This window comes from Streptomyces sp. NBC_00820, assembly GCF_036347055.1.
Taxonomy (GTDB): Bacteria; Actinomycetota; Actinomycetes; order Streptomycetales; family Streptomycetaceae; genus Streptomyces.
Window position 1 is genome coordinate 4,218,057 of sequence record NZ_CP108882.1, and the last position, 114,474, is coordinate 4,332,530.

Below are 114,474 nucleotides of genomic sequence, written 5' to 3' on the forward strand. Positions count from 1 at the left end.
CGAGGTGAAGACGGACGGCTACCGGTGGACGCAGGACTACAAGATGGGTGTCCCGACGGCTCCGCTGGTCAAGAACGAGCCGACGGAGGAGACCGGTACGTCGGTGACCTTCTGGGCCGACCCGGAGATCTTCGAGACCACGGAGTACTCCTTCGAGACGCTGTCGCGGCGTTTCCAGGAGATGGCGTTCCTCAACAAGGGTCTGACGATCCGGCTCACCGACGAGCGTGAGCAGGCGAAGGCCACCGCGGGCGCGGACGAGGCGGGTGCGGACGACAAGGCCGAGGTCAAGACGGTCACGTACCACTACGAGGGCGGCATCGTCGACTTCGTGAAGTACCTGAACTCCCGCAAGGGGGAGCTGGTGCACCCGAGCATCATCGACCTGGAGGCCGAGGACAAGGACAAGAACCTGTCCCTCGAGGTCGCGATGCAGTGGAACGGTGGCTACAGCGAGGGTGTGTACTCCTTCGCGAACATCATCCACACCCACGAGGGCGGTACTCACGAAGAGGGCTTCCGGGCCGCGCTCACCTCGCTGATCAACAAGTACGCGCGCGACAAGAAGCTGCTGCGCGAGCGGGACGACAACCTCACCGGTGACGACATCCGTGAGGGTCTGACCGCGATCATCTCGGTCAAGCTGAGCGAGCCGCAGTTCGAGGGCCAGACGAAGACGAAGCTGGGCAACACGGAGGCGAAGACCTTCGTGCAGAAGGCCGTCTACGAGCACCTCAACGACTGGCTGGACCGTAACCCGGTCGAGGCGGCGGACATCATCCGCAAGGGCATCCAGGCGGCCACCGCGCGCGTGGCGGCCCGCAAGGCCCGTGACCTGACCCGTCGCAAGGGTCTGCTGGAGTCGGGGGCGCTGCCGGGCAAGCTGTCCGACTGCCAGTCCAACGACCCGTCCAAGTGCGAGATCTTCATCGTCGAGGGTGACTCCGCCGGCGGTTCGGCCAAGTCGGGCCGTAACCCGCAGTTCCAGGCGATCCTCCCGATCCGCGGCAAGATCCTCAACGTGGAGAAGGCCAGGATCGACAAGATCCTGCAGAACCAGGAGATCCAGGCGCTGATCTCCGCCTTCGGCACGGGTGTGCACGAGGACTTCGACATCACGAAGCTCCGCTATCACAAGATCATCTTGATGGCGGACGCCGACGTCGACGGCCAGCACATCAACACCCTGCTGCTGACCTTCCTGTTCCGCTTCATGCGGCCGCTGGTCGAGTCCGGGTTCGTGTACCTCTCCCGTCCCCCGCTGTACAAGATCAAGTGGGGCCGGGACGACGTGGAGTACGCGTACTCCGACCGTGAGCGCGACGCGCTGCTGGAGATGGGCCGACAGCGCGGCAAGCGTGTCCGCGAGGACTCCATCCAGCGCTTCAAGGGTCTCGGCGAGATGAACGCCGAGGAGCTGCGCGTGACCACGATGGACCCGGAGCACCGCGTCCTCGGCCAGGTCACCCTCGACGACGCCGCCCAGGCCGACGACCTGTTCTCGGTGCTGATGGGCGAGGACGTCGAGGCCCGGCGTCTGTTCATCCAGCGCAATGCCAAGGACGTCCGCTTCCTCGACATCTGAGTCGGTCTCAGCTGACCGCATCAGGAAGGATCTTCACCAGCAATGACCGACGACACCTCGAACTTCATGCCTGAGCCAGTGACGCCGGAGGAAGAGACCGGCGAGATCGTCACCACGCGCATCGAGCCGGTCGGCCTCGACGCGGAGATGCAGCGCTCGTACCTGGACTACGCGATGTCCGTCATCGTGTCCCGTGCGCTGCCCGACGTCCGGGACGGTCTCAAGCCCGTACACCGCCGTGTCCTGTACGCCATGTACGACGGCGGCTACCGCCCCGAGCGCGGCTTCTACAAGTGCGCCCGTGTCGTCGGTGACGTCATGGGTAACTACCACCCGCACGGTGACAGCTCGATCTACGACGCCCTGGTCCGCCTCGCCCAGCCGTGGTCGATGCGCATGCCGCTCGTGGACTCCAACGGCAACTTCGGCTCCCCGGGCAACGACCCGGCGGCCGCCATGCGCTACACCGAGTGCAAGCTGGCGCCGCTGTCGATGGAGATGGTCCGCGACATCGACGAGGACACCGTCGATTTCAAGGACAACTACGACGGCCGCTCCAAGGAGCCGACGGTCCTGCCGGCGCGCTTCCCGAACCTGCTGATCAACGGCTCGGCCGGTATCGCGGTCGGCATGGCGACCAACATCCCGCCGCACAACCTGCGCGAGGTCGCGTCCGGTGCCCAGTGGCACCTGGAGAACCCCGAGGCGTCGCAGGAGGAGCTGCTGGACGCCCTCATCGAGCGCATCAAGGGCCCGGACTTCCCGACCGGCGCGCTGGTCGTGGGCCGCAAGGGCATCGAGGAGGCGTACCGCACCGGTCGCGGCTCCATCACGATGCGCGCGGTGGTCGAGGTCGAGGAGATCCAGAACCGCCAGTGCCTGGTGGTCACCGAGCTGCCGTACCAGGTGAACCCGGACAACCTGGCGCAGAAGATCGCCGACCTGGTGAAGGACGGCAAGATCGGCGGCATCGCGGACGTCCGTGACGAGACGTCGTCGCGTACCGGTCAGCGTCTGGTGATCGTCCTCAAGCGGGACGCGGTCGCCAAGGTCGTCCTGAACAACCTGTACAAGCACACCGAGCTGCAGACGAACTTCGGCGCCAACATGCTGGCGCTGGTCGACGGGGTGCCGCGCACGCTGTCGCTGGACGCGTTCATCCGTCACTGGGTGACGCACCAGATCGAGGTCATCGTCCGCCGTACGCGCTTCAGGCTGCGCAAGGCCGAGGAGCGGGCGCACATCCTGCGTGGTCTGCTGAAGGCCCTGGACGCCATCGACGAGGTCATCGCGCTGATCCGGCGCAGTGACACCGTCGACATCGCGCGCGAGGGCCTGATGGGCCTGCTGGAGATCGACGAGATCCAGGCCAACGCGATCCTCGAGATGCAGCTGCGCCGTCTGGCCGCCCTGGAGCGCCAGAAGATCATCCAGGAGCACGACGAGCTCCAGGCGAAGATCACGGAGTACAACGCGATCCTCGCGTCGCCGGTCCGCCAGCGTCAGATCGTCCACGACGAGCTGGCCGCGATCGTCGACAAGTTCGGTGACGACCGCCGCAGCAAGCTGATCCCGTACGACGGCGACATGTCCATCGAGGACCTGATCGCCGAGGAGGACATCGTCGTCACCGTCACGCGGGGCGGCTACGTCAAGCGGACGAAGACGGACGACTACCGGGCGCAGAAGCGCGGCGGCAAGGGCGTGCGGGGTACGAAGCTGAAGGAGGACGACATCGTCGACCACTTCTTCATCTCCACCACGCATCACTGGCTGCTGTTCTTCACGAACAAGGGCCGGGTGTACCGGGCCAAGGCGTACGAGCTGCCCGAGGTGGGCCGTGAGGCGCGCGGTCAGCACGTGGCGAACCTGCTGGCCTTCCAGCCGGACGAGGCGATCGCCGAGATCCTCGCGATCCGCGACTACGAGGCGGCGCCGTACCTGGTGCTGGCCACCATGTCGGGTCTGGTCAAGAAGACGCCTCTGAAGGATTACGATTCGCCCCGCTCCGGTGGTGTCATCGCGATCAACCTGCGTACGCGTGAGGACGGTTCGGACGACGAGCTGATCGGCGCCGAGCTGGTCTCCGCCGAGGACGATCTGCTCCTGGTCAGCAAGAAGGCGCAGTCGATCCGGTTCACCGCTTCCGACGAGAGCCTGCGTCCGATGGGCCGTGCCACCTCCGGTGTGAAGGGCATGAGCTTCCGTGAGGGCGACGAACTGCTCTCGATGAATGTGGTGCGACCCGGTACGTTCGTCTTCACCGCGACGGACGGTGGGTACGCCAAGCGCACCGCCGTCGACGAGTACCGCGTCCAGGGGCGTGGCGGCCTCGGCATCAAGGCTGCCAAGATCGTGGAGGACCGCGGTTCTCTCGTCGGCGCGCTGATTGTGGAGGAGACCGACGAGATCCTCGCCATCACCCTGTCCGGCGGTGTGATTCGTACGCGAGTCAACGAGGTCAGGGAGACGGGCCGTGACACCATGGGCGTCCAACTGATCAACCTGGGCAAGCGCGATGCCGTGGTCGGTATCGCTCGTAACGCCGAGGCGGGGCGCGAGGCGGAGGAAGTCGACGGCGACGTGGCCGTGGACGAGACCGTCGAGGTTGTCGTGACCGCCGGCACGGACGAGGGTGAGGCGCCCTCGGCCGAGTAGCGCGAGGAGTGAGTGATCGTGAGCGGAGCCACGGGCGCCGGATCGGCCGGTACCTCCACGGGTACGGAGGCGGACGGCGGCGGCCGTGGCTCCGCCGCGAGCAAGGCGGGCAAGGCGAGTAAGGCGAGTAAGGCGGACCGGGGGAACAAGGGGGGCACCGCCGCCGCGGCGGCCGCGAAGGGGACGGTGGCGGCCGCGGCCGCGAGCGACCCGGAGACGGCCGGCCTGAAGGCGGTCGGGTCGAAGGCTGACGCTCCCTCATCCTCCGAGGCCGCCTCCTCCGCTCCTTCCGCGTCCGCCTCGTCCTCCTCTCCTTCTTCCTCCACCTCTGATTCCTCCACCTCCGACACGCATGGATCCCAGGGGGGAACTGTGACGGACACCCGAGGCCCGCAGGCCCAGTCCGCAGGCGGCGCGGCCGAGTCCCGGCCGGGCTCCCCGCTGCCCGGGGAGCGGCGCTCCGACCAGGCGGACGGGCCGTACCACCCGCCGCAGGCCTACCCGGCGCAGGCGCCCTCCGGTGCCGTACGCCGGCCGCGTACCGGGGCGCGGACCGCGCCGCGTACCCGCAAGGCGCGGCTGCGGGTGGCGAAGGCCGACCCGTGGTCGGTGATGAAGGTCAGCTTCCTGCTCTCCATCGCGCTGGGCATCTGCACGATCGTCGCCGCGGCGGTGCTGTGGATGGTCATGGACGCCATGGGCGTCTTCTCCACGGTGGGCGGCACGATCTCGGAGGCGACCGGTTCCAACGAGGCGAATGGTTTCGACCTCCAGGCTTTCCTGTCCCTGCCGAACGTCCTGATGTTCACGACGATCATCGCGATCATCGATGTCGTCCTCGCGACGGCGCTGGCCACGCTCGGCGCCTTCATCTACAACCTCTCCGCGGGCTTCGTGGGCGGCATCGAGCTGACGCTGGCCGAGGACGAGTGACCCCGTCCGCCGTGCCGCGACGGCGGTCCCCGACAACCGATTTTGGGACTGCCGCCCTCGTGCGCTAATCTTCAGGAGTCAGCGCGCGGGACACACACCCGCAAAGCGCGGCGGGGCTATAGCTCAGTTGGTTAGAGCGCATCCCTGATAAGGATGAGGCCACAGGTTCAAATCCTGTTAGCCCCACTTGTACGAAGACCCCCGGCCATCATGGTCGGGGGTCTTCGTCGTATGTGCCCGAGTCTTCGGGGCCGCTCGCTCCGGAGCGGCTGCGTCCAGGAGGCGCTGAGTGATGGCGGGGCTGTGTGCCGGACCGGGGGCCGCCCGCGGAACACGAGTGGGCACGTGCGGGCACGTGCGGGCACGTGTGGACGGGTGCGGGCACGTGTGGACGCGTGCCGGGGCGTGAGAAAACCCGATCGCTGGCGACGGGGGATGCACCAGCGATCGGGCTATGGCCAAGGGTAACAAGGTTGGTTGGGCCGGGGGAGGTAAGTCGGGTGAGAAATCACGGGTAACGGGCTTGAACAGGCGGGTAGTTGGCCTGTCTTGATCGTTCAGGCTGGGCACGGGGGGTCGTAGGACAGGCGCGGGAGGTATTCGTGCCACCGCTGCGGGGTCAGCACGCCCTGGGTGACCGAGCAGATGTGCCGGATCGCCTCGTCGGCGTCCAGGCTCCACAGGCGGACCGTGTCGGCGCCGCTGGAGACGCCGAGGACGTGACGGGTGGGGCTGAAGGACAGGAAGTTGCCGGTCTTGGCGTAGGGGCTCATCGACTGGCCGATGGGGGTGGCCGAGGCAGGGACGGCGACGTCCCACAGGCGGACCGTGTTGTCGTTGCCGCCGCTGGCCAGGGTGCGGCCGTGCGCGTCGAACGTCAGGGACGTGACCGCCTCGGTGTGGCCGGTCAGGGGTGAGCCGAGCGGGACCGCGACGCGGAGGTCGGAGACGTTCCACAGCCGTACGGTGTCGTCGTCGCCGCCGCTCGCCAGGGTGCGGCCGTCGGGGCTGTAGGCGAGGGCGTTGACGGGGCCGGAGTGGCCGGTGAGCGCGGAGCCGAGCGCGGTGGCGCGGCCCGGGTCGGTGACGTCCCACAGCCGGATCGTGCCGTCGGCGCTCCCACTGGCGAGCGTGTGCCCGCCGGGGGCGAACGCGAGGGCGTTGACGAAGCCCCGGTGGCCGGTGAGGGGCGAGCCGAGCGCGGTCGCGGTGCGCGGGCGGGTGACGTCCCACAGCTGGATCGTGCGGTCGTCGTAGGCGGTGGCCAGGGTGTGGCCGTCGGGGCTGTAGGCGAGGGCGTCAGGGCCCATGAAGCGGGTGTGCAACGGCAGGGGAGGCCCGGCGGGGACGGGGCGTGCCGGGTCGGTGACGTTCCACAGGTACACGGACCGGTCGCCGGTCAGCACGGCGAGGGTGCGGCCGTCGGGGGAGAACACCATCGAGCGCTGTCCGCCGTCGGCGCGCATGAAGGGGGAGCCGAGCGGTTCGGGCCGGCCGGGCCGCGCGACGTTCCACAGCCGCAGCCGGCCGTCGCGGGCGGCCGTGGCGAGCACCTTGCCGTCCCGGCGGAACGCCCCGCCGCGGCCGGTCATGTCCGATGTCGGCACCGACCACAGTCTGACCTTGCTGTCGCCGCTGCCGGTGGCCAGGGTGCGCCCGTCGGGGCTGAATCCGAGCGCGTACATCTCGCCGCTGCCGCCCGCGAGCGGCTCGCCGACCTGCGACGGGGACGCCGGATCGGCGACGTTCCACAGGCTCGCGGTGCTGTCCGCGCTGGCGGCGGCGAGCCGGCCGCCGTCCGGGCTGAAGGCCACGGACCAGACCGGGCCGGTGTGGCCGGTGAGCGGCGCGCCGAGCGGTGCCGCGTGCGCGGGGTCGGCGACGTTCCACAGCCGGATGGTGTCGTCCGCGCTGCCGCTGGCCAGGGTGCGCCCGTCGGGGCTGAACGCCACCGAGTGCACGAGGTCCGTGTGGCCCCGCAGCACCGTCCTCGACGGCCGCGGGTGGCGGGGGTCGGCGACGTTCCACAGCCGTACGGCGGCGTCGTCGCCGCCCGCCGCGAGGGTGCGGCCGTCGGGGCTGAACGTCACGCAGCGCACGGCCGCGCCGGTGCCGCGCAGCACGCCGAGCGCCTTCGGCCGGCGCGGGTCGGCCACGTTCCACAGGCGGACGGTGTGGTCCTCCCCGGCGCCGGCCAGGGTGCGGCCGTCGGGGCTGAAGGCGACCAGGTAGATGGTGCCCTGGTGGCCGGCCAGGGGCGTGCCGCGCGGGCGGGGGTGTGCGGGGTCGGTGACGTCCCACAGGCGGATCGTGCCGTCGTCTCCGGCGCTGGCCAGGGTGTGGCCGTCGGGGCTGAAGACCGCGCTGCTCACCCAGCTCGTGTGGCCGGTGAGCGGCTTGCCGAGCGGCTTCGGGCTGCCGCGGCCGGACACGTCCCACAGGCGCACGGTGCGGTCGTAGCCGGCGGTGGCCAGGGTGTGGCCGTCGGGGCTGAAGGAGGTGAGGTAGACGGCGCCGGTGTGGCCGGTCAGGGAGGTGGCGAGCGGCGCGTTCACGATGGAGATCAGCCTGCTGTACGTCCCCTCGTCGCCGGGGCGCCGCTGGTGGGCGACCAGGTCGAGCTGGGCGGCCAGCGAGGGATCGGTGTGCTGGACCCGGTCGGCCTCGGCGAGCACCTGTTCGAACACGGCGTCGTCCCGCTGCTGCCACGCGACCACCGCCGAGCCGGCGGCCAGGACGGCGAGTACGACCACCGCCGCCACCGCGGCCCTGCTGATCAGGACCGTACGCCTGCGCAGCCGCACCGAGGCGGCCAGGAACTCCACCGCGCCGCGGGTCAGAACGGTGTCCCCGGCGGACTCCGCCCAGCCGCGGGCCTGCTCCAGGCGCGAGCCCCGGTACAGCAGGGAGCTGTCCCGCTCGGTCGCCTCCCAGGCCCTGCCGTCCTCCTCCAGGCGCTGGCGCAGCAGATGGTCGCCCCGGTTGTCGTCGATCCAGTGGCGCAGCCGGGGCCACGCGTGCAGCAGTGCCTCGTGGGTGATCTCCACGGTGTCCGCGTCGAGGGTCACCAGCCGGGCGCGGACCAGCGCCTCCAGCGACTCCTCGGTCTTGTCCGGGTCCGTCGACTCCCGCGCCAGCTGGCGCCGCGTGCCCCGCCGCCGGGTGGCCTGGGTGTCCTCGCCCAGCCGTACCAGGCGCAGCAGGAGCAGCCGGGCCGCGGTGCGGGCGGCCGGGTCCAGGCTGGACCAGGCACGTTCGGCGGTGGCCGCCACGGCCCCCTGGATGCCGCCCGCCGCGCGGTAGCCGGCCAGCGTCAGCCGGCCGCCCTTGCGCCGCTGCCAGGTGACGAGGAGGGCGTGGGACAGCAGCGGGAGCACGCCCGAGTCGTGGGCCCCGCGCGGGCCGTCGGCGCTGACCTCGCGGACGATCAGCTCGGTCAGCCCCGGCTCCAGTTCCAGCCCCACCGCCTTGGCCGGACCGGTCACCGCCTCGCGCAGCTCCGCCGTGGTCAGCGGCCCGAGCACCATGTGGCGGTGCTGCAGCGCGTCGGCCAGCTCCGGATGCCCCAGGCACTGCTCGTAGAAGTCCGCGCGTATGCCGAGGACCACCAGGACGGGGGCGGGCCCGGAGGAGTCCGGGGGCGGGGTGCAGGCGGCGTGCAGGAACCGGACGAACGTGCGCCGGTCGGCCTCGTCGGCGCAGAGGGTGAAGGTCTCCTCGAACTGGTCGACGATGAGGACCGGGCGGGCGGGGGGTGTGCCGGTGGGGTCGTGGGTGCCGGTGGGGCCGTGGGCGGGCTCCTGCCCCGCCGGCCGGTCGGTCGTCGGTTCGTCCGTCGTCCCGTGTGGTTCGGCCGTCGGGTCGGCCGTCGGTTCGTTCGCCGTCCCGTGCGCGGTCGCCGGGAGGTGCTCGCGCGCCCATTCCGTGACGGCCTCCCGTACCGCGCGGGTGAGGTGCGGGGCGTCGGCGCCGGGGGCCGAGGGGTTGCCGGCCGCTTCCCGTTCGGCCCGGCGGGCGGCGGCGGCGAGGCCGGCGAGGTGCGGGATGCGTGCGGTCAGTTCACCGAGCGGGTCGGCGCCCGGCACGAGCTGGAGCACGGGACCGGTCCGGCCGCCACCGTCCTCCAGGGCCCCGCCCCGCACCGCGGGAACCAGGCCGGCGTTGAGCAGGGACGACTTTCCCGCGCCCGAGGCGCCGACCAGCACGACCAGCCCGCCGTCCTGCCCGGCGGAGCGCAGCTGGGCCACGAGCGCCTCGGTGCTGCGCTCCCGGCCGAAGAACCACCGGGCGTCCTCATGCCGGTAGGAGGCCAGCCCCCGGTAGGGGCAGACCCCGCCGGTGACCGGCGGGTCCACGACCGAGGCCGCCCCGTCCTCCGGATCCGGCGCCGGCGGCCGCTCACCCACCGGGTCGGCCAGCGCGCGCTCCCACAGGCGCTGCCACTGGGCGAGGTCGTACAGTCCGCCGGAGACGGGTACGGGCCGCGCGCGCCGCGCCTCGGGGATCAGGATCTGCAGAACCGCCGCGAGCGCGGCGAACTGGGCCGGTACGTTCTTGGCCCGCCGCCAGTCACTGATGCGCTGCGCGGACACCCGTACGGGCCGCCCGCGCTCGTCCACCCGCTGCAGTCGTACGACCGCTTCGGCGACGCTTTTGAGGGGAGGGTTGCCGGCCTCCTTGTAGAGCAGGGCGAGGCGTTCGGCGAAGGCTGTGCGCGCCCCAGAGTCGGAACCCAAGGCCCCACCCCTTACTTCCCCCGCGTCTGGACGTCCGGACCGGAAAACTCACCCTATATGGCTGACCTGCGGAAAGACCCTGGTCCGGAGGTCCGGACCTCCTCGCCGGGCGCCACAGATGGCAGGATCACGTCGCGGTAGCGGAACTGTCACACACCGTCCGGACAGGCCACGGGCCCACGTCCCCGGAGTGGCGGTCCGCGGCGCCGAATGTTCTCGGTCAACTTCCCGCCGGTGCCGGACGCCCGGGCCACCGGGTCCGTCCGCCTCAGCCTCGATCCGTGCCGGCACGCCGACGCGACGCGGATCGACACCCCCGCCGCTCCGTTCGGTACCGGTCCCCACGTGGGGAGGGACCGGTACCGGACGGACGGCGCCGGCCGGCCCGGACACGCCCCGTACTCCACCCCCGGCGGCTCCCGGCAACTCCCGTACTTCTCCCCTACGGATGATCCCCGGACTTCCCCTGACCGCCGGTTCAGGCCGGTGTCGGAGGGGCAGAGTCGTCGTGACCGGCGCGGTACGACGCGGCGCGGGCACTCATGACGGGAGGGCACATGAAGGTCTCCGTGGACCGGAGTGCGTGTTACGGCTCGGCGGAATGCGCGTACCGGGTTCCATCGGTGTTCGTGTTCGTCGACGGCTACGGCGAGGTGCTGCCCGGCCGGGAGGACACGGGTGACGATCCCGAGGTGCGGGAGGCTGCCGAGAAGTGCCCTTCGCAGGCCGTCCTCATAGGCGAGTGAAACCGTCCGCTCCGCACCGGGTGTCCTGCCGTCCGGCGCTCAGCCGCCGTCGGCCGGGTGGCGCCAGCCGGACTCCGCGAGCGCGCGGGCACGCGCTTCCGCCACCGCCATGCGGGCGTCGCGTTCGACCGGGTCGGTGTGCGAGGCCTGGCCGGTGACCTGGCCGTCCCACTTGCGGTAGAGCAGCCCGACCTCCTGCGAGAACCATCCCCGGCTGACCGCGTTCAGTGCGAGGAGCAGCCCGGTGTCCTCGGAGGCCGGCAGCGCCATCCAGCCGCCGAGCGCCGTCAGCAGGTCCCGCCGGACGAAGAGGGTCGCCGGGTGCACCGGGGCCCGGAAGCCGTCGCGCTTCCAGTGGTCCAGCACGGTCCCGCGCTCGAGGGGACCGTCGGCCGGGTCGCCGGGGAAGCCGGCCGTGGAGCCGTCGGGCAGCAGGTCCAGGACGCGGGAGGTGGCCCAGCCCACCGTGCGGTTTCCCTCCAGCACGGCCAGGTCGCGGGCGAGCGCGCCCGGTGCGAGCTGGTCGTCGGCGTCCAGGACCTTCACGTACGGGCCGTCGGCGTGGGCCAGGGCGATGGTCCGCGCGACCCCGGGTCCGCCCGGCCGTCCCTGGTGGAAGCTCACCCGCGTGTCGTCCGGGACGTACGGGCGGACCTCGTCGGTCGTCCCGTCCTCCTGGATCACCCAGGTCCACTCCCAGCCCTCCGGGAGTTCCTGCGCGCACAGCGACCGGTACGCGTCCGGCAGGAAGCGGGCGGACGGGCCGTGGACAGCGGTGACAACGGTGATGCGCCGGGGCACGGCGGCACTCACCACCTTTCCAGTCGAGTGGTGAAGACCAGCTCCGTGCGGTCTGCGGGCAGCACGATGCGGGAGACCTCCACGACACGGTCGCCGAGGTCGTAGGAGGTCTTGCGGAGCAGGATGACGGCGCTGCCCGGCGGCAGTCCCAGCTCGCGGGCCTCCTCCGGGGCCGGGGGGCGGGCGGTGAGGCGTTCCTCGACGCGGTCCACCTCGACGCCGACGGTGTGGAGCTGGTTCTGGGTGCCTCCGGGCCAGGGCTCGTTCGCCTCGTCCAGGAGGTCGGGGTTGGCCGCGGCCAGGGAGTACGGGAGATACGAGGTCACGAGGCCGAAGGGGGCCGGGTCGGCGGTGTGCCGGGTGCGGTAGCTGCGTTCGAGCAGGGCGGTGCCCTCGGGCACGCCGAAGGCGCTCGCCAGGTCCCCGGGCGCCCGGATCGTGCGGTACCGCGCCGAGAAGACCAGGTCGTCACCGGTCAGGCCGGTGTCGTGTTCGGTGACCCCGGTCGCGGCCCGGGTCGTTCGCGGCTGCCGTGCCCGGTCCTTCTCCCACTGGTGCCGTCCGTTGTCGCGCACGGCCACCGTGCGCGACCGCCGTACGAACGTGCCGCTGCGGACGTCGTCCGCGATCTCGTCGTGAGGCTTGGGCACCCGACCAGGCTACGACTGCTCGTCAGGACCCGTCGTGCGGGGCGAGGCGTCGGCGTGACGTGGGTGTGGGTGGGGGTGGGACGTCGGTAGGACATCGCTGGGCGTTGCTGGACGTCGCTGGGACGTCGGTGGGGCACCTGCGGGGAGCTGCTGAAACGTCGGTGGGGCACCTGCGGGGGAGCTGCTGAAACAGGAACCGCGCGTGACCCCCGGCCGAGGGCAGCCGGGGGTCCTTCCGTGTCGACATACGCGTACGCAAGTCGCCTTTGGTGTCGAAACGTCCGCGGTTCTTGTGTGCTGTGGCCCGGGTCAGCAGGCGAGCGGTGCGGTCCGCTGGTCGGTGAGGGCGTCCGCCTCGGTGTCCGTCTGGGCGAGGGGGTCGGTCTCCGCGTCGGCGAGGGGGAGGTGCCTGCAGCGGGGGGACTTCCCGTGGGCCTCGGCCCGGATCCGTTGCTTCATCGTGGGGGGCAGCGCCTTGGCGTGGGACCAGGTCCAGTGGCGCATCGCTGGGATCGTCGGTGCCGTTCGGAGCTCGGTGCCGCTGTCGCTGTCGCTCTGCGGCGTCTCGGTGCGCGGGCTCTCGGTCTGGGCCGAGGCCGTCGTGGCGGCGGTGGTGACGAGTCCGAGCGCCGTGCACAGCGCGAGGAAGGCGGTGACGATGGCGGTCCACAGCGTCATGACCTTGTTCTGGGTCATGGCCCCTCACTTTCGGGTTGGGCGATTTGCGTACTTTCCTCATGATGTGTATGCGGGACGCGAAGTGGTGGACCGACGCCCGTGGCGCGTCGATGTTCAGATGAACACCACCCGTATGGGCGCAAGAGGGCAGAAAAGCCCACGAATCATGGCGAGAGCAAGCAGAAGGGGAGCAAAGTAACCGTCCGTGGAGGTGTGATCACCCTCCGATCGGAACGGCGCCGACCTGGCCTATTGCGCTGACGGCGGCGGGAGTTGGGCCCCGACGCAGGTCGCCGACCGATATCGGGCGGTGTGTATAGTCGGGCGCCAGAGGTCCCCTACGTCAACGAAAGACGAGGTCGCGCGGTGAAGAAGCTGCTCCTGGTCGCACTGGCCGCCGTCGGCGGTCTCCTCGTGTACCGCCAGATCCAGGCGGATCGCGCCGAGCAGGACCTGTGGACGGAGGCCACTGACTCCGTGTCCACGGGTTCCTGAGTGCCGACACCAGAATCTGATCGAACCCCGGTCGCCTGAGCGGCCGGGGTTTTGTCTTGCCCTTCCGCGCTGCCCGTACGGGTGCGCGGGGCCGGTCCGGCGGCTCGTGTTGCCGGAGCCCGGCGGGTGATGTAGCCGTCCCGGTGTGCTGCGGGGGTGTCGTGCCCGGACAGCCCGGACAGCCCGGACAGCCCGGACAGCCCGGACAGCCCGGACAGGTTCGGGTGTTTCGGACGGGCGTATGCGATGCGCGGATGCCGCAGGGGGCCCCGGGGGAGGATGGGCCACGGCCGGGTGCGGAGCTACTGGGGGTGGCGGGTGCGGGACCGGATGCGGGTGTGGGCACGGGTGCGGGTGTGGTCGCCGGCGCGGGTGCCGGGGCGTACGGCGTGGCGGAGCCGGTGGCGACGCCGGGGTGAGCGACGGGGGTACCGCGGCGCCGGTGCCCGTGCCGTCGCACGTGTCGTGCTCGCCGGGATCGTGCTGTGGGTGGTCGCCGTCGCGCCCGGGGGACCGGGGACCGGGGCTGCCGCCGTCGCCGCCGAGCGAGGACAGGGGGCGTACGCCTTCACGCCCGGGGCCGCGTTCGTCGAGGGCGCGGCGCAGACCGCCGACGCGCGGCAGCTGAAGGCCGGACGCACCTACCGCAGCTACCTGCCCGAAGACGGCAAGCTCTACTACCGCCTGGAACTCACCGCCGCGACGACGGCGTACGTCCCCGTCACCGCCGTACCCCCGGCGGGCTCCACCGTCTCCGCCACCGACGGCATCCGCGTCTCGCTCCAGGACGCGAACGGCGGCTCCTGTTCCTACTCCTCCGCCTCCTTCGGCGCCGGACTGAGCCCCCGGCCGGTCACGGCCCTCGGCCAGCGCGACACCGGAAGGACGCTGTGCCAGGGGGCGGGGACGTACTACCTGTTCGTCGAGCGCCTGGACGCCGAGGGCTCCGGCTCCACCGCGAACGCCCCGGCGCGCCGCTGGGACCTGGAGATCGCGCCCGCCACGGAACCCCGGCCGGCCGCGGCCGGCTCCACCACCGCACCCCGAGCCTGGGACTCCGCCTCGCCCGCACCGCTCGGCGGCGAGCCGCGCGACCAGGCCGGCGGCGCCGGGTTCACCGGGGCCCGTCCGCTGGGCCAAGGGGTCTGGCGCACCCGCCTGGCGCCCGGCCGGACCCTCTTCTACAAGGTGCCGCTCGACTGGGGCCGGCAGCTCCACGCCACCGCCGAGCTGGGCAGCACCCCCGACCACCAGGGCTATGTCGGTGGCGCCCTGAACCTCTCCCTCTACAACCCCGCCCGCGGCTACGTCGACGACGTCTCCCTCGGCTACACCGGCACCCAGAAGGCCGCCGCCCTCTCCCCACTGCCCCCGGTGGAGTACGCCAACCGGTACGCCGTCATCGGCAGGGAGAACTCCGTCCGCTTCGCCGGCGACTACTACCTGGTCGTGCACCTCAGCGAGCGGATGGCCGCCGGCTTCGGACAAGGGCCCTTCGACGTGACGCTCCGGGTGCGTGTCGACGGGCGGGCGCACGGCGGGCCCGAGTACGACGGGCGCTCCGTGCCGGGTGACCTCTTCACGCTCAGCCCGGCGGACGGGTGGGCGGCGGCCGGCGGTGGTGGCGGGAGTGCCGGCACCGGAACCGAGAGCGTCGGGAGCGGCGGCACCGCGATGACGGCCCTCGCGGCCGGCGGGATCGGCACCGGTACCGCCTTGCTGCTGGTGCTGGGCGGGTGGACGGTCGCCGCGCGGCGGAACGAGCGGACGCGGCGCGGTCAGACGCGGGCGAGTGCCCAGAAGCCGACGGCGTAGCAGGCGAGCGCCAGGAGGAGGACCGGGATCGCCACCCTGGCCGGGGGGCCGGGGTGGCGGCGCGCTCGGCGGTGGGGTGTGGCGGAGCGCGCGGCGGAGGGGGTGGCCGAGGGTGCCTGGGGCGGGACCGGACTCGGAACCGGACTCAGGACCGGGGTGGCGATCAGGGGTGTGATCGGGGTCGTGACCGGGGTCGGAGTCGGGGTCGGGTCGGCGGGCGGCTGTGCCTGGGGGTCCCGGGCGGTGTACTCGGCGGTCGAGGGGCCGGAGGGGGAGTACGACGACAGGGGCTGCGCGGAGGGAAGCGGGGCCGGCACCCAGGGGGCGTGCGGAGAGGGGGAAGGCGTGTGGTCGGTCCCGGACGTCCCGTGGTGCGGGGGGAGCGGTTGCCGGTACGGCTCCGGCGAGGGCTGCGGTTGCGCCCGCGGAGGCGGCGGTGCGGGTGTGGGTGGGGCCGTGGGCGTGGGCTCGGTGTGGGAGGCCGCGTGCTGGGCGGGCCGGTCCGGACGGGGACTCGGCGTCGGCTGCGGGGGCGGGAGATGGAAGCTCCCTGTGTCCGACATCGAGGGGGTCGAAGCAGTCACGGGCTTCGCGTGGGCCGAGGGAGCCGTGTGGGCCGAGGGAGTTGAGGGGAGGGGCGTCGGCGCGGGGGTGGAGCGGTCCGTCCAGCTGTCGTCCGAGCGGGGATCGGGCGGTGCGGCGGCGGCCCGATCGGGCCTCTCGGGGGCCGGACTCGTGGTGCTTTCCGTGGCCTCGCCGCCCTCGCCGCCCTCGCCGCTCGTGCCACCCGCGTCCGCTTCGGACCGTCGTCTGCGTACGTTCGGGGACGGTACGAGTGGTCCGTCGGTACCGAACCCCTTGGGCAGTGGCCCGAGTTGGTCGAAGATCTCGATCGGTTCGTCGTCGAGGCCCGGTTCCTGGAGGAGTTCGGTGGCGGAGGCCAGTGCCTTGCGGGCTCCCGTGGCGGTGCGGAAACGGGCCCCGGGGTCGGGCTGGAGCAGGGTGGCGACGACCTGCCAGAGGGGATCGGGGACACCCTTGGGCGGACCGGGCGTCCCGTGTTCCATGAAGTACCGCACGATCGCCTTGGCGTCCGGCTTGGCCCCTTCGAGCAGGTAGAGGGCGACCAGGCCCACGGCGAACAGGTCGGCCGGGTAGTCCGGGTCGGCGCCCAGCATCTGCTCGGGCGCGAGATAACCGGGCGTGCCCACGACGAGGTTGGTCTCCGTCAGCCGGGGTTCGCCGAACCGCATGGCGATGCCGAAGTCGGACAGCCTGAGCCGTGGTCGGCCGGTGCCGGTGGCCTCGAGGAGGATGTTGGCGGGCTTGATGTCGCGGTGCACGACGCCCTCCGCGTGGACCGCGGAGAGACCGGAGAGGAGCTGGTCGATCAGGGTGCACACGAAGGCCGGCGGCAGTGGACCGTAGTCGTTGACGAGGTGGACGAGCGAGCCGCCCGCCACCAGGTCCATGGTGAACAGCACTTGGTCGTCGTCGGCGGCCCAGCTGGCCGGCGCGAGCACATGCGGGTGATCGATGCGCAGGGCCTGTTCGCGGACGAAGCGCAGGAGCGCGTGGGCGTCGCGCTGCTGGAGCACCTTGGCGGCCACGTACCGCCGTCGGCGGTGGTCCCAGGCACGCCAGACGGCGCCCACACCGCCCCGTCCGATCGGGTCGGCCAGTTCGTACCGGCCGGCGAAGACCTCACCCATGACAGTCCGCCGCTCCTCCCCCTAGCCCGACGACTCCCCCACTGCCCTACTGCCCTACTGCCCTGCCTGGTTCTGCCGACCCCCCGGTCCTGCTCCCCCAGGTCCCACTTCCGGGTCCTGCGTCCCCGGGTCCTGCTTCCCCTCGATGAGCGATACACCCCGCGTCCCCCGCGCACCCACCCGTGCCTCTGCCTCGGCCCGGTTCCCGGACCCCCTCCGGGAACCGGGCCGTGGGTCAGCTCTGGTGGGACTGGTAGTGCGCGACAGCGTCGGAGGTGCGGCCGGCGCCGTAGACCCGGAGGAACTCTGCCAGTTCGGGGTGGCTCGGGGCGAGGGTGTCGGCCGCATCGATGATGTCGCCGGCGGCGGCCACGGAGCGCAGCAGCGACTGGATCTCACGGACCACCCGCTTGACCGTGGGCGCGCCCGAACTGTTCGTCGTGTGCGTGGTGTTGTTGCTCAGCACGGAGCCCCCCTGCGACTTCTTGATCTCGTCCATCCGCTCGGTCGCCTCGGCCGCGCTGACGCTGCCGTCCGCGACCTGCGCCGCCAGGTCCTGCAGCAGCTGCACCCGCTGGACCACCGCGGGATTGCCGATCTTGGCACGCTGGCCGCTCATCAGCTGCGACAGCATCGGAGCGGACAGTCCCAGCGCCGCAGCCAGCCGGGCCTGGTTGAGCCCAAGATCGTCGATCAGCTTACGGAAGAGCGCCCCCAGCGGCTCTCCGTACCAGTTCCGCTGCAGCTCCCGCGCTCTCGCGGTGGCTTCCTGCTGTGCGGCGTCCATTGCGTCTCCCCATCGCTTCCCCAGAAAAACCCGCGGTTCGCTGTAGCGAACCACGTCGAGCATCTTACGGAGCGTGGTCATCCGGGGGGACCCCCAATCTTTTTGCGGGATACGGGGGGTGACCCGGTACTCTGGTCTGCGGCGCCCGCCGGGATGTGTTCCTCCGGCCGGACGCTCCTTTCCGGGGCCTTAGCTCAGTTGGTAGAGCGCCGTCTTTGCATGGCGGATGTCAGGGGTTCGACTCCCCTAGGCTCCACTTGATGAAATCCCCTCTGACCTGCGAAAACGCGGGCCAGAGGGGATTTTTGTCGTTCAGGGTGCGCGGGTGCTCCCCGCGGTACGTGCCCGGCGCTAGGGGGTGTCGTTTGGATCAGCTCGGGTCCGCGACGCCCGGCACGGCACCTCGCCGCGTTGTCGGATCAGCCGAGTACGTCCAGTACGCGGCAGATCCTCCGCCTTGCGAGGCACCGCACCGGACGCCGCGGCCTGATCCGACCTGATCCGAACGACACCCCCTAGTGCTGCCCCGCAGAAGTTCGTAGAGGGGTGCCGATCACGCTGTCTTGAGTGGGGTGCCGTCATAGGTCCAGCGGTACGGCTTCGCGGTCTTGTTGTGCTGGATGACGTAGGCGTCCAGCTTGTCGATGAGGTGGTCTCGGCTGCGGAAGTCGCCGTTGCGCAGGACCCGACGTGTCAGGGAGGAGAAGAACAGCTCGATCTGGTTCAGCCAGGAAGCGTGCGGGGGTGTCCAGTGGACGTGCCAGCGCGGGTGGGCGGCCAGCCATGTCTTTGTGTGCTTTGCCGTGTGCGAGGAGCCGTTGTCGAGGACGATGTGGATGTCTTTGGCGGGGTCGATGACCGTATCGACCTGTTCGAGGAAGGCGGTGAAGGTGGCCGCGTTGTTGCGCGTGATGGTCTCGGTGAGGACTTCACCGCTTCGTACATCCAGTGCTGCAACGAGGGAGGCGGTGCCGTGTCGGCGGTATTCGAACTCCTGCCGGGCCATTCGTCCGGGCCGGGGCGCCTGCCCAGGGTGGCGTCGGGATCGTGCGGCGATTGCGGTCTTCTCGTCGATGGAAAGCACCACCGCGCCCTCGGGTGGGTTGAGGTACAGGTTGCAGACGTCGGTGGCCCGTTGCCAGAAGTCCGGAGTGTCCCGGCGGGTGAGCCAGCCCCGCACCCGGTGCGGTTTCAGATCCAGGTCCGCCAGGATGCGGCCGACCTGGGACGGTGAGATCTCGGCGAAGGCCGTGCCCGCGACCTGCGCGGCGATCCTGCGATGCGACCAGGTTGACTCCGGGTACGGGGGCGCGCTGGTGGCGGCGGCCACGACGGCGACGCGCACCTGTGGTCCGTAGAGGCGGGGCCGGCCGGAGCGTTGCGCGTCGGCCAGAGCGGCTACGCCGTCGGCGGCGAACCGGCCCCGCCACTTGCGCACCGTGTTGACGCTGATCTTCAGCTCGCGTGCGATCGCGGCGTTGGTCAGCCCGTCGGCCGCTGCGAGAACGATCTTCGCCCGCAGTACCTGCCTCACCTGTGCGGTCACGGAGGTTGCCAGCCGCCGCAGGCGCGTACGCCCTGGCGCGGCGAGGTTCACCACAACCGCCGTTGAAATCGACGTAGTTGGATGAGGCATGGCCGTTTCCTGGCGGCGCGGGCTGGTGGCTGGGGGGCTATGCGAGGGCTGTTGCGAGCACAGAGTGGGGTGCGCGGCCCAACAGTTGACGCAGGTCACCGCCGGTGCGGGACATGAACCCGGCCGCGATGGCGGAGTAGGTACCCACCAGCATCGGCACCTGGAAGGGCTCGGCGCCGGAAGCGGCAATACGGGTGCGGGCCTGGGTAAGAGTCTCCGGCTCGTAGGTCACGTGCGGGCCGTGCGCGCGGGCCAGCTCGCCGCCGCCGATGGCCTGCTCGCCGACGAGTTCGTAGATGCGCCCCGCATGAGCGGGTGCGTCCACCGTCACACGTGCCGCGGCGTCGGCCAGGTCCGCTCGGGCCACGGCGGCCAGTTGGCCCTCTCCGAGCGGGGCTGTGATCCGCCCGTCGGCCGACGGGGCCGCGAGCCAGCCCAGCAACTCTGCATACAGGCCATTGCGCAGGATCGTCCAGTCCATGCCGCTCTCCTGCAGGCGACGCTCGGTCCAGCGGTGCGGCAGGGCGTAGGGGAGGTGATCGCCGTCGGCGGTCAGGCTCGTATAGACGACATGCCTCACGCCGGCCTTCTCTGCGGCGGCGATGGCGGCGCCGTGCCGGGCTATGACGGTGTCGTCCTCGCCGTAGCCCGCGGAGATCAGCAACAGCACATCCACACCTTCGAAGCCTCCGGCAAGGGTGCCGGGCTCGTCGAAGTCGATGCGGCGGACCGGCAGCGGGGCCTTGAGCTGCTGAGGGTCGCGCGTTCCAAGGACGGTGTCGTCGCGGTCGGCCAGCCGTTCGGAGATCAGTGTGCCCAGGGCGCCGGTGGCGCCAGTAATCAGGATCATCAGGGTCTTCCCGTTCCGGTAGGTTCTCTTCGGTAACCGGGATCATCCTGCGGTTTTGTGCCGGGGAACGTAAGGAGGCACTTCCATGTCAGTGGGGCACACCGGGGTAACCACCGTCCCCGTCGTCAGCTGCGGCGACGAGCACGAGGATTGCGGGATCCGCGACGTGCTCGACCGGATCGGCGACAAATGGTCGGTCCTGGTCGTCGTTGAACTGGCCCAGGGCGTCCGCCGTTTTCGGCAACTACAGCGCGCCATCCCCGGTATCTCGCAGCGGATGCTGACGCTCACCGTGCGGCGGCTGGAACGCGACGGCCTGGTCACCCGGACTGTGCATCCCACGGTGCCCCCGCAGGTCGAGTATGAGCTCACGACGATGGGCCACAGCCTCACGTATCTGGTCAAAGCCCTCACGGACTGGTCGGCTCAACACCGCGACGCCATCGCGCAAGCGCGCCAGGAATGGGATGCCGAACACCCCGACTCTGGAATCCGGTGAACAAACGGGCTCCAGCACCTTGCCGATTACGACGGGGTGAGCTTGCTCAACCCCCTCAACGAACTTCTGCGAGGCAGCACTAGCAGGCGCGGCCGGTCACGACGCCGACTTCTCCCGCTGCTCGTACGCGCGCGCCCGCCGGCGCAGCTCCGCCCTGGCCGCGGGCGCACCGCCGGGGACCGAGGCGAAGTAGGGGTGCCGGAGCAGGCGCACGGAGAGGTGGTGCAGTCGCCGGCGCAACACCGTCACGTTGCGGGGGCGGGGCGCCGCGAGCGCCTCGTACGTGCGGTTCCAGGCGCGCTGGAGCTGGATGAGGTCGTAGGGGAAAGGGGTGGGCGGCATGGCCGGATTCAATCACGTGTTCGATTTCCGGGTCACGTCGCGCCACGACACGCTCGCCTGAGCTGTGACCGAGCACCATAGGTGGCCCTTGAGTATTCCGGTTGGCCCCTGTGCACGATGGTCGGCCCCGTGTGGGCGGTTGGATCATCCGCCGAGTGGCTTCCGGTGGGCCGCCGGACCGGTCATGATCAAGTTCCGGGGGTTCGACGGTGGGGTGTGGTGTGAAGGACTGGCGGACCGATCCGACGTTTGCGATGTGCCGGGAAGTGGCGGACGGGGCGGACCTGGCCTCGTTCGCGGGCGGCCCGTTCGACGTGCGGGCGGTGGTGGCCGGCATCCTGCCCGAACCCCGACAGGGCTTGGACCTCGATGCCGTCCCGTGGGGCAACTTCCCCCATGGGTACGACGCCCGAAAGGCCGTTCACCTCCTGCGCGCCGACGGCGAACCGGGCGTGGACGCGACGGGTGTGCTGTGGGGCCTGTGCGCCGACGACAGCCGGGCCGCCGCCGCCCTCGCCGTGCCGTTCCTCATCCCCCTGGCCATCGACGCCCACCACCCACACCGCGCCGCCGCCCTCGCCGTACTCTCCGGCCCCGCCCGTGCCAGGCACCACGGCGTCGCCTCCCGCGAGGAACTCCTCCTCCACCGCAACGATCCCCGGCGCGACGCCCCCGACACCCACGACGACTACGGCTACGAGGTGACCGGCTACCCGGCCGGCTGGTCGGTGGCCGCCGCCCGAGCCGCGATCACCACCGACGCCTCCGCACTCCTGCCCCTCCTCGGAGACCCCGACCCCACCGTCCGCGTCGACGCCGCCTACGCCCTGGCGACCACCGCCGACCCCGACCACACCATCCGGACCGCCTTGACCAACGGATTCGCCGCCGAAAGCGACGCCATGGTCCGCGCCGCCCTGCTCCTGGCCACCGCCGAGATCACCCGGGCCCACCCGCACCCGCCGACCCTCACGTGGCTGAGCGAACGGTGGCACGACCGGACGGAGACCCCCGAAGCCCGCCTGGCGGCGGCGGTCGGCTGGCTCTGCCTCACCGACCGATCCGCACCCGAGGAGCTCCGCCGGACCGTCGACACCCTCGCCGACGACGAGCGCGCACACGCCATGGAGTCCCTGCCGTGGATGAACGCCGCCTCCGGCACCGACGAACCAGGACTCCTGCGCTGCAGACGCCGCATGCTCCACCCGGAAGAACCCGACCCGGAAGCGGGCTTCTGGGACTCCCTGTTCTGAGCAACCGGGCTGTGGTCGTGCATCGGAGTCGTCCAGCGGGGTCAACCGCGGTGCTCGGTCGCATGAGCAGCCCGAGCCGCCCGAGCCGGTTCCGCCTACGCTCGGTCCAGGGAGTGCCCGAGCCGGAAGAGGTTGGCCATGGATCTTCAGCTCAAGGACAAGGTCGTCGTCGTCACCGGTGCGAGCAAGGGCATCGGCCTCGCCCTGGTCGACGCGTTCGCCAGGGAAGGCGCGCACGTCATCGCCGGGAGCCGGAGCATCACCACCGGGCTCGAAGAACTCCAGGAGAGATACGGCGTCATCGCCGTCCCGGCCGACCTGTCCACCGCGGCGGGGCCCGACGCGCTCGTCGCGCGCGCGGTGGACCGGTACGGCACGGTCGACGTCCTGGTCAACAACCTGGGTGCCGCGACGCCCCGTCCGAGCTTCCTGGACATCGACGACGCCGAGTGGCAGCGGATCTTCGACCTGACCCTGTTCAGCGCGGTCCGGGCCAGCCGCGCGGCCCTTCCCCACCTGCTGGACGCCGGCGGAGGCGCCATCATCAACATCAGCTCCATCAACGCGCGCCTGCCCTTCCCCGCGGTCGTCGACTACTCCGCGGCCAAGGCCGGGCTGGCCAGCCTGACCAAGTCGCTGTCCGAGGAGTTCGCACCGCGAGGCGTCCGGGTCAACGCCATCGCCCCGGGACCGGTCCGCACCCCCTTCTGGACCGCACCGGGCGGCTTCGCCGATGCCGCGGCGGCCCAGGCCGGCACCACCCCACAGGAAGCCATGGACGTCGTCGTGCCCCAGAGCATGGGCATCTCCACCGGACGGGTCACCGAGGCCCACGAAGTCGCCGACCTCGCGCTCTTCCTCGCCTCACCGCTCGCCGGCAACATCACCGGAGCCGAGTTCACCATCGACGGCGGCCAGGTCAAGACACTCTGACGACGTCCGCACGCGCCCGGATCCCCGCTCCGCCACCGCCAACCCCTGCCGCTCACCCAGCACTTCGCGGAGCGGTCCGTACGGCACTGTGTTCGGCGCAGGCCCTGAGCACGTCCGGGTGAAACCAACGCCGCCGCGGTGGCCCGGAAGCCTGCGCGGTTAGGGCCATGGGTGTCCCACTCAGCCCATGGAAGGACCAAGCATGACCGCTGGCCTGCCACCGATCGGCGCGGAGATCCCCTGCTCCATGCTCGCGATCGACAGCGTGATCGAGTACCGGAACCAGATCATCAACTGTGACTTCAGAGGCGGCGTCAGACACCGCGTCGACGTCAACCCTCATGACCCCATGACGAGCGTCCTCCTGCGGACCATCGGCTACCGGGTGACCGCGGACACGGACAGGGGGACCATCACCTTCGAGCAGAACGACGTCGACGTGAACCCCAGGAGCACCCTGCGCACGACGCAGCAGTCCCCGCCGCAGTACCTGCACCGCGATGTCCAGGAGTTCAGCGTCACCTTCGACCTCGACGGCGAACCGGTGGTCCTGGTGACCAGGGCCCCGATGGTCTGCGAGGCCACCCTCAGCCAGTTCCCGCCCCGAGGAGACAGCTACCGGCTCATCGAACCGGTCGACCTCGTCGACCCGGAGCACCCGGACACGGTCGTCGCCCGCCTGACCGCCTTCCCCTCCAAGCGCGGCGGCCTGTGACCACACGGCAGGACCGGCAGCCGACACGACCGGCAGCCGGTACGACCCGTAGTCGGTACGGCCGGTAGCCGGTACGGCCCGTAGTCGGTGCTGCCGGCGCACACCACGAAAAGTGCCCTCCGCCCCCCCGCATCTCCCGGGGGCGGAGGGCACACGCGCGAGGTCCGCCGTTCACTCCACGGCCGTACGGAGGAAGAGGGCGGCGACGAGCGCGGTGACCAGCACCAGGACGGCGTCCACGGCGACGGCCGTGCGGACGCCCGTCAGGATGCCGTGCGTGGTGACCGTCACCATGGCGCCCGTGGCGACGGCACTCATCACAGGGGTGCCCAGAGTGATGCCGATCTGCTGGCTCATCGTGGCGAGCCCGGCGGCCATGCCCTGCTCGTGGTCGGGCAGACCGCCGGTCGCGGTGACCATGAAGCCGACGATCAGGAGCATGTTGCCGACACCGCCGACGAAGCCCGCGGGCAGCAGCAGGGCGAGGCCCGCGGGGCCGGTGCCCAGGGCGACAAGGGCGGCGGTCGCGACGGCCTGGACCAGGGCACCGCCGACCAGGGCCACCCGGGTGCCGGTGCGGGCGATGACACGGGGCGCGAGCACACCGCCCAGGACGGTGCCCAGACCCAGGACACCGAGGGACAGCCCGGCCGCGAGGGAGGAGAAGCCGAGCACCCGCTGGAGATAGAGAGTGAGCAGGAAGACCAGCGAGGTCTCGGTGACGAAGGCCAGGATCCCGGCGACGTTACCGACGGCGACGGTGCGCCGGCGCAGAACGGTCACCGGGACCAGCGGAGCGGAGCTCACGCGTTCGACGAAGAAGAAGACGACCAGCAGCACGGCCCCGGCCGCGAGAGCGCCCAACGCGACCGGATCGCTCCAGCCCTGCTCACCGGCCCGCGCGAAACCCAGGACCACGGCGAGCAGACCCAAGGTGACGGTGAGGGCACCGGGGATGTCCAGGCGAGGGCGCTCGGTGGGCCGCGACTCGGAGATCACCATCGGAGCGACGGCCAGGACGGCAACGGCGACCGGCACGTTGATGAAGAACGACCACCGCCAGGACAACAGGTCCGTCAGCACACCGCCGAGAACCGCTCCGGTGGTGAAGCCGGCCGACATCAGCGCACCGTTCAACCCCAGCGCCCTCTCCCGCGATGGCCCCTCGGGGAAGGACGTGGTGAGCAGCGACAGGCCCGCAGGGGTGACGGCGGCCGTGGCCAGACCCTGGAAGACACGGGCGACGAGCAGCACTCCGGGACCGGTGGCCAGGCCTCCGACGAGGGAGGCGAGCCCCAGGACGGCCAGCCCCCCGAGAAAGAGCCGGCGACGGCCGAAGAGATCCGCGACCCGGCCGAACAACAGGGTGAACCCGGCCGCGCACAAGGCGAACGCCGTCCCGATCCACTGCAGGTTCGACAGGGAGAAACCCAGCCCCTTCCCGATCACCGGCAGAGCCACGTTCAGGATCGAGAAGTCGACCGCCAGCATGAACTGCGCGACCAGCAGCACCACCAGCGTCAACCGCGCCTGCGACGTCAACCGCGCCCGCGACGTCGACCGCCCACCGGAACCCTCGTCCGACTGCCGGCCCGGCAGCGACGCCCCCTCCACCACCACACCATCGACCACAGACATGCGACCCATCCCTTCGAGGACCGTCGGCACACCGCCGACGAGCCGACGACACACCGCCGACGAAGGGAATGGTGCTGGCCGGGCAGACACTCACCCAGACCTCAGAAATGACTCGCCACCCGCTGACAGGCCACGCCCTGACTGGTCACCACATGACCACCCCACACGGGAAGCACCCGACAGGCGCCCCGCGTTGGACGCAATGACACCGTCCACGTCACCGGATGCACGGGAAGGCCACGTCATGACCGACTTCTCCGAACTGAGCGACTTCCTGCGCAGCCGCCGAGCCGCCCTGAACCCCGAAGACATCGGTCTTCCCCAACTGGCACAGCGCCGCCGCGTACCAGGCCTGCGCCGCGAAGAGGTCGCCCTGGCCGCCGGCCTGAGCGTCACCCACTACACGCGCCTCGAACAGGGCCGCACCCACCAGGTCTCCGACTCCGTCCTCACCGCGATCGCCCGCACCCTGCGCCTGACCCCCGACGAGCACACCCACCTCATGGACCTGGCCCGACCGGAAGCCCCCGGCCCCCGCCGCACCCCGGCACCACGCACCCACCACGCCGACCAGGGCATCCGCCAGCTCATCGACACCTTCACCGAGACACCGGCCCTCGTCCTGGACCGGCGCAACGACATCCTCGCCTGGAACGCCATGGGCCATCTCCTGCTGGCCATGCACCTGGACATCGACGCGCCCAGCGAGCCCCACACCCGGCCGAACCTGACCCGCATGCTCTTCCTGGACGAGCGCAACCGCGATCTCTACCCGCACTGGGACGACGAGGCCCAGCTCGCGGTGGCCTCACTACGACTCGTAGCCGGCCGCCACCCCCACGACAAGCAGCTCGCCGAACTGGTCGGCGACCTCATCATGAACAGCGACGACTTCGCCGGCCGCTGGGCCCGCCACCCGGTCCGCACCTGCGTGGCAGGCATCAAGGAGATCCATCACCCACTGGTGGGCGAAATGGAGCTGTCCTTCCAGAGCCTCCTCGTCCCCGGACCGTCGGAGCAGCGCCTGATCACCTACTCCGCCCGGCCAGGAACGACATCCGAAGCCGGCCTGCGGCTCCTCGCCGCCACCCTCCAGGTGCCCTACGACGAGACGGCGCGCACTACCGACTGACGTTTCACGTGAAACACGAAGGGGCGGCCGATTCACCGCATCGGCCGCCCCACAACCACACCGGCGCCGGTACGCCACCTCACCTGGTGTCGTCGCGGCCGGTGCCGTTCTCCTCGTCCTGCTTCGCCTGCACCTCCGGGTCCAGCGCCGACGAACCGGTCCCGTCCACCGAACGCAGCCGGTCCGCGTCAGGCATCTCCGTCGCGGCCGGCGGCTCCACCAGCCAGTCCGGATTGGCCTGCCTGTCCCACCACCTCCAGACCACGACGGCACCACCCACGAGCACCCCCAGCACCGCCACATACTTCAGAACACGAGACGCCCGGCCCCGGCGCTTGTTCCGCCGGGCCAGGTGCTCGATCTCCTCCGCCGAGACATGGCCACGCAGCGCGGCCAGCGCGGCAGCACCCCGCGCCGCGGCCTCGTCACGCACCGGAGCAGTGGCCGCCATGGCGTACTCGATCCTCGGACGGGAGTACTTGGCCGCCTGTCGGGCAGCCTTACGGGTACGGACGGCGGCCTCCTGCGCGGCAAGGTCCACCTTCGGCGGCACATGCGAACGCGCCTCTTCCAGGCGCGGGGCGAGCCGGACGTCGTACTGCGTACGGGCCTGCTCCGCGGCCTGGGAGACCACGGGCGCGAGCCGTACACGTGCCTCCTGCGCGTAGTGCGCGGCACGCTCCTTGGCCGTGTCGGCGTAGGGCGCCACCACTTCCGCGGCGTGCAGCACGCTGTCCTTCGCCGAGCCGGTCGCGGCGCGCACGCTTTCGATGCGGGTCACGGGATCCTCCTCCTCGGTGGCGTACGGTATTTCGACTGGTAATCCGTCTTTCCACCCTTTTACGGATCATGCCTGCCTCCGGCCAGCCCGGCATGCGCGGGCGGGCATATGGGTGCCGATGACCCCTTACGCCCCAGGCCCGGCGGAACTCCCGGTCCGCCAGGCGTCGGCCGGACGGGACCGTGCGAGGATCGGGGGATCACGGAAAGACAACGGAAGGCAGATCGTGGCCGAGCGGCTTTACGCCACCCTCAAGACGAACCACGGCGACATCGAAATCGAGCTGTTCCCCCACCACGCGCCCGGCACGGTCAGGAACTTTGTCGAACTCGCCCAGGGCGAGCGCGAGTGGAAGCACCCCGGCACCGGCGCCGTGAGCCACGACAAGCTCTACGACGGAACGATCTTCCACCGGGTCATCAGCGGATTCATGATCCAGGCCGGCGACCCGGTCGGCACCGGCCTCGGCGACCCCGGCTACCAGTTCCCGGACGAGTTCCACCCCGACCTGTCCTTCAACAAGCCCTACCTCCTCGCCATGGCCAACGCCGGCCCGGGCACCAACGGATCGCAGTTCTTCATCACGGTCTCCCCGACCGTCTGGCTCAACCGCAAGCACACCATCTTCGGCGAGGTCTCCAACCAGGCCGGCCGGAAGGTCGTCGACACCATCGCCGCCGTCCCCACCGGCCGCAACGACCGCCCCGCCGCCGACGTCGTGATCGAGTCCGTCGTCATCGAGAAGCGCGACGGCTCCGCCCCCACGGACCGGCACGAAAGCTGACATCCGACGCGCCCCGGAGCCTCCTCCAGGGAACGAAACGCCCTGCTCGTCCGTAAGGATGAGCGGGGCGGGGTATTTCGGGGGAAAGTCCCACGACGAGCAAGGGGATCTCATGGAGCAGCCCGCAGGCAGCGCCCAGGACGCCCGGAGCCTGCCCGGGTGCTACCGGCACCCGGACCGCGAGACCGGTGTGCGCTGCACCCGCTGCGAACGGCCCATCTGCCCCGAGTGCATGGTCAGCGCCTCGGTCGGCTTCCACTGCCCCGAATGCGCCCGTGGGGGAGCATCGAGCGAGGCCCGGACCCCGGCCGCCGCCCAGCCCCGCACCCTGGCCGGCGGAACCGTCGCGGCCGACCCCAGGCTGCTCACCAAGCTGCTGATCGGCATCAACGTCGCGCTCTTCCTCGTCCAGCTGACGGTGGGCGACGCCTTCACCGAGCGGTTCGAGCTGATCGGAAACGCCCTCACCCACTACTCGCCGTACGTACCGCAAGGCGTCGCGGACGGCCAGTACTACCGCCTGCTGACCTCGATGTTCCTGCACGGCGGCTACCTCCACATCGCCTTCAACATGCTCAGCCTGTGGTGGATCGGCGGCCCCCTCGAAGCCGCCCTCGGCCGCGCCCGCTACCTGGCCCTCTATTTCGTCTCCGGCCTGGCCGGCAGCGCGCTCACCTACCTGCTCGCCGCGCCCTACCAGCCCTCGCTCGGCGCCTCCGGTGCGATCTTCGGCCTCTTCGGCGCCACCGCCGTCCTCATGCGCCGCCTGAACTACGACATGCGGCCGGTCATCGCGCTGCTCGTGATCAACCTGATCATCACCTTCGGAGTGCCGAACATCTCCTGGCAGGCCCACATCGGCGGCCTCGTCGCCGGCGTCGGCGTCGGGTACGCCATGGTCCACGCCCCGCGCGAGAAGCGGGCGCTGATCCAGTACGGCAGCTGCGCGCTCGTCCTGGTCGTCGTGGCGATCCTCACCCTCGTCAGGACCGCTCAGCTCACCTGACGGAGCCGATACCGAACCGTTGTCCACAGTGTGTTCCCGATCTTGTGCACAGCGTGCGGGAACAACTGTGCCCCCCGTCGCTCGGATGTGATTCCGCAGGTCAGACAGGGGGCCGAGGTGCGTGGAGGGCCGGTCAGGCAGTCACACCGGCGTCAACGGTCGATGAGTTATCCACAGATCGTAGTCTTTTCCCCAGGGGGTTTGTGGAAATCGCCGTTGGCCTGTGGATAACTCAGCGGAGAGCCGTGGGCAGAGCTGCCCCGAGGCTCCCCGCCGGTGCCGTTCGCGGTGCTGTTTTCCGCGCTACTTCCACTGCGTGGAGACACCGAAGCCGGCGGCGATGAAGCCGAAGCCGACCACGATGTTCCAGTTGTCCAGGCTGTCGACCGGCAGCGAGCCGTCGGTCACGTAGAAGACGACGATCCAGGCCAGCCCGATGAGGAACATGGCGAGCATGACCGGAGCGACCCAGGCACGGTTGGTGAGCTTGAGGGCCTGCGCCTGCTTCGCCGGCGGCGGCGTGTAGTCGGCCTTCTTGCGGATACGTGACTTCGGCACGAGGGTCTCTCCTGTCGATGCGCTGCGTGGCCGCGCAGGTAACTGGGTCGGGCTCGGGGCAGCGTACAAGGGGACAGTAAGGGCACACTCAGTGCTCCCCCAAGCGTCCGTTAGCGTAGTGCTTCCTCGGCGCTGAAGGAGATAAGGGTACGTTGAGCAATTCTGCCGACTCCCCAGGTGCGGGATCAATGGGTTCCGCGCCCGAGCCTGCGACGGAGCCCGCGCGCCGCGGTCCGCGCGTCCCGCCGATGCGTGTTCTCACCGTGGCCGTCTTCGCCCTGGCCGGGCTGATCTTCTTCACCAGCTTCGACACCGCCAAGGGCACCGACATCCGTCAGGACGGCTCCCTGCTGAAGCTGTCCGACCTGATCCAGGAACGCAGCCGCAAGAACAAGGGGCTGGACGAGTCCAACGCCACCCTGCGCGGACACGTGGACGCGCTCGCCGAGAGCGACGACGGCCGCACCGAGGCCGAGGACCGCAGGCTCGGCGGGCTGGAGGAGAGTGCGGGCACCCGGGGGCTCACCGGCGACGCGGTCACCGTCACCCTCAACGACGCCCCGCCGAACGCCACCGCCAAGCTCCCCGGCTATCCCGAGCCGCAGCCCGACTACCTGGTGATCCACCAGCAGGACCTGCAGGCCGTGGTCAACGCGCTGTGGCAGGGCGGAGCCAAGGGGATCAAGGTCATGGACCAGCGGCTGATCTCGACCAGCGCGGTGCGCTGTGTGGGCAACACCCTGATCCTCCAGGGCCGGGTGTACTCACCGCCGTACAAGATCACCGCGGTCGGGGACCCGGACCGGCTGAAGCAGGCGCTCGCGGACAGCAGGGCGATCCAGACGTACATGGTGTACGTCAACGTCTACGGCCTCGGCTGGCAGGTCACCGACGAGGGCACGGTGACGCTGCCGGGGTACGCGGGCACGGTGGATCTCCACTACGCGAAGCCGGTGGGGTAAAGCCGGTCTCCGACGCTGTCCGGAGTCACGCCACCGGAGGGCGTGGCGCCGTTAGTCTGGTGCGGTACGGCGTGAGTCAGGTGCCGTGGAGGAACGGAAGGGACGGCATGTACGGCTGGATCTGGCGGAATCTGCCGGGGAACGCGTGGGTGAGGGCGCTGATCTCACTCGTACTCGTCCTGGCCGTGGTCTACGTCCTCTTCCAGTACGTGTTCCCGTGGGCGGAACCGCTGCTGCCCTTCAACGATGTGACGGTGGACAACCAGTGAGCAGTGCACGGATTCTCGTCGTCGACAACTACGACAGCTTCGTCTTCAACCTCGTCCAGTACCTGTACCAGCTGGGTGCGGAGTGCGAGGTGCTCCGCAACGACGAGGTGACGACGGCGCACGCGCAGGACGGTTTCGACGGGGTGCTGCTTTCCCCGGGTCCGGGCACGCCGGAGGAGGCGGGGGTGTGCGTGGACATGGTCCGCCACTGCGCCGCGACCGGTGTCCCGGTGTTCGGGGTGTGTCTCGGCATGCAGTCGATGCAGGTGGCGTACGGCGGTGTGGTGGACCGGGCGCCCGAGCTGCTGCACGGCAAGACCTCTCCCGTCACGCACGAGGGCAAGGGTGTTTTCGCCGGTCTGCCGTCGCCCTTCACGGCGACCCGCTACCACTCGCTGGCCGCCGAGCCGGCGACCGTGCCGGCGGAGCTGGAGGTCACGGCCCGTACCGCGGACGGGATCATCATGGGGCTGCGTCACCGTGAACTCCCGGTCGAGGGGGTCCAGTTCCACCCCGAGTCGGTACTGACCGAGCACGGGCACCGGATGCTGGCCAACTGGCTGGTGGAGTGCGGCGACAAGGGTGCGGTGGCGAGGTCGGCGGGGCTCGCCCCGGTGGTGGGCAGGGCCACGGCGTGACCGCGCTGCGCCCCGAGCGCGAGGACTTCCACGGCGACGTGCCGCACGAGTCCTATGACCATGCGCCGTCCTACGGCGATGCGTCGTTCGCGGGCGCGGGTGATCCTCCGACGGCGCTGATGCCTGCTCTCGACGGGCGGGCGGGGGCGCCGTCGTCGTACGACGACCGGTTCCAGGAGCCGGGGGGTGGCCCGCTGCCCGCTGTCGGCGACGACGAGACGATGGCGCTGCGGATCCCCGGCCCGTCCGAGGGGCCGGAGAGCGGCTCTCTGCGCGCTTCTGGGGCCTCTTCCGCGGCGTCGGCCGCCGGAGGTGCCACCGGGGGCCGTGCGGCCCGCAGGAAGGCCGCCAAGCGGGGTGGCGGGCGTCATGGCGGGTCCCGGGAGGCGGCGTCGCCGGCGGAGTCCGGGCCGGACGCCCCGAAGCGGTCGCTGTCGCGGGTGGAGGCCCGGCGGCAGGAGCGGCTGCGCAAGCCGAGTCCGTCGGTGATCGCGAGCCGGGCGATCGGCGAGGTGTTCATCACCACGGGTGTGCTGATGCTGCTGTTCGTCACCTATCAGCTGTGGTGGACGAATGTGCGGGCGCACGCGCAGGCCGGCAGCGAGACGAACCAGCTGCAGGACGACTGGGCGAGCGGCAAGCGGGCTCCGGGGGTGTTCGAGCCGGGGCAGGGGTTCGCGATCCTGCACATCCCCAAGCTGGACGTGGTGGCGCCGATCGCGGAGGGCATCAGCAAGGAGAAGGTGCTCGACAAGGGCATGGTCGGGCATTACGGCGAGGGCGCGCTGAAGACCGCGATGCCGTACGACAAGACCGGCAACTTCGCGCTGGCCGCGCACCGCAACACGCACGGTGAACCGTTCCGCTACATCAACAAGCTGGTCAACGGTGACGCGGTCGTGGTCGAGACGCAGGACAAGTACTTTGTGTACAAGGTGTCTTCGATGCTTCCGGTGACTCCTCCGTCCAACACCAGTGTGCTGGACCCGATCCCGCCGGGCTCCGGTTTCACCGAGCCGGGCCGGTACATCACCCTGACCACCTGTACGCCGGAGTTCACCAGCAAGTATCGGCTGATCGTCTGGGGCAAGATGGTCGAGGAACGCCCGCGGAGCAAGGGCAAGCCGGACGCGCTCATCGAGTAGGGGCTGAGGGACAGTGGCAGCGACCGCCGACGACACCGAAGAACACACGGACGCGTCCGACGCGCCGGCCGCCGGTCCTCGCCGGCGCCCCGGCCGTGTCGCTCTCGCGATCAGTGGTCTCGGTGAACTCCTCATCACGGTGGGCCTGGTGCTCGGCCTGTTCGTCGTCTACTCCCTGTGGTGGACGAACGTCGTCGCCGACCGCAAGGCGGACCGGCAGGCGGACCGGGTCCGCGACCACTGGGCCCACCCTGCCGACACCGGGCCCGGGGCGCTGGACACCAAGGACGGCATCGGCTTCCTGCACGTCCCGGCCATGCGCAACGGCGTGGTCCTGGTCGAGAAGGGCACGGACACGGACGTCCTCGACGACGGTGTGGCCGGCTACTACACGGACCCGGTGAAGGCCGCTCTGCCCATGACCGGCAAGAAGGGCAACTTCACCCTCGCCGCCCACCGGGACGGTCACGGCGCCAAGTTCCACAACATCGACAAGCTGGAGGAAGGCGACCCGATCGTCTTCGAGACCAAGGACGACTGGTACGTCTACAAGGTCTTCTCGATCCTCCCCGAGACCTCGAAGTACGACGTCAAGGTCCTCTCCCAGGTCCCCGAGGAGTCCGGCAAGGACAAGCCGGGCCACTACATCACCCTGACGACGTGCACGCCGGTGTACACCTCGCGGTACCGGTACGTGGTGTGGGGCGAGCTGGAGCGGGTGCAGCCGGTGGACAGCAAGCGGACACCGCCGAAGGAACTGCGGTGAGGTGACTGAAGGCCTTGCGGGCCCTCAGTCACCTAGCATGGCGGGGGCCCGAAGCCGCAACTTCTCCTTGCGGCTTCGGGCCCTTCTTTGCCGTGGGGGTGCTACTTCAGGACCGACAGCATTTCCCCAGCGCTCCACTTCTCCAGCTGCCCGCGGTGAACGGTGGTGATGCCGGCCTCGGCGGCGATGCTCTGGGCGTCGGGGGTGAAGCGGCAGGTCGTCACGTAGACGGCCACGTCCGAGGCGTACAGCACCTTGGCGGACCCGACGAACTTCTGGACCTCGGGGCTGGTGATCTGCAGGTGGGGCGCGAACCTCTTGCACTGGGCGACGAGGCGTCGGCCGTCGGTCGTGAGCGCGGTGATGTCGACGCCTCGGTCTCCGTGGCGGCCCAGCACGCAGACGCTGGTGCAGCCGTCGCGGCGCAGGAGAGTGGCGATGTGATGCTCGAACTCGCGGCCGCTCATGGCATCCATGGCGGCCATGACCCCGGCGAGGGCGCGATCCTCGCGGGGGCTCTCCAGCCTCCGGAGGCGGGCGTGGTGCTGCTGGAGCCGCCTCTCGATGTGCTGGACGCCTGATCGGAGCGCGATCATCTCCCTGCGGTGCTCGCCCGACGTTTCGATCAGGGCGTTGAACATGGGGACGACGGTCTTGCCGAGGACCTGGGCGATGCGTTGGTCGATGCGGTCGTCGAGGGAGAGGTGATCGGTCCGGGCGAGGTTTTCCGCGGGCTGGGTCCGCGCCAGGTACTCCATGTCGAGCAGGTACGTGCGGACCTGGCGAGCGACTTCACTGTCACGGAGGAGCATGGCGACGTTGAGTACGGCTCGTCGGGACCAGACGGCCAGGCTGGAGCGGGGCTGTGGGCAACCGTTGTTTTGGGAACTCAAGTTGAGTTCCTTGAATTCTCGCAGCTCAGGACCGCGAAGTACGCGGAGCCCGTTGGACTCGAGCTCCTCCCTGTGACGGCTGAGCAGATTGTTGATCACGGTGTCGGCAACCTCGAAGTACACCGCCACCATCGCTGTCGTCACGTGCACCCCGTCCGGCAGCAGTGACAGCGCCTTCACCCTGTCGAGTACGTCCGTGCGGTCCAGCACGCTGTTGCGCAGGGTCTTGGACTCCAGCAGAGCCGTTTGGTCGATCATGTTCCGCCCCTTCACCCGTCTCGTGGCCGTACGGCCGGGGCAGCGACTCGATTCCCCACCCCATCCGATCAACTAGTCGTGACATATGAAGACACGATCGACGTGCGTACTGGAGTGTGGGGAAGTCGTACAAGCAGTGAGCCCCTGCCGGGACATCCCGGCAGGGGCTCACTGCTTGTACGAGTGGTGCGGGGCGTCAGCCGCCGCCTCCGAAGAAGCCGCCGTTTCCGTTGCCGCCGCCTTGGGGTACGGCGAGCACGGTGACGGTGTCACCCCTGTTGACGGTGGTGCCGGCGGGCGGGGTCGAGTTGCCGACGATCTTGGCGTTCTCGTCCTGGACGCCGCCCGCGACGTTCAGCCCGAGGCCCAGGGCCTGAAGCGTGGCCCTGGCGTCCTTGACGCTGCTGTTCTCAAGCGGCGGGACCTGTACCTGCTGCCCGGCCTGTACCTGGGCGACGGTGATCGCGATGGGCGTGTTCTTCTTGACCGGGTCGCCCGCCTTCGGGTTGGTGCTCTGCACCTTGCCGTTCTGGGCCGGGTCCGTCACCGTCGTGTCGGGGGTGCAGGTCCCTGCCGGTGCCAGGCCCTTCTGCTGCAGTGTGGCCCTGGCCTGGTCACAGGTCTGGCCGGCGACGTCGGGGACGCTGATCAGTTCTTCGGCCTTGGCGACCGTGAGGACGATCTTGGTGCCCTTCTCGACCTCCTGGCCGAGGCGCAGGCTCTGCTCCAGGACCGTGCCGGGCTGCTCCGAAGAGACACGGTCCTTCCTCACCACGTTGAACTGGTACTTGTTGCTTTCCAGCTGCGTCTTGGCGGAGTCGAAGCTCTGGCTCACGACACTCGGTACGACGACCTTCGGCGCGCCCGTCGACACCACCAGCGAGATGGTGTCGCCCTTCTTGACCTCGGCGGGGTACGCGGGGTCCTGGGAGCAGACCTTGCCCTTGGGCTGGTCGTCGCAGGGGCGGCGGGTGGGGTCGGCCAGGGTGAGTCCGCTGTTCTCGGCCATCTTCCGGGCGTCCGGGAGGCTGCTGCCGACGAAGTTCGGGACCTTGAAGGGCTTGTCGTTGTTGTGGCCGGTAACCACGTACTTGCCGATGAGGATCGCGCCGACGAGGACCAGGACGCCCGCGACCACGAGGAGGATCGTGGAGGTGTTGTTCTTCTTCTGCTGCGGGCGTCGCCGGCCGGGGCGGTCGTCGTAGCCGTAGCCGCCGTCGTCGGGGTTCATCGGCGGGAGCATCGTCGTCGCTCCGCCGCCCGGCTCCTGGCGCAGGGCCGTCGTCGCCTGTTCGTCGGGGTAGCCGACGTAGCCGACCGAGTTCATCGTGGCGGTCGCCGCGACCGGCTGGCCGTCGAGGCAGGCCTCGATGTCCAGGCGCATCTCGTCGGCGGACTGGTAGCGGTAGTTCGGGTCCTTGACCAGTGCCTTGAGGACGATGGCGTCCATCTCGGGGGTGATCTCGGGGTCGAACACGCTCGGCGGCTGGGGCTCCTCGCGGACGTGCTGGTAGGCCACGGCCACGGGGGAGTCGCCGACGAAGGGCGGTCGTACCGTGAGCAGCTCGTAGAGGAGGCAGCCCGTGGAGTACAGGTCCGAGCGGGCGTCGACCTGCTCGCCCTTGGCCTGCTCCGGGGAGAGGTACTGGGCGGTGCCGATGACGGCCGCGGTCTGGGTCATGGTCATGCCGGAGTCGCCCATGGCGCGGGCGATGCCGAAGTCCATGACCTTGACCTGGCCGTTGCGCGTCAGCATGACGTTGGCCGGCTTGATGTCACGGTGGACGATGCCCGCGCGGTGCGAGTACTCCAGGGCCTGGAGGATGCCGATGGTCATCTCCAGGGTCCGCTCGGGCAGCAGCTTGCGGCCGGAGTGGAGCAGCTCACGGAGCGTGGAGCCGTCGACGTACTCCATCACGATGTACGGGATCGAGACCCCGTCGATGTAGTCCTCGCCCGTGTCGTAGACCGCGACGATCGCGGGATGGTTGAGCGAGGCGGCCGACTGGGCCTCACGGCGGAACCGGGCCTGGAAGGACGGATCGCGCGCGAGGTCCGCGCGCAGCGTCTTCACTGCCACGGTGCGGCCGAGGCGGGTGTCATGGGCGAGGTAGACCTCCGCCATGCCACCGCGGCCGAGCACGTGGCCCAGTTCGTACCGGCCGCCTAGGCGACGCGGCTCTTCCATAGCTACCTACCAGCCCTCTCCGTCGGTCCCGGCCGGCACGGTGTGTGCGGTCGGAGGCTGCCGTCCGGGCCTACCGTACCCGGCTCTGTTTGTGTGACCTGGCCAAGCCCGTAACCCGATACAGGACCGGTATCCCAACGTGCGCGTATGTGAAGGCGACGTGATCGGGCTCACTTCTTGGAGTTGATGACCGCCTCCATCACGCTCTTCGCGATCGGGGCGGCGAGGCCGCCGCCGGAGATGTCGCCGCGGTTGGCGTTGTCGTCCTCGATGACCACGGCGACCGCGACGGGCGAGCTGCCGTCGGAGAGCTTGGCGAAGGAGATGAACCAGGCGTAGGGGTTCTCGCTGTTCTCGACGCCGTGCTGGGCGGTACCGGTCTTGCCGCCGACGGTGGCGTCGGAGAGCTGCGCGTTCTTGCCGGTGCCGTCCTTGACGACGGTCTCCATCATCGACTGCAGGATCTGGGCGTTCCCCGGGGTCAGCGGCCGGCTCATCTCGGTCGGCTTGGTCTGCTCGACCGGGTCCAGGTTGGAGGACTGCAGCTCGTCGACCATGTAGGGCTTCATCAGCTTGCCGTCATTGGCGACCGCGGAGGCGACCATGGCCATCTGCAGCGGGGTGGCGGCGGTGTTGAACTGGCCGATGGAGGACAGTGCGGTCTGCGAGGTGTTCATCTTGTCGGGGAACACCGACGCGGCGGAGCGGACCGGGATGAACTGCTCGTCGGTGAAGCCGAACTTCTTCGCCTCGGCGAGCATCTTGTCGTTGCCGAGGTCGGCGCCGATCTTGCCGAAGACGGTGTTGCAGGAGAACTGCAGCGCGACGCGCATGGTCGCGTTGTGGCAGGGGATGTTGCCCTCGTTCTCCAGCGGCTTGGTGGTGCCGGGCATGATCCACGGCAGCGGCGAGTCGGTGGGCTGGTCGGCGGAGGGGTACTTGCCGTTCTCCAGCGCGGCCGCGGCGGTGACCACCTTGAAGGTGGAGCCCGGCGGGTAGGTCTCGCGCAGCGCCCGGTTCAGCATCGGGTCGGAGGGGTCGTTCTTCTTCTGGAGCTTGTTCCACGCGGCTGCGTCGCCGTTGCGGTCACCGGAGAAGGACGAGGGGTCGTACGAAGGGTAGGAGGCCAGCGCCAGGATCTTGCCGGTGGAGGGCTCCAGGGCGACGACGGCTCCCTTGGCGCCACGGGCCTTGAGGCCGGCGAACGCGGCCTTCTGCGCGGCGGCGTTGAGGGTGGTGACGACGTTGCCGCCCTGCTTGGGCTTGCCGGTGATCATGTCGAGGGTGTTGCGGAAGAACAGCCGGTCGTCGTTGCCGGTGAGGATGCCGTCGTCGATCTTCTCGAGCTGGCTGGCGTCGAAGGCCTGAGAGGAGTAGCCGGTGACCGGGGCCCACATGGGCCCGTTCTTGTAGGTGCGCTTGTACTTGTAGTCGCCGGCCTTGCTCACCGTCGATCCCGTTATCGGGTTGCCGTCGACGATGATGTCGCCGCGCGGGGAGGCGTAGCGCTCGATGGCCACGCGGCGGTTGGCCGGGTCGGTACGCAGCTTGTCGGCCTGGGCGTACTGGAGCCAGTTGTCGCGGATCAGCAGTGCCAGGACGAGAAGTCCGCAGAAGATCGCGATGCGGCGCAGGGGCTTGTTCACGTCCGGCCTTTCCACAAGCTGACAGGGGCGCCTGTCGCTTCAGTCTCTCGGTGTCGCTGGTGCTGGCGCTCGTCCTCGGCCGCCCACAGTCTAGGGGCAGTGCCTGTGCGGGCGGTCGGACCGGCCGGGGCAACTGGCCGGTGGCCCCGGTCACTTCGCCGGCCTGTGCCGTTCGCCACTCCGCCCGCCCGGGGCGCGGCCGCTTGGACGCGCCCCGGGCGGGCGGTGGTGGAGAGAGTCGTGCCGGGGGTGCTCACGGTCACTCCGCGGTGGGGCCGGAGCTGCCGGGCCGCACGATCTGGGTCATCTCCGCGTCGGGACTGGCGGCGGGAGTGGGCGCGGGGCGGCGGGCCGTGTCGCTGATGCGGATGAGGACGCCGATGAGGGCCCAGTTGGCGATGACGGAGGAACCGCCGTAGGCGATGAAGGGCATCGTCATACCGGTCAGCGGGATGAGTCCCATCACGCCGCCGGCCACGACGAACACCTGGAGCGCGAAGGCGCCGGACAGGCCGATGGCGAGGAGCTTGCCGAACGGGTCGCGGGCGGCGAGGGCGGTGCGCACGCCGCGTTCCGCGATCAGGCCGTAGACGAGCAGGATCGCCATGATGCCGGCGAGGCCGAGTTCCTCGCCGAAGGTGGCGAGGATGAAGTCGGAGTTGGCGGCGAAGCGGATCAGCTCCGAGTGGCCCTGGCCGAGGCCGGTGCCCAGGGTGCCGCCGGAGCCGAACGCCCACAGGGCCTGCTGAGCCTGCTCGGAGTGGAGGATGCCGTCGTGGGTGACGATGCGGCTGAGCTTGTACTCGCGCATCGGGTCGAGCCACGCCTGGACACGCGTCTGGACGTGCGGCTCGAAGCTGGCCACGCCGACGGCGCCCGCAGCGGACATCAGCAGACCGAAGACGATCCAGCTGGTCCGCTCGGTGGCGACGTACAGCATGATCACGAACATGCCGAAGAACAGCAGCGAGGTGCCGAGGTCGGTCTCGAAGACGAGGATGAGGATCGAGATCGCCCAGACGACGAGGATCGGTCCGAGGTCGCGACCGCGCGGCAGGTAGATGCCCATGAAGCGGCGGCTGGCGAGCGCGAGCGCGTCGCGCTTCACCATCAGGTAGCCGGCGAAGAAGATCGCGAGGACGATCTTGGCGAACTCGCCGGGCTGGATGGTGAAGCTGCCGATCTGAATCCAGATCTTGGCGCCGTAGGTGAGGTCGGCGCCGAGGCCGGGGATCAGGGGGAGCAGCAGCAGGACCACCGCGCCCACCATGGAGATGTAGGTGTAGCGCTGCAGCGTGCGGTGGTCCTTGAGGAAGATCAGCACGACGACGAAGAGGACGATGCCCAGGGCCGTGTAGATCAGCTGGTTGGTCGCCTTGCCGCCGGCCTGGCCGATGGACTGCAGCAGCTTGGACTGGTCCAGCCGCCAGATGACGACCAGGCCGAGCCCGTTGAGCAGGGTGGCCAGCGGCAGCAGCAGCGGGTCCGCGTACGGGGCGAACTTCCGTACGGCGATGTGGGCGACGCCGGCCAGCAGGCCGAGGCCCAGCCCGTACCCGAGCAGCCCGGTGGGCACCTCGTCGTTGAGGGCGAGGCCCACGTTGGCGTAGGCGAACACCGGGATGACCACCGCGAAGATCAGCAGGGCCAGCTCGGTGTTGCGGCGGCTCGGCGCACCGATCGAGCCGATCGTGGACGTGTGGTGCGTCGGCGTGTTCGTAGTACTGCTCATCGTGTGACGGGGCCTCTCACGGCTTGCTTACTGCTTGCCGCACTGATCGACGACCTTCTGCTCATCCTCGGACAGGCTCGGGCCGGGCCTGGGCGCGGTGGTCGCGGGCGGGGTCGGGGACTTCGAGGACGTCGGGCCGGTGGCCGACGGGTTCGGGGTCGGCGACGCCTTGGACGTGAGGGAGGTGCGGGTGGTTCCCGTGACCCCTGTGGCCTTGTCCGTGCCGCTCTTCTGCGTGTTCTGGGCCGCCGCGTGGTCGGCGGCCGTGCGTTCGGCCTGCTTCCTGCACGCGGAGGCCTGCAGGGACAGCACGTCGATCTTCGTCCGGGCCTGGTCCAGTCCGCCCGCCGCGATCGTGTTCTTGACCTGCTTCTGCTGGTAGGACGGCAGGTACTTGAGTTCGATCTCGGGGTGGTCCTTCTCCACCTTCGACAGCGAGACCCAGGCCAGGTTCTGGCTGATCCCGCGGTAGAGGGCGACGTGGCTGCCGTTGGTGCCGACGTAGTACTGCGTCTGGGTCCAGCGGTAGCCGCCGTAGAGGCCGCCGCCGATGACCGCGAGGGCGAGGGCGCTGTAGAGCGTTCCCTTCAGCCACTTGCGGCCCTTGCGGGGCTTGGTGAAGTTCTCGTCCTGGTAGCCGTCGAAGTCGCCGTCGGGGACGAAGCCGGTGGTGTCGCCGGAGCCGGGCGGGCCGAACTCGCCGCCGCCCTGGCGGCCGAGGTGGGAGGCGCGGCCGGCCGGGGTCTGCATGATGCCGTTGTCGTGCAGGTGGTGCTGGTTCTCGGCGACGGCGCCGACCACGACCGGGGTGTCGGAGAGCTGTGCGGCGAGGGTGTCTCCGGTGTCCAGGTCGAGGACGTCGGCGACGATCACGGTGATGTTGTCGGGGCCGCCGCCGCGCAGCGCGAGCTGGATCAGCTCCTGCACGGTCTCCTGCGGGCCCTGGTAGCTGGCGAGGGTCTCCTCCATCGTCTGGTGGGAGACGACGCCGGACAGGCCGTCGGAGCAGATCAGGTAGCGGTCGCCGGCCCGGACCTCGCGGATGGACAGGTCGGGCTCGACGTGGTCGCCGCTGCCCAGCGCGCGCATCAGCAGGGAGCGCTGCGGGTGGGTGGTGGCCTCTTCCTCGGTGATGCGGCCCTCGTCGACCAGACGCTGCACCCAGGTGTGGTCCTGGGTGATCTGGGAGAGGACGCCGTCGCGCAGCAGGTAGGCGCGCGAGTCGCCGACGTGGACGAGGCCGAGTCGCTGTCCGGTCCACAGCAGGGCGGTGAGCGTGGTGCCCATGCCCTCGAGCTGGGGGTCCTCCTCGACCATGGCGCGCAGCTGGTCGTTGGCGCGCCGTACGGCGTGGCTGAGGGAGGTGAGGATGTCGGAGCCGGGCACGTCGTCGTCGAGCGTGACCAGGGTGGAGATCACTTCGGAGGAGGCGACCTCGCCGGCCGCCTGGCCGCCCATGCCGTCGGCGATGGCGAGCAGGCGGGGACCGGCGTAACCGGAGTCCTCGTTGCCCTCCCGGATCATGCCCTTGTGCGATCCGGCGGCGAAGCGCAGTGACAGACTCATGCGCACCTCGCCAGTCGGCTCCGGGTACAGCCGGTCGTGTCGAGCCACACTGCCCACCCTCCGGTCGGGAGCGCGCCGGGGGCCGGGGTGTGGCCCGCCGTCGCGCGCTCGCTCCGCTCGCGCTCACTCATGACGTAGCACTACTTCCGCAGCTCGATGACGGTTTTGCCGATGCGGATCGGCGCGCCCAGCGGGATCGGTGTGGGGGTCGTCAGCCGGGACCGGTCCAGGTACGTGCCGTTCGTGGAGCCGAGGTCCTCGACGATCCACTGGCCGTCGCGGTCGGGGTAGATCCTGGCATGCCGGCTGGAGGCGTAGTCGTCGTCCAGCACGATCGTGGAGTCGTGCGCGCGGCCCAGGGTGATGGTCTGGCCCTGGAGCGCGACGGTGGTGCCGGTCAGGATGCCCTCGCTCACCACCAGCTTGCTGGGAGTGTTGCGGCCTCGGCGGCCGCCGCTCTGCTGCGCGCGCTGCTGGCCGCGCTGCTGCGGCGGCGCGGACTGCTGCCGGGCGGCCGGCTGCGGTCGTGCCGCGTCCCGGCGGTTGCCGCGTTGCGGTCCCCGCTGGGTGACACGCGTACCGAACAGGTCGCTGCGGATGACCTGCACGGCCACGATCACGAACAGCCACAGTACGGCCAGGAAACCCAGCCGCATGACCGTGAGGGTCAGCTCTGACATTGCCCCCGCTTCACCCTTCGGCTTGCCGGTAAATGATGGTGCTGCTGCCCACGACGATCCGCGAGCCGTCGCGGAGCGTAGCGCGGGTGGTGTGCTGCCCGTCCACCACGATGCCGTTGGTGGAGCCGAGATCCTGGATCGTCGAGGGCGTTCCGGTCCGGATCTCACAGTGCCGGCGGGAGACGCCGGGGTCGTCGATCCGCACGTCGGCCTCGGTGCTGCGGCCCAGCACCAGGGTCGGGCGGGAGATCTGGTGGCGGGTGCCGTTGATCTCGATCCAGTAGCGGGTGCGTCCGCCGCTCGTCGGGGCGGTCGCGGGCTGCTGGGCTGCGGGCGGGGGGTAGCCGTAGCCGCCGGGGGGCGGCGAGGACGGCATGGGGGGCGCTCCGGCGGGCGGATAGCCGTATCCGCCCTGGGCGCCGCCTCCCGCGGGTCCGGGCCTGCCGGCCGGGGCCGAGGGGGCCTGCTGGTCGCTGGAGCCGGCCAGGGTGCGGCTGCGCACCCGGTACAGGCCGGTGTCCAGGTCGTCGGCCTTCTCCAGGTTGACCTTGATCGGACCCATGAAGGTGTAGCGCTGCTGTTTGGCGTAGTCGCGCACCATGCCGGCCAGCTCGTCGCCGAGCTGTCCGGAGTAGGGGCTGAGGCGCTCGAAGTCCGGCGTGCTCAGCTCCACGATGAAGTCATTGGGTACGACCGTGCGGTCGCGGTTCCAGATCGTGGCGTTGTTGTCGCACTCGCGCTGGAGCGCGCCGGCGATCTCCACGGGCTGGACCTCGGACTTGAACACCTTGGCGAAGGTGCCGTTGACCAGACCTTCGAGACGCTGCTCGAACTTCTTCAGGACTCCCATGGGGCACCTCCTCCGTCGTGGCCGTTCTGCCGTGCCTACTGATCGTATCTACGCGCCCGGCATTCAGCCGGTTCCCCGAGCGGCTCCCGTTTGAACTCTGCCAGGGATCGTAGATGCGGTCGGAACCCAGTGTCCCGCACCCGGGGGTGCACCCGGACCTCCTCCTGGGGAGATGGGCGGGACCGGTACGAGGTTGATACGTGAACCGACGTTCTTCGAGATGTGGCGACGGACACTCCGCGGGGCCGGCGGGGCGGGGGTGCCGGGGGTGCGGTGCGGGGGCGGAACCGGGGAGAAAAGAGGAGGGAGGGGGGAGGGAGAGAGGGGGGAGCGATGGATGGGGCGCGAGCAGGGGTGAGGGGGAGAGGGCGGACGTCGTCGGGTGGACGGCGGGGCGCTGACGGGCGGGTGGGGCGCGGACGGGAAGCGGGTGACGGCGGGTGCGGGACGGCGCGGGCCGGGCGGGGGCAGGGCAGTGGTCGGGGGGAGAGAAGGGATGTGAATCCACCCCGTACGACGTGCTAATGTTCTGCATGTCGGAAGGGGCCAGCCCGAAAGGGAAGAAGCCGGAAGACACGCCCAATGCGCGGGTGGCGGAATAGGCAGACGCGCTGGATTCAGGTTCCAGTGCCCGAAAGGGCGTGGGGGTTCAACTCCCCCCTCGCGCACAGAATCAGAGGGCCCACCGTATTCACGGTGGGCCCTCTGCTGTGTTCCCGGGCGGCCGCGCCGGAGGCCCCCGCGCTGGGAGCGGGTCGAGGTGTGAGTGCCTCGCGGGCGTTTGCGATGTGACGAGTCTCTCAGTCCTTTCCGGTCCGGCAAGGGCCCGGTGACGGTCCGGCGATGGTCCGCGGATCCGGGGACTGTTTCCACTTCTGAGCTGGTGTGCGGGCCTGTTGGGTTCCGGGCAGTGAGCCGGCCGACGGCGGGTCCGGAAGGCTTTCCAAGGGTGAGCCGGCGCTTCGTGACGACCGGAACCCGTTTTCCCCAAGGGGATTCAAAGGGGATTCAAGGGGGGCACAGTCCATCGGCGCGGCCTGGAGGCCGCGATGGCTGTCGGCGCATTCCGTCCTCGCGGGGCCGGTCCGGCACCGGGACGCTCACCTGCCTTGTGGGGAAGCGCACTTGGGGCCACGGCATGACGTGTTTCCGCCACCGGCGCTACGGTTCGGCACGAGTTCAGGTGCGCGTGTACGAGTGCGGGAAGGCGGTCGCGGTGACCGGTGCCGGTGTGGAAGTGGAAGCGGAAGCGGGAGTGGCGGAGACGGCCGGGCGGGGGGCCGAGGTGGGCCGGCTGCCCCGGATACGCGGCTTCGCCCAGTGGCCCCAGCCCGGCTCGCCGAAGGAGCAGGGCAAGGCGCTCAGGACCGCCGTGCCGCGCGACGCCCACCGCACCCTCGACCTCGACGACGCGCGCCCGGACGCGGTCGCCGCGGTCGAGGGGTCCAACACCGGCCGCATACCCGCACTGACCCCGATCCGGGTGGGCCGGATGGCGGCCACCCCCTTCGCCTTCCTGCGCGGCTCGGCCGGCCTCATGGCGTACGACCTCGCGCGCACCCCCATGACCGGGATCGGCACCCAGATATGCGGTGACGCGCACGCCGCCAACTTCGGGCTGTACGGCGACGCCCGCGGCGGCCTGGTCATCGACCTCAACGACTTCGACGAGACCGTGCACGGCCCCTGGGAGTGGGACCTGAAGCGGCTCGCGGCCTCGCTGGTGCTGGCGGGCCGGGAGGCGGGCGCCGACGAGGACACCTGCCGCGCGGCCGCCCAGGACGCGGCCGGCGCCTACCGGCGCACCATGCGGCTCCTCGCCAAGCTGCCCGTGCTGGACGCGTGGAACGCCATCGCGGACGAGGAACTCGTCTCCCACACCGACGCCCACGACCTGCTCGGCACCCTGGAGCGGGTCGCGGAGAAGGCACGGGCCAACACCAGCGGCCGGTTCGCGGCCAAGTCGACCGAGCGGCTGGAGGACGGCGGACGCCGCTTCGTCGACGCTCCCCCGGTGCTGCGCCGGGTCCCGGACGCCGAGGCCGCCGCCGTCGCCGCCTCCCTGGAGTCGTACCTGACGACGCTCTCCGCGGACCGGCTGCCGCTGCTGGCCCGGCACGCCGTGCACGACGTCGCTTTCCGGGTGGTCGGCACCGGCAGCGTCGGCACCCGGTCGTACGTGGTGCTGCTGCTGGACCACCGCGGCGAGCCCCTGGTGCTCCAGGTGAAGGAGGCCCGCCCCTCCGCGCTGGTCCCGCACCTGGCCGCGGCCGGGTTCGAGCCGCCGGCCGCCGGGCACGAGGGGCGCCGGGTGGTCCTCGGGCAGAAGCGGATGCAGGTCGTCAGCGACAACCTGCTGGGCTGGACGACGGTCGACGGACGGCCGTTCCAGGTACGGCAGTTCCGCAACCGCAAGGGCAGCGTCGACCCCGCCGCCCTCGCCGCCGACCAGGTCGACGACTACGGCCGCATGACCGGAGCCCTGCTCGCCCGCGCCCACGCCCACAGCGCCGACCCCCGCCTGATCGCCGGGTACTGCGGCAAGAACGAGGAGCTGGACGAGGCGGTCGCCGCCTTCGCCGTCGCCTACGCCGACCGCACCGAGGCCGACCACGCGGAGTTGGTGACCGCGGTGCGGTCAGGACGGATCGCGGCCGAGTCGGGCGTGTGAGGGCCGGCGGGAGGCTCGGGTGGGCCGGCGGGAGGCTTGGGTGCCGGTGGGAGCTGGACGCGGGCCGGTGGGAGGTGTGTGCGGGCCGCTGGGGCGGCGTGTGGTGGGTGAGGGGCTTTGTGCGGGTGCTGGACTGCGGGGGTGGCTGGCCCGGGGGCGGTAAGGGTGGGCGCGGGCGAAGCGTGGGGACGTGCGGGCCGAGCGGGCCGTGGGGGCGTGGCGCCGGTCCGCCGAGTCCGGCCGGAACGGCCGACGCGTTCCGGCCGTGGCCTACGCTGTCCGGGTGACGACCCCGGAAGCTGAGCAGTCCCAGACACCGCGGCCCGAGGAGCGGCTGGAAAAGGCCGTACGCGCCGCCGAGCAGGCGTTGATCGAGTTCGAGATCGCTGTCGAGACCTTCCGTGTCGAGGTCGAGAACTTCTCCCGGCTGCACGATCAGAAGCTCGGCCCGCTCTACTCCCACATCGAGGAGCTGGACGCCCAGATCGCCGAGGCGAGGGCCGCCCGCACCGGCGACCCCGAGGACATCCGGCGTGCCGAGGAGGCCCGCGCCCACGTCCAGCCGATCCCCGGCGTGGAGGAGCTGCTGCACGGCTGGATGGACGGCCACGGCCTGTTCCCGGAGGCCGCCGCGATGCTCACCGAACAGGCCGTTCGTCCGCCCCAGCGGGTCCGGCCCGGCGAGGAGGCCCGCAAGCTCTACCGCGAGCTGGCACGCAGCGCCCACCCCGACCTCGCCCAGGAGGAGAAGGAACGGCTGCGGCGTGAGGAGTTCATCACCCGCGTCAACTCCGCCTACGCGCGCGGCGACGTGGCCCTGCTGAAGGAGCTGGCCGCGGAGTGGGCCGCGGTCCCGGTGCAGCCCGAGCGGCCGCCGAGCCCCAGCGAGGAGCTGTACGCCCGCCTCGAATGGCTCTCCGAGCGCAAGGAGCTGCTCACCCTGGTCGCCCGCGAGCTGGAGAACGGTGCGATCGCCGGCATGCTGCGGCTGGCCCCGGACGACCCCGACGGCCTCCTGGACGAGATCGCCGGGAAGCTGCTCGCCGACATCCACCAGCGGGAGACCGAGCTGGCCGGGCTGCACGGGCAGGGGTGACTCCCGGCCCGCTTCGGGTAGCGTCGGAGACATGCGTTTCGGAGCTGGTGTGCCCACGGTCGAGGTCACGGACCTCAAGGACGACGACTTTCTGCTGGACGTCCGCGAGGACGACGAGTGGCAGGCGGGTCATGCCGCGGGCGCGCTGCACATCCCCATGAGCGAGTTCGTCGCCCGGTACGGCGAGCTGACCGAGGCCGCCCCGCAGGACGGCCGGGTCAACGTGATCTGCCGCTCCGGCGGCCGCTCGGCCCAGGTCACGATGTACCTGGGCCAGCAGGGCATCGACGCCGTGAACGTCGGCGGCGGCATGCAGGCCTGGGAGTCGGCCGGCCGCCCCGTGGTCACGGACGACGGGCAGCCCGGCTTCGTTCGATAGCCGGCTGAGCGGAGCCCGGCTGAGCGGAGCCCGACCGAGCGGGACCCGACCGGCCTTCGGTTCGGTCCCGGCTCAGCCCCGGCCGGGTCTCAGCGGTCGAAGTCCAGCTCCACCGACTCCGTCACCGGGTGCGACTGGCACGCCAGCACGTACCCGGCCTCCGTCTCCTCCGTCTCCAGCGCGAAGTTGCGGTCCATGCGGATCTCGCCGGAGACGAGGAAGGCCCGGCAGGTGCCGCACACGCCGCCCTTGCAGGCGTAGGGGGCGTCGGGCCGGTTGCGCAGGACCGTGTCCAGCAGCGACTCGCCGTCCTGGACCGGCCAGGTGCCGCCGCGTCCGTCGAGCCGGGCGGTGACGGTGCTGTGCGCGGGCGCCTGTCCGGTGGCCGCCGGCGCCGAACCCCCGTCCACGTGGAAGATCTCCTGGTGGATCCGGGTCCGGTCCACGCCCAGCCCGCGCAGCGCCTCCTCCGCGCCCTGCACCAGCCCGTACGGCCCGCACAGGAACCATCCCGCCACCTGGTCCACCGGCAGCAGCGCGGGCAGCAGTCCCGCGAGCCGCTCCCGGTCCAGCCGTCCGGACGGCAGGCCCGCCTGCTGTTCCTCCCGGGAGAGCACGGTCACCAGCTGCAGGCGTTCCGGATAGCGGTCCTTCAGATCCGCGACCTCTTCCAGGAACATCGTCGAGGCCGCCGTGCGGTCGCCGCGTATCAGGCAGAAACGGGCCTCCGGCTCCCGTGCCAGCAGCGTGGCGACGATCGACAGCACCGGGGTGATGCCGCTGCCGCCGACGACCGCCGCGTACCAACCCGGGGCCGGGTCCAGCGTGAAGCGGCCGGCCGGGGTCATGACCTCCAGCTCGTCCCCGACGCCGATCTCCTTCAGCGCGTACGTCGAGAAGGCACCGCCGTCGACCAGCCGCACGCCCACCCGCAGGGTGCCGGGGCCCGCACCGGCCGGGTCGGGGGCCGGGGAACAGATCGAGTAGGTACGCCGTATCTCGACGCCGTCCGCGCTGCGCCGCAGGGTGAGGTGCTGGCCGGGCGCGTGCCGGTACTCCTCCCGCAGCTCGGGCGGGACGGTGAGGGTGAGGGCGACGGAGTCATCGGTGAGCCGGTCGACCGCGGCCACGGGGAGCGGGTGGAAGCGTGCCATCACAACTCCTTGAAGTGGTCGAAGGGTTCACGGCAGCCGAGACAGCGGCGCAGCGCCTTGCAGGCGGTGGAGGAGAACCTGCTCAGCAGCTCGGTGTCGGCGGACCCGCAGTGCGGGCAGCGCACCGGGTCGGGCTGTCCCGCTTCTTCCGTGGCGGTGTGCGCCGAGGTGGTGTGCGCAGGGGTGGTGCGGGTCGGTCCCAGGGACACGGCGACCGGACCGGGGTCGTGGTGTTCGCGTGGGGGAGCGATGCCGAACTCCTGGAGTTTGCGGCGCCCTTCGGGGGTGATGTCGTCGGTCGACCAGGCGGGCGCGAGCACCGTGCGGACGGTGACCTCACGCATGCCGTGGGCGCGCAGCACCCGCTCGATGTCCATGCTCATCGCCTCGATGGCGGGGCAGCCGGTGTAGGTCGGGGTCAGATCGACCTCCACCGCGCCGGTGTCGGCGACGTGCACCGCGCGCAGGACGCCGAGCTCCTGGAGGGTGAGCACGGGCAGTTCGGGGTCGGGTACCGAACCGGCCAGCTCCAGCAGCTCCGCCTCCAGGGCGGTGGCGGTCACCATGACGCTCCCGGGTGGCTGCGGTGCAGATGCTGCATCTCGGCGAGCATCCGCCCGAAGGACTCGGTGTGCAGGCCCTGCCGGCCCGCGCCCGCCGCCCAGGCGCCGGTGCGCGGCCCTTCGGGCACGGTCAGGGTGGCCCGGCCGAGTATGTCCGCCACCGACTCCGTCCAACGGGCCTCCATGGCCTGCCAGTCGACGTCCACGCCCTCGACCGGCTGGAACATCTCGCCGGTGAACCGCCACAGCGCCGCGCAGGCCCGACCCATCCGTTCCTGGCTGAGGGCGGTGCCGTCGCCGAGCCGCAGGGTCCACTGCTCGGCGTGGTCGCGGTGGTAGGCGACCTCCTTGACGGCCTTTGCGGCCAGCGGGGCGAACGGCCCGTCTCCGGCGGCGAGTTCCGCGTACAGCAGGTGCTGGTAGGTGGAGAAGTACAGCTGGCGGGCGATGGTGTGGGCGAAGTCGCCGTTCGGCTGCTCGACCAGCTGGAGGTTGCGGAAGGCGCGTTCCTCGCGCAGATAGGCCAGGTCGTCCTCGTCGCCTGCCATGGAGAGCAGGATGCGGGCCTGGCCGAGGAGGTCGAGGGCGATGTTGGCGAGGGCGACCTCCTCCTCCAGGACGGGGGCGTGCCCGGCCCACTCCCCCAGGCGGTGGGAGAGCACCAGGGCGTCGTCGCCGAGGGCGAGCGCGGCGGTCGCGGGGACGGTCGCGGTCACAGGTGCTTCACCCCTTCCGGGATGTCGTAGAAGGTCGGGTGCCGGTAGGGCTTGTCGGCGGCCGGCTCGAAGAACGGGTCCTTCTCGTCGGGCGAGGAGGCGGTGATCACGGCGGCCGGGACGACCCAGATCGAGACGCCTTCGCCGCGCCGGGTGTACAGGTCGCGGGCGTTGCGCAGGGCCAGCTCCGCGTCGGGGGCGTGCAGGCTGCCGGCGTGGGTGTGGGAGAGGCCGCGCCGGGAGCGCACGAAGACCTCCCACAGGGGCCAGTCGGTGTTCGTCATGCTCGCCTCTCTCCTGTCGCACCGGTGGTTCCGGTGTGCTTGGCCGCGTAGGCCGCGGCCGCCTCCCGTACCCAGGCGCCCTCGTCGTGTGCGCGGCGGCGCTGGGTGATCCGCTGCTCGTTGCACGGGCCGTTGCCCTTGAGGACCTCCCAGAACTCCGTCCAGTCGATCGCTCCGAAGTCGTGGTGCTCCCGTTCCTCGTTCCACCGCAGGTCGGGGTCGGGGAGGGTGAGGCCGAGGGACTCGGCCTGGGGGACGGCGATGTCGACGAAGCGCTGGCGCAGCTCGTCGTTGGAGTGGCGCTTGATCTTCCATTCCATCGACTGCGCGGAGTGCAGCGACTCGTCGTCGGGCGGGCCGAACATCATCAGCGAGGGCCACCACCAGCGGTCGACGGCGTCCTGCGCCATCGCGTGCTGTTCCGGGGTGCCGTTGCTGAGGGCGAGCAGCAGCTCGTAGCCCTGGCGCTGGTGGAAGGACTCCTCCTTGCAGATCCGCACCATGGCGCGCGCGTACGGGCCGTAGGAGCAGCGGCACAGCGGGACCTGGTTGGTGATCGCGGCGCCGTCCACCAGCCAGCCGATGGCGCCGACGTCGGCCCAGGTCAGCGTGGGGTAGTTGAAGATCGAGGAGTACTTCTGGCGGCCGCTGTGCAGCTTGTCGAGCAGTTCTTCGCGGCCGGTGCCGAGGGTCTCGGCGGCGCTGTACAGGTACAGGCCGTGGCCGGCCTCGTCCTGGACCTTGGCCATCAGGATCGCCTTGCGGCGCAGGCTGGGGGCCCGGGTGATCCAGTTGGCCTCCGGCTGCATGCCGATGATCTCGGAGTGCGCGTGCTGGGCGATCTGCCGGACGAGGGACGCGCGGTAGGCGTCGGGCATCCAGTCGCGCGGCTCGATGCGCTCGTCCGCGGCGACGGCGGTGTCGAAGGCGTGCTGGTAAGCCGCCGTGTCGTCGGCGGTGCCTGGTGCCCCGGCTGCCCCGTCCGCCTGTGTGCGGGCCGTGCCGGGCGCGGCTGCTGTGGCCATGCGGTCCCCCTGACCTCGGGCTCTGCGTGGAACACGTCCCGACCGATCGTTCGGTCCGTGCGCATCAATGGTGTGCCGGGCCGCGGTCGGGTGTCAACCGCTGTGGAAAACGCCCAGGGAAACGCGGAAAAGGCTGCGGGCCGCCTGTGGACAACTCCGCCGCACCGGGGACCGTGACTGCGGCACGGCGGGGATCGCGGGAGGTGAGAGAGGTGAGGTGGGGCCCCGCCCGGCAGGGGCGGCGGGCGCGGGCGACGTCGCACGGGGGCGCTGCCCGCGGGCCGCACGGGGATGCCGCGAGTCGTCGCGGGGCGCCGCGTGCCGAACGGCGTGGTGAGGGCGACGGCTTCCGGGCCGTACCCGGGGCTGCGCCCGGCGGGCCCCGCTGAGTACCGTTCCGTGCGAGCGCCGACCAAGGGGGCGCTCGTGGGTCATGAGGCGCCTGTGCCGGGCGGCCGGACGACAGAGCGGAAACGGGGGACGGGCCGGAATGGACGCGTACGAAGAGGACGCGCGGGCCCCGCGCGGGCCGGACGGCCCGCGCGGGCTGACCGGGACGGCCGAGGCGGACACGACGGCCGACGCGGACGAGAGGGCCGAGGCGGCGGCGAAGACGGCTGAGGCGACAGGGGCGGCTGGGGTGGCTGGCGCGGCTGGGACGACTGAGACGGCTGGGTCGCGGTCCCTGGAGGATTCCGGGGACTCCGAAGGACCGCAGGACGGCATCGCCCCGCCCGCCGACGGCCCGGGCACGGGTGACTCGGCGTCCTCAGCGGCTTCGGCCTCTTCGGCCTCTTCGGCGGCCTCGGCGTCATCCGTGTCTCTCGCGTCGACCGGGTCCCCCGCGTCGCCGGAGCCCTCCGTACTTCACGGCGACGGCGACGGCGCCGGCATCGCCGCGCTCTCCCGTCCCTACCGGGTCGCCGCCGCGGTGGTGCTCGCGGCGGTCGCCGTCACCACGTGTGTGCACCTCGGCATGGTGTTCCTGAGTCTCGCGCCGGCGAACACGGTGACCAAGAAGCACGGCAAGGTCGTCGAGGACTGGGTCTACCCGGAGTTCGAGCAGAACTGGAAACTGTTCGCCCCCAATCCGCTCCAGCAGAACATCGCCGTCCAGGCGCGCGCCAAGGTGCGGACGAAGGGCGGCGGCCTGTACACCACCGGCTGGTACGACCTCTCCGCGCAGGACGGTGCCGCGATAGACGGCAACCTCGCGCCCAGCCACACCCAGCAGAACCAGCTGCGCCGCGGCTGGGACTTCCTCGTCGCCACGCACGGCACGGACGACCGGTTCGTGGGCGTGCGCGGCGCGCTCGCCGAGCACTACGTGCGCCGGATCGTGGTGATGCGCCTGTACCGCGGCGACACACTCGGCAAGGAGGGCGTCATACAGAGCGTCCAGGTCCGTTCCCGAACCACCAATGTGCGGCCGCCCGCCTGGAGCGGCGAGAAGATCTCCGTGAAGCCCGTCTACCGGATGCTGTCCTGGTGGACGGTGCCCGGCGACGAGGCCGCGGGAGGTGTGCGGTGAACCGGTTCTCCCTGACGCTCTCGCGCGGCATAGCCCGCGTCACCGGATCGGCCCTGGGCCCGTACCAGAGCGCCGTGATCCGCATCGGCTTCGCCGCGACCTGGCTGCTGTTCCTGCTGCGTGAGTTCACCCACCGCCAGGACCTGTACGGTCCCGACGGTCCCTGGAGCTGGGGACTCGCCCAGCGCCTGATCTCCGACAACCACGCCTTCACGGCCCTGATGTGGTTCGAGGGCCGGTTCTGGTTCGAGACCTGCTACGCGCTGGCCGTCCTCGCCGGTGTGGCCCTGCTGCTCGGCTGGCGCACCCGGACCGCCTCGGTGCTGTTCATGGTCGGGGTGCTGTCGCTGCAGAACCGCAGCGTCTTCGTGGGGGACGGCGGCGACAACGTCCTGCACCTGATGTCGATCTACCTGGTGTTCACGCGCTGCGGCCGGGTGTGGTCGCTGGACGCGCGACGGGCGGCCCGTGCCGAGGCGGCACGCGCGCGCGGGGAGTGCGTTCCCGCGGACCGGGTGGGCCCGGCGCTGTGGGTGGTGCTCGGCCTGGCGTTCGGCGGGGTGACGCTGGCGGGCCGGTCCGGGGGAGGCTGGCTGGTGCCGGCGCTGCTGTGGACCGTGTGGGTGGGGCTCGGCCTGTGGTGGGCCGTCGGACGCTGGGCGAAGTCCCCGCAGCCGCGGATGCTGCTGGAGGTGGTCGCCGACGTCCTGCACAACGGCGCCCTCGCGGTGATCATGGCGGAGGCCTGCCTGATCTACGCCACCGCCGGCTGGTACAAGATCCAGGGGTCGCGCTGGCAGGACGGCACCGCCGTCTACTACCCGCTCCACCTGGACTACTTCTCGCCTTGGCCGGCCCTCGCGGACCTGATGTCCTCCAGCGGCACGATGATGATGATCGCGGCCTACGGGACGGTCATGGTGCAGGTCGCCTTCCCGTTCACGCTGTTCAACCGGCGGGTCAAGAACGTCCTGCTGGTGCTGATGATGACCGAGCACGCCGTGATCGCGGTCGTGCTCGGGCTGCCTTTCTTCTCGCTGGCGATGATCACCGCGGACGCGGTGTTCCTGCCGACGGCGTTCCTGCTGCTCCTCGGTGGCTGGGTGGCCCGCGCGCGCGGGCGGCTGTTCCGGCGTGGCGAGGGGGACCGCACGCTGCCGTCGCCCCGTGCCCCGGAGGAGAGCGGCGCAGGACGCGTAGGGTTCACCGCATGACCGACCCCCTGATCAGCTGGCGTGAGTGCGCCGGCAGCGCAGTGCTGCTCGACGGCTTCCACGCCCTCAAGCACGCGCTGCGCTTCGGGGCGGAGGTGCGGATGGCGGTCGCCACCGACCGGCGTGCGGCGCTCGCCCTCGCCGACGAGCTGGCCGGGGACGTCCGGGACAGGCTGGACGCGCTGCTGACGCAGGTGTCCGCGGAGGCGTACGCCTCCCTCGTGCCGCGTCCCCATCCGACCGGGGTGGCGGCGCTCGCCGTACGGCCGTCCCGCGAGGCCAATCTGCGGACGCTGGCCCACACCCCGCGCACCGCCCCCGTGGTGGTCCTCGACGACCCGCGCAACCTCGGCAACGCGGGCGCCGTGATCCGGCTGGCCGCCGGCTTCGGCGCGACCGGGGTGGTCACCACGGGCACGCTCGACCCCTGGCATCCCACGGTGGTGCGCGGCGGGGCGGGGCTGCACTTCGCGACCGCCGTGGAGCGGCTCGACGTCGGCGAACTGCCTTCCGGGCCGCTGTTCGCCCTCGATCCGGAGGGCGACGACATCCGGGGCGTCAAGCTGCCCGACGACGCCGTGCTGGCGTTCGGCTCGGAGCGCAGCGGCCTGTCGGCGGAGCTGCGCGCGCGAGCGGATCATCTGCTGGCGCTGCCGATGCGCCCCCAGGTCTCCAGCTACAACCTGGCCACCAGTGTGGCCATGACGCTGTACCACTGGAGTGCGTCCGGGGGCGCACCCTCGGCTTCCTAGGCGTCGCGGCGGACCTCGACGACGCGGAAGCGGTTCGCCACGAACGCGCCGTCGGTGAGGGCCGCGTTCGCCGCCGGGTTGCCGCCCGAGCCATGGAAGTCGGAGAAGGCGGCGGTCTGGTTCACGTAGACCCCGCCGGTCAGGTTGAGCGACAGCTGGGCGGCCTCCTCCAGGCACACCTCCTCGATGGCCCGGGCGACCTCCGGGTCGGTGGTGTACGCGCCGACCGTCATCGCGCCCTTCTCGCGGACCGTGCGGCGCAGCAGCTCCACCGCGTCGGCCACCGAGGCGACCGCGACGGCGAAGGAGACCGGGCCGAAGCACTCGCTCATGTAGGCGGCCTCGGCGTCCGGCTTGGCGCCGTCCAGCTTGACGACGACGGGGGTGCGCACGACCGCGTCCGGGAACTCCGGGTTGGTGATCTCGCGGGAGGCGAGGGCGACGTCGCCGAGTCCGGACGCCGCTTCCAGGCGGGCCTTGACGTCCGGGTTGACGATCGCGCCCAGCAGGGCGTTGGCGCGCGCGTCGTCGCCGAGCAGGCCGTCGACCGCGCGGGCGAGGTCGGCGGTCACCTCGTCGAAGGTCTTGTGGCCCTCGTCGGTGCGGACGCCCTCGCGCGGGATCAGCAGGTTCTGCGGGGTGGTGCACATCTGGCCGCTGTACAGGGACAGCGAGAACGCCAGGTTGGACAGCATCCCCTTGTAGTCGTCGGTGGACTCCACGACGACCGTGTTGACGCCGGCCTTCTCGGTGTAGACCTGCGCCTGGCGCGCGTTGGCCTCCAGCCAGTCGCCGAAGGCGGTGGAGCCGGTGTAGTCGATGATCCGGATCTCGGGGCGGGTGGCGAGCGTCTTGGCGATGCCCTCGCCGGGCCGCTCGGTGGCCAGCGCGACCAGGTTCGGGTCGAAGCCGGCCTCGGCGAGCACCTCCCGGGCGACCTGGACGGTCAGCGCGAGCGGCAGCACCGCGCGCGGGTGGGGCTTGACCAGGACCGCGTTGCCGGTGGCCAGGGAGGCGAACAGGCCCGGGTAGCCGTTCCAGGTCGGGAAGGTGTTGCAGCCGATGACCAGGCCGATGCCGCGCGGGACCGGAGTGAACGTCTTGGTCAGCGCCAGCGGGTCGCGCTTGCCCTGCGGCTTGGACCACTCCGCCGTGCCGGGCGTGCGGACCTGCTCCGCGTACGCGTACGCCACCGCCTCCATGCCGCGGTCCTGGGCGTGCGGGCCGCCGGCCTGGAACGCCATCATGAAGGCCTGGCCGCTGGTGAGCATGACCGCGTGCGCGAACTCGTGCGTGCGGTCGCTGATCCGCTTCAGGATCTCCAGGCAGACCGCCGCGCGCAGCTCCGCTCCCGCGTCCCGCCAGGCGCGCTGTCCCGCCTTCATCGCGGGCAGCAGCGCGTCGACGTCCGCGTGCGGGTAGGTCACGCCCAGCTCGACGCCGTACGGCGAGACCTCGCCGCCGACCCAGTCGTCGGTGCCGGGCTGGCCGAGGTCGAGACGGGTGCCGAGGACGGCGTCGAAGGCGGCCTTGCCGGCGGCCGCGTCCAGGCTGCCGTGCTCGCCGTACGCCTTGGGGTGCTCGGGGTGGGGGGACCAGTACGCGCGCGTGCGGATCGCTTCCAGGGCCTGGTCGAGAGTGGGCCGGTGCTTCGCGATCAGTTCGTGGGGGGTCGGCTGGGCGGTCATGCGGGACCAACTCCTCGTCTGCAGAACTCGTCTTCGAGTTCATGACCTGGGCGGAAACGGAGAAAGCACAGCGGGATCGAGCGGTCAGAGCTAGAGTAACCGAACGATCGGTCGGGACAAGGGGGTCCGCCGCATCTGTGGACAACGTCGTGCGGGAGGATCGCGCACATGACAGCAATCGACCTCAGCAGCCCCGTGGCCGTCGTCGGCACCGGCACCATGGGCCAGGGCATCGCCCAGGTCGCGCTGGTCGCCGGCCACCCCGTGCGGCTGTACGACACCGTGCCCGGGCGCGCCCAGGAGGCGGCCGACGCGATCGGCGCGCGCCTGGACCGCCTCGTGGCGAAGGACCGGCTCACCCCGGCGGACCGGGACGCGGCGCGCGCCCGGCTCACGCCCGTCGACGCCATCGGCGCGCTGGCCGACTGCGCGTTGGTCGTCGAGGCCGTACTGGAGCGGCTGGACGTCAAGCAGGAGCTCTTCCGGGAGCTGGAGCGGACCGTCTCCGAGGACTGCCTGCTCGCCACCAACACCTCGTCCCTGTCGGTGACGGCCATCGGCGGCGTCCTCGCCAACCCCGGCCGCTGCGTGGGCCTGCACTTCTTCAACCCGGCCCCGCTGCTGCCGCTGGTCGAGGTGGTCTCCGGGTTCGCCACCGACGTCACGTCGGCCACGCGCGCGTACGAGACCGCCCGTGCCTGGGGCAAGACCCCGGTGGCCTGCGCGGACACGCCGGGCTTCATCGTCAACCGCATCGCCCGGCCCTTCTACGCCGAGGCCTTCTCCGTGCACGAGATCCAGGGCGCCGAACCGGCCACCGTCGACGCCGTCCTGCGCGAGTGCGGCGGCTTCCGGATGGGCGCCTTCGAACTGACCGACCTCATCGGGCAGGACGTCAACGAGTCCGTCACCCACTCGGTGTGGCAGTCCTTCTTCCAGGACGTCCGCTTCACGCCCTCCCTCGCCCAGCGCAGGCTGGTCGAGTCCGGCCGGCTCGGCCGCAAGTCCGGGCGCGGCTGGTACGACTACGCCGACGGCGCCGAGCGCCCCGAGCCGCACACCGCGGAGAAGGAGCAGGCGCCCGCGTACGTCACCGTCGAGGGCTCGCTCGGCCCCGCGTCCGAACTGCTCGCGATGATCCGCGAGGCGGGCATCCAGGTCCGCGAGGAGGAAGAGGAGAACGGCTCCTTCCTGGTGCTGCCGAGCGGCGGCGACCTGGTCCTCGTCGACGGCCAGACCTCCGTGGAGTTCGGCGACGTCGTCTACTTCGACCTCGCCCTCGACTACCGGGCGGCCACCCGCATCGCCCTGTCCGCCTCCCAGGACACCTCGCCGCAGACCCTCGCCGAGGCCATCGGCCTCTTCCAGGCGCTCGGCAAGGACGTCAGTGTCATCGGCGACGTCCCCGGCATGATCGTGGCCCGCACGGTGGCCCGCATTATCGACCTCGCGCACGACGCCGTCGTCAAGGGTGTCGCCACCGAGGAGGACATCGACACCGCGATGCGGCTGGGCGTCAACTACCCGCTCGGACCCTTCGAGTGGAGCCGCAGGCTCGGCCGCCGCTGGGCCTACGACCTGCTGGAAGACATGCACGACCGCGATTCCTGCGGCCGGTACGCGCCATCCCTCGCACTCCACCGCCACGCCCACGCCCACGCCTCCGACAAGCGGGAGGGCACCTCATGACCACCGCACGGCGCGACACCTACACCCCCGAGACGCTGCTCTCCGTCGCCGTCCAGGTCTTCAACGACCGCGGCTACGACGGCACGTCCATGGAGCACCTGTCCAAGGCGGCGGGCATCTCCAAGTCGTCGATCTACCACCATGTCAGCGGCAAGGAGGAGCTGCTGCGCCGGGCCGTCAGCCGGGCGCTGGACGGCCTGTTCGCGATCCTGGAGGAGGAGCACGCGTGCGTGGGCCGGCCCGTGGACCGGCTGGAACACGTCGTACGGCGCATGGTCGAGGTGCTCATATCCGAGCTGCCGTACGTCACGCTGCTGCTGCGCGTGCGCGGGAACACCGAGACCGAGCGGTGGGCGCTGGAGCGGCGCCGGGACTTCGACCACCGTGTCGCCGAGCTGCTGAAGGCCGCCGCCGACGACGGGGACGTACGCGCGGACGTCGAGGTGCGGCTGGCGACCCGGCTGGTCTTCGGGATGATCAACTCCGTCGTGGAGTGGTACCGGCCCGAGGCGCGCGGCGCCAGTGGGCGCGAGGTGGCCGAAGCCGTGGCCCGGCTGGTCTTCTCCGGCCTGCGCCGGGACTGAGGCAGGGCAGGGGAAGGGCAGGGGAAGAGCAGGGGGAGCGGGGCGGGGCCGGGGCTCAGGTCTCCGGTTCCAGGTCCTCCTCCTCGAACACCAGCAGCGTGCGGGTGCTGAGGACCTCCGGGATCGCCTGGAGCCGGGTGAGCACCAGCTCGCGCAGCGCCCTGTTGTCGGGCGTGTGCACCAGGAGCAGGACGTCGAAGTCGCCGCCCACCAGGGCGATGTGGGAGGCGCCCGGCAGCTCCCTCAGCTGCTCGCGGACCGTGCGCCAGGTGTTCTGGACGATCTTCAGCGTGACGTACGCCGACGTGCCGTGCCCGGCCCGCTCGTGGTCGACGCGGGCGCTGAAGCCGCGGATCACCCCGTCCTCGACGAGCCGGTTGATCCGCGCGTAGGCGTTGGCGCGGGAGACGTGGACGCGTTCGGCGACGGACCGTATCGAGGCGCGGCCGTCCGCCTGGAGGATCTTCAGGATGTCCTGGTCGATGGCGTCCAGCGGCCGGGGCGGCGGTAGCACGGCAGCGTCCTCCGGGCCCTGGGCCATTTGTTCAGGTGCCATGTCCCCCCGCTTCACCGCCGTGGACGTCCTGCATTCATTCCAGGTTGTGCAGAACCGTTTGTCCACAGCCTGGCGGGGCCTGTAGCCAAAATGTGCCGGCGACCGAACAATCGGTAGGTGAGGCGGGTCACAGCCGACCCGTCTCTCGTAGCCGCTCCCACGAGGAGGTGCCGTCATGACGGTCATGGAGCAGCGAGGCGGATACCGGTCGTCGCCGCCGCCCGCCTGGCAGCCCCGCATGGACCCCGCGCCGCTGCTGCCCGACGCCGAGCCCCACCGCGTCCTCGGCACCGAGGCGGCCGCCAAGGCCGACCCCGACCTGCTGCGCAGGCTCTACGCCCAGTTGGTCCGGGGCCGCCGGTACAACGTCCAGGCAACCGCCCTGACCAAGCAGGGCCGTCTCGCGGTCTACCCCTCCACCACCGGCCAGGAGGCCTGCGAGGTCGCCGCCGCGCTGGCCCTCGAAGAGCGCGACTGGCTCTTCCCCAGCTACCGCGACACGCTCGCCGTCGTCGCCCGGGGGGTGGACCCCGTCGAGGTCCTCACCCTGCTGCGCGGCGACTGGCACAACGGCTACGACCCCCATGCCCACCGCGTGGCCCCGCTGAGCACCCCGCTGGCCACCCAGCTCCCGCACGCCGTCGGCCTCGCGCACGCCGCCCGCCTCAAGGGGGATGATGTCGTCGCGCTCGCCATGGTCGGCGACGGCGGCACCAGCGAGGGCGACTTCCACGAGGCGCTGAACTTCGCCGCCGTCTGGCAGGCACCGGTCGTCTTCCTGGTGCAGAACAACGGCTTCGCCATCTCCGTCCCGCTCGCCAAGCAGACCGCCGCGCCCTCCCTGGCCCACAAGGCCGTCGGCTACGGCATGCCGGGCCGGCTGGTCGACGGCAACGACGCCGCCGCCGTGCACGAGGTGCTCACCGAAGCGGTACGCCGCGCGCGTGAAGGCGGTGGCCCCACCCTGGTCGAGGCGGTGACCTACCGCATCGACGCCCACACCAACGCCGACGACGCCACCCGCTACCGCGGTGACGCCGAGGTCGAGGCGTGGCGCGCGCACGACCCCGTCCAGCTGCTGGAGCGCGAACTCACCGCGCGCGGCCTGCTGGACGAGGCCGGCATCGAAGCCGCCCGGCAGGACGCCGAGGCGATGGCCGCCTCCTTGCGTGAGCGGATGAACCAGGACCCCGAACTCGACCCCATGGACCTGTTCGACCACGTCTACGCCGAGAACACCGCGCAACTGCGCGAACAGCGCGCCCTGCTGCGCGCCGAACTCGACGCCGAACAGGCCGACCAGGACGACCGGGCAGACCGCGACGACCAGGAAGGCGACCAGCGATGACGACCGTCGCCGCCAAGCCCGCCACCATGGCGCAGGCCCTCACGCGCGCGATGCGTGACGCGATGGCCGCCGACCCCACCGTGCACGTCATGGGCGAGGACGTCGGCACCCTCGGCGGTGTCTTCCGGGTCACCGACGGACTCGCCAAGGAGTTCGGCGAGGACCGCTGCACCGACACCCCGCTGGCCGAGGCGGGCATCCTCGGCACCGCCGTCGGCATGGCCATGTACGGCCTCAGGCCGGTGGTGGAGATGCAGTTCGACGCCTTCGCCTACCCGGCGTTCGAGCAGCTGATCAGCCACGTCTCACGGATGCGCAACCGCACGCGCGGCCGGATGCCCCTGCCGATCACCGTGCGCGTCCCCTACGGCGGCGGCATCGGCGGGGTCGAGCACCACAGCGACTCCTCCGAGGCGTACTACATGGCCACCCCCGGCCTGCACGTCGTCACCCCGGCCACCGTCGCCGACGCCTACGGGCTGCTGCGCCAGGCGATCGCCTCCGACGACCCGGTCGTCTTCCTGGAGCCCAAGCGCCTGTACTGGTCCAAGGACGCCTGGAACCCCGAGCACCCCACGGACGTCGAGCCGATCGGGCGCGCGGTGGTGCGACGCCCCGGCAGCAGCGCCACGCTCCTCACCTACGGCCCGTCCGTGGCTGTCTGCCTGGAGGCCGCCGAGGCCGCCCAGGCGGAGGGCTGGGACCTGGAGGTCGTCGACCTGCGCTCCCTGGTGCCGTTCGACGACGAGACGGTCTGCGCGGCCGTACGGCGTACCGGACGCGCGGTCGTCGTGCACGAGTCGACCGGGTTCGGCGGTCCGGGCGGCGAGATCGCGGCCCGCGTCACCGAGCGCTGCTTCCACCATCTGGAGGCGCCGGTGCTGCGCGTGGCCGGCTTCGACATCCCCTACCCGCCGCCCATGCTGGAGCGGCACCACCTGCCCGGCGTCGACCGCATCCTGGACGCCGTGGCACGCCTGCAGTGGGAGGCCGAGGGCTGATGGCACAGGTGCTGGAGTTCAAGCTCCCCGACCTCGGCGAAGGCCTCACCGAGGCGGAGATCGTGCGCTGGCTGGTGCGGGTCGGCGACGTCGTCGCCGTCGACCAGCCGGTCGTCGAGGTCGAGACGGCCAAGGCGATGGTCGAGGTCCCCTGCCCCTACGGCGGCGTGGTCACCGCCCGCTACGGCGAGGAGGGCACGGAACTGCCCGTGGGAGCGCCCCTGCTGACGGTCGCCGTGGGCCCGCGGACCCCGGAAGCGGAAGCGGAGGCCGGGGGATCGGGCAACGTCCTGGTCGGCTACGGCACCTCCGAGGCGCCCACCCGGCGCCGCAGGGTGCGGCCGGCACCGGTGACCGCGGGCCCGGCGGGCGCGCGGGCCGGGACGCCCACCGCGCCGGAGTACCGCCCGGCGAACGGCAGCACCGCAGCGGCCGGCACGGGCGGCACGGCCGCCCGGGACGCGGGCGCGGCCTTCGCCGGCACCGTTCTCGCACGCGAGAGCGCACCCCTCGCCGAAGGGCCCGTCCCCGTCATCTCGCCCCTCGTGCGCAAGCTCGCCCGCGACAACGACCTGGACCTGCGCGTGCTGACCGGCTCGGGCCCGGACGGTCTGATCCTGCGCGTGGACGTCGAGACCGTCCTGCGCGCCCGGACGGTCCAGGACGGCCGTACGGCCGGAGCCGCCACCCTTCCGGCGGCGACCGGGGTCACGACCGGTCCGGCACCGGCCCCGTCGGCCCCCGTCTCACCGGCCCCCCTCTCACCGGCCGGGCACCCCGAGGGCGTCCGTATCCCCCTCAAGGGCATCCGCGGCGCCGTCGCGGACAAGCTCGCGCGCAGCCGCCGCGAGATCCCGGACGCGACCTGCTGGGTCGACGCCGACGCCACCGAACTCATGCGCGCGCGGGCCGCCATGAACGCCGCCGGAGGACCGAAGATCTCCCTCCTCGCGCTGCTCGCCCGCGTCTGCACCGCCGCTCTCGCCCGGTTCCCCGAGCTGAACTCCTACGTCGACACCGACGCCCGCGAGGTCGTCCGACTCGGCCATGTGCACCTCGGGTTCGCCGCGCAGACCGAGCGCGGACTGGTCGTGCCGGTCGTCCGGGACGCCCACGCACGCGACGCGGAGTCGCTGACGGCCGAGTTCGCCCGGCTCACCGACGCCGCCCGCACCGGCACGCTCACACCCGGCGAACTCACCGGTGGCACCTTCACGCTGAACAACTACGGGGTCTTCGGCGTCGACGGATCCACCCCGATCATCAACCACCCCGAGGCGGCCATGCTCGGCGTCGGCCGCATCATCCCCAAACCGTGGGTGCACGAGGGCGAGCTGGCGGTGCGCCAGGTCGTGCAGCTCTCGCTCACCTTCGACCACCGGGTGTGCGACGGCGGCACGGCGGGCGGCTTCCTGCGATACGTGGCGGACTGCGTGGAACAGCCGGCGGTGCTGCTGCGCACGCTGTGACACCCGCCGGGCCCGCAGGCTCTCACCGGGCCCGCAGGCTCCCGCCGGGCCGGCAGGTTCCCACGGGGCCCGCAGGCTGCCGCCGGGTCCGCAGGCTTCTGCCGGGCCCGCAGAACCCCTTCCGGGCCGCGAGGCTCATGACGTAGGGCTCAGGAGAAAGGAACCGCGGGACATACTCGAAGGGTGACCGACAACGCCCCCACCGCCCCTGAGCCCGCCGAGGCCTCCGAGCCCACCACGGGGATGCCCGCCACGGAGACCGGGGGCACCGAGGCCCCCGGCACCGCCGCGCCGTACGACGCCGTCGTCCTGGCCGGTGGCGCCGCGCGGCGCCTCGGCGGGGCCGACAAGCCCGGCGTCCAGGTCGGCGGCCGCGCCCTGCTCGACCGGGTGCTCGCCGCCTGCGCCGACGCGGCCACGACCGTCGTCGTGGCCGGTCCGCGGCCGACCGACCGCCCGGTGCGCTGGACACGCGAGGAGCCGTCCGGAGGCGGACCCGTCGCCGCCCTGGACGCCGGCCTGCGGCTCACCACCGCCGAGCACGCCCTCGTGCTCTCCGCCGACCTGCCGTTCCTCGACACGGCCACCGTGCGCAGGCTGCTGAGCACCCTGCGGGAGACCGGCGCCGACGGCGCGCTGCTCACCGACGCCGACGGCCGCGACCAGCCGCTCGTCGCCGCCTACCGCACCGAAGCGCTGCGCCACGCCCTCGCGGACCTCGCCGCCGCGCACGACGGACTCACCGGCCTGCCCCTGCGCCGGCTCGTCGGCGCCCTGCGTCTGACCCGCGTCCCGGACGCGCTCGCGTCCTTCGACTGCGACACCTGGGACGACATCGCCCACGCCAGGGCCCGGATCAGGGAGCATGGGCACGTGCTCGATGAATGGATCACCACAGTCAAGAACGAACTGGGTATCGACCTCGACGTCGACATCCGCGGCCTGCTCGACGTCGCACGCGACGTCGCCCACGGCGTGGACCGGCCCGCCGCGCCCCTCACCACCTTCCTCGTCGGCTACGCCGCGGCCCAGGGCAAGGGAGGCCCCGAAGCCGTGGCCGAGGCCTCCCGCGCGGTCGCCGCGCTGGTGCGCCGCTGGGAGGAAGAGAACGAAGACAAGAGCGGGGACGCCGCCGCCCCCGACGCCGGATGACCGCCCCCGCCCCGACACCCGGCACCCGCTCCGGAACGTCCGGCACCAAGGGCGCCAAAGATGCCAACGGCACCGAAGAAGCCAGCGGCACCAAAGAGGCCAGGGACGCCAAGGACACCCGGAACAGGGGTAGGGGCAGGGACACGGGCAGAGAGACGAGCAGGGAGAGGGAGAGGAGCGGGGACCTGGACGACTTCGACGTCGAGGAGGCCCTGGCCCTGGTGAGGGGCCTGGGGGATGCCGGTGGCGGCCACCGGGCCGCCCCCCGGAGCGACCCGCACGGGCACCCCCCGCACGGATCGCGATCCGAACCGCGATCCGAACCGCGATCCGAGCGGCACCAGGCCACCTCCTGGCCCCGTGCCCGCGAGATCGCCGCCCGCGCAGCCCGCGGCGCGAGTCGCGGCGCGCCCGTCTCCGTCTCCCTCGCCGACGCCCTCGGCCTGGTCCTCGCCGCCCCCCTGACGGCGCTCAGCGACCTGCCCTCGTTCGACACCTCCGCGATGGACGGCTGGGCGGTCGCCGGACCGGGCCCCTGGCAGGTGCGGGAGGAGGGCGTACTCGCCGGGCAAGCGAGGCCGAAGCCGCTCACCGACGGCGAGGCGGCCCGGATCGCGACCGGCGCCCGTGTACCCGCCGACACCACCGCGGTCCTGCGCAGCGAACACGGCCGCACCGACCCCCAGGGCCGGCTCCACCCCACCCGGGAGATGAGCCACGGCCAGGACATCCGTCCACGCGGCCAGGAGTGCCGCAGCGGCGACCAGCTGCTGCCCATGGGAACCCTGGTCACCCCCGCCGTCCTGGGCCTCGCCGCGGCCGCCGGGTACGACACCCTCATGACCGTCCCGCGCCCCCGTGTGGACGTCCTCGTCCTCGGCGACGAACTGCTCACCGAGGGACTCCCGCACGACGGCCTGATCCGGGACGCGCTCGGCCCCATGCTGCCGAGCTGGCTGCGCGCGCTCGGCGCCGAGGTCACCGCCGTACGCCGGCTGGGCGACGACGCCAAGGCCCTGCAGAAGGCGCTCACCACCTCCCGCGCCGACCTCATCCTCACCACCGGCGGCACCGCCGCCGGCCCCGTCGACCACGTCCACCCCATCCTGGAGCGCATCGGCGCCGAACTCCTCGTCGACGGAGTCCAGGTGCGGCCCGGCCACCCCATGCTGCTCGCCCGCATCAAGGACAACCAGCACCTCGTCGGCCTGCCCGGCAACCCCCTGGCTGCCGTCTCCGGCCTGATCACCCTCGCCGAGCCCCTGCTGCGCACCCTCGCAGCCCGCCCCGCCCCCGAGCCGTACGCGCTGCCGCTCAGGGAGACGGTGCACGGGCATCCGCACGACACCCGGCTCGTCCCCGTGGTGCTGCGCGGCGACCGGGCCGTACCGCTGCGTTACAGCGGCCCGGCCATGCTGCGGGGGATCGCCGCCTCCGACGCGCTGGCCGTCGTACGGCCGGGCGGTGCGCGGCAGGGCGAGGAGACCGAGCTGATCGACCTGCCGTGGGCGGCGGGAACCGGGGTGTGTTTCACGTGAAACTTCCGGGCCATGACGCCATCGCCCGCCAAGCGGACGAGCATCTGGTGACCCAGCGGGTGAGACTCCCGCGGAAAGTGGTGGAGCGTCCGATCCGCCAGGTCGTCGAACGGCTGCTCATGGCCCTTCTCGTGCTGGTCGCCACCGCGCTCACCGTCTACGCCGACCGCGACGGCTACCACGACAACTCCGACGGCCCCGTCGACCTGCTGGACGCGTTCTACTACGCCACCGTCACCCTCTCCACCACCGGATACGGCGACATCACCCCGGTCAGCGACGCCGCCCGGCTCACCAACATCTTCGTCATCACCCCCCTGCGCGTGCTGTTCCTGATCATCCTGGTCGGCACGACGCTGGAGGTCCTCGCCGAACGCACCCGGGAGGAATGGCGACTGAAGCGCTGGAGGTCCACCGTGCGCGACCACACCGTGGTCATCGGCTTCGGTACCAAGGGGCGGTCGGCCGTTCAGACCGTCTGCGCGACCGGGCTGAAGAAGGACCGTGTCGTCGTGGTCGACCCCAGCCCCAGGGCGATCGACGCGGCCACCGCCGAGGGATACGCGGGCGTCGTGGGTGACGCCACCCGCAGCGAGGTCCTCAAGCGGGCCGAGGTGGACAAGGCGCGTCAGATCATCGTCGCCCCGCAGCGCGACGACACCGCCGTCCTCGTCACCCTGACCGCCCGGCAGCTCAACCGGAACGCGAAGATCGTGGCCGCCGTGCGCGAGGAGGAGAACGCCCCGCTGCTCAAGCAGTCGGGCGCGGACGCGGTCATCACCAGTTCCGGCGCGGCCGGCCGGCTGCTCGGGCTGTCCGTGCTCAGCCCCGCAGCCAGCATGGTCATGGAAGACCTGATCCAGCAGGGCAGCGGCCTGGATCTGGTCGAACGGCCCGTGGTCCGGGCCGAGGCGGGCAAGACACCGCGCGAGACGGACGACCTCGTGGTGAGCGTCCTGCGCGGACACCGGGTTCTCGGTTACGACGACCCGTCCATCGGCACGCTCCAGCTGACGGACCGCCTGATCACCATCGTCCGCGCGACGCCCAGCACCCACGTCACCCCGCACCTGCGCCCGCTCCCCCAAGACTGAGCGGGTGGGCTCCGGAAGGGGACAGCGGGTCCGCCCCGGGAGCGGACGGACCCGGGGAGTAGCGTCGCGGACATGCATGCGATCACGATTCCCGAACCTGGTGGGCCCGAGACGCTGGTGTGGAGCGAGGTGCCCGATCCGGTGCCCGGCGAGGGCGAGGTGCTCGTCGACGTGGCGGCCACCGCCGTCAACCGAGCCGACATCATGCAGCGCCAGGGCTTCTACGACCCGCCGCCCGGCGCGTCCCCCTACCCGGGCCTGGAGTGCTCCGGCACGATCGCCGCTGTCGGCCCCGGAGTCTCCGGCTGGGCCGTCGGCGACGAGGTGTGCGCGCTGCTCGCGGGCGGCGGCTACGCCGAGAAGGTCGTCGTCCCGGCCGGGCAGCTGCTGCCCGTGCCCGCGGGCGTCAGCCTGACGCAGGCCGCCGCGCTGCCCGAGGTGGTCTGCACGGTCTGGTCCAACGTCTTCATGGTCTCCCACCTGCGCCCCGGCGAGATGCTGCTCGTGCACGGCGGCTCCAGCGGCATCGGCACGATGGCGATCCAGCTGGCCAAGGCCGTCGGCGCCCGGGTCGCGGTGACCGCCGGGTCCAAGGAGAAGCTGGAGTACTGCGCCGAGCTGGGCGCCGACGTCCTGATCAACTACCGCGACCAGGACTTCGTCACCGAGATCAGGCGGGCCACGGACGGCGCGGGTGCCGACGTCATCCTCGACAACATGGGCGCCAAGTACCTGGACCGCAACGTCCAGGCCCTCGCTGTCAACGGACGCCTCGCGATCATCGGCATGCAGGGCGGCATCAAGGGCGAGCTGAACATCGCCGCCCTGCTGAGCAAGGAAGGGGCCATCACCGCGACCTCGCTGCGGGCCCGGCCGCTGAGCGAGAAGGCGACCATCGTGGCCGCCGTACGCGAGCACGTGTGGCCGCTGATCGCCTCCGGGCACATCCGCCCCATCGTCGACCGTGAGCTGCCCATGACGGAGGCGGCCGAGGCGCACCGCGTGGTGGAGGGCAGCGGGCACATCGGAAAGGTGCTGCTGGTCGCGCCGTGACGGTGACGGGTACGGGTACGGGGCGCCCCAGCGGGTGCGGGGCGCCGTAACCGCCGGGTCAGTAGTGCCGGATCCGCAGGCCCACGAAGGCCAGGGCCAGGCCGAGTCCGATGAGCACCAGCCCGCTGCCCAGCGGCAGGATCTGGAGCGTCGGCTCGGTCTGGCCCCCGCTCTGCTGGACGGCGTTCTGGGCCGGGGGCAGCGTTGTCGGGGCGGGGTCCGCTCCGGCCTCCGTCGGCGCGTCGGAGACCGCCGACGTCCCGCCCGGGGTCTCCGCCGTCTCCGGTTCCTCCGGATAGTCCCCGCCCGGGTTGTCCGGGTCGGCGTGCTCCCTGCCGTTCGGGATGTCGTCGTCGGCCCCCTCCCCGGGGTCCCGCCCGTCCGGCCGCCCCGGCCGCATCCGGCCCTCGCCCGCCCGGCTGCCCGCCCGCGACGGCTGTACGTGCGACGGGGACGGCGAGCGGGACTCCCGCGAGGTGACGCGGGCGGGCACGCCGGAGGACGCGGACGGCGACGGCGACGCGGAGGGAGCGGGGGAGGAAGGCGGGCGCGCGGCGGCCGAGGAGGGCGCGGGGGAACCCGGTGGAGCGGACTCGGCGCCGTACGCCGTGGCCGTGCCGTACGCGGGAACGCTCGCCGCGAGGACGAGCAGCACCCGCACGAGGCGGAGCGTGAGTCGCAGCCATGGAGTCACGTCGGTGACCTCCCGGAGCCGAGTTGCCGTGACCGACGGATATGCGTGACCGACGGAAAACCGATGGCATCCAGACTCACATCGCCCGGCAGATCGGGCATTCCGGATTGGGCCGACGGGGCTAAACGGTGGAACGGCCGCGAGAGGGGGCGCCCCGGTGGTGAGGTGTACCGGTGCGAGAGAATGGCGGCATGGAGATGCCGAGGAACGAACGGTCGCCGGAGAATCCCCAGATCCTCGTCGTGGGCCAGGACGGGATGGCTCTCGGCGGCGGCGGAGACGCGGAGTCCCGCGAGACCCCGGTCACGGAGCAGGTCGAGCAGCCGGCCAAGGTCATGCGGATCGGCAGCATGATCAAACAGCTCTTGGAGGAGGTGCGCGCCGCTCCCCTCGACGAGGCCAGCCGTGCCCGTCTCAAGGAGATCCACCGCAGCTCGGTGAAGGAGCTGGAGGACGGTCTCGCTCCCGAGCTGGTCGAGGAGCTGGAGCGGCTTTCCCTGCCCTTCATGGACGACGTCACCCCGAGCGACGCGGAACTGCGGATCGCGCAGGCTCAGCTGGTGGGCTGGCTGGAAGGCCTCTTCCACGGGATCCAGACGACGCTGTTCGCCCAGCAGATGGCCGCACGGGCCCAGCTGGAGCAGATGCGCCGCGCGCTCCCGCCGGGCGCGGCCCACGACGGAGAGGACCCGCGCATGGGCACCCGCTCGGGCGGCCCGTACCTGTAGACCGGCGTAAAACACGTAAACCGGCTTTGTGAGGGGTCCGGCGGTTCGCCCGCCGGGCCCCTCACCGATGTCCGGGGACGGTCAGGGGTTGCCCGTCGACACGCTGAGCTCGATCTCGACGTCCTTCGGGTCGACGTCCGTGCCCGGCTGGGGGAACTGCCTGATCACCGCGCCTTCGCCCCAGGTGTTCTCGTCGACCGGGACAGGCTTCACCCGCCAGTGCGCCGCCTGCGCGCACTCCTTCACGGACTTGATGTACTTGAACTTGAAGTCCGGCAGCCGGACCTTCGTCGGGTCGTTGTACGACTCCGCCGGCTCCGTGCACTCGGTCTTGTCGATGGTCCGGGACACGTCCGGACCCTTGTAGTCCGTCGCGTGCTTCGACGCCGAGCGCCCGGGGTTGCCGCCGCCCTTGTCGTCCTTCGTGCCGCCGTGCAGCACCAGGCCGACGGCGACGCCGACCGCGACGACCGCGACGACCGAGGCGCCGATCACCGTCCTGCCCCGGCCGCCGCCCCTGCTGGGGGAACCCCCCGACGTCTGGGGCGGCACGCCGTAGGCCGGTGCCTGGTGCTGCCCGTACCCGACGGGGTGGGTCGGGTAGCCGCCCTGCTGCGGATATCCGTACGCCGGGGCCGGGGCCGGGGCCGGGGCCGGGGCCGGGGTGGGTGCCGGGCCGCCGTACGGGCCGGGCGCCGGAGTCGGCTGGTACGGCGTCTGGACCGGTCCGGTGGGCGCCGGGGTCTGCTGTCCGACCGGCGGGAACACCGCGGAGGCGACGCCCGCGCCGCTCTGGGTCGGCGCGGCGCCCGGCACGATGCTCGGCGGGGCGGCCTGGAAGGAGGCGGCGACGCGCAGGCACTCGTCGCGCATGGACTCCGCGGTCGGGAAACGCTCGTTCGGGTTCTTCTTCAGCGCGCGGGCCACCAGGGCGTCCACGGCGGGCGGCAGGGCGCGGTTGACCGAGGAGGGTGCCACCGGCTCCTCCTGCACGTGCGCGTAGGCGATCGCCAGCGGCGAGTCGGCCTCGAACGGCAGCCTGCCGGTGACCAGCTGGAAGAGCATGATGCCGACCGAGTACAGGTCGGAGCGCGGGTCCACGCCGCGGCCGAGGGCCTGCTCGGGCGAGAGGTACTGCGGGGTGCCGACGACCATGCCGGTCTGGGTCATCGACGTGACACCGGACTGCATGGCACGCGCGATGCCGAAGTCCATCACCTTGACCACACCGCGCCTGGTGACCATCACGTTGCCCGGCTTGATGTCCCGGTGGACCAGCCCCATCTCGTGGCTGATCTCCAGCGCCGCGAGGACGTCCGCGGTGATCTTCAGTGCCTTGTCGGCGGGCATCGCGCCGTACTGCCGGAGGTCCTGGTCGAGAACGGAGCTGAGCGGGTGGCCCTCGACGTACTCCATGACGATGTACGGCGTGGTCATGCCGTCCGTCTCGTCCTCGCCGGTGTCGAAGACGGAGACGATGTTGGTGTGCGTGAGCTTGGCCACGGCCTGGGCCTCGCGGCGGAAGCGCTCGCGGAAGGCGGGTTCCCGGCCGAGTTCGGTGTGCAGGGTCTTGACCGCGACCTGGCGGTCCAGGACGGCGTCGTACGCGAGGTGGACGGAGGCCATGCCGCCTTCGCCGAGCAGGTCGCGCAGCTGGTAACGGCCGCCGGCCAGCGCCCGTCCCGCGTACCGGTCCTGTGCGCCGTCCTGGCTCATCTCTCCGCGTCCCCCACTGGCCGTCCGGCGCCGTCGCTGGGCGAACATGCCTTGATCCAATGTCCCATTCCCGGCCAAGTCTGCCCCAGGGCACGGACACGTCAAGCTCGGTGCCCGTTCCGTGACCGTACGCGAAGGAAGCGTCGCGCAAGCGTTACAGCCGGCGCACCACCGGTGCACGCAATTTGCACGAGGGAGCGTGCTGGGGGTTTCATGGCCGGTCCGCCCGGGTCCGGTCCCGGCGGCGGATCCGGACCGGCGGCCCTCGCGGAGGCTGTAGCGTGGCCCGACGGAAGACCCGTGACAACACCGCGCGCATCGCGGGCAGAAACGACGGCGAGGACCGATGGCACAGACGCACAGCGCCCAGGGCCCGTCCGACCCCGAGGCGGCTGGCGGCGGAATGTCGGACGCGCCTGAGATGTGGGGCAACGGAGGGCTTGTCGGCGATGGCCGGTACCGGCTGACACACCGGCTGGGCCGGGGCGGGATGGCCGAGGTGTTCGCGGCCGAGGACGTCCGTCTGGGCCGCACGGTCGCGGTCAAGCTGCTCCGCTCCGACCTCGCCGAGGACCCGGTCTCCAAGGCCCGCTTCACGCGTGAGGCCCAGTCGGTGGCAGGGCTCAACCACCACGCGATCGTCGCCGTGTACGACTCCGGCGAGGACCAGGCGAACGGCCACGCCGTGCCGTACATCGTGATGGAGCTGGTCGAGGGCCGCACCATCCGCGAACTGCTGACGAACGCCGAGGCGCCGGGCCCCGAGCAGGCCCTGATCATCGTCTCCGGCGTGCTCGAGGCGCTCGCCTACTCGCACCAGCACGGCATCGTGCACCGCGACATCAAGCCCGCCAACGTCATCATCACCGACAACGGCGCGGTGAAGGTGATGGACTTCGGCATCGCCCGCGCCCTGCACGGCGCGCAGTCGACGATGACGCAGACCGGCATGGTCATGGGCACCCCCCAGTACCTGTCCCCGGAGCAGGCGCTCGGCAAGGCCGTCGACTACCGCTCCGACCTGTACGCGACCGGCTGCCTGCTGTACGAACTGCTCGCGCTCAGGCCCCCGTTCACCGGCGAGACCCCGCTGTCGGTGGTCTACCAGCACGTCCAGGACATGCCGAACCCGCCCTCGACGGCCTCCGACGGCTGCCCGCCGGAGCTGGACGGCCTGGTCATGCGCTCGCTGGCCAAGGAGCCGGACGACCGGTTCCAGACGGCCGAGGAGATGCGCGGCCTGATCCAGTACAGCCTGCAGATGCTGTACGACCAGGGCGGCCACACCGGCACCTGGAACACCGGGCCGGTGGACACCCACGACGGCCGCGGCCCCGCGGCGGGCGGCTTCGCGCACACGACCGCGATGCAGCACCCCGGCGGTCCCGGCACCACCCAGATCCCGCAGCAGATCCTGCCCGGCGGGTATCCGGACGACGGCGGCTTCGAGGGACACGGCAACAGGGGTAGCGGCCGCGGCAAGCTGTGGATCCTGGCCGTCCTCGCGGTGGTCGCGATCGCGGCGGGCGTCGCGCTGGCGCTGAACAACACGGGCGGCGGCGGGAAGGACCCGGGCACCAAGCCGTCGCCGAGCCAGTCGCAGAGCACGAAGGACGACAAGGCCACCGACAAGCCGTCCGACGACAGCACCGACCAGCCCACGGACACGACCACGGACGACGGTTCGGGAACGGGTGGGACCGGCTCGAACTGGCCGCCGTCGTACACCCCGTCGCAGACCCCGTCCGAGACGGCCACCTCGGAGCCGACCGACCAGCCGACGGACCCGCAGACCACCGTGGAGCCGACGGACCCGCAGACCGCTCCGACGACGCCGACCGACCCGGCGGCCGGCGGCACGGACGCGGGCACCACGGACGGCACGGACGCGGGCGCCGCGGACGCGGGCACCGTGGCCGGCACCACTCCTTGAAGAACTCCGGAACCGTCTGACACGCCCGCTCCTGCCGCTCCGCCCGCCCTGTCCGCCCTCACCTCGCCGTGAGGCGTGACGGGCGGACGGGGCGGTGAGGGCGCCGGCGAGGACGCCGGACATGTCGTCGGACGGGCCGCCGGGCCGGGCACCGGACAGATCACCCACGCGCGCGTGCGGGCAACAGCCCCACGCGCGCGTGCGTTGTGCGCGGGCTCGAAACCCGGTTCTGGAGTTCCCTCCCGCAGCCCCACGCGCGCGTGGGTCGCGCTCGCCTCTGCTCCGGACTCATTCCGCGAACGCGTCGCACACGGCGTCGTACTCGCGTGTCCACCACACCGCGAGCGCGGAGGCCGCCGGGAACTGGCAGTCCGCGCGGGTGTCGCCGCGCTCGTAGTGCCAGCGCAGCATCCAGAAGTCGTTCAGGCGCTCCCACCACACCCGGTGCACGGCCGCCGCCAGCTCCGAGGGCGAGATCCCGGCGGCGCGCCGGTACGCGCGCGCGTAGGCCCGCGTCTTCGGCAGGTCCAGCGTGCCCGCCGGCCGGACGAAGAAGATCGCGGCGGCGCGTACGGCCTCCTCCGCGCGGGGCTGCACGCCGAGCCGGTCCCAGTCCACGATGGCGGCCGGCGCGTCACCCCGGTAGAGCAGGTTGAACGGGTGGAAGTCGCCGTGCACCCAGCCGACCGGGCCACCCGGCGGCGGGCGCCGGCCGGCGTGCTGCTCCAGCAGGGCGCGGCGCTCCAGGAGCCGGTGCCGGGCCAGTTCGTCGAAGGCGTCGGCGGGGCGGTGACGGCGCACGTGGGCCAGCAGGTCGTCGATGAGGTCGAAGGTGGCCGCCGGGTCGGCACTCCGGACGGGGTGGGGGCTCGTGGCGGGGCGGGTGCGCCCCTTGGGTGGCATCACGTGCTCCAGGCAGGCGTGTACGGCGCCCAGGAGCGCCCCCAGGCGTGCGCTCTCGGCGCGGGTGAGCTGGCCGCCGTGGCGGTGCCTGCCGTCGATCCAGGGGTGCAGGGCGTACGCGTGGCCGCCGACGACGGCGACGGTACGGCCCTCGCGGTGCGCGAGCGGCGGGGCGACCGGGACGCCGAGGTCGGCCAGGCGCTGGGTGGCGTGATGCCGGCGTTCGATGGCGTCCGGGTCCGCGGTGTCGGGGTCGAAGTGGTGCTTGAGGAAGTAGCGGCCGCGGGTGGTGCGCACCCGGTAGCCGCGGTTGAGCAGGCCCTGTTCGACGGGATCGCAGGTGAGGGCCGTACCCGCGGAGTACAGACGTAACAAGGCGCCCAGAGGGGGCGCATGGGGCACAAGGGGTGGTAAACAAGGGCGCGGCACGCGGCAGATGCTAGGGCACGAAAAGCGGCCGTGAGCTGGGAGTTGTCACAGAAAGTCGCCGTCGATCACTTTCGGTCACATGGTGTGCGTACTGTGGCGAACTGGTCCGAATGCACACCCGCGCGGGGGACGGTGTGCTGCTCCCCGACCACCTCGAACCCGTATTTTTCCGCCTTTGACGGTGAGGTCCGTGTCACACGTCGGCTCTTCCCGTGCCCGGGGTGCCCGGGATAACGTGCCGTTGCTCCGGCCTCCTGCAAGGCTGTGACCAGCAAGCTTCCCGATCGCGTCGATTTACTTGGATATCCAAGCAAAAACGCAGGTCAGGTGGGGTTTCACAGAAATGTGGAGCACTGGGTAACGTAAAACTCGCAGGGCGCTCGCCGGGGCACCTGTCACGCCTGTTCCCGGCCGAGTGGCACCCACCCCGTGCCCGTGGTCGAGAACGGTGAGCCGCTCCCCCAAGCTCTGAACGAGCCGGGGGGACCCCAGGCCTCACCGGCAACCCCGGGGGCCGGAACGACGGAGGAGCACACGTGACCGTGGAGAGCAGTGCCGCGCGCAAGCCGCGACGCACCGCCGCAGGCAAGGCCGGGACCACCGGCAGCGGTGCCGGGACCACCGGCACCAAGCGCACCACCCGCACCACCGCGAAGAAGAGCACCGAACCCGAACTCGTGCAGCTCCTGACGCCCGAGGGCAAGCGGGTCAAGAACGCCGAGTTCGACGCCTACGTCGCCGGGATCACCGCCGACGAGCTGCGCGGCCTGTACCGCGACATGGTGCTCACCCGTCGCTTCGACGCCGAGGCCACCGCCCTGCAGCGCCAGGGCGAGCTGGGCCTGTGGGCGTCGCTGCTCGGCCAGGAGGCCGCCCAGATCGGCTCCGGACGGGCCACCCGCGGGGACGACTACGTCTTCCCGACCTACCGCGAGCACGGCGTCGCCTGGTGCCGCGGGGTCGACCCGACCAACCTGCTGGGCATGTTCCGCGGCGTGAACCACGGCGGCTGGGACCCCAACAGCAACAACTTCCACCTCTACACGATCGTCATCGGCTCCCAGGCGCTGCACGCCACCGGCTACGCGATGGGCGTGGCCAAGGACGGCGCCGACGCGGCCGTCGTCGCCTACTTCGGCGACGGCGCCTCCAGCCAGGGCGACGTGGCCGAGGCGTTCACCTTCTCCGCGGTCTACAACGCCCCCGTGGTGTTCTTCTGCCAGAACAACCAGTGGGCCATCTCCGAGCCCACCGAGAAGCAGACCCGGGTGCCGCTCTACCAGCGTGCCCAGGGCTACGGCTTCCCGGGCGTGCGGGTGGACGGCAACGACGTGCTGGCCTGTCTCGCGGTCACCCGGTGGGCGCTGGAGCGCGCCCGCGCCGGCGAGGGCCCCACCCTGGTCGAGGCGTTCACCTACCGCATGGGCGCCCACACCACCTCCGACGACCCCACCCGCTACCGCCACGACGACGAGCGCGCCGCCTGGGAGGCGAAGGACCCGATCCTGCGCCTGCGCCGGTTCCTGGAGGCCGCAAACCACGCGGACGAGGGATTCTTCGCGGAACTCGAGGCCGAGTCCGAGACGTTGGGCAAACGGGTGCGTGAAGCGGTCCGCGCCATGCCCGACCCGGACCACTTCGCCATCTTCGAGAACGTGTACGCGGACGGGCACGCGCTCGTCGACGAGGAGCGAGCCCAGTTCGCCGCCTACCAGGCGTCGTTCGCCGACGCAGAGGGGGGTCACTGAGATGGCCGAGAAGATGGCCCTGGCCAAGGCGATCAACGAGTCGCTCCGCCGCGCCCTGGAGACGGACCCGAAGGTCCTCGTCATGGGCGAGGACGTCGGCAAGCTCGGCGGTGTCTTCCGCGTCACCGACGGCCTCCAGAAGGACTTCGGCGAGGATCGGGTGATCGACACCCCGCTGGCCGAGTCCGGCATCGTCGGCACCGCGATCGGCCTCGCCCTGCGCGGCTACCGCCCGGTGGTGGAGATCCAGTTCGACGGCTTCGTCTTCCCGGCGTACGACCAGATCGTCACCCAGCTCGCGAAGATGCACGCCCGCTCGCTGGGCAAGGTCAAGATGCCGGTCGTCATCCGCATCCCCTACGGCGGCGGCATCGGCGCGGTCGAGCACCACTCCGAGTCCCCCGAGGCGCTCTTCGCGCACGTGGCGGGCCTGAAGATCGTCAGCCCCTCCAACCCGTCGGACGCCTACTGGATGATGCAGCAGGCCATCCAGAGCGACGACCCGGTCATCTACTTCGAGCCCAAGCGCCGCTACTGGGACAAGGGAGAGGTCGACTCCGAGGCGATCCCCGGCCCGCTGCACAGGGCCCAGGTCGTCCGCGAGGGCACCGACCTCACCCTGGCCGCCTACGGCCCCATGGTGAAGCTCTGCCAGGAGGTGGCCGACGCGGCCGCCGAGGAGGGCAAGTCCCTGGAGGTCCTGGACCTGCGCTCGGTCAGTCCCCTGGACTTCGACACCATCCAGGCCTCGGTCGAGAAGACCCGCCGCCTGGTCGTGGTCCACGAGGCACCGGTGTTCTTCGGTTCCGGCGCGGAGATCGCCGCCCGGATCACGGAGCGCTGCTTCTACCACCTCGAGGCCCCGGTGCTCCGGGTCGGCGGCTACCACGCCCCGTACCCGCCGGCGCGTATCGAGGAGGAGTACCTGCCGGGCCTGGACCGGGTGCTCGACGCCGTCGACCGTGCCCTGGCGTACTGAGGAGAGGGTTCGTGACGACGATGACGGAAGCTTCCGTACGCGAGTTCAAGATGCCCGACGTGGGCGAGGGACTCACCGAGGCCGAGATCCTCAAGTGGTACGTCCAGCCCGGTGACACCGTCACCGACGGCCAGGTGGTGTGCGAGGTCGAGACCGCCAAGGCGGCCGTCGAGCTCCCCATCCCCTACGACGGCGTGGTCCGCGAACTGCGCTTCGCCGAGGGCACCACGGTGGACGTGGGCACGGCCATCATCGCGGTGGACGTGGCCGGCGGCGCGCCGGCCGAGGCACCCGCCGAGGCACCCGCGCCCGCCGCCACCGAGGAGCCCGAGGCCGAGCCGAAGGGCCGCACCCCGGTCCTGGTCGGCTACGGCGTGGCCACCTCCTCGACCAAGCGCCGCCCGCGCAAGGGCCCCGAGGCCACGGTCCCGGCCGCCGCCCAGGCGATCCAGACCGAGCTGAACGGCCACGGCGCCACCGGTGCCGCGACGACGGCCCCCGACCGGCCCCGCCCGCTGGCCAAGCCGCCGGTGCGCAAGCTGGCCAAGGACCTCGGCGTCGACCTCACGGCGATCGTCCCGTCCGGCCCGGACGGGATCATCACCCGCGAGGACGTCCACGCGGCGGCCGCGCCCGCCACCACCGCCCCGGTCCCGGAACCCGCCGCTGCGGCCGCTCCGGCCGCTCCGGCTCCGGCGCCCGTCGTGGCCTACGACGGCGCGCGCGAGACCCGGATCCCGGTCAAGGGCGTCCGCAAGGCGACCGCGCAGGCGATGATCGGCTCGGCGTTCACGGCCCCGCACGTCACGGAGTTCGTGACGGTGGACGTGACCCGCACCATGAAGCTGGTCGAGGAGCTGAAGCAGGACAAGGAGTTCCAGGGGCTGCGCGTCAACCCCCTCCTGCTGATCGCCAAGGCACTCCTGGTCGCCATCAAGCGCAACCCGGACGTCAACGCGTCCTGGGACGAGGCCAACCAGGAGATCGTGCTCAAGCACTACGTCAACCTGGGCATCGCGGCGGCCACACCGCGTGGCCTCATCGTCCCCAACATCAAGGACGCCCACGCCAAGACGCTCCCGCAGCTGTCCGAGGCACTGGGCGAACTGGTGACGACGGCCCGTGAGGGCAAGACCTCGCCCGCGGCGATGCAGGGCGGCACGGTGACCATCACCAACGTCGGCGTCTTCGGCGTCGACACCGGTACGCCGATCCTCAACCCCGGCGAGTCCGCGATCCTCGCGGTCGGCGCGATCAAGCTCCAGCCGTGGGTCCACAAGGGCAAGGTCAAGCCCCGTCAGGTCACCACCCTGGCCCTCTCCTTCGACCACCGCCTGGTCGACGGCGAGCTGGGCTCCAAGGTGCTGGCCGACGTGGCGGCGATCCTGGAGGAGCCCAAGCGGCTCATCTCCTGGGCCTGACCGGTTCACGGCGAACCAAGTGAGCCACGCACCCGACCCCGGGTGCGTGGCTCGGTCCTCGCCGGCCCGCATCAGCACGGCGAGTCCGTGTCCGCCAACTCGTCGTGCACACAAGGCGCATGAGTGCCCGTCAGGTGACCGACGGCGCCATCGGGGCGATGGCTGGGAATGCTCTCGACTGCCTTAGGTTGAGCGCATGGTCATAGAGGCGAAGGACGCGGAGCGGTCCCAGGAGAGACGGACGACACCGGCGAGGGGCGGCCTCGCGCGGTCCTCCGCGCTCATGGCCGTCGGCACCGTCGTCTCCCGGGCCACCGGGCTGGTCCGTCAGGTACTGCAGGCCGCCGCGCTGGGCACCGGTCTGCTCGCCAGCACGTACAACACGGCCAACACCGTGCCGACGAGCCTCTACACCCTGATCATCGGCGGCGCGCTCAACGCCGTACTGGTGCCGCAGCTGGTGCGGGCCCGGGCCACACACGCCGACGGGGGACGGGCCTACGAACAGCGGCTCGTGACACTCGTCGTCACCGTGCTGGCTCTCGGGACCGCGCTCGCCGTGTGGGCGGCGCCGGAGATCGTGAGCCTGTACATACGGGACACCCCGGACCGGCACGAGGCCTACCGGCTCACCGTCGTCTTCGCCCGGTTCCTCCTCCCGCAGATCTTCTTCTACGGCCTCTTCTCCATCTGCGGACAAGTCCTCAACGCCCGCGAGAAGTTCGGCGCGATGATGTGGACGCCGGTACTGAACAACGTCGTGCTCATCGCCATGTTCGGGGCCTACCTCGGCATGATGACCGTTCCGCACACCGTGGCGGAGGTCACCGGGACCCAGGTGTGGTGGCTCGGCATCGGTACGACCGCCGGCATCGCCGTCCAGGCCCTCGCGCTCCTTCCCTTCGCCCGCGCCGCCGGCTTCCGTTTCCGCCCGCGCTTCGACTGGCGCGGCACCGGACTCGGCTCCGGCGTGCACGCGGCCAAGTGGACCCTGCTGTTCGTGCTCGCCAACCAGGTGGCGCTCACGGTCGTGACCAACTACGCCAACGCGGCCGACCAGGCCCTGCCGAAGGCGGGTGTGGGCTACACCGCGTACAGCTACGCGCAGACCATCTGGCTGCTGCCCCAGTCGATCGTCACCGTCTCCCTGGTCACCGCCCTGCTGCCGCGCATGAGCAAGGCCGCGGCCGAGGGCCGGATCGGGGACCTGCGTGCCGACCTGTCCCGGGCGCTGCGGGCCAGCGGGGTCGTCATCGTGCCCGCCGCCCTGCTGTTCGTCGCGCTCGGCCCGGACATCGCCACACTCCTCTTCGCCCACGGTGCCACCGACGCCGCGTCCGCCCGGCCCCTCGGGTACATGCTCCAGGCCTTCGGCCTCGGGCTGATCCCGTTCTCCGCGCAGTACCTGCTGCTGCGCGGTTTCTACGCCTTCGAGGACACCCGTACGCCGTTCTTCATGGCCGTGTGGATCGGCGCCGTCAACATCGCGCTCGCCACGGCCTGTCACGTCCTGCTGCCTTCCCGCTGGGCCGTGACCGGCATGGCCGGGGCCTACACGCTCTCCTATTTCTCCGGCCTCCTGCTCACCGCCCGCCTGCTGGCCCGACGCACCGGGGGCCGGCTGGACGACGGAGCCCTGCGCGGGACGTACGGCAAGCTGCTGGTCGCGGGGACCGGCGGCGCGGCGGCGGCCTGGGCGGCGGCGCGCGCCTGCGCGGGCGCGGTCGGGGCGAGCGGGACGACGAACGCGGCTCTGTCCTTGGCCGCCGGAACCGTCGCCCTGGCCCTGGTGTTCTTCCTCCTCGCGCGCCTGCTGCGCGTCGACGAACTGCGGCGGTTCACCCGAACGGCTGACTAGCGAGGGATTCTGGACGTTCTGTGAGATAGGGTCCGGGACTTGGAGGGGACGGCCGCAACGTTGGTTTGCGGCCGCCCCCTTCGTCGTTCTCCGGCCGGTGAGGACCGGGCCGTCCTCAGCGCCGGTGGAGTACGTACACCGGCGCCCCGTCCTCCGCTCCGCCGTGTGAGCGGATGCAGGCGTGCTTGCGGAGCAGGCGGAGGCATTCGTTGACGCGGCGGACGGTGAGGCCCGTGCGGGCCGCGATGGTTTCGAGGGGCTCGCGCAGCTCACCCTTCTCGACCAGTACCGGGGCGATCACCACGGCCACCGTCCACACGTCCTCGGTCACGGACAGCCGCTCCCGCCAGTCCGCCAGCACGGACTCCGTGGTGGGCTGGACGGTGAGGGTGCCGGCGGCAGGCGTGGTGCGGTCGAGGACCAGGGCGTCGAGCCGGTCCGCGATGCGTTCCATCGCCCGGACCATGGCCTGCTGGACGGCGAGCGTGGCCTGCTGGGCGGCCAGGTTCTCCCGCTGGATATCCAGCATCTCCCTCTGCAGCGAGAGCGACTCGCGCTGCCCGTCCGCGAGCTCCTCGTCCAGCTGAAGGTTGCGCGCCTCCAGACGGACGATGGCCTCGGCGACCTGCTCGGGCATGGCGTACGCGATGGGCGCGCCCGGGTCGGACGGCTGCACCTCCGCCTCCTCCAGGGTGTACGAGCCCTCCCGCTGGACCGTCTCGATCACCTCGGCGACCCACTGCTTGAAGGGGGCGCAGGCGGGTTTGGTGCAGGCGTTGACGAGGAGGATGAGGCCTTGGAGAGAGATGACGTTCAGGTCTCGGCGCCACTCTCTGCCTGCGGGAATGCTGAGACCGTAAGCTCCAGTTACGGTCTCGAGAATCTCTCGGTGTCCTTCGGGGACGTGATCGGATAGCGCCTGCCGGGAGTTCGTGTGCCCCAGTTCCTTGCACACGTCCACGGCCGGGAACCAGTGGGAACCGTCCGGCATGGTCAGACGGCGGACGCGGGATCCGGTCGCCGCGTACAGGAAGTCGCTGATGTCGATGGCCTCGTGCCGTTCCGTGGCGTCGGGCTGCTTGCTGGGTTCGTTCATGTGAACCACCTCCGCTGCGGAACGTAGGGCGGAGAAAATCGAATATGCCAGGCGATACCGGAGTTCTTCACCATTGCGAGCGAAGATCGCTGGTAACCCTGTCACGTGCTGTTCTACGCGTGTATAGCCCACCAGAACCGACTCGGCGCCGGTCCGGGGCCCGGCATGCGAAAGGCCCGCCGCGCCCGGAGTGCCGGGTGCGACGGGCCTTGTCCGGTGGGACGGGTCAGCCGAGGCGCGCGAAGCCGTAGTTGAGGAGCTTCGTGGCGTCCGCGGTGCGGTGGGGGACATCGGAGGAGGCCAGGACCGTGCCGATCACGGTCTTGCCGTTGCGGGTCGCGGCGAAGACCAGGCAGTACTTGGCCTCGGGGCCGGAGCCGGTCTTCACACCGATGGTGCCGCTGTAGCTGGACAGCAGCGTGTTGGTGTTGGTCCAGGCGCCCATGGTGCGGGTGCTGCCGGTCTTGGTGATCGTCTTGGCGGTGTAGCTCTTCGTCTTGACGACCGTGCGGAACGTGGAGCTCTTCATCGCGCTGCTGGCGATCTTCGTCAGGTCGCGCGGCGTCGAGTAGTTGCTGCCGCTGCCGATGCCGTCGAACGAGTCGAAGTGCGTGTTCTTCAGACCCAGGTTCTTGGCGGAGGTGTTCATCTTGCCGATGAACGACTTCACGCGCGCGGCGCGCGTGCTGCCGCTGCCGAACTTGTCGGCCAGCGCGTAGGCGGCGTCGCAGCCGGACGGCAGCATCAGGCCGTACAGCAGCTGACGGACGGTGACCTTGTCGCCGACGATGAGGTGGGCGGACGAGGCGCCCTTCGAGACGATGTAGTCGCTGTACGCCTTCTGGATCGTGACCTTGGAGTCCAGGTTGAGGTTCGGCTGCGCCAGGACGACCTTGGCGGTCATGATCTTGGTGGTGGAGCCGGTGGACCGCTTGGTGTCCGCAGCCTTCGTGAACAGCGACGAGCCGGTCCCGTTGTTCATCACGTAGCCGCCCTTGGCCACGATGGAGGGCGTGGTGACGGCCTGCGCGGGCGCCGCGGTGAAGGCGCCGGTGGCGAGCAGGGCGCCGGATGCGACGGTGATCGCGATGGCTCGGCGGGAGCGGATGCGGGTGCCCTTAATGCCGGTAATCAAAGTGATGTACCCCGATTGTCTTGAATGCCCCTGTGATGCGGCCGAGTTGAGGTGGCAAGAAAGTGGGGCCGCACGTGTGTGACAGGTAATTAGCACAGAAGGTTGTGCCACTGCCCCGAGAAATTTTCAGCTCTCGTGCGCGGAGGCTCCGGACGTCCGGATGGTGGACGGTCCACCACATGCGTACGTGATGTATCTATCCTGTGGCCATGCAAACGGCCACCAGGCAGCCACCCGCCGCCGACCGCGTCTACACCCATGTCAAACAGGGGGTCCTCGACCGCCGTTACGAGGGCGGGACGCTGCTGACCGAGGGCGAGCTGGCCGAGGCGGTGGGGGTCTCGCGCACCCCCGTCCGCGAGGCGCTGCTGCGCCTGGAGGCCGAGGGCCTGATCCGGCTCTACCCGAAGAAGGGTGCTCTCGTCCTGCCGGTCTCCGCGCAGGAGATCGCCGACGTGGTGGAGACCCGGCTGCTGGTGGAGGAGCACGCCGCCCGCAAGGCCGTACCCGCGCCGCCCGCGCTGCTGGAACGGCTGGCCGCGCTGCTGGAACGGCAGAAGGAGCAGGCCGCCGCCGGTGACTTCGCCGGCGCCGCGGTGACCGACCGCAGTTTCCACGCCGAGATCGTGCGCAGCGGCGGCAACGAGATCCTCTCCCGCCTCTACGACCAGCTGAGGGACCGCCAGCTCAGGATGGGAGTCGCCGTCATGCACTCGCACCCCGACCGGATCGCCAAGACGCTCGCCGAACACGAGGAGATCCTGGGCGCGCTGCGTTCGGGGGACCCGGAGGCGGCCGTCGGCATTGTGCACCGGCACGTCAGCTGGTTCTCGCACCTCGCGCGGGGTGAGGTGCGGTGAATGGCGCCACCCTCCCGGGCGACCCGCCGGGCGGCCGTCGTGCCGTCGCCGTGTGGTCCATCGGCGTCGCCGTCTACTTCGTCGCCGTCATCTTCCGCACCTCCCTGGGCGTGGCCGGCCTGGACGCGGCGGACCGCTTCCACGTCAACGCCTCCGCCCTGTCGACGTTCTCGATACTCCAGCTGCTGGTCTACGCCGGCATGCAGATACCCGTCGGCCTGCTGGTGGACCGGCTCGGCACGAAGAAGGTGCTGAGCATCGGCGCGGTGCTGTTCACCGCGGGACAGCTGGGCTTCGCCTTCTCCCCCTCCTACGGCACGGCACTCGCCTCGCGCGCGCTGCTGGGCTGCGGTGACGCGATGACCTTCATCAGCGTGCTGCGGCTGGGCACGCGCTGGTTCCCGGCCCGGCGCGGACCGCTGGTCGCACAGCTCGCGGGCCTGGTCGGCATGGCGGGCAACCTGATCTCCACGCTCGTCCTCGCCCGGCTCCTGCACAGCGTCGGCTGGACCCCGGCGTTCGCGGGCAGCGCGTTCGCCGGTGCCGTCGTCCTCGTCCTGACCCTGCTGTTCCTGAAGGACCATCCCGAGGGCCACGAACCCGAGCCCTCCTCGCACCAGGGCGCGGCCTACGTCCGCCGGCAGATCGTCGCGGCCTGGCGGGAGCCCGGCACCCGCCTGGGCATGTGGGTGCACTTCACCACCCAGTTCCCGGCGATGGTCTTCCTGCTCCTGTGGGGCCTGCCCTTCCTGGTCCAGGCGCAGGGCCTCAGCCGTGCCACCGCGGGCGAACTGCTCACCCTCGTCGTCCTGTCCAACATGGTGGTCGGCCTGGTCTACGGCCAGATCGTCGCCCGGCGCCACGAAGCCCGGCTGCCACTGGCGCTCGGCACGGTCGCCGCCACCGCGGTCATGTGGGCGCTCACCCTCGTCTGGCCCGGCGACCACGCGCCCATGGGTCTGCTGGTGGCCCTCTGCGTGGTTCTCGGCGCCTGCGGCCCCGCCTCGATGCTCGGCTTCGACTTCGCGCGCCCGGCCAACCCGCCCGAGCGACAGGGCACCGCGTCCGGCATCACCAACATGGGTGGTTTCATCGCCTCCATGACGACGCTGTTCGCGATCGGCGTGCTGCTGGACGCCACCGGCGACGACTACTCCGTCGCCTTCTCCGCCGTCTTCGTCCTCCAGCTCCTCGGCGTCACCCAGATCTTCCGCCTGCGCGGGCGCGCGGCCCGGCGGGAGCGGGAACGGCTGGTGGCCAGCCGGGTGGAGACGGTGCACGTGCCGGCGTGACGCGGGGCATCCGCTGCCGGCGGCGGCCATCCGGCATTCGGCAGCGGTCATCAGGCAGCGGTGATCCGGCGGCGGTCATTCGACGTCCGGCAGCTGTCAGCTGGCATCGGCCGTACGCCACCGGTAGGAAGTCGCTCAGTCGGCGTCCGGTGTGTGACTCGCGCCGGCGACCGGCACGAGCGTGAGATACGCGAGGCCGAGGACGCCCCGGTAGCTCATCCACTGCGCCCGGTGCCGGTCCAGGCGTTCGCGGGTCGCGGCGGCGAGCGGATGCTCCGGGTGCGCGGCGAGCCAGACCTCCAGGTCCGCCTGGTACGCCGACTCGAACGCCTCCCACTCCTCGGGGCTCGCCGTCTCGGTCCACTCGGGCCGGAAGCCGGCGGCCACGGACAGGTCCAGGAGAGCACCGAGGCCGTAGTGGTCGTCGACGCGGGCACCGGGCCACATGCCGGACAGCTCGTCCGCGGTGGGTGTCCGCTCCCAGAAGCCCTCGCCGAGCAGCACCCGCCCGCCGTCCGCCACCAGCCGTCGCAGCTCGCGCAGCGCCTCGGCGGTGGGTCGCTCGGCCGTGCTCAGCGCCTGGCTCGCGCCCAGACACAGCACCAGGTCGGCCGGCCCGCGCTCGGTTGCGACGGCGGACTCCTCGACGAACTCCACCCGGCCCGCGAGCCCCCGCGCCCCGGCGTTCAGCCGGCCCCGGGCCAGGTCCTCGACATTGACATCGACACCCACCCCCCGGGCCTCCGGCACGGCCTCCAGCACACGCAGCAGCAACTCGCCCCAGCCGCAGCCGATGTCGAGGATCCGGCGGGGCCGGGTGGCGGCGAGCCTCCCGACGAGCCGGCCCGCGCGGGCTTCGGACAGGGGGCCGTGGAAGGTGAGGCGGCTGAGCCGGGGCGGCAGGCCGTCCTCCGCGGGGTCCGTGGTCACGCCGGGCACGGTAGCCGCCCGCGGGGTCAGGAGGCTCAGGATTTTCCGGTGCCCGCTCTCCGCCGTGCGGACCGACGGGACACACCGGCTCCGGTCACCGTCCGGCCGCTGACGCGCCCGTACCGCCTACGCGCCCGTACCGCTGACGCGCCCCTGCCCCCCGATTTCCCGTCCTACGGGGTGATCGTGAAGTTCCGCAGGATCGCCGCCGCGAGTTCCTGGTCGCCCTCCGTCTTCACGCGGTCCGCCACCGCCTCCGGGGTCACGCGGCCGCAGGCCAGACGGAGGTAGGTCTCCCAGTCGAGGGAGAGCGTGGCGGCGGGGCCGAGCGCGGGGGAGGTCTCCAGCGTGCCGCGGCCCTGGATGTCGACGCGGACGGTGCGCAGGAACTCGACGGGGCCGCTCACGTCGAAGACGATCGCGGAACTGCGGGGCGCGTCCGCGCCCTTGGCGACGACCTTGGGCAGCGCTTCGAGCATGAGGTCACGGGCGATGTGCGCGCCGGGCGAGTCGAGATTGCCGGGGCGGCCGAGAGCCGTGCGCAGGTCCTGCTCGTGCACCCACACGTCGAACGCCCGCATGCGCATGGCGTGTTCGAGGGTGACTTCGGTGCCCATCATGGCGCGCACCATGGTGCCGGGCTCACGGGACTCGTTGCGCAGCTGGCGGTTGCGGCGGATGACCGTGTACTCCAGCTCGGCCGTCATCTCCGGCGACGTGTGGTGGCGGCGGACGTCGACCTGCATCTCCATGTAGCGCTGGTGCTCGTTGGTGACGTGGAACAGGTCACGGGGGAGCGTGTGGATGGGCCGCGGGTCGCCGAGCATCTCGCAGTCGAGGCCGATGATGTGCGAGACCACGTCCCGGACCGACCAGCCGGGGCAGGGAGTCCGTCGGTTCCACTCACCCTCGACGAGTGACTGCACGATGTCGGATATCGCGTCGATCGAGTGCGTCCAGGCGTCGGCGTAGGGCTGGAGGGTGGGATGCAGACTCACGGAACGGGACCCCTCGGGCGGTCGGTACACGGGCAGGTTGTGGCGGCTTTCGCCAACGGGAGGTGGCTGCGCTCGGCGGCGTTCTTGGGACTCCCCCGTGCTCTCGGCTCCGCACGAGCACGGGAGACCCCCAAGTTACGCTGCTCCGAGGCACCCCGGCAGTGCTTTCGTGTGACGATCGTAGGCCTGTGTGGACGACTCGAATGCCAGGACGGTGGTAGTGTGCGCGCCTCGCTGATCCAGATTGCCGTGGACGAGGACGAATCGGTTGCCGAACGGCGCCTTCGGGCAGCCGCGTTGGTTCGTGAACAGGCCGGCTCCGACCTCGTGGTTCTGCCCGAACTGTGGACGACCGGCGCCTTCGCCTACGAGCGTTTCGGCCCGGAGGCCGAGCCGCTGAGGGGCCCGACGTACGAGGCGATGGCCAAGGCGGCGAGCGACGCGGGAGCGTGGCTGCACGCCGGATCCATCCCGGAACGCGACCCCGACGGTTCCCTCTACAACACCTCTCTCCTCTTCTCTCCCTCCGGTGAGCTGGCCGCGGCCTACCGGAAGATCCACCGCTTCGGCTTCGACCGGGGCGAGGCCGTGCTCATGGGCGCGGGCAGCGACCTGGTGACGGTACGGCTGCCGGAGACCACGCTCGGTCTGGCCACCTGCTACGACCTCCGATTCCCCGAACTCTTCCGCTCCCTCGTCGCCGCCGGCGCCGAGACCCTGGTGATCCCGGCGGGCTGGCCCGAGCGGCGGCGCGGACACTGGACGCTGCTGGCTCAGGCGCGGGCGGTGGAGAACCAGGCGTTCGTACTCGCCTGTGGAACGGCCGGGACGCACGCCGGAGTTCCGCAGGCGGGTCACTCGATCGTGGTAGATCCGTGGGGCGAGGTACTCGCCGAGGCGGGCGCCGGCGAGCAGGTCCTCACCGTCGACCTCGACCCCGGCAAGGTGCCGGTCACCCGCGAGCAGTTCCCGGCCCTGAAGGACCGGATGCTCGGCCTCGAACCACCCCGGCGGCAGGACCCGCCCGCACGGTCGGACGGCTAGTTCCCCAGCCCCCCAGCTCCCCCCAGCTCCCCCCAGTCCCCTAGTCCTCCTCCCCCTCCTTCTCCGCCAGGTGGATCACGCACACCGCCACCGCGATCAGCAGCGCCGGATCGGCGTCCTCGCGTACGACGTCGACGCCGTACGTCTCCCGGATGCTCAGCCACCTACGGGAGATCACCGCGAGGAGTTCGCCGTCGTACTCGACGGCGAACTCCCGGTCGAGGATCTTGCCGCTGACGTCCAGGTCGGTGCCGTCCACCAGGGACACCCGGTAGTGGTTGCGCAGCAGGGACAGCCGCTTGCGCCTGATGGTGGCCAGGCCCTCGCCGTCCCGTTCGATCACCATGGTGTCGCGCAGGGCGAGCATCTTCTGGTGGATGTCGATCAGGACGCGGCCCTGGGTGTCCTTCAGTTCGAAGGTGTCCCGCAGCCGCATGGCCTTGCCGTCGACGAGGTACACCTTGTGGCCGTGCTCGTCCTCGATCCAGTAGTCGTCACCGATGCCGAGGATCCGGTCGCGTACGAGGAATCTCATACCCTTGCTGCTTCCCCGGCGCGGGCCGATCGTCACAGGGCCGGGACGGTCTCCGGCCCGAAGCGCCCGCGGTAGTCCGACGGACTCAGCCCCGTCTCGCGGCGCAGCCGTACCCGCAGGTTGGCCCCGGTGCCCAGGCCGCTGCGCTCCGCCACGACGTCCAGGCGCTCCTCGCCCCGCTCGATCAGCCGGCAGGCGAGCGCGACCCGCTCCCGGGTGAGCCAGGCCAGCGGGGTGGTACCGAGCTGTGCGCGGAAGCGGCGGTGCAGGGTGGCCGGGGACACGGACGCGTGCGCGGCCAGCTCCGCCACGGTCAGCGGCTCGCCGAGGCGCTCCAGCGCCCAGGACAGCAGCGGGCCGAGGGAGGCGTCGGGCACCTCGGGCACCGGCCGCTCCACGAACTGCCGCTGGCCGCCCTCCCGGTGGGAGGCGAAGACCAGGCGCCGGGAGACCGCGTTGGCGATCTCGGCACCGTGGTCATGGCGCCAGATGTGCAGCCCCAGATCGAGGGCGGCGGCGCTGCCCGACGCGGTCAGCACGTCGCCGTCGTCCACGAAGAGCACGTCCGGCTCCAGCAGCACCTTCGGGTGCAGCGCGCGGAAGGTGTCGGCCCAGCGCCAGTGGGTGGTGGCCGGGCGGTCGTCGAGCAGCCCGGCCTCGGCGAGCGCGAAGGTGCCGGTGCAGAAGCTGACGACGCGGGCGCCACGCGCGTGCGCGCGCCGGATCGCGTCCAGGACGTCGGCACCGCGCGGGACGACGTTGTCCGGCCGGCCGGGCACGAGCAGGGTGTCCGCGTCGTCCACCGTCTCCAGGCCGGCCACCCCGGTCAGGGTGAAGAAGCCGTGGTTCATCCGCACCTCGGGTGCCGGCGCGCACAGCGTGACCTCGTACAGGGGCCCGGGCAGCCCCAGTTCGGGGCGCGGCAGCCCGAACAGCTCGGTGGCGACACCGACCTCGAACGGGTTCGTGCCCGCGTCCACGATGACGGCGACCCGGTGCGCCCGAACCGGCCGTCCCGGCCGCGCGGGCCGCGGAGGTCGCGTGGGCCGGGACTGCGAGGATCCTTGCGGCATGTGCGATTTCTAGCACTCGTACGACCGCCCGGCCACCGCGCACGATGAGCCCATGGCAACCGATGAACCCACCCGCGAACCCCTCGACCTGGACAAGGCCCTCGCCTCGTTCGCCGAGCAGTGGAGCCCGCGCATCGTCACCACCGTCAACGACTACGACGTCCGCGTCGCCAAGGTCGAGGGCGAGTACATCTGGCACGTGCACGAGGACACCGACGAGTTCTTCCTGGTCCTCGCCGGCGAACTGCACATCGGCTTGCGGGAGCCGTCCGGCGAGCGCACGGTCGTCCTGCCCCGGGGCTCCGTCTTCACCGTCCCGCGCGGCACCGAACACAAGCCGTACGCGCCCGTCCCCACCGAGATCCTCGTCTTCGAACCGACGGGCACCCTCACCGTCGGCGACCGCCACGACGAGGTCCCGGACCACGTGGACGCGACCACGGGCCACGCGCTGGGCTGAGCACCGGTGCGGTGCCCTTGCGGGGTGCCGGGCGGGTGCCGGGCGGGCGCCGGGCGGGGTGTCGGCACGGAGTGGCACCCTTGGATCCATGAACGATGCCGCCCCGGCGCCCACCCCCGCGCCCCGACGACGCGCCCGCGTCCGTGCCCCCGAGCTGATCGGCAAGGGCGGCTGGCTGAACACGGGCGACAAGCAGTGCACCCTCGCCGACCTGCGTGGACGCATCGTCGTCCTGGATTTCTGGACCTTCTGCTGCATCAACTGTCTGCACGTCCTGGACGAGCTGCGGGAGCTGGAGGAGAAGCACCGGGACACGGTCGTGGTGATCGGGGTGCACTCGCCGAAGTTCGTGCACGAGGCCGAGCACCAGGCGGTCGTGGACGCCGTCGAGCGGTACGACGTGGAGCACCCGGTGCTGGACGACCCGGAGCTGGCGACCTGGAAGCAGTACGCGGTGCGGGCGTGGCCGACGCTGGTCGTGATCGACCCCGAGGGGTATGTCGTCGCGCAGCACGCCGGTGAGGGGCACGCGCACGCCATCGAGCGGCTGGTGGAGGAGCTGGAGGCCGAGCACGAGGCGAAGGGCACCCTGCGCCGCGGCGACGGGCCGTACGTCGCGCCGGAGCCCGAGCCGACCGTGCTGCGCTTCCCCGGCAAGGCGCTGGCGTTGCCCGGCGGGACCTTCCTGGTCAGCGACACCACCCGGCATCAGCTGGTGGAGCTGGCCGAGGACGGCGAGACGGTCGTGCGGCGCATCGGCACCGGCACGCGCGGGTTCGCCGACGGCGGGTCGGAGGAGGCCTCGTTCAGCGAGCCGCAGGGGCTGGCGCTGTTCGAGGACGGCACGTCCGTGGTCGTCGCCGACACCGTGAACCACGCGCTGCGCCGCCTCGACCTCGCCTCCGGCGAGGTGACCACCCTCGCGGGCACCGGCAAGCAGTGGTGGCAGGGTTCGCCGACCTCCGGACCGGCCCGCGAGGTCGATCTGTCCTCCCCGTGGGACGTGGCGGTCTTCGGCGGCGAGGTGTGGATCGCCATGGCGGGCGTGCACCAGCTGTGGACGTACGACCCGGTCGAGAAGACCGTCGCCGTGGGCGCGGGCACCACCAACGAGGGTCTGGTCGACGGCCCCGGTGCCGAGGCCTGGTTCGCGCAGCCGTCCGGTCTCGCGGCCACCGCCGACCGGCTCTGGCTGGCCGACTCCGAGACGTCCGCGCTGCGCTGGGTGGATCTCGACGGCACCGTGCACACCGCTGTGGGCACCGGTCTGTTCGACTTCGGGCACCGGGACGGTGACGCCGGGCAGGCGCTGTTCCAGCACCCGTTGGGCGTCACCGCGCTGCCGGACGGTTCGGTCGCCGTCGCCGACACCTACAACCACGCCCTGCGCCGCTACGACCCCGCCACCGGCGAGGTCACCACGCTCGCCACCGATCTGCGCGAGCCCAGCGACGCCGTCCTGGCCGGCGACGACATCGTGGTCGTCGAGTCGGCCCGGCACCGCCTGACCCGGCTGCGGCTGCCCGAGGAGGCGGTCCGCGTGGAGGCGGTCGCCCACCGTACGCAGCGTGCGGCGACGGAGGTCGCTCCCGGCCGGCTCCGGCTGGACGTGATCTTCCAGGCGCCGGCGGGCCAGAAGCTGGACCTGCGCTACGGCCCCTCGACCCGCCTGCTGGTCTCCTCGACCCCGCCCGAGCTGCTGCTGAAGGGCGAGGGCGCGGACACGGACCTGTCCCGCGAGCTGGAGCTGAACCCGGCTGTCACCGAGGGCGTCCTGCACGTCTCCGCGATGGCCGCGTCCTGCGACGACGACCCGGAGAACGAGTACCCGGCCTGCCACGTCCACCAGCAGGACTGGGGTGTACCGGTCCGCCTCACCGAGGGCGGAGCGGACCGGCTGCCGCTGGTGCTGGCGGGCATGGACGAGCGGTAGCCGCACGAGCCGTAACCGCAAGAGCCGTAGCCGTACGAGCCGTAGCAGCCGTACGAGCCGTAGCCGTACGACCCGTGGCCGGACGGTTCAGGCGCCGTAGCCGTCGCTGTAGCCGCCCCGGTGGCTGTGGTGGTGCCGTTCCTCCTCGACGACCGGTGTCGTCGGGGGCACCACCACACGCCGGCGCCGTGCGATGCCGCTGAACGTGGCCAGCCCGATCAGGCCGACCGCCATCAGGATGATGCCGACCAGATCGAGGTTGACTCCGTTCATGTGCCAGTCGGTCGCGAACGTGAGGATGGCTCCTACGGCGATGAGGATGATGCATCCGCCGAGACCCATGAGAGCTCGCCTTCCCTTCCGGTTTCCGGAAACTCCGGTCCCTCGGGTACCCGGCGAGCCCCGAACTAGCCCTCCAGGAAGGCCACCAGAGCGTTGGCCAGGAGGAACGGGTCGTCGGCGCCGCACAGTTCGCGGACGCTGTGCATGGAGAGGATCGCGACGCCGATGTCGACGGTCTTGATGCCGTGGCGGGCCGCGGTGATCGGGCCGATGGTGGTGCCGCAGGGCATGGAGTTGTTGGAGACGAAGGCCTGGAAGGGGACGCCGGCCCGCTCGCAGGCGGCGGCGAAGAGCGCGCGGCCCGAACCGTCCGTGGCGTAGCGGTTGTTGACGTTGACCTTGAGGATGGGGCCGCCGTTGATCCGCGGGTGGTGGGTCGGGTCGTGCCGCTCGGCGTAGTTGGGGTGCACGGCGTGGCCCGTGTCGGAGGACAGGCAGACCGTGCCGGCGAAGGCGCGGGCACGGTCCTCGAGGGAGCCGCCGCGGGCGAACACCGAGCGTTCGAGCACGCTGCCGAGCAGCGGGCCGTCGGCGCCGGTGTCGGACTGGGAGCCGTTCTCCTCGTGGTCGAAGGCGGCGAGGACGGGGATGTGGGTGAGCGGGGCGCCCGAGGACGCGGCGGCCGCGGCGGCGGTCAGGGCGGCCGTTCCGGCGTGCACCGACAGCAGGTTGTCCATGCGGGGGCCGGCGACCAGGTCCCGGTCCCGGCCGAGGTAGGCGGGGGCCTCCACGGGGTAGGCCATGAGGTCCCAGCCGGCCACCGAGCCCGCGGGGAGCCCGGCCTCCTCCTCCAGGAAGGCGATCAGGTCGCCCTCGCGCACGTCGTCGCTCAGGCCCCACACCGGCTGGAGGTGGCGCTGCTTGTCGAGCTTGAGGCCGTCCGAGGTCACGGAACGGTCCAGGTGGATGGCGAGCTGGGGAACGCGCAGCAGCGGCCGGTCCACGTCGACCAGGACCTCGCTGCCGTCGCGCAGGGTGAGCCGGCCGGCCAGGCCCAGGTCGCGGTCGAGCCAGGAGTTCAGCAGCGGGCCGCCGTAGATCTCCACGGCGATCTGGCGCCAGCCGTGCGCGCCGCTGTCGGGCAGCGGCTTGACCCGCAGGTTCGGGGAGTCGGTGTGCGCGCCGATGATCCGGTACGGGGTGTGCGGGGCCGCGCCCTCGGGGACGTACCAGGCCACGATCGCCCCGCCGCGCAGTACGTAGCGGCCGCCGCTGCCGGTGGCGGAGGGAGCGGAGGTCTCGGTGTCCCACGCGTCGGTCTCGGCGACCTGCTTGAAGCCCGCCTTCTCCAGCCGTTCGGCGACGTTCGCCACGGCGTGGTAGGGCGTGGGGCTCGCCGCAAGGAAGGACATGAGGTCGTCGGTGTGGCCGCGGTCGAAGCGGGTCGGTGCGCTCATGTGGTTCACCTTAACGACGTGCGCGGGCCCGCTCCCGGCAAGGGGAGCGGGCCCGCGCAGACGATCAACGGGTGCGGGGCGGGGGCCTCTTAGAAGGCGGCCTCGTCCAGCTCCATCAGGTCCAGCTCGACGTTCTCGGAGATCTTGCGGGCCAGGGTGACGCCGGGCAGGACGTTGGCCGCGAAGAACTTCGCCGCCGCGATCTTGCCGGTGTAGAACGCCACGTCCTTGGAGGAGGCCGTCTCCAGCTTCTCGGCGGCGACGGCGGCACCGCGCAGCAGCAGGTAGCCGACGATCACGTCACCGGAGGCCAGCAGCAGGCGGGTGGTGTTCAGGCCCACCTTGTAGATGTTCTTGACGTCCTGCTCGGTGGCCGCGAGGTCGGTCAGCATCAGGCCGACGATCGCCTCCAGCTCCACGGCGGCCTTGGCCAGGTGCTCGCGGGCGCCGGCCAGGTCCTCGCCGCCGGTGCCGAGCGCCAGGAACTTCTTGATGTCCTCGGCGAGGCTGTTCAGCGCGGCACCCTGGTTGCGGACGATCTTCCGGAAGAAGAAGTCCTGGCCCTGGATGGCCGTGGTGCCCTCGTACAGGGTGTCGATCTTGGCGTCGCGGATGTACTGCTCGATCGGGTACTCCTGCAGGAAGCCGGAGCCGCCGAAGGTCTGCAGCGACTGGGCGAGCTGCTCGTAGCCCTTCTCGGAGCCGTAGCCCTTGACGATCGGCAGGAGCAGGTCGTTGAGGGCGTGCTCGGCGGAGGTGTCCTCGCCGTTCGCCTCCTTGACCGCGATCGTGTCCTGGACGGCGGCGGTGTGCAGCACGAGGGCGCGCATGCCCTCGGCGTACGCCTTCTGCGTCATCAGCGAGCGGCGCACGTCGGGGTGGTGCGTGATGGTGACCTTGGGCGCGGCCTTGTCCATGAACTGCGCCAGGTCCGGGCCCTGGACGCGCTCCTTGGCGTACTCCAGCGCGTTGAGGTAGCCCGTCGACAGGGTCGAGATCGCCTTCGTGCCGACCATCATGCGGGCGAACTCGATGATGCGGAACATCTGGCGGATGCCGTCGTGCTTGTCGCCGATCAGCCAGCCCTTGGCGGGGTGACGGTCGCCGAAGGTCATCTCGCAGGTGTTGGAGGCCTTCAGGCCCATCTTGTGCTCGACGTTGGTGGCGTAGACGCCGTTGCGCTCGCCCAGCTCGCCGCTCTCGCCGTCGAAGAGGAACTTCGGGACGAGGAAGAGGGACAGGCCCTTGGTGCCGGGGCCGGCGCCCTCGGGGCGGGCGAGGACGTAGTGGAGGATGTTCTCCTCCATGTCGTGCTCACCGCTGGTGATGAAGCGCTTCACGCCCTCGATGTGCCAGGAGCCGTCCTCCTGCTGCACGGCCTTGGTGCGGCCGGCGCCGACGTCCGAGCCCGCGTCGGGCTCGGTGAGGACCATGGTGGAGCCCCAGGTCTTGTCGACCGCGATCTGGGCCCACTTCTTCTGCTCCTCGGTGCCCTCCTCGAAGAGGATGCGGGCGAACGCCGGGCCGGAGGAGTACATCCAGACCGCCGGGTTCGCGCCGAGGACCAGCTCCGCGTACGCCCAGATCAGGGACGGCGGGGTGGTGGTGCCGCCGATCTCCTCGGGGACGCCGAGGCGCCAGTACTCGGAGTCCATGAAGGCCTTGTAGCTCTTCTTGAAGGACGCCGGGACGGGCGCGGTGTTCGTCTCGGGGTCGAAGACCGGCGGGTTGCGGTCGGCGTCCGCGAAGGACTCCGCCAGCTCGTTCTCCGCGAGGCGCGTCAGCTCCTCCAGGACGCTCTTGGCGGTGTCCGTGTCCATCTCCTCGAACGGGCCGGTGCCGTAGAGCTTGTCGCGGCCGAGGACTTCGAAGAGGTTGAACTCGATGTCGCGGAGATTGGACTTGTAGTGCCCCATGGTGACGGCTCCGTTAGGACTCGGCGAGGCACTGACTCCTCGCATCTGGCTCACGTACCAACAAGTAACTCCGATGATGCTACCCGTGAGTAATAAGATGCAACCCCACCCCCGGCCGGTCCGGGTGTGAGAAGGGTCTACTCCGTCTCTCCATCCGGCGCCCCCGTCTCGATACGCTTGCGCCCATGTACGGCTACGACCAGAACGCTGGCGCTCAGCAGCAGTACGCCCCGCCGCAGCAGCCGGGTGGTGTCGGCGGGTACGGCCAGCAGCCGCCGCTCTACCCGGAGCCGTCGCCGCCCTCGCTCGCGGACGCGGTGCGCGCCTTCACGACCGGCCAGATGGCCGCCGAGGACTTCCAGCAGATCTTCGCCACGTCGAAGGTGTACTGCCCGCGCGGTGACACCCCCGGCTTCCTCGCGCTGCACAACACCCAGCAGCCGGTGATCCCGATGTTCACCTCGCTCAAGGAGCTGCGCCGGTACGCGGGCAAGGAGTCCAAGTACTTCGTGATCACCGGTTCCGAGGTGATCGACCTGCTGCCGACCGGCTACGGCTTCGTCCTGGACATGGAGGGCGAGCACCGGATGGTGTTCGACGCCAAGGCCGTGGAGCAGATGGTCGACTTCGCGATGCGCCGGATGTACGGCGGCTGAGCGGTTTCCTCGCGTGACATCCGCAGGGCCCGGAGGGAATTCCTTCCGGGCCCCGTTCGTTCTGACTGGCAGAAAGTTCAACGCTCAACTAAAGTGACTGTACAAGGAGGTACCGACCATGCCTGCAGTGACCGTTGAGAACCCGCTCGCGCTGCCCCGCGTGACCGCTCCCGCCGACGCCGTGGCGCGTCCCGTGATCGCCGTCGCGACCGCCCCGAGCGGATTCGAGGGCGAGGGCTTCCCGGTGCGCCGTGCGTTCGCCGGGATCAACTACCGCCACCTCGACCCGTTCATCATGATGGACCAGATGGGTGAGGTGGACTACGCGCCGGGCGAGCCCAAGGGCACCCCGTGGCACCCGCACCGCGGCTTCGAGACCGTCACCTACATCATCGACGGCACCTTCGACCACCAGGACTCCAACGGCGGTGGCGGCACCATCACCAACGGCGACACCCAGTGGATGACCGCGGGCTCGGGTCTGCTGCACATCGAGGCCCCGCCGGAGGCCCTCGTCATGTCCGGCGGTCTCTTCCACGGCCTCCAGCTGTGGGTGAACCTCCCGGCCAAGGACAAGATGATGGCCCCGCGCTACCAGGACATCCGCGGCGGCAGCGTCCAGCTGCTCACCTCCCCCGACGGGGGCGCGCTGCTCCGTGTCATCGCCGGTGAGCTGGACGGCCACGCGGGCCCCGGCATCACCCACACCCCGATCACGATGATCCACGCGACCCTCGCGCCGGGCGCCGAGATCACGCTGCCCTGGCGCGAGGACTTCAACGGCCTCGCCTACGTCATGGCGGGCCGCGGCAGCGTCGGCGCCGAGCGCCGGCCCATCCACCTGGGGCAGACCGCCGTCTTCGGCGCGGGCTCCTCGCTCACCGTGCGCGCCGACGAGAAGCAGGACTCGCACACCCCCGACCTGGAGGTCGTCCTCCTCGGCGGACAGCCCATCCGCGAGCCCATGGCCCACTACGGCCCGTTCGTCATGAACAACAAGCAGGAGCTGATGCAGGCCTTCGAGGACTTCCAGAAGGGCCGGCTGGGCACGATCCCGGCCGTGCACGGGATGTCGGAGTCGGGCCCCCAGGACTGACCGCCGCCCCACGGCGGCCGAAGCCCGCCCCGCCCACTTCTCGGCTCACCGGGCCGGGCGGTGGGCGGTCGCGCGTTTCGGGGTCCAGCCGCGGGTTTCGGGGGGTCCAGGGGGGCGGGGCCGTCCGGTACGGCGGTGCGGGCCGCCCGGTACGCACGGCGGTGCGGGGCGCCTCACCCACCCGGGCCGCTGCGCAGGACAGTGAACCCCCGCCGTGATCCGCTGGACGCGTGCAGCTGCTGCCCGAGTCCGTACGCCGCGTCGCCGCCTGGTGTGCCGTCCTGCTGCTCGTCGCCGGGGTGGGCTGGGTCGGGGTGCGGCTCTGCTCGGAGTTCCGTACCGCCGTCACCCCCGTCCTGCTCGCCCTGCTCGGCAGCGCGCTGCTCGGACCGCTGTACCGCAGGCTGGTGCAGGCGAAGGTCAACTCCTCGCTCGCGGCAGGGCTGACCTGCGTCGCCGTGCTCGCCGTGGTCGGCGGCGCCCTCTACATCGTCGTCGCCGCGCTCATCGACACCGGCGACGAGATCATCGCCTCGCTCCGGAACGCCGTCCGGTCCCTCGCCCGCCACTTCGGGGTCGCGGGGACGGGCCTCGACGACGTCGCGGGCAACGTGCGCGAGCTGCTGGGCAAGTTCGGCGCGACGGCCGTCTCCAACGTCATCAGCGGGGTCAGCGTGGTCGGCGAGACCATCGCCGTGGCCGTGCTCGCGCTGCTGCTCGTCTTCTTCTTCCTGCGCGACTCCCAGCGTGCCGTCGACGGCCTCAGGTCCATCGCCCCCCACGGCACCGCCGACATCGTGGAGGCCATGGCGCGGCGCGCCTTCGAGCGCGTGGAGGGGTTCATGCGGGGGACGACCCTCATCGCGCTCATCGACGCCGTCTGCATCACCGTCGGCCTGCTCATCCTCCGGGTGCCCGGTGCCGTCGGCCTCGGCGCGCTCGTCTTCGTCGGCGCCTACATCCCCTACCTCGGTGCCTTCATCTCCGGCGCGGTGGCCGTCCTGGTCGCCCTCGCCGACCGGGGCTTCGTCATCGCGCTGTGGGCGCTCGGGGTCGTCCTCGCGGTGCAGGTGCTGGAGGGGCATGTGCTGCAGCCGGCCATCCAGAGCCGGACCGTGCAGATGCACCCGGCGGTGGTGCTGCTCGCGATCACCGCGGGAGCCTCCGTCGCCGGCGTCCTCGGCATGCTCCTCTCGGTCCCGCTGACGGCGGCCGTCTTCGGGGTCGTCCACGAGCTGCGGGAACGGCACGGCACGCCGGAACCGTCGGACCCGTAGCGACGCCCGAGCCGTCGGGCCCGTAGCGGCGCGGGCCGTACGTCTCATCGCGCCTCACCGCGCCTCACTGGCCGTCCGGCTCGTGCAGTGCGAACCAGATGCTCTTCCCCTCCCCCCGCGGCTCCACGCCCCACGCTTCCGCGAGCAGTTCGATCAGCACGAGGCCGCGGCCGGAGGAGGCCAGTTCGCCGGGACTGCGTTTGTGCGGGAGGTCGTCGCCCGTGTCGGTGACCTTCACCTGAAGCCGGCGCCCGCCCGGTTCCCCGGAGATCTCGGCGAGCACCAGCGCGTCGGCGTCCGTGTGGACGAGGACGTTGGTGATCATCTCGGAGAGCAGCAGGACGGCGGAGTCGACCTGGTCGGCCGAGGACCAGTCGTGCAGGAGTTCGCGCAGGTGCTGACGGGCCTCGGCGATGCGCTCGGGCTCGTCCTGCGCCACCGACAGCAGCGTGTGCCGCACCTGGGGCCGTACGGCCAGGGCGCCGCCGTGCCCGTCGCCGGGGCGGCACAGCAGCACGAGCGCGATGTCGTCCTCGCGGCGGTCGGTCAGCGGGCCGGTCATGTAGTGCGAGGAGGGCCCGTGGACGCCCTGCACCAGCGCGTCGGCCAGCCGCTCCAGGCCGACCTCGCCGTCCCCGGACCCGTCCTGGACGTCGTGGTCCTCCAGGATCGCGCGGATGCGCCGCCAGCCGCTCTCCATGTCGTGGCCGCCGGTCTCGATCAGGCCGTCGGTGCAGAGCAGCATCGTCTCGCCGGGCTCCAGCGTGAACCGGGTCGTCGGGTAGTCGGCGTCCGGGTCGACACCCAGGGGCAGCCCGCCCGCGATCGGCCGCCGCATCACCGTGCCGTCGGCCATCCGGATCACCGGGTCCGGGTGCCCGGCGCGGGCGACCTCCAGCTCGCCGGTCGCCGGGTCCACCTCCGCGTACAGACAGGTCGCGAAGCGCAGGTCGGGCAGGTGGTCGGCCGGGTGCGCGTCATGGGTGACGCCGTGCAGGAAGCGGGAGGCGCGGGAGAGCACGGCGTCGGGTCGGTGCCCCTCGGAGGCGTAGGCGCGCAGGGCGATGCGGAGCTGTCCCATCAGGCCCGCCGCGCGTACGTCATGCCCCTGCACATCCCCGATGACCAGGGCGATCCTGTCTTCGCCGGGCAGCGGGATCATGTCGTACCAGTCGCCGCCGACCTGGAGTCCGCCGCCGGTGGGGATGTAGCGGGCGGCCACGGCCATCCCGGGGATCTCCGGGCCGAGCGAGGGCAGCATGGAGCGCTGCAGGCCCTCGGTCAGCTCCCGCTGGGTCTCGGCGGCGCCGGCCCGGCTGAGCGCCTGGCCGAGCATCCGGGCGACCGTGTTCAGCACCGCCCGTTCGTCGGGCGTGAACGTCACCGGATAGGAGAACGCCGCCAGCCACGCGCCCATCATGCGCCCGCCCGCCGTCAGCGGCAGGAACGCCCACGAGCGGCGTCCGAGGGGCTCGGCCAGCGGCCAGGTGGCCGGATAGCGCTCGCGGTACTCCTCCGGGGAGGAGAGGTAGACGGCACGGCCGGTGCGGACGACGTCGGCGGCCGGGTACTTCGTGGCCAGCGGCATGTGGGCGAAGGACGCCTCGTCGCCGGGCTGGTACCCGTGCTGGCCGATGATCGTCAGCCAGTCGCCCTCCACGGCGAACACCACCAGGCCGTCCGGGGTGAAGCCCGGCATGGACAGTCCGGCCGCGACCCGCAGCACCTCCGCCGTCGACCGGGCCTCCGCCAGCGCCCGGCCCGCGTCCAGCAGGAACGCCTCCCGGGAGCGCCGCCAGTCCCCGGTGACCGCGCTGCGCCCGGCCGGTGTGCCCGGGGTCGGCTCGGTGACCTCCTGGAGGGTGCCGATCAGCACGTACGCCCCGCGCTCCGGGTCGTGGGACGGCTTCGAGCGGCTGCGTACGACGCGGACGATCCGCCCCCGCTCGTCCATGATCCGGACGCGCACCTCGGCCAGCGTGCCCTCGGCGACCGCCAGCTGCACCACTCCGGTGATCTCGTTCCAGTCGACCGGGTGCAGCCGGGCGCGGGTCTGCGCCTCGGTCAGGGTGGTGGGTGCCGCGGGCAGCCCGAGCAGGCGTGCCGCCTCCGCGTCGACGGTGACCAGCCCGGAGGCGGTGTCCCAGTGCCACAGTCCGGTCGCGAGGGCGGCGAGTACGTCCTCGACGGACGGCAGGGGCTCGCCTGTGCGCATGCCCCACTTTAAGAAGATATGACCGGGCGTTGCCACCGAAGACGGCCCCGGATCCGCCACCGGAGGCGAGCGCGGTCCGCCGCGACGGACGACCGGGGCCCGCGGGGGAAGGCTGCCGGGCGGTAATGGTGGGGAGCCGATCATGGGCTGCCCGGTACCCTTGATGGGTCCGGGCCCCGTGCCCGTACCCGGCCGTGGAGAGCACCGCGGCTTCCCGAACGAAGGACGATGAACGACGATGCATCGGTACAGGTCCCACACCTGCGGCCAGCTCCGCGCCTCTGACGTCGGTGCTGACGTCCGGCTGAGCGGCTGGCTGCACAATCGCCGAGACCTGGGCGGCATCCTCTTCATCGATCTGCGCGATCACTACGGCATCACGCAGCTGGTGGCCCGTCCCGGCACGCCCGCGTACGAGGCGCTGGACAAGCTCTCCAAGGAGACGGTCGTCCGCGTCGACGGCAAGGTTGTTTCACGTGGAACCGAGAACGTGAACGCCGAGCTGCCCACCGGTGAGGTCGAGGTCGAGGTCGGCGAGGTCGAGGTCCTGGGTTCCGCGGCCCCCCTCCCCTTCACGATCAACGCCGAGGACGGGGTCAACGAGGAGCGGCGCCTGGAGTACCGCTTCCTGGACCTGCGCCGCGAGCGCATGCACCGCAACATCATGCTGCGTACCGCCGTGATCTCGGCGATGCGCCACAAGATGGTCGCGATGGGCTTCAACGAGATGGCGACGCCGATCCTGTCCGCCACCTCCCCCGAGGGCGCCCGCGACTACGTGGTCCCCTCCCGGGTGCACGCGGGCCGCTTCTACGCCCTGCCGCAGGCCCCGCAGCAGTTCAAGCAGCTGCTGATGATCTCCGGCTTCGACCGCTACTTCCAGATCGCGCCCTGCTTCCGCGACGAGGACGCCCGCGCCGACCGCTCGCCGGGCGAGTTCTACCAGCTCGACGTCGAGATGAGCTTCGTCGAGCAGGAGGACATCTTCCAGCCGATCGAGAAGCTCATGACCGAGCTGTTCGAGGAGTTCGGCGGCGGCCGCCACGTCACCTCCCCCTTCCCGCGCATCCCGTTCCGCGAGGCGATGCTCAAGTACGGCTCCGACAAGCCGGACCTGCGCGCCAAGCTGGAGCTCGTCGACATCACCGACGTCTTCGAGGGCTCGGCCTTCAAGGCGTTCGCCGGCAAGCACGTGCGCGCCCTGGCGGTACCGGACGTCGCGTCGCAGACGCGCAAGTTCTTCGACCAGCTCGGCGAGTTCGCCGTCTCGCAGGGCGCGCAGGGCCTGGCCTGGGTCCGCGTCGGCGAGGACGGCACGCTGTCCGGTCCGATCGCGAAGTTCCTCACCGAGGAGAACGTCGCCGAGCTGACCAAGCGCCTCTCTCTGGCCCCCGGCCACGCGGTGTTCTTCGGCGCCGGCGAGTTCGACGAGGTCTCGAAGATCATGGGCGCCGTGCGCGTCGAGGCCGCCAAGCGGGCCGGCCAGTTCGAGGACGGCGTCTTCCGCTTCTGCTGGATCGTCGACTTCCCGATGTACGAGCGGGACGAGGAGACCGGCAAGATCGACTTCTCGCACAACCCGTTCTCGATGCCGCAGGGCGGTCTGGAGGCCCTGGAGACCCAGGACCCGCTGGACATCCTGGGCTGGCAGTACGACATCGTCTGCAACGGTGTCGAGCTGTCCTCCGGCGCCATCCGGAACCACGAGCCGGACATCATGCTCAAGGCCTTCGAGATCGCGGGCTACGACCGTGAGACGGTCGAGGAGAAGTTCGCGGGCATGCTCCGCGCGTTCCGCCTGGGTGCCCCGCCGCACGGCGGCATCGCCCCCGGCGTGGACCGCATCGTCATGCTCCTCGCGGACGAGCCCAACATCCGCGAGACGATCGCCTTCCCGCTCAACGGCAACGCCCAGGACCTCATGATGGGCGCGCCGACGGAGCTGGACGAGTCCCGCCTGCGCGAGCTGCACCTGACGGTGCGCAAGCCGCAGCCGAAGTAGGGCCGGTAAGGCTCGGAAAGAGCCAAGCGGAAGCGCCCGGGGGCTGCGGTCCCCGGGCGCTTTCGTGTGTGTGCGTATGTGCGTGCGTGTGCGTGTGCGTGCGCCTGGTCGGCCGGGCTGTCACGCGCCCGGGTTCGCCCCGGACCCCTCCCCGGACTCCTCCTCGGCCCCTTCCTCGGACTCCTCGTCGGGTGACGCGCCGTCTTCCATCAGCCGTTCGGCGATGTCGTCGGACCAGTGCTGGGCCCAGGCGCGTACCTCGGCGACCTGTGGTTCCGTCAGGCCGTACCGCATGAAGTCGCCGTCGGAGTAGAAGTCCGTGCCGGTCAGGCGGGACTGGAGCGTGGGCAGGTCGAAGGTGTCGTAGGCGTGACGGCGCCCCAGTTCCTCCAGGCCGGGCAGGGGGAATCGGGCCGCCGCGGCCTGTGCGTCGATCAGGTCGACGGCCGCGCCCCGGTCGTACAGGGCACGGATCTTGGTGCCGACGGCGTCCTCCAGGGAGAGGGCGGGTCCGAGGTCGGTGAGCTCGGGAGGCTGCCAGAAGGCCTCTTTGTGCAGGGCCAGTGCGCAGGTCTCGCCGGTGGGCGGATCGGTCACCGTCAGCTGGGCCGTCAGCGTGCTCACGGACTCCACCCGCACCTGCCGGCCCCGCGCCTCCAGTGCCGCACCGAGCGCGCCGGCGATCCGGTCCATGGGTTCGGGGCTCTCGGTGGCGAAGTCGAGGTCGGCATGCGGGCGGCGGAGCAGGCCGTGCGCCTGGAGGGCGTAACCGCCGGCCAGTACCAGGACGTACGGGCTTCCGGCTGTGACGACGTCCGCGAGGAGCCTGCGGTGGGGTTCGGGGAGGTTCACGGGACCCGTACTCTGCCAGACCCGACGTCAGGTGTTCGCGTGCCTCGCCCCGGTGTTCCTCAGGCCGAGGGAGGTGCGGGGGTGTAGGTGGTCCCTGTGAAGAGGTCCTCGGCGTGGTCGACCGAACCTGCCCGGTCGAGCCAGTCGTTGACACGTTCGAGGTCGGTGCAGGTGAGGATGCGTTCGCGTGCGTCGTCGGAGACGGGGATGCCGCGGACTTCGAGGACCCGCAGAACACCCTTGGCCTCACCCCTGGCCTCGCCCTTGGCTTCGCCCTCCAGGAACGTCCGCTCGATCAGAGTGCCCCGGCCCGGGAAGTAGTTCACGAACGTCATGATGTGCCTCCATTTGAGCTGATGTGACCATGAGTGGAAGCTAGGAGGCGCCAGGGACGGGTGCCGGTGGACCGGATCGGGTTCACTCGTTCGAGGGGCGAGGGAACGTTCAGTCCGGGAGCTGTCACACATGTGGGGGCGTGGTCGTCAGTGAGGTGTCCGTACCTCGGCCGACCGATTCACGGGAGCACGCCATGCACATCGCCCACATCGTCGTCACCCTTCTCGCCGCCCTCATGGCCGGCTTCTCCGGTGCCGTGCTGCTGGCCCGCGCCCAGTGGATCGTCCGGGCGCTGGAGGACTACCGGGTGCCGGAGCCGTGGTGGACCTGGCTCGGGCTCGCCAAGGCCGCGGGAGCCCTGGGGCTGGTGGCCGGGCTGTTCGTCCCGGTGATCGGGGTGATCGCGGGGGTGGCGCTGGTGACGTACTTCGCCGGCGCGGCCGTCACCGTGGCCCGGGCGCGCTGGTACACCCACGTTCCCTACCCGCTCGTCTACGCCGCCCCCGTCGTCGCCGCGCTCGCGCTGGGGTACGCGGCCTGAACGGCCGCGTGCACGACGACGCCGGCCCGCCCCTCACGGGACGAGCCGGCGTCGGTGCTGCCTGCGAGGGGCCTGGCGTCAGCCCTCCGTGCCGCCGAAGCGCTCCTTGTACGTCTCCAGGTCCTCGTCCGTCAGCTTGGCGAACAGGACCGGCGGGACGGTGAAGGGGGTGCCGGCGGGGACGGCGGTCAGGGCGCGGGCCTCGTCGGCCGTCACCCACGTCGCCGTGTCGTCCGCGAGGGTGAACGCCTCGCGCATCGCCTTCGCCGTCGCCGGGATGAGGGGCTCCGAGACCACCGAGTAGAGGTGGATCAGGTTCATCGCCGTGCGCAGGGTGAGGGCCGCGCCGTCCTTGTCGGTCTTGATCTCCAGCCAGGGGGCCTTCTCCTCCAGGTAGGAGTTGCCGGCCGACCACAGGGCACGCAGGGCCGCGGCGGCCTTGCGGAACTGGAGAGCCTCCATCTGCTCTTCGTACTCGGCGAGCAGGCGCGCGATCTCCTCGCCCAGCTTCGCCTCCGCCTCGCCGGGCTCGCCGCCCGCCGGGACGTCGTCGCCGAAGCGCTTGCGGGAGAAGGACAGGACACGGTTGACGAAGTTGCCGAGGGTGTCGGCGAGGTCCTTGTTGACCGTGGCGGTGAAGTGCTCCCACGTGAAGGACGAGTCGTCCGACTCGGGCGCGTTGGCGATGAGGAAGTAGCGCCAGTAGTCCGCCGGGAGGATCTCCAGGGCCTGGTCGGTGAAGACGCCGCGCTTCTGCGAGGTGGAGAACTTGCCGCCGTAGTACGTCAGCCAGTTGAAGGCCTTGACGTAGTCGACCTTCTTCCACGGCTCGCGCACGCCCAGCTCGGTGGCCGGGAACATCACCGTGTGGAACGGGACGTTGTCCTTGGCCATGAACTGCGTGTAGCGGACGTCGGCGTCGGCGTCGTACCACCACGACTTCCAGTCGCGGTCGTCCGCGTTCTGGTCCGCCCACTCCTTCGTCGCGCCGATGTACTCGATCGGGGCGTCGAACCAGACGTAGAAGACCTTGCCCTCGGCCGCCAGCTCCGGCCAGGTGTCCGCCGGGACGGGCACGCCCCAGTCCAGGTCACGGGTGATCGCGCGGTCGTGCAGGCCCTCGGTCAGCCACTTGCGGGCGATGGAGGAGGCCAGCTGCGGCCAGTCCGCCTCGTGCCGGGCGACCCACTCCTCGACCTCGTGCTGCAGCTTGGACTGCAGGAGGAAGAGGTGCTTGGTCTCGCGGACCTCCAGGTCCGTGGAGCCGGAGATCGCCGAGCGCGGCTCGATCAGGTCGGTCGGGTCCAGGACGCGGGTGCAGTTCTCGCACTGGTCGCCACGGGCCTTGTCGTAGCCGCAGTGCGGGCAGGTGCCCTCGACGTAGCGGTCCGGCAGGAAGCGGCCGTCGGTGGGCGAGTAGACCTGGCGGATCGCCCGCTCCTCGATGAAGCCGTTCTCGTTCAGCTTCCGGGCGAAGTGCTGGGTGATCTCGCGGTTCTCGGCGGAGGAGCTGCGGCCGAAGTAGTCGAAGGCCAGCGCGAAGCCGTCGTAGACCGCCTTCTGCGCGTCGTGGGCCTGCGCGCAGAACTCGGCGACCGGCAGGTCCCGGTCCTTGGCGGCCAGCTCGGCCGGGGTGCCGTGCTCGTCGGTCGCGCAGATGTAGAGGACGTCCTCGCCGCGCTGGCGGAGGTACCGGGAGTACACGTCCGCCGGGAGCATGGACCCCACCATGTTGCCCAGGTGCTTGATCCCGTTGATGTACGGAAGGGCGCTGGTGATGAGGTGTCGAGCCATCGGGGGCTGCTCCCAGGTCGCTACGGGTACGAACCTTGAAATCGTAGCCGACGTGTGTATGCCGCCCGCTTCCCGTTTTACGGGGTGGGAAGCGGGCGGCACATGGGGGGTACGGGGAGTGGGGGTGGGGATACGGGGGGTTACTCGGGTTCTCCCCGGCTTCTCCCTGGCTTTCCCGCCCCGGCTTTCCCCGGGTTCACCTGCGTTTACGGTCGCCAGGAGGCGAGTACGCCTTCGTACAGCTCGGTGTCCGTCAGTTCGCGGGGGGTCGGGCCGGCGTGGAAGAAGGACGTGTTGTCGGTCTTCAGCTTGCGGAGGTAGTCGAAGGCCTTGTTGTCGTGCTCTCCGAAGGCCACGAAGGAGAAGAAGACGCGGGGGTGGTTCTGCGCGGCCTCGGTGAGGGACTGGGTGGCGGGGGTCTTGGCGTCGGGGGCGCCGTCGGTCTGGAAGACGACCAGGGCCGGGGTGTCCGGGGTCGTGTTCTTCCCGTGGTGGGCGAGTACGGCTTCCACGGCGACGTGGTAGCTGGTACGGCCCATGCGGCCGAGGGTGCCGTGGACGTCGTCGATCTTGGACTCGTGGTCCGGGGTGAGGGTGAGGTCGGCGGTGCCGTCCACCTCCGTGGAGAAGAAGACGACGTGGACCGTGGCCTCGGGGTCCAGGTGGGCGGCGAGAGCGAGGGTCTGGTCGGCGAGGGCCTGCGTGGAGCCGTCCTTGTAGTACGGGCGCATGCTCGCCGAGCGGTCGAGGACCAGGTAGAGCTTGGCCCGGGTGCCGGTGAGGCCGGTCTTCTCGAGGGTGGTGGCGGCGGCGGTGTAGGCGGTGGTGAGGGAGGGGGTGCGGGTCTGGAGGTCGGTGGGGTCGGCGAGGGTGGTGGGGGTGAGGGGGGCTTCTGCCTCCGTCTCCGGCTCCGGCTGCGGCTCCGGCTCTGCGGCTGCCTCCGCCTCGGCTTCGCCTTCGGCGTCGGTCGTGTTCCCACCCGCACCACCCGTGCGGGTTTCGTTGCCGGGTGCAGGTGCCTCCTGTGGGGCGTCCTCGCCGTCGGCGTCCGCCGGGTCGTTCTCCGGCTGGGTGTCCTGCTCGGCCTCGGCCTCGGCCGCGGGCTCGGTTACCGGCTGCGCGACGATCTCGGTGACCGGCTCGGGCTCGGGCTCGGCTTCCGCCTTCGCGTCGACCGCTGCCTCGGCGTCAGCCTGCGGCTCCGCCTCGGTTTCAGCCGTGGCCTCGGCTTCGGCGTCGGCCACCGCAGTGGCCTCTGCCTCTGCCCCGGCCGCCGACTCGACCTCGGCTTCCGGGCTCACCTCAGGCGCGGCCTCGGGCTCGGGCTGCGGCTCGGCTTCGGCCGCGGGTTCGGGGGCCGACTCCGGCTTCACGGCAGGAGCCGCTTCGGCCTCGGCGGCCGGCTCGGGGTCTGCCACAGCCTCCGGCTCGGTCTCGGTCTCGGCCTCCACCGTGGCTTCGGCTTCGGCTTCGTTCGTGGGCTCGGGCTCGGGTTCCGCCGCAGCCTGCGGATCGGACTCGATCTCGACCTCGGGCTCCGCCACAGCCTCGGCCTCCGCCTCGGCCTTTACCGCGGTTTCAGCCGCGGGCTCGGGCTCGGCCGGGGGCAGGATCTCGGATTCCGCCTCGTCCGCCGGGGCGGCTTCGGCCACGGGCTCGGGCTGTGCTGCGGCCTCCGGCACGTCCTCGGTTTCGGTCTTCGCCTCAGCCTCGGTGGTGGGCTCGACCGCGGTCTCGCTCGCCGCTTCGGCTTCCACCTCTGCCTCGGCCGTCGGCTCGGTGTCAGCCGTCGGCTGCTTCTCGGCCTTGGCCTCAGCCTCGACCTCAGCCGTCGGCTCCGCCTCAGAGGCGTCCTCGACCTCGACCTCTGCCTCAGCCGCGGGCTGGTGCTCAGCGGTGTCCTCGGCCTTGGCCTCGGTCGCGGCAGCCTCTGCCTCGGCCGTCGGCTTCGTTTCAGCCGCGTTCTCGACCTCGGCCTCAGCCGTCGGCTGCTCCTCGACCTTGGCCTCAGCCTCTGCCTTGGCTTCGGGCTCAGCCAGCTGCTGCTCGGCTGTGCCCTCGGCCTCGGTCTCGGCTTCCTGGCGTGGTTCGGTTCCCTGCCTCGGGACCGTCACGTTGTCGAAGGCCTTGGAGACCAAGTCGTGTTCGGAGCGGGGTTCGGGGACCTGAGGTGTCTGGTCGAGGTGGTTCTGCGAAGGTGCTGTATTCGCACTCTCCGCTTCGGCGGAACGGCCTTTGCGGCCGCGGCCGAATGCGTTCCGCAGGAGAGTCAGAATGCCCATGTGCGCAACCCTTCGCGTGAGTTGATGCCGTCGATCCCTGGCCAGGACGGACACGTAAGGTTAACGGCCCTGGCAGGGGTTTCCGTCGCTCGCCGGAACGGTCAGTGCGGTGTCGCGACGGCCCGGGCGGCCGCCACCTCTTGGCGCAGGGGTTCGAGGACGCTGTCAGCGGGGCCGGTCAGATGGGTGGGGATGGCGGTGAGGGTGTCGGCCTCCCGTACGCCCTCGGCGAGTTCGCGGAGTTGCAGGGCCAGGTGGCGCACCTCGGTGGGGGACGGCGGCGCGGCTCCGTGGCGGACGCGGACGTGGGCCGCCGTCGTCGCGTCGACGATGCGTTCCACCGCCACGACCAGTGGCCACCACGCGGCGGCGCGGCGGCCGGTGGGCGGGGGTTCGGTCAGGGCCCGCTGGAACTCCGTGCGGATGACGGACAGGTCGCGGTAGAGGAGGCGGCGCATGCGGGCGCGGGCCGTCGGGTCGGTGGCCGGGCCGAACGCCGCCTCGATGTACGCCGTCGTGTCCAGCACCGCGTCCGCCAGGCGGTCGCCGACCCGGGTGTGCCAGCTCTCCGGCCACAGGAGGTAGCCGGCGACCAGGGCGATCGCGCAGCCCATGAGGGAATCCAGGAGGCGGGGCAGCAGCAGGGCCGTGCCCTGGTGGTTGAGGATGTCGGACACGAGGAGGATCACCGGGGTGATCGCCGCGGTCTGGAAGCCGTAGCCGCGCGGGGTGAGCACGGGGACGAGCGGGGCCAGGAGCGCCATCGTGGGGACGTCCCACCAGCCGATCGGCACCTCCGTCAGGACCGCCGCGGCGATCACCAGCCCCACGACCGTGCCGAGCGCGCGCAGCAGGGCCCGGGAGAAGACCGAGCCGAAGTCGGGCTTGAGGACGAAGGTGATGGTGAGGGCGACCCAGTAGGAGCGGGGGACGGGGATGAGGGAGACCAGGGACTGGGCGATGGCGATGCACAGCGCCAGGCGCAGGCCGTAGCGCCAGGAGTTCGCGGACAGCATGACGGTGCGGGTGGCGCGGGCGGTGCGGACACCGAGCCCGGGCCGGCCGAAGCGGTCGTCGACGCCGTGCGGGTCGACGTCGGGGGCGGCGACGACCGAGGCGACGTGCCGCAGCGCGTGGTCCACGGCCCGGGAGGTCTCGGTGGTGGGCAGGGGGAGGATCGGCAGGTCCGGGTGGCCGGTGCGGCCGGTCTCGACGGCGTCGGCCAGGCGGCGCACCGCCTCGGCGACTCCCGGCGGGAGCGGCCGGCCGGCCAGGTGGACGGCGGGTGCCGCCTCGATGACCGGGGTGATCGCGTTCAACTGGGCCAGCAGCCGGGTCAGTTCCTGGCTGCGGCCGTGGTGGCGGGCACGGTGGGAGAGGATCAGGTCGTACGACTGGTTCAGCGCCCGGGTGACGTCGAAACGGTTGCTGATGTACCGGTCCGGGCTGCCGCAGGACGCGAGCAGGTCGGCCACTTCGCGGTACACGACGGCGACCGAGGCGCGCTCCGGCACCCCGGCCCTGAGTGGCCAGCCCAGCAGGGCCAGGGCCAGGACGAGCAGGCCGCCGCCGGTCATCAGCACGGGCGCCAGCCACCAGGGGTGGGGCAGCGGGAGGCCCGCGCCCACGACGCAGTTGAGTAGGAGCAGCAGTCCCGACACGGAGGCGACCGCGCCGATCGTGGAGATCATCCCGGACACCAGCGCCACGGCGGTGACGATGGCGACCGCGTACCACCCCTGGCCGAAGGCCAGCGTGCCCAGGATGACGCCGACGGCACCGACGAACTGGGGGATGGCGATGAAGATGACGCGCATGCGGTAGGCGTCGGCGGTGTCGCCGATGACGCCGTTCAGGGCGCCCATGGAGGCGAGCGCGCCGTAGGCGGGGTATCCGGTCGCGAAGCCGATCGCGAGGGGCAGGGCCATGGCGATGGCGGCCCGGGTGGCGGCGGCCCAGTTCACGGGCGCCTGCTGGGGACGGAGGTTCCGGACCAGCCAGTCGGGAGGGGTGAGGCCGATGGGGAACTCGCGGGACATACGCCCATTATCGTCGCGCGGTCGGTCCGGGGCCGGGACCGGGGCCGGGGCATCGCTCGTGCGAGCGGTTCCGGGTCGGTTTCGGGGATGCTCCGGGTCGGCTCTGGCTCGGGGCCGGGACGTTCCGGGCCGGTGCGTGGTGTTCGGGGGTGTTCCGGGCGGCCGGGCGGCGGCGCGGCACTCTCGCGAGCGGTTCCGGGCCGCGCCGAGCTGCACCGTGCCGGGTGTGGTGCCGTGCCGCTCCGAGCCAGGCCTTCGGCCTTTCCGGCGCGGGCCGGGGCCGTGTGGTGCATGGCGTCGCCAGGCCCTGCTCGGCTCTGCCCGGTCCCGCTCGGCTGCGCCCGGCCCTGCCCGGCCCCGGCCCCGCCCCGCCCCGCTCGGCTGAGCCCACCGCGAGCGGGCCGCCGGCGCCGGCGGTCAGTCGATCGTCGTCAGGAACAGGTCGAGCGCCTTGTTGAAATCCTCCGGCCGTTCCAGGTTCGGCATGTGCGCCGCCGTCTCGACGACGTGCAGCCGGGAGTCGGGGAGGGCCGCGTGCATCGCCGCGGCGTCGGAGACCGGGGTGTAGGTGTCGTCCGCGCCGACCACGACGAGGGCCGGTGCGGTGACCCTGGTGAGCAGGGGACGGTAGTCGGGGCGATCGGCGCGGCCGCGCAGGGACGCGGCGGCGCCCTGCGGGGAGGTGGCCGTCATCATGCGGTGCACGTGGGCCTTGACCCCGGGGTCGGCGCCGGGCGCGACCATCTTCTCCAGGACCTCGTCGGCGTAGCCGCGCATGCCCTCGGCGAGCAGCCGGTCGGCCATGGCGGCGCGGCTCCGCCGGCCCTCGGGCGTCTCGGGGGCGGGGAAGGTGTCCGCGAGGACCAGGCCCCGGACGCGGTCGCCGAAGCGGGCGTAGCACTCCATGGCGATCTGGCCGCCCATGGACAGGCCGGCCAGGACGAAGGTGTCCACCCCGAGGAGGTCCAGCAGGTCCTCGATGTCCCGGGCGTGCCGGGAGAGCGGGACGTTGCCGGGGGTCACCGGGGAGGCGCCGTAGCCGCGCAGGTCGGGGGCGATCACCCGGCGGCCGGTGGAGAACTCCGCGACCTGCGGCGACCACATCGTGCGGTCGAAGGGGTGGCCGTGGACGAGGACCAGAGGCAGTCGCGCGGTCGCGGTTTCGGGGCCTTTGTCGTCGTATGCGAGGAAGGGCGGCATGTGATCGACCCTAGGGTTCGCCCGCTTCTCGGTGCAATGAAATCTTTGCCCTCGGTGCAATCCGACTGGCTCGACCTCAGGGAGACTTGTGAGGGACTTCCGGCTCATCGCCGACCGGATCGCGGCCGACATCGCCGGCGGGCGGCTCCGGGCGGGGCAACGGCTGCCGCCGCAGCGGGCGTTCGCGCGCCGGCACGGGATCGCGGCCTCGACCGCGGAGCGGGTGTACGGCGAACTCGCGCGCCGAGGGCTGGTGGTGGGTGAGGTCGGACGCGGGACGTTCGTGAGGGCCACCGAGCCCGACGCGCAGCCGGGGCGTTCCCTGACGGAGGCGGCCGCCGGTGCCGCGCCGGTGAACCTTGAGCTGAACTACCCCGTCGTGGACGGCCAGTCGGAGCTGCTGGCCCCGGCCCTCGCGCCCCTGCTGCGGCCGGACGCCCTGGCCGAGGGCTTGCACCTGCCCGCCCCGGTGGCCGGGACCGCCGCCGCCCGGGTGGCGGTCGCGGGGCTGCTGGCCACCGGTGGGTGGCGGCCCGACCCGGCGAGGATCCTGTTCGCCGGCAACGCCCGTCAGGTCATTGCCGCCACCCTCGCCTCCCTGGTCCGGCCGGGCGGCCGGATCGGGGTCGAGGCGCTGACGTATCCGCTGGTCAGGGAGACGGCCGCCCGGCTCGGCGCCCTCCTCGTCCCGCTCGACTGCGACGAACGGGGACCGCTGGCCGAGTCGGTCGCGGCCGCCCACCGCACCGCTCCCCTGTCCGCGCTCTACCTCCAGCCGACCCTGCACAACCCGACCTCGCTGACCATGGGCACCGAACGGCGCGCCCAACTGGCCGACGCCATCCACAGCTTGGGGATACCGGTCGTGGAGGACCGCGTCTGGTCCTTCCTGCACACGGGCGGTGAACCGCCGCTCGCCGCGCTCGCCCCCGGGCTCGTCCACCTCGTCGACGGGCTGTCCAAGAGGGTCGCGCCGGGGCTCACCGCCGGGTTCGCCGTCGTGCCGGCCGACCGGACCGAGGCGGTGGCGCGGGCCGTGCGGTCCGGGGGATGGAGCGCGGGCTCCTTCGCGCTGGAGGCGACCGTACGGTGGATCGGGGACGGGACCGTGGACCGGCTGGCGGCGGCCAAGCGGCGGGACGCGCGGCGGCGGCAGCGGCTGGCCGCCGGGGAGCTGGACGGCTTCGCCGTGCGGTCCGATCCCGCGTCCTGTTTCGTCTGGTGGCGGCTGCCCGCCCCCTGGCGGGCCGACACCTTCACGGCGGCGGCGAGGGCGCGCGGCATCGCGGTCACCCCGGGCACCGCCTTCTCGGCGGGGCCCGGCCGCACCCCGGACGCCGTCAGGCTCGGGCTCGGGTCGGTGCCGGAGCGGGTGCTGGTGCGGGCGCTGCGGGATCTCGCCGGCGTCGCGCGGGGCGCAGGTGCCGGGTGAGCCAGGTGATCAGGGCGACCGTGAGGCCCAGACCGAGGAGGACCCAGGAGGCCGTGCGCAGGGTGCCGGTCAGGGCGTCGTAGACCGCGCCCGCGGCCGGGTGGGGTATGCCGGCCGGCAGGTCGGTGAGGGTCAGGCTGCGGCCGATGGTGAGGGCGAGGGCCAGCAGGCCGCCGCCCAGAGCGGCGCCCAGGGCGGTGGCCACGACGGCGCGGCGGCGGTGGACGGCGAGGGCGATCCCGGCGGCGGCGAACGTGACGGCCGCGACCGGCAGCCAGAAACCGGCGACTTCGAGCACGTGGAACCCCTTCCGGAGATGGCGCAGTTCGCCCGCCGAGAGCACCGACACCGCGGTGTGTTCCACGGGTATGCGGGCGGCGAGCGGCATGTGGTCCTGGGTGAGCTGCTCTTTGACCTGGGCGGTGACGGGGGCGAGGTCGACGGTCACCGGGCCCTGCGTCGCGTCCTCGGCCCGGCCCTCCTCGCGCAGGGCGCGCAGCACGGCGTCGTGCGTGATCCGGTTGCCGGTGTCCCAGGCCATCTGGAAGGCGCGGGTCTGGGTGAAGGAGCGCACCGCGTCGTGCACGAAGGGGACCACCGAGCCGCGTACCGGGCGAACGTCCATGTGCTGGTCCACCTGGCGCAGGATGTCGTTTCCGACCGTCTCCGCGACGGCCTCCCGTACGTCCGGATCGGCTGCGAGCGGCGCCAGCGTGGTGACGTACCGGCCCGTGTCGGTGAGCGTGTAGGCCGCCCAGGCACCGAGCGCGCCGAACGGCACGAGCAGGCAGGCCAGGGCGATCAGCACGGCTGACAGGACGCTCCTGAGACGGGGGGACACCCTTCCAGGCAACGGCCCCGGACCCCCGCGCGCGAGTGATATGCGTACATTCGAGCGAAAAGTCAAGCCGAACACCCCCTCCCTGTGGTGCGGCTGGGGATCCCGTTCTCCGGTGGAGGGTTCACCCGAACGGGTGTTTCCTGGTGCATGGGACAAGGCGGCTTCGGCCACGTGTCCCACGCGTCCCCCTCCGGCCCCGCGGACCTCGGACACCCGTGTGTGTGCGGGCCGCGTCCCCGGAGCGGGGCGGGTAGGTCGCCGGGTGAGTGGAGCGAGCCCGGCGGCTGCTGAGGAGGGAACAGGGGAGTGCGTGGGCCCGGCCGGGAGGCAGGGCCCACGCACGGGGCACGGGCTCCGCGGGGTTCCGGGAGGCCGGACGCCTCGGGGCGTTACCTAGGGGGCGTCGCTGACCCGAGCTGATCCAAACGACACCCCCTAGTGAACCCGCTGTCCCACCGCGTCCTCACGCGTGTAGAACCGGTAGAAGAAGATGACGAACGTGGCCGCCGCGATCAGCAGCGAGATGCCCACCGAGCGGTACATCGAGTCGCCGGTCTGGCTGTAGAGGAAGCCGAACGCGCAGCCGACGAACACCGCCCACATCAGGGCGTGCGCCTC

General features: G+C 71.4%; 97 protein-coding genes and 3 tRNA genes (2 of these 100 running past the window's edge). 53 read left to right on the top strand and 47 right to left on the bottom strand.

Annotation, left to right across the window (positions count from 1 at the left end):
• From gyrB to OIB37_RS19140, 4 genes are all read left to right on the top strand, one after another.
• A protein-coding gene (gene gyrB / locus OIB37_RS19125; RefSeq protein ID WP_330458819.1) for a DNA topoisomerase (ATP-hydrolyzing) subunit B crosses the window boundary here: on the top strand, positions 1-1,585 show its 3' portion. It extends 461 nt beyond the left edge of the window; 1,585 of the gene's 2,046 nt are visible here — the last part of the coding sequence; its start codon lies beyond the left edge, outside the window; its stop codon occupies positions 1,583-1,585.
• Between the two features lie 42 nt (positions 1,586-1,627).
• Positions 1,628-4,243: a DNA gyrase subunit A gene (gene gyrA / locus OIB37_RS19130; RefSeq protein ID WP_330458820.1), complete on the top strand. Its 2,616-nt coding sequence runs from the start codon at positions 1,628-1,630 to the stop codon at positions 4,241-4,243.
• 18 nt (positions 4,244-4,261) lie between these two features.
• Positions 4,262-5,176: a DUF3566 domain-containing protein gene (locus OIB37_RS19135; RefSeq protein WP_330458821.1), complete on the top strand. Its 915-nt coding sequence runs from the start codon at positions 4,262-4,264 to the stop codon at positions 5,174-5,176.
• A 112-nt stretch (positions 5,177-5,288) separates the two neighbouring features.
• A tRNA-Ile gene (locus OIB37_RS19140) sits at positions 5,289-5,362 on the top strand.
• A 371-nt stretch (positions 5,363-5,733) separates the two neighbouring features.
• Here the strand turns inward: OIB37_RS19140 and OIB37_RS19145 are convergent.
• A complete protein-coding gene (locus OIB37_RS19145; RefSeq protein WP_330458822.1) occupies positions 5,734-9,912 on the bottom strand; it encodes an nSTAND1 domain-containing NTPase in 4,179 nt (1,392 codons plus the stop codon).
• A 557-nt stretch (positions 9,913-10,469) separates the two neighbouring features.
• On the opposite strand from OIB37_RS19145, the gene OIB37_RS19150 reads away from it, so the two are divergent.
• Positions 10,470-10,658: a ferredoxin gene (locus tag OIB37_RS19150; RefSeq protein ID WP_330458823.1), complete on the top strand. Its 189-nt coding sequence runs from the start codon at positions 10,470-10,472 to the stop codon at positions 10,656-10,658.
• Positions 10,659-10,697: 39 nt separating this feature from the next.
• On the opposite strand, the gene OIB37_RS19155 is transcribed toward OIB37_RS19150, so the two are convergent.
• The 3 genes from OIB37_RS19155 to OIB37_RS19165 form a co-directional block, all read right to left on the bottom strand.
• Positions 10,698-11,459, bottom strand: a complete 762-nt coding sequence (locus OIB37_RS19155; protein ID WP_330458824.1) for a glycosyltransferase family 2 protein — start codon at positions 11,457-11,459, stop codon at positions 10,698-10,700.
• Between the two features lie 8 nt (positions 11,460-11,467).
• Complete coding sequence (locus OIB37_RS19160; RefSeq protein ID WP_330458825.1) at positions 11,468-12,109, bottom strand: UTRA domain-containing protein; 642 nt, start codon at positions 12,107-12,109, stop codon at positions 11,468-11,470.
• Between the two features lie 309 nt (positions 12,110-12,418).
• The gene (locus OIB37_RS19165) at positions 12,419-12,805 is read right to left on the bottom strand and encodes a DUF6344 domain-containing protein (RefSeq protein WP_330458826.1); all 387 of its coding nucleotides are present in this window, start codon (positions 12,803-12,805) and stop codon (positions 12,419-12,421) included.
• Positions 12,806-13,153: 348 nt separating this feature from the next.
• On the opposite strand from OIB37_RS19165, the gene OIB37_RS19170 reads away from it, so the two are divergent.
• The gene (locus tag OIB37_RS19170; protein ID WP_330458827.1) at positions 13,154-13,282 is read left to right on the top strand and encodes a DLW-39 family protein; all 129 of its coding nucleotides are present in this window, start codon (positions 13,154-13,156) and stop codon (positions 13,280-13,282) included.
• Positions 13,283-13,747: 465 nt separating this feature from the next.
• Complete coding sequence (locus OIB37_RS19175) at positions 13,748-15,097, top strand: hypothetical protein (protein WP_330458828.1); 1,350 nt, start codon at positions 13,748-13,750, stop codon at positions 15,095-15,097.
• On the opposite strand, the gene OIB37_RS19180 is transcribed toward OIB37_RS19175, so the two are convergent.
• Positions 15,061-16,809 carry a serine/threonine-protein kinase gene (locus OIB37_RS19180; RefSeq protein WP_330458829.1) on the bottom strand — a complete coding sequence of 583 codons (1,749 nt, stop codon included), beginning with the start codon at positions 16,807-16,809 and terminating at the stop codon, positions 15,061-15,063. The two genes, OIB37_RS19175 and OIB37_RS19180, sit on opposite strands and share 37 nt — an antisense overlap.
• 235 nt (positions 16,810-17,044) lie before the next feature.
• Entirely contained in the window at positions 17,045-17,596 is a 552-nt protein-coding gene (locus tag OIB37_RS19185; protein ID WP_330458830.1) for a helix-turn-helix transcriptional regulator, read from the bottom strand.
• 183 nt (positions 17,597-17,779) lie between these two features.
• Here OIB37_RS19185 and OIB37_RS19190 point away from each other — a divergent pair.
• Positions 17,780-17,852, top strand: a tRNA-Ala gene (locus OIB37_RS19190).
• A 297-nt stretch (positions 17,853-18,149) separates the two neighbouring features.
• Here the strand turns inward: OIB37_RS19190 and OIB37_RS19195 are convergent.
• Both OIB37_RS19195 and OIB37_RS19200 read right to left on the bottom strand, forming a co-directional pair.
• On the bottom strand, positions 18,150-19,142 hold the full coding sequence (locus OIB37_RS19195; RefSeq protein WP_330457699.1) for an IS630 family transposase: 993 nt from the start codon (positions 19,140-19,142) through the stop codon (positions 18,150-18,152).
• A gap of 127 nt (positions 19,143-19,269) precedes the next feature.
• Positions 19,270-20,082, bottom strand: a complete 813-nt coding sequence (locus OIB37_RS19200) for an NAD(P)H-binding protein (RefSeq protein ID WP_330457698.1) — start codon at positions 20,080-20,082, stop codon at positions 19,270-19,272.
• An 85-nt stretch (positions 20,083-20,167) separates the two neighbouring features.
• On the opposite strand from OIB37_RS19200, the gene OIB37_RS19205 reads away from it, so the two are divergent.
• Positions 20,168-20,581, top strand: coding sequence for a winged helix-turn-helix transcriptional regulator (locus OIB37_RS19205; protein WP_330457697.1), 414 nt, complete (start codon positions 20,168-20,170; stop codon positions 20,579-20,581).
• A 96-nt stretch (positions 20,582-20,677) separates the two neighbouring features.
• Here OIB37_RS19205 and OIB37_RS19210 read toward each other — a convergent pair whose 3' ends face one another.
• Positions 20,678-20,923, bottom strand: a complete 246-nt coding sequence (locus tag OIB37_RS19210; RefSeq protein ID WP_330458831.1) for a hypothetical protein — start codon at positions 20,921-20,923, stop codon at positions 20,678-20,680.
• Positions 20,924-21,189: 266 nt separating this feature from the next.
• Between OIB37_RS19210 and OIB37_RS19215 the strand changes: the two genes are divergently transcribed.
• The 3 genes from OIB37_RS19215 to OIB37_RS19225 all read left to right on the top strand — a co-directional run bounded on the left by OIB37_RS19215 (position 21,190) and on the right by OIB37_RS19225 (position 23,824).
• Complete coding sequence (locus tag OIB37_RS19215; RefSeq protein ID WP_330458832.1) at positions 21,190-22,176, top strand: hypothetical protein; 987 nt, start codon at positions 21,190-21,192, stop codon at positions 22,174-22,176.
• A gap of 138 nt (positions 22,177-22,314) precedes the next feature.
• Complete coding sequence (locus OIB37_RS19220; RefSeq protein WP_330458833.1) at positions 22,315-23,109, top strand: SDR family NAD(P)-dependent oxidoreductase; 795 nt, start codon at positions 22,315-22,317, stop codon at positions 23,107-23,109.
• 202 nt (positions 23,110-23,311) lie between these two features.
• Positions 23,312-23,824: a hypothetical protein gene (locus tag OIB37_RS19225; RefSeq protein WP_330458834.1), complete on the top strand. Its 513-nt coding sequence runs from the start codon at positions 23,312-23,314 to the stop codon at positions 23,822-23,824.
• Positions 23,825-23,995: 171 nt separating this feature from the next.
• Here OIB37_RS19225 and OIB37_RS19230 read toward each other — a convergent pair whose 3' ends face one another.
• Positions 23,996-25,462, bottom strand: a complete 1,467-nt coding sequence (locus OIB37_RS19230) for an MFS transporter (protein ID WP_330458835.1) — start codon at positions 25,460-25,462, stop codon at positions 23,996-23,998.
• Positions 25,463-25,706: 244 nt separating this feature from the next.
• Between OIB37_RS19230 and OIB37_RS19235 the strand changes: the two genes are divergently transcribed.
• Positions 25,707-26,594 carry a helix-turn-helix domain-containing protein gene (locus OIB37_RS19235; RefSeq protein ID WP_330458836.1) on the top strand — a complete coding sequence of 296 codons (888 nt, stop codon included), beginning with the start codon at positions 25,707-25,709 and terminating at the stop codon, positions 26,592-26,594.
• A 79-nt stretch (positions 26,595-26,673) separates the two neighbouring features.
• Here the strand turns inward: OIB37_RS19235 and OIB37_RS19240 are convergent, their stop codons facing one another.
• Positions 26,674-27,375 (bottom strand): DUF5324 family protein, encoded by a 702-nt coding sequence (locus OIB37_RS19240; protein ID WP_330458837.1) that lies wholly within the window; start codon positions 27,373-27,375, stop codon positions 26,674-26,676.
• Between the two features lie 226 nt (positions 27,376-27,601).
• On the opposite strand from OIB37_RS19240, the gene OIB37_RS19245 reads away from it, so the two are divergent.
• Both OIB37_RS19245 and OIB37_RS19250 read left to right on the top strand, forming a co-directional pair.
• The gene (locus OIB37_RS19245; RefSeq protein WP_330458838.1) at positions 27,602-28,159 is read left to right on the top strand and encodes a peptidylprolyl isomerase; all 558 of its coding nucleotides are present in this window, start codon (positions 27,602-27,604) and stop codon (positions 28,157-28,159) included.
• 112 nt (positions 28,160-28,271) lie between these two features.
• Complete coding sequence (locus tag OIB37_RS19250) at positions 28,272-29,165, top strand: rhomboid family intramembrane serine protease (RefSeq protein ID WP_330458839.1); 894 nt, start codon at positions 28,272-28,274, stop codon at positions 29,163-29,165.
• Positions 29,166-29,468: 303 nt separating this feature from the next.
• On the opposite strand, the gene crgA is transcribed toward OIB37_RS19250, so the two are convergent.
• Positions 29,469-29,723: a cell division protein CrgA gene (gene crgA, locus OIB37_RS19255; protein WP_330458840.1), complete on the bottom strand. Its 255-nt coding sequence runs from the start codon at positions 29,721-29,723 to the stop codon at positions 29,469-29,471.
• 152 nt (positions 29,724-29,875) lie between these two features.
• Here crgA and OIB37_RS19260 point away from each other — a divergent pair, with 152 nt between their 5' ends.
• The 5 genes from OIB37_RS19260 to OIB37_RS19280 all read left to right on the top strand — a co-directional run bounded on the left by OIB37_RS19260 (position 29,876) and on the right by OIB37_RS19280 (position 33,503).
• Entirely contained in the window at positions 29,876-30,685 is an 810-nt protein-coding gene (locus OIB37_RS19260; RefSeq protein ID WP_330458841.1) for a DUF881 domain-containing protein, read from the top strand.
• A gap of 107 nt (positions 30,686-30,792) precedes the next feature.
• Positions 30,793-30,954 (top strand): hypothetical protein, encoded by a 162-nt coding sequence (locus OIB37_RS19265; protein WP_330458842.1) that lies wholly within the window; start codon positions 30,793-30,795, stop codon positions 30,952-30,954.
• The gene (locus OIB37_RS19270) at positions 30,951-31,592 is read left to right on the top strand and encodes an aminodeoxychorismate/anthranilate synthase component II (RefSeq protein WP_330458843.1); all 642 of its coding nucleotides are present in this window, start codon (positions 30,951-30,953) and stop codon (positions 31,590-31,592) included. The genes OIB37_RS19265 and OIB37_RS19270 overlap by 4 nt, the downstream gene beginning before the upstream one ends.
• Complete coding sequence (locus tag OIB37_RS19275) at positions 31,589-32,737, top strand: class E sortase (RefSeq protein ID WP_330458844.1); 1,149 nt, start codon at positions 31,589-31,591, stop codon at positions 32,735-32,737. The genes OIB37_RS19270 and OIB37_RS19275 overlap by 4 nt, the downstream gene beginning before the upstream one ends.
• A 13-nt stretch (positions 32,738-32,750) precedes the next feature.
• Complete coding sequence (locus tag OIB37_RS19280) at positions 32,751-33,503, top strand: class E sortase (protein ID WP_330458845.1); 753 nt, start codon at positions 32,751-32,753, stop codon at positions 33,501-33,503.
• 101 nt (positions 33,504-33,604) lie between these two features.
• Here the strand turns inward: OIB37_RS19280 and OIB37_RS19285 are convergent, their stop codons facing one another.
• The 7 genes from OIB37_RS19285 to OIB37_RS19315 form a co-directional block, all read right to left on the bottom strand.
• Positions 33,605-34,654 carry a restriction endonuclease gene (locus tag OIB37_RS19285; RefSeq protein ID WP_330458846.1) on the bottom strand — a complete coding sequence of 350 codons (1,050 nt, stop codon included), beginning with the start codon at positions 34,652-34,654 and terminating at the stop codon, positions 33,605-33,607.
• A 196-nt stretch (positions 34,655-34,850) separates the two neighbouring features.
• Entirely contained in the window at positions 34,851-36,842 is a 1,992-nt protein-coding gene (gene pknB / locus OIB37_RS19290) for a Stk1 family PASTA domain-containing Ser/Thr kinase (RefSeq protein ID WP_330458847.1), read from the bottom strand.
• A 170-nt stretch (positions 36,843-37,012) separates the two neighbouring features.
• Positions 37,013-38,488: a peptidoglycan D,D-transpeptidase FtsI family protein gene (locus tag OIB37_RS19295; protein ID WP_330458848.1), complete on the bottom strand. Its 1,476-nt coding sequence runs from the start codon at positions 38,486-38,488 to the stop codon at positions 37,013-37,015.
• Positions 38,489-38,747: 259 nt separating this feature from the next.
• Complete coding sequence (locus OIB37_RS19300; protein WP_330458849.1) at positions 38,748-40,220, bottom strand: FtsW/RodA/SpoVE family cell cycle protein; 1,473 nt, start codon at positions 40,218-40,220, stop codon at positions 38,748-38,750.
• A 27-nt stretch (positions 40,221-40,247) separates the two neighbouring features.
• Positions 40,248-41,786: a Stp1/IreP family PP2C-type Ser/Thr phosphatase gene (locus tag OIB37_RS19305; RefSeq protein WP_330458850.1), complete on the bottom strand. Its 1,539-nt coding sequence runs from the start codon at positions 41,784-41,786 to the stop codon at positions 40,248-40,250.
• A 140-nt stretch (positions 41,787-41,926) separates the two neighbouring features.
• Positions 41,927-42,466: an FHA domain-containing protein FhaB/FipA gene (locus OIB37_RS19310; RefSeq protein ID WP_330458851.1), complete on the bottom strand. Its 540-nt coding sequence runs from the start codon at positions 42,464-42,466 to the stop codon at positions 41,927-41,929.
• A gap of 10 nt (positions 42,467-42,476) precedes the next feature.
• Positions 42,477-43,316 carry a DUF3662 and FHA domain-containing protein gene (locus OIB37_RS19315; RefSeq protein ID WP_330458852.1) on the bottom strand — a complete coding sequence of 280 codons (840 nt, stop codon included), beginning with the start codon at positions 43,314-43,316 and terminating at the stop codon, positions 42,477-42,479.
• A gap of 584 nt (positions 43,317-43,900) precedes the next feature.
• On the opposite strand from OIB37_RS19315, the gene OIB37_RS19320 reads away from it, so the two are divergent.
• From OIB37_RS19320 to OIB37_RS19335, 4 genes are all read left to right on the top strand, one after another.
• Positions 43,901-43,984: transfer RNA gene (locus OIB37_RS19320), tRNA-Leu, on the top strand.
• 563 nt (positions 43,985-44,547) lie between these two features.
• Positions 44,548-45,987: a DUF2252 domain-containing protein gene (locus OIB37_RS19325; RefSeq protein WP_443058279.1), complete on the top strand. Its 1,440-nt coding sequence runs from the start codon at positions 44,548-44,550 to the stop codon at positions 45,985-45,987.
• Positions 45,988-46,270: 283 nt separating this feature from the next.
• Positions 46,271-47,083, top strand: a complete 813-nt coding sequence (locus OIB37_RS19330; RefSeq protein WP_330458854.1) for a hypothetical protein — start codon at positions 46,271-46,273, stop codon at positions 47,081-47,083.
• 49 nt (positions 47,084-47,132) lie between these two features.
• On the top strand, positions 47,133-47,462 hold the full coding sequence (locus tag OIB37_RS19335) for a rhodanese-like domain-containing protein (RefSeq protein WP_330461894.1): 330 nt from the start codon (positions 47,133-47,135) through the stop codon (positions 47,460-47,462).
• Between the two features lie 89 nt (positions 47,463-47,551).
• Here the strand turns inward: OIB37_RS19335 and OIB37_RS19340 are convergent, their stop codons facing one another.
• From OIB37_RS19340 to paaA, 5 genes are read right to left on the bottom strand one after another with little or no spacing between them, the layout of a single operon-like run.
• A complete protein-coding gene (locus tag OIB37_RS19340; RefSeq protein ID WP_330458855.1) occupies positions 47,552-48,616 on the bottom strand; it encodes a 2Fe-2S iron-sulfur cluster-binding protein in 1,065 nt (354 codons plus the stop codon).
• Entirely contained in the window at positions 48,616-49,182 is a 567-nt protein-coding gene (gene paaD / locus OIB37_RS19345) for a 1,2-phenylacetyl-CoA epoxidase subunit PaaD (RefSeq protein ID WP_330458856.1), read from the bottom strand. The genes OIB37_RS19340 and paaD overlap by 1 nt, the downstream gene beginning before the upstream one ends.
• The gene (paaC, locus tag OIB37_RS19350; protein WP_330458857.1) at positions 49,176-49,895 is read right to left on the bottom strand and encodes a 1,2-phenylacetyl-CoA epoxidase subunit PaaC; all 720 of its coding nucleotides are present in this window, start codon (positions 49,893-49,895) and stop codon (positions 49,176-49,178) included. Before paaC ends, paaD begins: the two co-directional genes overlap by 7 nt.
• On the bottom strand, positions 49,892-50,179 hold the full coding sequence (gene paaB / locus OIB37_RS19355) for a 1,2-phenylacetyl-CoA epoxidase subunit PaaB (protein WP_330458858.1): 288 nt from the start codon (positions 50,177-50,179) through the stop codon (positions 49,892-49,894). Before paaB ends, paaC begins: the two co-directional genes overlap by 4 nt.
• The gene (paaA, locus tag OIB37_RS19360) at positions 50,176-51,204 is read right to left on the bottom strand and encodes a 1,2-phenylacetyl-CoA epoxidase subunit PaaA (protein WP_330458859.1); all 1,029 of its coding nucleotides are present in this window, start codon (positions 51,202-51,204) and stop codon (positions 50,176-50,178) included. The genes paaB and paaA overlap by 4 nt, the downstream gene beginning before the upstream one ends.
• Before the next feature lie 817 nt (positions 51,205-52,021).
• On the opposite strand from paaA, the gene OIB37_RS19365 reads away from it, so the two are divergent.
• The 3 genes from OIB37_RS19365 to OIB37_RS19375 are packed head-to-tail and all read left to right on the top strand — an operon-like array spanning position 52,022 to position 54,701.
• On the top strand, positions 52,022-52,735 hold the full coding sequence (locus tag OIB37_RS19365) for a DUF5819 family protein (RefSeq protein WP_330458860.1): 714 nt from the start codon (positions 52,022-52,024) through the stop codon (positions 52,733-52,735).
• Positions 52,732-53,949, top strand: a complete 1,218-nt coding sequence (locus OIB37_RS19370) for an HTTM domain-containing protein (RefSeq protein ID WP_330458861.1) — start codon at positions 52,732-52,734, stop codon at positions 53,947-53,949. Before OIB37_RS19365 ends, OIB37_RS19370 begins: the two co-directional genes overlap by 4 nt.
• Positions 53,946-54,701, top strand: a complete 756-nt coding sequence (locus OIB37_RS19375) for a TrmH family RNA methyltransferase (RefSeq protein WP_330458862.1) — start codon at positions 53,946-53,948, stop codon at positions 54,699-54,701. The genes OIB37_RS19370 and OIB37_RS19375 overlap by 4 nt, the downstream gene beginning before the upstream one ends.
• Here OIB37_RS19375 and paaN read toward each other — a convergent pair.
• A complete protein-coding gene (gene paaN, locus OIB37_RS19380; RefSeq protein ID WP_330458863.1) occupies positions 54,698-56,389 on the bottom strand; it encodes a phenylacetic acid degradation protein PaaN in 1,692 nt (563 codons plus the stop codon). The two genes, OIB37_RS19375 and paaN, sit on opposite strands and share 4 nt — an antisense overlap.
• A 168-nt stretch (positions 56,390-56,557) precedes the next feature.
• Here paaN and OIB37_RS19385 point away from each other — a divergent pair, with 168 nt between their 5' ends.
• Together OIB37_RS19385 and OIB37_RS19390 are read left to right on the top strand one after the other, a co-directional pair.
• Positions 56,558-58,078 carry a 3-hydroxyacyl-CoA dehydrogenase gene (locus tag OIB37_RS19385; protein WP_330458864.1) on the top strand — a complete coding sequence of 507 codons (1,521 nt, stop codon included), beginning with the start codon at positions 56,558-56,560 and terminating at the stop codon, positions 58,076-58,078.
• A complete protein-coding gene (locus tag OIB37_RS19390) occupies positions 58,075-58,662 on the top strand; it encodes a TetR/AcrR family transcriptional regulator (RefSeq protein ID WP_330458865.1) in 588 nt (195 codons plus the stop codon). Before OIB37_RS19385 ends, OIB37_RS19390 begins: the two co-directional genes overlap by 4 nt.
• Positions 58,663-58,717: 55 nt before the next feature.
• Here the strand turns inward: OIB37_RS19390 and OIB37_RS19395 are convergent, their stop codons facing one another.
• Positions 58,718-59,218: an Lrp/AsnC family transcriptional regulator gene (locus OIB37_RS19395; RefSeq protein ID WP_443058175.1), complete on the bottom strand. Its 501-nt coding sequence runs from the start codon at positions 59,216-59,218 to the stop codon at positions 58,718-58,720.
• A gap of 175 nt (positions 59,219-59,393) precedes the next feature.
• Here OIB37_RS19395 and pdhA (OIB37_RS19400) point away from each other — a divergent pair, with 175 nt between their 5' ends.
• The 7 genes from pdhA (OIB37_RS19400) to OIB37_RS19430 all read left to right on the top strand — a co-directional run bounded on the left by pdhA (OIB37_RS19400) (position 59,394) and on the right by OIB37_RS19430 (position 67,873).
• Entirely contained in the window at positions 59,394-60,566 is a 1,173-nt protein-coding gene (gene pdhA, locus OIB37_RS19400; protein ID WP_330458866.1) for a pyruvate dehydrogenase (acetyl-transferring) E1 component subunit alpha, read from the top strand.
• Complete coding sequence (locus OIB37_RS19405) at positions 60,563-61,567, top strand: alpha-ketoacid dehydrogenase subunit beta (protein ID WP_330458867.1); 1,005 nt, start codon at positions 60,563-60,565, stop codon at positions 61,565-61,567. Before pdhA (OIB37_RS19400) ends, OIB37_RS19405 begins: the two co-directional genes overlap by 4 nt.
• Positions 61,567-63,036, top strand: coding sequence for a dihydrolipoamide acetyltransferase family protein (locus OIB37_RS19410; RefSeq protein WP_330458868.1), 1,470 nt, complete (start codon positions 61,567-61,569; stop codon positions 63,034-63,036). Before OIB37_RS19405 ends, OIB37_RS19410 begins: the two co-directional genes overlap by 1 nt.
• Positions 63,037-63,219: 183 nt before the next feature.
• Positions 63,220-64,188: an NTP transferase domain-containing protein gene (locus OIB37_RS19415; RefSeq protein WP_443058176.1), complete on the top strand. Its 969-nt coding sequence runs from the start codon at positions 63,220-63,222 to the stop codon at positions 64,186-64,188.
• Complete coding sequence (locus OIB37_RS19420; RefSeq protein ID WP_330458869.1) at positions 64,185-65,726, top strand: molybdopterin molybdotransferase MoeA; 1,542 nt, start codon at positions 64,185-64,187, stop codon at positions 65,724-65,726. Before OIB37_RS19415 ends, OIB37_RS19420 begins: the two co-directional genes overlap by 4 nt.
• Positions 65,723-66,820, top strand: a complete 1,098-nt coding sequence (locus OIB37_RS19425) for a potassium channel family protein (protein ID WP_330458870.1) — start codon at positions 65,723-65,725, stop codon at positions 66,818-66,820. The genes OIB37_RS19420 and OIB37_RS19425 overlap by 4 nt, the downstream gene beginning before the upstream one ends.
• Before the next feature lie 72 nt (positions 66,821-66,892).
• Positions 66,893-67,873: an NAD(P)H-quinone oxidoreductase gene (locus tag OIB37_RS19430; RefSeq protein ID WP_330458871.1), complete on the top strand. Its 981-nt coding sequence runs from the start codon at positions 66,893-66,895 to the stop codon at positions 67,871-67,873.
• A gap of 58 nt (positions 67,874-67,931) precedes the next feature.
• On the opposite strand, the gene OIB37_RS19435 is transcribed toward OIB37_RS19430, so the two are convergent.
• A complete protein-coding gene (locus OIB37_RS19435; RefSeq protein ID WP_330458872.1) occupies positions 67,932-68,567 on the bottom strand; it encodes a hypothetical protein in 636 nt (211 codons plus the stop codon).
• 191 nt (positions 68,568-68,758) lie between these two features.
• On the opposite strand from OIB37_RS19435, the gene OIB37_RS19440 reads away from it, so the two are divergent.
• Positions 68,759-69,295, top strand: coding sequence for a bacterial proteasome activator family protein (locus OIB37_RS19440; RefSeq protein ID WP_330458873.1), 537 nt, complete (start codon positions 68,759-68,761; stop codon positions 69,293-69,295).
• A gap of 81 nt (positions 69,296-69,376) precedes the next feature.
• On the opposite strand, the gene OIB37_RS19445 is transcribed toward OIB37_RS19440, so the two are convergent.
• Positions 69,377-71,011, bottom strand: coding sequence for a Stk1 family PASTA domain-containing Ser/Thr kinase (locus OIB37_RS19445; RefSeq protein WP_330458874.1), 1,635 nt, complete (start codon positions 71,009-71,011; stop codon positions 69,377-69,379).
• Between the two features lie 346 nt (positions 71,012-71,357).
• Between OIB37_RS19445 and OIB37_RS19450 the strand changes: the two genes are divergently transcribed.
• Positions 71,358-72,944 carry a protein kinase domain-containing protein gene (locus tag OIB37_RS19450; protein WP_330458875.1) on the top strand — a complete coding sequence of 529 codons (1,587 nt, stop codon included), beginning with the start codon at positions 71,358-71,360 and terminating at the stop codon, positions 72,942-72,944.
• A gap of 288 nt (positions 72,945-73,232) precedes the next feature.
• On the opposite strand, the gene OIB37_RS19455 is transcribed toward OIB37_RS19450, so the two are convergent.
• Positions 73,233-74,249 carry a phosphotransferase gene (locus OIB37_RS19455; protein ID WP_330458876.1) on the bottom strand — a complete coding sequence of 339 codons (1,017 nt, stop codon included), beginning with the start codon at positions 74,247-74,249 and terminating at the stop codon, positions 73,233-73,235.
• Positions 74,250-74,812: 563 nt separating this feature from the next.
• Here OIB37_RS19455 and pdhA (OIB37_RS19460) point away from each other — a divergent pair.
• The 4 genes from pdhA (OIB37_RS19460) to murJ all read left to right on the top strand — a co-directional run bounded on the left by pdhA (OIB37_RS19460) (position 74,813) and on the right by murJ (position 80,282).
• Positions 74,813-76,024 (top strand): pyruvate dehydrogenase (acetyl-transferring) E1 component subunit alpha, encoded by a 1,212-nt coding sequence (gene pdhA, locus OIB37_RS19460; RefSeq protein WP_330458877.1) that lies wholly within the window; start codon positions 74,813-74,815, stop codon positions 76,022-76,024.
• A 1-nt stretch (position 76,025) separates the two neighbouring features.
• Positions 76,026-77,003, top strand: coding sequence for an alpha-ketoacid dehydrogenase subunit beta (locus tag OIB37_RS19465; protein ID WP_330458878.1), 978 nt, complete (start codon positions 76,026-76,028; stop codon positions 77,001-77,003).
• A gap of 11 nt (positions 77,004-77,014) precedes the next feature.
• Complete coding sequence (locus OIB37_RS19470) at positions 77,015-78,424, top strand: dihydrolipoamide acetyltransferase family protein (RefSeq protein WP_330458879.1); 1,410 nt, start codon at positions 77,015-77,017, stop codon at positions 78,422-78,424.
• 196 nt (positions 78,425-78,620) lie between these two features.
• Positions 78,621-80,282: a murein biosynthesis integral membrane protein MurJ gene (gene murJ, locus OIB37_RS19475; protein ID WP_330458880.1), complete on the top strand. Its 1,662-nt coding sequence runs from the start codon at positions 78,621-78,623 to the stop codon at positions 80,280-80,282.
• 115 nt (positions 80,283-80,397) lie between these two features.
• Here murJ and OIB37_RS19480 read toward each other — a convergent pair whose 3' ends face one another.
• Positions 80,398-81,378: a BRO-N domain-containing protein gene (locus OIB37_RS19480; protein WP_330458881.1), complete on the bottom strand. Its 981-nt coding sequence runs from the start codon at positions 81,376-81,378 to the stop codon at positions 80,398-80,400.
• 226 nt (positions 81,379-81,604) lie between these two features.
• Entirely contained in the window at positions 81,605-82,513 is a 909-nt protein-coding gene (locus tag OIB37_RS19485) for a D-alanyl-D-alanine carboxypeptidase family protein (RefSeq protein ID WP_330458882.1), read from the bottom strand.
• Positions 82,514-82,722: 209 nt separating this feature from the next.
• Here OIB37_RS19485 and OIB37_RS19490 point away from each other — a divergent pair, with 209 nt between their 5' ends.
• On the top strand, positions 82,723-83,373 hold the full coding sequence (locus tag OIB37_RS19490) for a GntR family transcriptional regulator (protein WP_330458883.1): 651 nt from the start codon (positions 82,723-82,725) through the stop codon (positions 83,371-83,373).
• A complete protein-coding gene (locus OIB37_RS19495; protein ID WP_330458884.1) occupies positions 83,370-84,665 on the top strand; it encodes an MFS transporter in 1,296 nt (431 codons plus the stop codon). Before OIB37_RS19490 ends, OIB37_RS19495 begins: the two co-directional genes overlap by 4 nt.
• Positions 84,666-84,800: 135 nt before the next feature.
• Here OIB37_RS19495 and OIB37_RS19500 read toward each other — a convergent pair whose 3' ends face one another.
• Both OIB37_RS19500 and OIB37_RS19505 read right to left on the bottom strand, forming a co-directional pair.
• The gene (locus OIB37_RS19500) at positions 84,801-85,595 is read right to left on the bottom strand and encodes an SAM-dependent methyltransferase (RefSeq protein WP_330458885.1); all 795 of its coding nucleotides are present in this window, start codon (positions 85,593-85,595) and stop codon (positions 84,801-84,803) included.
• A gap of 173 nt (positions 85,596-85,768) precedes the next feature.
• Positions 85,769-86,593 carry a maleylpyruvate isomerase family mycothiol-dependent enzyme gene (locus OIB37_RS19505; protein ID WP_330458886.1) on the bottom strand — a complete coding sequence of 275 codons (825 nt, stop codon included), beginning with the start codon at positions 86,591-86,593 and terminating at the stop codon, positions 85,769-85,771.
• 222 nt (positions 86,594-86,815) lie between these two features.
• On the opposite strand from OIB37_RS19505, the gene OIB37_RS19510 reads away from it, so the two are divergent.
• Positions 86,816-87,637, top strand: a complete 822-nt coding sequence (locus tag OIB37_RS19510; protein ID WP_330458887.1) for a carbon-nitrogen family hydrolase — start codon at positions 86,816-86,818, stop codon at positions 87,635-87,637.
• A 40-nt stretch (positions 87,638-87,677) separates the two neighbouring features.
• Here the strand turns inward: OIB37_RS19510 and OIB37_RS19515 are convergent, their stop codons facing one another.
• Positions 87,678-88,172, bottom strand: coding sequence for an LURP-one-related/scramblase family protein (locus tag OIB37_RS19515; RefSeq protein WP_330458888.1), 495 nt, complete (start codon positions 88,170-88,172; stop codon positions 87,678-87,680).
• A 32-nt stretch (positions 88,173-88,204) separates the two neighbouring features.
• Positions 88,205-89,245, bottom strand: a complete 1,041-nt coding sequence (locus OIB37_RS19520) for a GlxA family transcriptional regulator (protein ID WP_330458889.1) — start codon at positions 89,243-89,245, stop codon at positions 88,205-88,207.
• Between the two features lie 52 nt (positions 89,246-89,297).
• On the opposite strand from OIB37_RS19520, the gene OIB37_RS19525 reads away from it, so the two are divergent.
• Positions 89,298-89,705, top strand: coding sequence for a cupin domain-containing protein (locus OIB37_RS19525; protein ID WP_330458890.1), 408 nt, complete (start codon positions 89,298-89,300; stop codon positions 89,703-89,705).
• An 88-nt stretch (positions 89,706-89,793) separates the two neighbouring features.
• Positions 89,794-91,638, top strand: a complete 1,845-nt coding sequence (locus OIB37_RS19530) for an NHL domain-containing thioredoxin family protein (protein WP_330458891.1) — start codon at positions 89,794-89,796, stop codon at positions 91,636-91,638.
• A gap of 87 nt (positions 91,639-91,725) precedes the next feature.
• Here OIB37_RS19530 and OIB37_RS19535 read toward each other — a convergent pair whose 3' ends face one another.
• From OIB37_RS19535 to OIB37_RS19545, 3 genes are all read right to left on the bottom strand, one after another.
• Complete coding sequence (locus OIB37_RS19535; RefSeq protein WP_330458892.1) at positions 91,726-91,980, bottom strand: DUF6458 family protein; 255 nt, start codon at positions 91,978-91,980, stop codon at positions 91,726-91,728.
• Between the two features lie 65 nt (positions 91,981-92,045).
• Positions 92,046-93,377, bottom strand: coding sequence for a M18 family aminopeptidase (locus OIB37_RS19540; RefSeq protein WP_330458893.1), 1,332 nt, complete (start codon positions 93,375-93,377; stop codon positions 92,046-92,048).
• An 89-nt stretch (positions 93,378-93,466) separates the two neighbouring features.
• Positions 93,467-95,293 (bottom strand): acyl-CoA dehydrogenase, encoded by a 1,827-nt coding sequence (locus tag OIB37_RS19545; RefSeq protein WP_330458894.1) that lies wholly within the window; start codon positions 95,291-95,293, stop codon positions 93,467-93,469.
• 185 nt (positions 95,294-95,478) lie between these two features.
• Between OIB37_RS19545 and OIB37_RS19550 the strand changes: the two genes are divergently transcribed.
• The 3 genes from OIB37_RS19550 to OIB37_RS19560 all read left to right on the top strand — a co-directional run bounded on the left by OIB37_RS19550 (position 95,479) and on the right by OIB37_RS19560 (position 98,322).
• On the top strand, positions 95,479-95,949 hold the full coding sequence (locus OIB37_RS19550) for an SseB family protein (RefSeq protein WP_330458895.1): 471 nt from the start codon (positions 95,479-95,481) through the stop codon (positions 95,947-95,949).
• A gap of 118 nt (positions 95,950-96,067) precedes the next feature.
• Positions 96,068-97,045, top strand: coding sequence for a pirin family protein (locus OIB37_RS19555; RefSeq protein WP_330458896.1), 978 nt, complete (start codon positions 96,068-96,070; stop codon positions 97,043-97,045).
• A 230-nt stretch (positions 97,046-97,275) separates the two neighbouring features.
• The gene (locus OIB37_RS19560; protein WP_330458897.1) at positions 97,276-98,322 is read left to right on the top strand and encodes an AI-2E family transporter; all 1,047 of its coding nucleotides are present in this window, start codon (positions 97,276-97,278) and stop codon (positions 98,320-98,322) included.
• A 64-nt stretch (positions 98,323-98,386) separates the two neighbouring features.
• On the opposite strand, the gene OIB37_RS19565 is transcribed toward OIB37_RS19560, so the two are convergent.
• Complete coding sequence (locus tag OIB37_RS19565) at positions 98,387-100,537, bottom strand: ATP-binding SpoIIE family protein phosphatase (protein WP_330458898.1); 2,151 nt, start codon at positions 100,535-100,537, stop codon at positions 98,387-98,389.
• 238 nt (positions 100,538-100,775) lie between these two features.
• Here OIB37_RS19565 and aspS point away from each other — a divergent pair, with 238 nt between their 5' ends.
• The gene (gene aspS, locus OIB37_RS19570; RefSeq protein ID WP_330458899.1) at positions 100,776-102,539 is read left to right on the top strand and encodes an aspartate--tRNA ligase; all 1,764 of its coding nucleotides are present in this window, start codon (positions 100,776-100,778) and stop codon (positions 102,537-102,539) included.
• A gap of 120 nt (positions 102,540-102,659) precedes the next feature.
• Here aspS and OIB37_RS19575 read toward each other — a convergent pair whose 3' ends face one another.
• A complete protein-coding gene (locus OIB37_RS19575) occupies positions 102,660-103,391 on the bottom strand; it encodes a nucleotidyl transferase AbiEii/AbiGii toxin family protein (protein ID WP_330458900.1) in 732 nt (243 codons plus the stop codon).
• Between the two features lie 59 nt (positions 103,392-103,450).
• Complete coding sequence (locus tag OIB37_RS19580; RefSeq protein WP_330458901.1) at positions 103,451-103,726, bottom strand: hypothetical protein; 276 nt, start codon at positions 103,724-103,726, stop codon at positions 103,451-103,453.
• A gap of 194 nt (positions 103,727-103,920) precedes the next feature.
• On the opposite strand from OIB37_RS19580, the gene OIB37_RS19585 reads away from it, so the two are divergent.
• Positions 103,921-104,268, top strand: coding sequence for a DoxX family protein (locus tag OIB37_RS19585; protein ID WP_330458902.1), 348 nt, complete (start codon positions 103,921-103,923; stop codon positions 104,266-104,268).
• A 78-nt stretch (positions 104,269-104,346) separates the two neighbouring features.
• Here OIB37_RS19585 and metG read toward each other — a convergent pair whose 3' ends face one another.
• From metG to OIB37_RS19605, 4 genes are all read right to left on the bottom strand, one after another.
• Complete coding sequence (gene metG, locus OIB37_RS19590) at positions 104,347-106,062, bottom strand: methionine--tRNA ligase (RefSeq protein WP_330458903.1); 1,716 nt, start codon at positions 106,060-106,062, stop codon at positions 104,347-104,349.
• A 206-nt stretch (positions 106,063-106,268) separates the two neighbouring features.
• On the bottom strand, positions 106,269-108,344 hold the full coding sequence (locus OIB37_RS19595) for a VWA domain-containing protein (RefSeq protein WP_330458904.1): 2,076 nt from the start codon (positions 108,342-108,344) through the stop codon (positions 106,269-106,271).
• A gap of 101 nt (positions 108,345-108,445) precedes the next feature.
• Positions 108,446-110,383 (bottom strand): FUSC family protein, encoded by a 1,938-nt coding sequence (locus tag OIB37_RS19600; RefSeq protein ID WP_330458905.1) that lies wholly within the window; start codon positions 110,381-110,383, stop codon positions 108,446-108,448.
• Between the two features lie 417 nt (positions 110,384-110,800).
• Positions 110,801-111,583 carry an alpha/beta fold hydrolase gene (locus OIB37_RS19605; RefSeq protein WP_330458906.1) on the bottom strand — a complete coding sequence of 261 codons (783 nt, stop codon included), beginning with the start codon at positions 111,581-111,583 and terminating at the stop codon, positions 110,801-110,803.
• Between the two features lie 88 nt (positions 111,584-111,671).
• Between OIB37_RS19605 and OIB37_RS19610 the strand changes: the two genes are divergently transcribed.
• Positions 111,672-113,015 (top strand): aminotransferase-like domain-containing protein, encoded by a 1,344-nt coding sequence (locus tag OIB37_RS19610; protein WP_330458907.1) that lies wholly within the window; start codon positions 111,672-111,674, stop codon positions 113,013-113,015.
• On the opposite strand, the gene OIB37_RS19615 is transcribed toward OIB37_RS19610, so the two are convergent.
• Both OIB37_RS19615 and OIB37_RS19620 read right to left on the bottom strand, forming a co-directional pair.
• The gene (locus tag OIB37_RS19615; protein ID WP_330458908.1) at positions 112,924-113,856 is read right to left on the bottom strand and encodes a hypothetical protein; all 933 of its coding nucleotides are present in this window, start codon (positions 113,854-113,856) and stop codon (positions 112,924-112,926) included. The two genes, OIB37_RS19610 and OIB37_RS19615, sit on opposite strands and share 92 nt — an antisense overlap.
• Before the next feature lie 435 nt (positions 113,857-114,291).
• Positions 114,292-114,474, bottom strand: the end of a protein-coding gene (locus OIB37_RS19620; protein WP_330458909.1) for a hypothetical protein. Its footprint extends 309 nt past the window's final position; the window shows 183 of its 492 coding nt (coding positions 310-492); its start codon lies off the right edge, out of view; the stop codon is at positions 114,292-114,294.

Bases quoted from the DNA above. Each gene is read 5' to 3' on its own strand.
- OIB37_RS19385 (WP_330458864.1), top strand. From the start codon at position 56,558: ATGACAGCAATCGACCTCAGCAGCCCCGTGGCCGTCGTCGGCACCGGC.
- OIB37_RS19445 (WP_330458874.1), bottom strand. From the start codon at position 71,011: ATGAGCCAGGACGGCGCACAGGACCGGTACGCGGGACGGGCGCTGGCC.
- OIB37_RS19150 (WP_330458823.1), top strand. From the start codon at position 10,470: ATGAAGGTCTCCGTGGACCGGAGTGCGTGTTACGGCTCGGCGGAATGC.
- OIB37_RS19390 (WP_330458865.1), top strand. From the start codon at position 58,075: ATGACCACCGCACGGCGCGACACCTACACCCCCGAGACGCTGCTCTCC.
- OIB37_RS19220 (WP_330458833.1), top strand. From the start codon at position 22,315: ATGGATCTTCAGCTCAAGGACAAGGTCGTCGTCGTCACCGGTGCGAGC.
- metG (WP_330458903.1), bottom strand. From the start codon at position 106,062: ATGGCTCGACACCTCATCACCAGCGCCCTTCCGTACATCAACGGGATC.
- OIB37_RS19490 (WP_330458883.1), top strand. From the start codon at position 82,723: ATGCAAACGGCCACCAGGCAGCCACCCGCCGCCGACCGCGTCTACACC.
- OIB37_RS19395 (WP_443058175.1), bottom strand. From the start codon at position 59,218: ATGGCACCTGAACAAATGGCCCAGGGCCCGGAGGACGCTGCCGTGCTA.
- OIB37_RS19565 (WP_330458898.1), bottom strand. From the start codon at position 100,537: ATGCGCACAGGCGAGCCCCTGCCGTCCGTCGAGGACGTACTCGCCGCC.
- OIB37_RS19340 (WP_330458855.1), bottom strand. From the start codon at position 48,616: ATGGCACGCTTCCACCCGCTCCCCGTGGCCGCGGTCGACCGGCTCACC.
- paaA (WP_330458859.1), bottom strand. From the start codon at position 51,204: ATGGCCACAGCAGCCGCGCCCGGCACGGCCCGCACACAGGCGGACGGG.
- OIB37_RS19530 (WP_330458891.1), top strand. From the start codon at position 89,794: ATGAACGATGCCGCCCCGGCGCCCACCCCCGCGCCCCGACGACGCGCC.
- OIB37_RS19180 (WP_330458829.1), bottom strand. From the start codon at position 16,809: ATGGGTGAGGTCTTCGCCGGCCGGTACGAACTGGCCGACCCGATCGGA.
- OIB37_RS19210 (WP_330458831.1), bottom strand. From the start codon at position 20,923: ATGCCGCCCACCCCTTTCCCCTACGACCTCATCCAGCTCCAGCGCGCC.
- OIB37_RS19305 (WP_330458850.1), bottom strand. From the start codon at position 41,786: ATGAGTCTGTCACTGCGCTTCGCCGCCGGATCGCACAAGGGCATGATC.
- OIB37_RS19605 (WP_330458906.1), bottom strand. From the start codon at position 111,583: ATGCCGCCCTTCCTCGCATACGACGACAAAGGCCCCGAAACCGCGACC.
- OIB37_RS19540 (WP_330458893.1), bottom strand. From the start codon at position 93,377: ATGAGCGCACCGACCCGCTTCGACCGCGGCCACACCGACGACCTCATG.
- OIB37_RS19430 (WP_330458871.1), top strand. From the start codon at position 66,893: ATGCATGCGATCACGATTCCCGAACCTGGTGGGCCCGAGACGCTGGTG.
- paaB (WP_330458858.1), bottom strand. From the start codon at position 50,179: ATGACGAACACCGACTGGCCCCTGTGGGAGGTCTTCGTGCGCTCCCGG.
- OIB37_RS19375 (WP_330458862.1), top strand. From the start codon at position 53,946: ATGACCGACCCCCTGATCAGCTGGCGTGAGTGCGCCGGCAGCGCAGTG.
- OIB37_RS19310 (WP_330458851.1), bottom strand. From the start codon at position 42,466: ATGTCAGAGCTGACCCTCACGGTCATGCGGCTGGGTTTCCTGGCCGTA.
- OIB37_RS19300 (WP_330458849.1), bottom strand. From the start codon at position 40,220: ATGAGCAGTACTACGAACACGCCGACGCACCACACGTCCACGATCGGC.
- OIB37_RS19315 (WP_330458852.1), bottom strand. From the start codon at position 43,316: ATGGGAGTCCTGAAGAAGTTCGAGCAGCGTCTCGAAGGTCTGGTCAAC.
- OIB37_RS19185 (WP_330458830.1), bottom strand. From the start codon at position 17,596: ATGGACGCCGCACAGCAGGAAGCCACCGCGAGAGCGCGGGAGCTGCAG.
- paaD (WP_330458856.1), bottom strand. From the start codon at position 49,182: ATGGTGACCGCCACCGCCCTGGAGGCGGAGCTGCTGGAGCTGGCCGGT.
- aspS (WP_330458899.1), top strand. From the start codon at position 100,776: ATGCATCGGTACAGGTCCCACACCTGCGGCCAGCTCCGCGCCTCTGAC.
- OIB37_RS19515 (WP_330458888.1), bottom strand. From the start codon at position 88,172: ATGAGATTCCTCGTACGCGACCGGATCCTCGGCATCGGTGACGACTAC.
- OIB37_RS19550 (WP_330458895.1), top strand. From the start codon at position 95,479: ATGTACGGCTACGACCAGAACGCTGGCGCTCAGCAGCAGTACGCCCCG.
- OIB37_RS19465 (WP_330458878.1), top strand. From the start codon at position 76,026: ATGGCCGAGAAGATGGCCCTGGCCAAGGCGATCAACGAGTCGCTCCGC.
- gyrA (WP_330458820.1), top strand. From the start codon at position 1,628: ATGACCGACGACACCTCGAACTTCATGCCTGAGCCAGTGACGCCGGAG.
- OIB37_RS19595 (WP_330458904.1), bottom strand. From the start codon at position 108,344: ATGGGCATTCTGACTCTCCTGCGGAACGCATTCGGCCGCGGCCGCAAA.
- OIB37_RS19265 (WP_330458842.1), top strand. From the start codon at position 30,793: ATGTACGGCTGGATCTGGCGGAATCTGCCGGGGAACGCGTGGGTGAGG.
- OIB37_RS19205 (WP_330457697.1), top strand. From the start codon at position 20,168: ATGTCAGTGGGGCACACCGGGGTAACCACCGTCCCCGTCGTCAGCTGC.
- murJ (WP_330458880.1), top strand. From the start codon at position 78,621: ATGGTCATAGAGGCGAAGGACGCGGAGCGGTCCCAGGAGAGACGGACG.
- OIB37_RS19600 (WP_330458905.1), bottom strand. From the start codon at position 110,383: ATGTCCCGCGAGTTCCCCATCGGCCTCACCCCTCCCGACTGGCTGGTC.
- OIB37_RS19450 (WP_330458875.1), top strand. From the start codon at position 71,358: ATGGCACAGACGCACAGCGCCCAGGGCCCGTCCGACCCCGAGGCGGCT.
- pknB (WP_330458847.1), bottom strand. From the start codon at position 36,842: ATGGAAGAGCCGCGTCGCCTAGGCGGCCGGTACGAACTGGGCCACGTG.
- OIB37_RS19440 (WP_330458873.1), top strand. From the start codon at position 68,759: ATGGAGATGCCGAGGAACGAACGGTCGCCGGAGAATCCCCAGATCCTC.
- pdhA (WP_330458866.1), top strand. From the start codon at position 59,394: ATGACGGTCATGGAGCAGCGAGGCGGATACCGGTCGTCGCCGCCGCCC.
- OIB37_RS19520 (WP_330458889.1), bottom strand. From the start codon at position 89,245: ATGCCGCAAGGATCCTCGCAGTCCCGGCCCACGCGACCTCCGCGGCCC.
- OIB37_RS19410 (WP_330458868.1), top strand. From the start codon at position 61,567: ATGGCACAGGTGCTGGAGTTCAAGCTCCCCGACCTCGGCGAAGGCCTC.
- OIB37_RS19480 (WP_330458881.1), bottom strand. From the start codon at position 81,378: ATGAACGAACCCAGCAAGCAGCCCGACGCCACGGAACGGCACGAGGCC.
- OIB37_RS19535 (WP_330458892.1), bottom strand. From the start codon at position 91,980: ATGGGTCTCGGCGGATGCATCATCCTCATCGCCGTAGGAGCCATCCTC.
- OIB37_RS19580 (WP_330458901.1), bottom strand. From the start codon at position 103,726: ATGACGTTCGTGAACTACTTCCCGGGCCGGGGCACTCTGATCGAGCGG.
- OIB37_RS19585 (WP_330458902.1), top strand. From the start codon at position 103,921: ATGCACATCGCCCACATCGTCGTCACCCTTCTCGCCGCCCTCATGGCC.
- OIB37_RS19230 (WP_330458835.1), bottom strand. From the start codon at position 25,462: ATGTCTGTGGTCGATGGTGTGGTGGTGGAGGGGGCGTCGCTGCCGGGC.
- OIB37_RS19250 (WP_330458839.1), top strand. From the start codon at position 28,272: ATGGAGCAGCCCGCAGGCAGCGCCCAGGACGCCCGGAGCCTGCCCGGG.
- OIB37_RS19165 (WP_330458826.1), bottom strand. From the start codon at position 12,805: ATGACCCAGAACAAGGTCATGACGCTGTGGACCGCCATCGTCACCGCC.
- OIB37_RS19235 (WP_330458836.1), top strand. From the start codon at position 25,707: ATGACCGACTTCTCCGAACTGAGCGACTTCCTGCGCAGCCGCCGAGCC.
- OIB37_RS19420 (WP_330458869.1), top strand. From the start codon at position 64,185: ATGACCGCCCCCGCCCCGACACCCGGCACCCGCTCCGGAACGTCCGGC.
- OIB37_RS19285 (WP_330458846.1), bottom strand. From the start codon at position 34,654: ATGATCGACCAAACGGCTCTGCTGGAGTCCAAGACCCTGCGCAACAGC.
- OIB37_RS19225 (WP_330458834.1), top strand. From the start codon at position 23,312: ATGACCGCTGGCCTGCCACCGATCGGCGCGGAGATCCCCTGCTCCATG.
- OIB37_RS19405 (WP_330458867.1), top strand. From the start codon at position 60,563: ATGACGACCGTCGCCGCCAAGCCCGCCACCATGGCGCAGGCCCTCACG.
- OIB37_RS19525 (WP_330458890.1), top strand. From the start codon at position 89,298: ATGGCAACCGATGAACCCACCCGCGAACCCCTCGACCTGGACAAGGCC.
- OIB37_RS19555 (WP_330458896.1), top strand. From the start codon at position 96,068: ATGCCTGCAGTGACCGTTGAGAACCCGCTCGCGCTGCCCCGCGTGACC.
- OIB37_RS19200 (WP_330457698.1), bottom strand. From the start codon at position 20,082: ATGATCCTGATTACTGGCGCCACCGGCGCCCTGGGCACACTGATCTCC.
- paaN (WP_330458863.1), bottom strand. From the start codon at position 56,389: ATGACCGCCCAGCCGACCCCCCACGAACTGATCGCGAAGCACCGGCCC.
- OIB37_RS19545 (WP_330458894.1), bottom strand. From the start codon at position 95,293: ATGGGGCACTACAAGTCCAATCTCCGCGACATCGAGTTCAACCTCTTC.